The sequence below is a fragment of the Caulobacter sp. 05L422 genome (genome assembly GCF_056397765.1).
The window spans coordinates 1-115,343 of sequence record NZ_JBFTOB010000018.1 but is presented as its reverse complement, the minus strand read 5'-3'; the positions used below and the strand labels follow the sequence as shown (position 1 = coordinate 115,343).

The 115,343-nt window shown below is 68.4% G+C and carries 85 protein-coding genes (1 of these 85 running past the window's edge); 29 read left to right on the top strand and 56 right to left on the bottom strand.

Annotated features, from left to right (window positions below; genetic code table 11):
* A protein-coding gene (locus tag AC1DMQ_RS17600; protein ID WP_477034849.1) for a M48 family metallopeptidase crosses the window boundary here: on the bottom strand, positions 1-853 show its 5' portion. 620 nt of this gene lie to the left of the window's left edge; the window shows 853 of its 1,473 coding nt (coding positions 1-853); its start codon is at positions 851-853; its stop codon lies off the left edge, out of view.
* A gap of 168 nt (positions 854-1,021) precedes the next feature.
* Between AC1DMQ_RS17600 and tcyJ the strand changes: the two genes are divergently transcribed.
* From tcyJ to AC1DMQ_RS17565, 7 genes are all read left to right on the top strand, one after another.
* Positions 1,022-1,819, top strand: a complete 798-nt coding sequence (gene tcyJ, locus AC1DMQ_RS17595; RefSeq protein WP_477034848.1) for a cystine ABC transporter substrate-binding protein — start codon at positions 1,022-1,024, stop codon at positions 1,817-1,819.
* 58 nt (positions 1,820-1,877) lie between these two features.
* The gene (tcyL, locus tag AC1DMQ_RS17590; protein ID WP_477034847.1) at positions 1,878-2,534 is read left to right on the top strand and encodes a cystine ABC transporter permease; all 657 of its coding nucleotides are present in this window, start codon (positions 1,878-1,880) and stop codon (positions 2,532-2,534) included.
* On the top strand, positions 2,531-3,271 hold the full coding sequence (locus tag AC1DMQ_RS17585; protein WP_477034846.1) for an amino acid ABC transporter ATP-binding protein: 741 nt from the start codon (positions 2,531-2,533) through the stop codon (positions 3,269-3,271). Before tcyL ends, AC1DMQ_RS17585 begins: the two co-directional genes overlap by 4 nt.
* A 63-nt stretch (positions 3,272-3,334) precedes the next feature.
* Positions 3,335-3,637, top strand: a complete 303-nt coding sequence (locus AC1DMQ_RS17580) for a hypothetical protein (RefSeq protein ID WP_477034845.1) — start codon at positions 3,335-3,337, stop codon at positions 3,635-3,637.
* Between the two features lie 146 nt (positions 3,638-3,783).
* Positions 3,784-5,859, top strand: a complete 2,076-nt coding sequence (recG, locus tag AC1DMQ_RS17575; protein WP_477034844.1) for an ATP-dependent DNA helicase RecG — start codon at positions 3,784-3,786, stop codon at positions 5,857-5,859.
* Positions 5,860-5,878: 19 nt separating this feature from the next.
* Positions 5,879-6,856: a phosphotransferase family protein gene (locus tag AC1DMQ_RS17570; RefSeq protein WP_477034843.1), complete on the top strand. Its 978-nt coding sequence runs from the start codon at positions 5,879-5,881 to the stop codon at positions 6,854-6,856.
* A complete protein-coding gene (locus AC1DMQ_RS17565) occupies positions 6,853-7,212 on the top strand; it encodes a DUF6285 domain-containing protein (RefSeq protein ID WP_477034842.1) in 360 nt (119 codons plus the stop codon). The genes AC1DMQ_RS17570 and AC1DMQ_RS17565 overlap by 4 nt, the downstream gene beginning before the upstream one ends.
* Here AC1DMQ_RS17565 and AC1DMQ_RS17560 read toward each other — a convergent pair.
* From AC1DMQ_RS17560 to rfaD, 4 genes are all read right to left on the bottom strand, one after another.
* A complete protein-coding gene (locus AC1DMQ_RS17560; RefSeq protein WP_477034841.1) occupies positions 7,182-8,327 on the bottom strand; it encodes a DUF3089 domain-containing protein in 1,146 nt (381 codons plus the stop codon). The genes AC1DMQ_RS17565 and AC1DMQ_RS17560 overlap by 31 nt on opposite strands.
* A gap of 51 nt (positions 8,328-8,378) precedes the next feature.
* Positions 8,379-9,581: an acetyl-CoA acetyltransferase gene (locus AC1DMQ_RS17555; protein ID WP_477034840.1), complete on the bottom strand. Its 1,203-nt coding sequence runs from the start codon at positions 9,579-9,581 to the stop codon at positions 8,379-8,381.
* Positions 9,582-9,592: 11 nt separating this feature from the next.
* Positions 9,593-11,080, bottom strand: a complete 1,488-nt coding sequence (locus AC1DMQ_RS17550) for a hydroxymethylglutaryl-CoA synthase family protein (protein ID WP_477034839.1) — start codon at positions 11,078-11,080, stop codon at positions 9,593-9,595.
* 86 nt (positions 11,081-11,166) lie between these two features.
* Complete coding sequence (gene rfaD, locus AC1DMQ_RS17545; RefSeq protein ID WP_477034838.1) at positions 11,167-12,168, bottom strand: ADP-glyceromanno-heptose 6-epimerase; 1,002 nt, start codon at positions 12,166-12,168, stop codon at positions 11,167-11,169.
* A 50-nt stretch (positions 12,169-12,218) separates the two neighbouring features.
* Between rfaD and AC1DMQ_RS17540 the strand changes: the two genes are divergently transcribed.
* The 8 genes from AC1DMQ_RS17540 (at position 12,219) to AC1DMQ_RS17505 (ending at position 20,102) form a co-directional block, all read left to right on the top strand.
* Positions 12,219-13,655, top strand: coding sequence for a cryptochrome/photolyase family protein (locus AC1DMQ_RS17540; protein WP_477034837.1), 1,437 nt, complete (start codon positions 12,219-12,221; stop codon positions 13,653-13,655).
* Positions 13,656-13,745: 90 nt separating this feature from the next.
* Positions 13,746-14,981 carry a class I SAM-dependent methyltransferase gene (locus AC1DMQ_RS17535; RefSeq protein ID WP_477034836.1) on the top strand — a complete coding sequence of 412 codons (1,236 nt, stop codon included), beginning with the start codon at positions 13,746-13,748 and terminating at the stop codon, positions 14,979-14,981.
* Between the two features lie 46 nt (positions 14,982-15,027).
* Positions 15,028-15,348, top strand: coding sequence for a hypothetical protein (locus tag AC1DMQ_RS17530; protein ID WP_477034835.1), 321 nt, complete (start codon positions 15,028-15,030; stop codon positions 15,346-15,348).
* 116 nt (positions 15,349-15,464) lie between these two features.
* The gene (locus tag AC1DMQ_RS17525) at positions 15,465-16,463 is read left to right on the top strand and encodes a cysteine synthase A (RefSeq protein WP_477034834.1); all 999 of its coding nucleotides are present in this window, start codon (positions 15,465-15,467) and stop codon (positions 16,461-16,463) included.
* Between the two features lie 102 nt (positions 16,464-16,565).
* Complete coding sequence (locus tag AC1DMQ_RS17520) at positions 16,566-17,138, top strand: N-acetylmuramoyl-L-alanine amidase (protein WP_477034833.1); 573 nt, start codon at positions 16,566-16,568, stop codon at positions 17,136-17,138.
* A gap of 78 nt (positions 17,139-17,216) precedes the next feature.
* Positions 17,217-18,068, top strand: a complete 852-nt coding sequence (gene sseA / locus AC1DMQ_RS17515) for a 3-mercaptopyruvate sulfurtransferase (protein WP_477034832.1) — start codon at positions 17,217-17,219, stop codon at positions 18,066-18,068.
* Positions 18,069-18,324: 256 nt separating this feature from the next.
* Entirely contained in the window at positions 18,325-19,497 is a 1,173-nt protein-coding gene (gene metC, locus AC1DMQ_RS17510; protein WP_477034875.1) for a cystathionine beta-lyase, read from the top strand.
* Positions 19,498-19,559: 62 nt separating this feature from the next.
* Positions 19,560-20,102: a DUF1697 domain-containing protein gene (locus AC1DMQ_RS17505; protein ID WP_477034831.1), complete on the top strand. Its 543-nt coding sequence runs from the start codon at positions 19,560-19,562 to the stop codon at positions 20,100-20,102.
* 11 nt (positions 20,103-20,113) lie between these two features.
* Here AC1DMQ_RS17505 and AC1DMQ_RS17500 read toward each other — a convergent pair whose 3' ends face one another.
* On the bottom strand, positions 20,114-20,803 hold the full coding sequence (locus tag AC1DMQ_RS17500) for a hypothetical protein (RefSeq protein WP_477034830.1): 690 nt from the start codon (positions 20,801-20,803) through the stop codon (positions 20,114-20,116).
* Between the two features lie 243 nt (positions 20,804-21,046).
* On the opposite strand from AC1DMQ_RS17500, the gene AC1DMQ_RS17495 reads away from it, so the two are divergent.
* The 5 genes from AC1DMQ_RS17495 to AC1DMQ_RS17475 all read left to right on the top strand — a co-directional run bounded on the left by AC1DMQ_RS17495 (position 21,047) and on the right by AC1DMQ_RS17475 (position 25,388).
* Complete coding sequence (locus AC1DMQ_RS17495; protein WP_477034829.1) at positions 21,047-21,202, top strand: hypothetical protein; 156 nt, start codon at positions 21,047-21,049, stop codon at positions 21,200-21,202.
* 106 nt (positions 21,203-21,308) lie between these two features.
* Positions 21,309-21,677, top strand: a complete 369-nt coding sequence (locus AC1DMQ_RS17490; RefSeq protein WP_477034828.1) for a BlaI/MecI/CopY family transcriptional regulator — start codon at positions 21,309-21,311, stop codon at positions 21,675-21,677.
* A complete protein-coding gene (locus tag AC1DMQ_RS17485) occupies positions 21,667-23,442 on the top strand; it encodes a M56 family metallopeptidase (RefSeq protein WP_477034827.1) in 1,776 nt (591 codons plus the stop codon). The genes AC1DMQ_RS17490 and AC1DMQ_RS17485 overlap by 11 nt, the downstream gene beginning before the upstream one ends.
* A 42-nt stretch (positions 23,443-23,484) precedes the next feature.
* Entirely contained in the window at positions 23,485-25,041 is a 1,557-nt protein-coding gene (locus AC1DMQ_RS17480) for a GMC oxidoreductase (protein WP_477034826.1), read from the top strand.
* Positions 25,038-25,388, top strand: a complete 351-nt coding sequence (locus tag AC1DMQ_RS17475; protein WP_477034825.1) for a hypothetical protein — start codon at positions 25,038-25,040, stop codon at positions 25,386-25,388. Before AC1DMQ_RS17480 ends, AC1DMQ_RS17475 begins: the two co-directional genes overlap by 4 nt.
* On the opposite strand, the gene AC1DMQ_RS17470 is transcribed toward AC1DMQ_RS17475, so the two are convergent.
* The 16 genes from AC1DMQ_RS17470 to AC1DMQ_RS17395 all read right to left on the bottom strand — a co-directional run bounded on the left by AC1DMQ_RS17470 (position 25,385) and on the right by AC1DMQ_RS17395 (position 51,804).
* Positions 25,385-26,680: a DUF5690 family protein gene (locus tag AC1DMQ_RS17470; RefSeq protein WP_477034824.1), complete on the bottom strand. Its 1,296-nt coding sequence runs from the start codon at positions 26,678-26,680 to the stop codon at positions 25,385-25,387. The genes AC1DMQ_RS17475 and AC1DMQ_RS17470 overlap by 4 nt on opposite strands.
* A gap of 134 nt (positions 26,681-26,814) precedes the next feature.
* Positions 26,815-27,570: a uroporphyrinogen-III C-methyltransferase gene (cobA, locus tag AC1DMQ_RS17465; protein ID WP_477034823.1), complete on the bottom strand. Its 756-nt coding sequence runs from the start codon at positions 27,568-27,570 to the stop codon at positions 26,815-26,817.
* Entirely contained in the window at positions 27,563-30,265 is a 2,703-nt protein-coding gene (locus tag AC1DMQ_RS17460) for a nitrate reductase (RefSeq protein WP_477034822.1), read from the bottom strand. Before AC1DMQ_RS17460 ends, cobA begins: the two co-directional genes overlap by 8 nt.
* Positions 30,258-30,602 carry a nitrite reductase small subunit NirD gene (gene nirD, locus AC1DMQ_RS17455; protein WP_477034821.1) on the bottom strand — a complete coding sequence of 115 codons (345 nt, stop codon included), beginning with the start codon at positions 30,600-30,602 and terminating at the stop codon, positions 30,258-30,260. Before nirD ends, AC1DMQ_RS17460 begins: the two co-directional genes overlap by 8 nt.
* On the bottom strand, positions 30,599-33,055 hold the full coding sequence (gene nirB, locus AC1DMQ_RS17450; protein WP_477034820.1) for a nitrite reductase large subunit NirB: 2,457 nt from the start codon (positions 33,053-33,055) through the stop codon (positions 30,599-30,601). The genes nirD and nirB overlap by 4 nt, the downstream gene beginning before the upstream one ends.
* Before the next feature lie 26 nt (positions 33,056-33,081).
* The gene (locus tag AC1DMQ_RS17445) at positions 33,082-34,305 is read right to left on the bottom strand and encodes a nitrate/nitrite transporter (protein ID WP_477034819.1); all 1,224 of its coding nucleotides are present in this window, start codon (positions 34,303-34,305) and stop codon (positions 33,082-33,084) included.
* Between the two features lie 266 nt (positions 34,306-34,571).
* Positions 34,572-35,699 (bottom strand): CmpA/NrtA family ABC transporter substrate-binding protein, encoded by a 1,128-nt coding sequence (locus AC1DMQ_RS17440; protein ID WP_477034818.1) that lies wholly within the window; start codon positions 35,697-35,699, stop codon positions 34,572-34,574.
* Positions 35,696-36,274, bottom strand: coding sequence for an ANTAR domain-containing response regulator (locus AC1DMQ_RS17435; RefSeq protein ID WP_477034817.1), 579 nt, complete (start codon positions 36,272-36,274; stop codon positions 35,696-35,698). Before AC1DMQ_RS17435 ends, AC1DMQ_RS17440 begins: the two co-directional genes overlap by 4 nt.
* A 170-nt stretch (positions 36,275-36,444) precedes the next feature.
* Positions 36,445-37,527 (bottom strand): alginate lyase family protein, encoded by a 1,083-nt coding sequence (locus AC1DMQ_RS17430; RefSeq protein WP_477034816.1) that lies wholly within the window; start codon positions 37,525-37,527, stop codon positions 36,445-36,447.
* 74 nt (positions 37,528-37,601) lie between these two features.
* Positions 37,602-40,712, bottom strand: a complete 3,111-nt coding sequence (locus AC1DMQ_RS17425) for a TonB-dependent receptor (RefSeq protein ID WP_477034815.1) — start codon at positions 40,710-40,712, stop codon at positions 37,602-37,604.
* Between the two features lie 335 nt (positions 40,713-41,047).
* Positions 41,048-42,469 carry an efflux transporter outer membrane subunit gene (locus tag AC1DMQ_RS17420; protein ID WP_477034814.1) on the bottom strand — a complete coding sequence of 474 codons (1,422 nt, stop codon included), beginning with the start codon at positions 42,467-42,469 and terminating at the stop codon, positions 41,048-41,050.
* Positions 42,469-45,675 carry an efflux RND transporter permease subunit gene (locus AC1DMQ_RS17415; protein WP_477034813.1) on the bottom strand — a complete coding sequence of 1,069 codons (3,207 nt, stop codon included), beginning with the start codon at positions 45,673-45,675 and terminating at the stop codon, positions 42,469-42,471. Before AC1DMQ_RS17415 ends, AC1DMQ_RS17420 begins: the two co-directional genes overlap by 1 nt.
* A complete protein-coding gene (locus AC1DMQ_RS17410; protein WP_477034812.1) occupies positions 45,672-48,809 on the bottom strand; it encodes a multidrug efflux RND transporter permease subunit in 3,138 nt (1,045 codons plus the stop codon). The genes AC1DMQ_RS17415 and AC1DMQ_RS17410 overlap by 4 nt, the downstream gene beginning before the upstream one ends.
* A 9-nt stretch (positions 48,810-48,818) precedes the next feature.
* Positions 48,819-50,144 carry an efflux RND transporter periplasmic adaptor subunit gene (locus AC1DMQ_RS17405; RefSeq protein WP_477034811.1) on the bottom strand — a complete coding sequence of 442 codons (1,326 nt, stop codon included), beginning with the start codon at positions 50,142-50,144 and terminating at the stop codon, positions 48,819-48,821.
* Positions 50,145-50,340: 196 nt separating this feature from the next.
* Positions 50,341-50,697: a PilZ domain-containing protein gene (locus AC1DMQ_RS17400; RefSeq protein ID WP_477034810.1), complete on the bottom strand. Its 357-nt coding sequence runs from the start codon at positions 50,695-50,697 to the stop codon at positions 50,341-50,343.
* A gap of 60 nt (positions 50,698-50,757) precedes the next feature.
* Complete coding sequence (locus AC1DMQ_RS17395) at positions 50,758-51,804, bottom strand: alpha/beta hydrolase (protein WP_477034809.1); 1,047 nt, start codon at positions 51,802-51,804, stop codon at positions 50,758-50,760.
* A gap of 31 nt (positions 51,805-51,835) precedes the next feature.
* Between AC1DMQ_RS17395 and AC1DMQ_RS17390 the strand changes: the two genes are divergently transcribed.
* Positions 51,836-52,225, top strand: coding sequence for a helix-turn-helix transcriptional regulator (locus AC1DMQ_RS17390; RefSeq protein WP_477034808.1), 390 nt, complete (start codon positions 51,836-51,838; stop codon positions 52,223-52,225).
* Between the two features lie 65 nt (positions 52,226-52,290).
* Here AC1DMQ_RS17390 and AC1DMQ_RS17385 read toward each other — a convergent pair whose 3' ends face one another.
* From AC1DMQ_RS17385 to AC1DMQ_RS17355, 7 genes are all read right to left on the bottom strand, one after another.
* Positions 52,291-57,999: an autotransporter domain-containing protein gene (locus AC1DMQ_RS17385; protein WP_477034807.1), complete on the bottom strand. Its 5,709-nt coding sequence runs from the start codon at positions 57,997-57,999 to the stop codon at positions 52,291-52,293.
* A 224-nt stretch (positions 58,000-58,223) separates the two neighbouring features.
* On the bottom strand, positions 58,224-58,793 hold the full coding sequence (gene kdpC, locus AC1DMQ_RS17380; RefSeq protein WP_477034806.1) for a potassium-transporting ATPase subunit KdpC: 570 nt from the start codon (positions 58,791-58,793) through the stop codon (positions 58,224-58,226).
* 25 nt (positions 58,794-58,818) lie between these two features.
* The gene (gene kdpB, locus AC1DMQ_RS17375) at positions 58,819-60,888 is read right to left on the bottom strand and encodes a potassium-transporting ATPase subunit KdpB (RefSeq protein WP_477034805.1); all 2,070 of its coding nucleotides are present in this window, start codon (positions 60,886-60,888) and stop codon (positions 58,819-58,821) included.
* Positions 60,889-60,907: 19 nt separating this feature from the next.
* Positions 60,908-62,617: a potassium-transporting ATPase subunit KdpA gene (gene kdpA, locus AC1DMQ_RS17370; RefSeq protein WP_477034804.1), complete on the bottom strand. Its 1,710-nt coding sequence runs from the start codon at positions 62,615-62,617 to the stop codon at positions 60,908-60,910.
* Positions 62,618-62,645: 28 nt separating this feature from the next.
* Positions 62,646-62,738, bottom strand: coding sequence for a potassium-transporting ATPase subunit F (locus tag AC1DMQ_RS17365; RefSeq protein ID WP_477034803.1), 93 nt, complete (start codon positions 62,736-62,738; stop codon positions 62,646-62,648).
* 246 nt (positions 62,739-62,984) lie between these two features.
* Entirely contained in the window at positions 62,985-63,740 is a 756-nt protein-coding gene (locus AC1DMQ_RS17360) for a DeoR/GlpR family DNA-binding transcription regulator (protein ID WP_477034802.1), read from the bottom strand.
* A 139-nt stretch (positions 63,741-63,879) separates the two neighbouring features.
* Entirely contained in the window at positions 63,880-66,855 is a 2,976-nt protein-coding gene (locus tag AC1DMQ_RS17355) for a TonB-dependent receptor (protein ID WP_477034801.1), read from the bottom strand.
* Between the two features lie 341 nt (positions 66,856-67,196).
* On the opposite strand from AC1DMQ_RS17355, the gene AC1DMQ_RS17350 reads away from it, so the two are divergent.
* Positions 67,197-69,206: a calcineurin-like phosphoesterase C-terminal domain-containing protein gene (locus AC1DMQ_RS17350; protein WP_477034800.1), complete on the top strand. Its 2,010-nt coding sequence runs from the start codon at positions 67,197-67,199 to the stop codon at positions 69,204-69,206.
* An 81-nt stretch (positions 69,207-69,287) separates the two neighbouring features.
* Here the strand turns inward: AC1DMQ_RS17350 and AC1DMQ_RS17345 are convergent, their stop codons facing one another.
* The 6 genes from AC1DMQ_RS17345 to AC1DMQ_RS17320 form a co-directional block, all read right to left on the bottom strand.
* Positions 69,288-69,992 (bottom strand): FABP family protein, encoded by a 705-nt coding sequence (locus tag AC1DMQ_RS17345; protein ID WP_477034799.1) that lies wholly within the window; start codon positions 69,990-69,992, stop codon positions 69,288-69,290.
* Positions 69,993-70,239: 247 nt separating this feature from the next.
* Positions 70,240-73,161 carry a TonB-dependent receptor gene (locus tag AC1DMQ_RS17340; RefSeq protein WP_477034798.1) on the bottom strand — a complete coding sequence of 974 codons (2,922 nt, stop codon included), beginning with the start codon at positions 73,159-73,161 and terminating at the stop codon, positions 70,240-70,242.
* 322 nt (positions 73,162-73,483) lie between these two features.
* A complete protein-coding gene (locus AC1DMQ_RS17335; protein WP_477034797.1) occupies positions 73,484-75,202 on the bottom strand; it encodes a glycoside hydrolase family 43 protein in 1,719 nt (572 codons plus the stop codon).
* A gap of 12 nt (positions 75,203-75,214) precedes the next feature.
* The gene (locus AC1DMQ_RS17330; protein WP_477034796.1) at positions 75,215-77,185 is read right to left on the bottom strand and encodes a glycoside hydrolase family 97 protein; all 1,971 of its coding nucleotides are present in this window, start codon (positions 77,183-77,185) and stop codon (positions 75,215-75,217) included.
* A gap of 202 nt (positions 77,186-77,387) precedes the next feature.
* On the bottom strand, positions 77,388-78,248 hold the full coding sequence (locus tag AC1DMQ_RS17325) for an alpha/beta hydrolase (protein ID WP_477034795.1): 861 nt from the start codon (positions 78,246-78,248) through the stop codon (positions 77,388-77,390).
* A 72-nt stretch (positions 78,249-78,320) separates the two neighbouring features.
* On the bottom strand, positions 78,321-79,400 hold the full coding sequence (locus tag AC1DMQ_RS17320) for a LacI family DNA-binding transcriptional regulator (RefSeq protein ID WP_477034874.1): 1,080 nt from the start codon (positions 79,398-79,400) through the stop codon (positions 78,321-78,323).
* A gap of 175 nt (positions 79,401-79,575) precedes the next feature.
* On the opposite strand from AC1DMQ_RS17320, the gene AC1DMQ_RS17315 reads away from it, so the two are divergent.
* Entirely contained in the window at positions 79,576-80,274 is a 699-nt protein-coding gene (locus AC1DMQ_RS17315) for a FadR/GntR family transcriptional regulator (RefSeq protein WP_477034794.1), read from the top strand.
* A 7-nt stretch (positions 80,275-80,281) separates the two neighbouring features.
* Here AC1DMQ_RS17315 and AC1DMQ_RS17310 read toward each other — a convergent pair whose 3' ends face one another.
* Together AC1DMQ_RS17310 and AC1DMQ_RS17305 are read right to left on the bottom strand one after the other, a co-directional pair.
* The gene (locus AC1DMQ_RS17310) at positions 80,282-80,515 is read right to left on the bottom strand and encodes a GntR family transcriptional regulator (protein WP_477034793.1); all 234 of its coding nucleotides are present in this window, start codon (positions 80,513-80,515) and stop codon (positions 80,282-80,284) included.
* Positions 80,516-80,655: 140 nt separating this feature from the next.
* The gene (locus tag AC1DMQ_RS17305; protein WP_477034792.1) at positions 80,656-82,113 is read right to left on the bottom strand and encodes a glycosyl hydrolase family 28 protein; all 1,458 of its coding nucleotides are present in this window, start codon (positions 82,111-82,113) and stop codon (positions 80,656-80,658) included.
* A gap of 358 nt (positions 82,114-82,471) precedes the next feature.
* On the opposite strand from AC1DMQ_RS17305, the gene AC1DMQ_RS17300 reads away from it, so the two are divergent.
* The 3 genes from AC1DMQ_RS17300 to AC1DMQ_RS17290 are packed head-to-tail and all read left to right on the top strand — an operon-like array spanning position 82,472 to position 85,872.
* The gene (locus AC1DMQ_RS17300; protein ID WP_477034791.1) at positions 82,472-83,728 is read left to right on the top strand and encodes an oligosaccharide MFS transporter; all 1,257 of its coding nucleotides are present in this window, start codon (positions 82,472-82,474) and stop codon (positions 83,726-83,728) included.
* A gap of 3 nt (positions 83,729-83,731) precedes the next feature.
* Positions 83,732-84,943 (top strand): glycoside hydrolase family 88 protein, encoded by a 1,212-nt coding sequence (locus AC1DMQ_RS17295; RefSeq protein ID WP_477034790.1) that lies wholly within the window; start codon positions 83,732-83,734, stop codon positions 84,941-84,943.
* A complete protein-coding gene (locus tag AC1DMQ_RS17290; RefSeq protein ID WP_477034789.1) occupies positions 84,940-85,872 on the top strand; it encodes an ROK family protein in 933 nt (310 codons plus the stop codon). Before AC1DMQ_RS17295 ends, AC1DMQ_RS17290 begins: the two co-directional genes overlap by 4 nt.
* Here AC1DMQ_RS17290 and AC1DMQ_RS17285 read toward each other — a convergent pair.
* From AC1DMQ_RS17285 to AC1DMQ_RS17250, 8 genes are all read right to left on the bottom strand, one after another.
* On the bottom strand, positions 85,869-86,978 hold the full coding sequence (locus AC1DMQ_RS17285) for a LacI family DNA-binding transcriptional regulator (protein ID WP_477034788.1): 1,110 nt from the start codon (positions 86,976-86,978) through the stop codon (positions 85,869-85,871). The two genes, AC1DMQ_RS17290 and AC1DMQ_RS17285, sit on opposite strands and share 4 nt — an antisense overlap.
* Positions 86,979-87,180: 202 nt before the next feature.
* Positions 87,181-89,487, bottom strand: a complete 2,307-nt coding sequence (locus tag AC1DMQ_RS17280; RefSeq protein WP_477034873.1) for a heparinase II/III domain-containing protein — start codon at positions 89,485-89,487, stop codon at positions 87,181-87,183.
* 113 nt (positions 89,488-89,600) lie between these two features.
* A complete protein-coding gene (locus AC1DMQ_RS17275; protein WP_477034787.1) occupies positions 89,601-90,263 on the bottom strand; it encodes a putative 2OG-Fe(II) oxygenase in 663 nt (220 codons plus the stop codon).
* Between the two features lie 20 nt (positions 90,264-90,283).
* Positions 90,284-92,632 carry a hypothetical protein gene (locus AC1DMQ_RS17270; RefSeq protein ID WP_477034786.1) on the bottom strand — a complete coding sequence of 783 codons (2,349 nt, stop codon included), beginning with the start codon at positions 92,630-92,632 and terminating at the stop codon, positions 90,284-90,286.
* 102 nt (positions 92,633-92,734) lie between these two features.
* Positions 92,735-95,581, bottom strand: a complete 2,847-nt coding sequence (locus tag AC1DMQ_RS17265) for a TonB-dependent receptor plug domain-containing protein (RefSeq protein ID WP_477034785.1) — start codon at positions 95,579-95,581, stop codon at positions 92,735-92,737.
* A gap of 510 nt (positions 95,582-96,091) precedes the next feature.
* Positions 96,092-96,511 (bottom strand): Dabb family protein, encoded by a 420-nt coding sequence (locus AC1DMQ_RS17260; protein ID WP_477034784.1) that lies wholly within the window; start codon positions 96,509-96,511, stop codon positions 96,092-96,094.
* An 18-nt stretch (positions 96,512-96,529) separates the two neighbouring features.
* On the bottom strand, positions 96,530-97,093 hold the full coding sequence (locus AC1DMQ_RS17255) for a gluconate 2-dehydrogenase subunit 3 family protein (RefSeq protein WP_477034783.1): 564 nt from the start codon (positions 97,091-97,093) through the stop codon (positions 96,530-96,532).
* The gene (locus AC1DMQ_RS17250; protein WP_477034782.1) at positions 97,093-98,847 is read right to left on the bottom strand and encodes a GMC oxidoreductase; all 1,755 of its coding nucleotides are present in this window, start codon (positions 98,845-98,847) and stop codon (positions 97,093-97,095) included. The genes AC1DMQ_RS17255 and AC1DMQ_RS17250 overlap by 1 nt, the downstream gene beginning before the upstream one ends.
* A 177-nt stretch (positions 98,848-99,024) precedes the next feature.
* On the opposite strand from AC1DMQ_RS17250, the gene AC1DMQ_RS17245 reads away from it, so the two are divergent.
* Positions 99,025-99,876, top strand: a complete 852-nt coding sequence (locus tag AC1DMQ_RS17245; RefSeq protein ID WP_477034781.1) for a 3-keto-disaccharide hydrolase — start codon at positions 99,025-99,027, stop codon at positions 99,874-99,876.
* A gap of 61 nt (positions 99,877-99,937) precedes the next feature.
* Here AC1DMQ_RS17245 and AC1DMQ_RS17240 read toward each other — a convergent pair whose 3' ends face one another.
* From AC1DMQ_RS17240 to AC1DMQ_RS17220, 5 genes are read right to left on the bottom strand one after another with little or no spacing between them, the layout of a single operon-like run.
* On the bottom strand, positions 99,938-100,315 hold the full coding sequence (locus AC1DMQ_RS17240; protein WP_477034780.1) for a c-type cytochrome: 378 nt from the start codon (positions 100,313-100,315) through the stop codon (positions 99,938-99,940).
* Between the two features lie 33 nt (positions 100,316-100,348).
* A complete protein-coding gene (locus AC1DMQ_RS17235; RefSeq protein ID WP_477034779.1) occupies positions 100,349-101,404 on the bottom strand; it encodes a sugar phosphate isomerase/epimerase family protein in 1,056 nt (351 codons plus the stop codon).
* Positions 101,401-102,534, bottom strand: a complete 1,134-nt coding sequence (locus tag AC1DMQ_RS17230; protein WP_477034778.1) for a Gfo/Idh/MocA family protein — start codon at positions 102,532-102,534, stop codon at positions 101,401-101,403. Before AC1DMQ_RS17230 ends, AC1DMQ_RS17235 begins: the two co-directional genes overlap by 4 nt.
* Positions 102,534-103,502, bottom strand: coding sequence for a sugar phosphate isomerase/epimerase family protein (locus AC1DMQ_RS17225; protein WP_477034777.1), 969 nt, complete (start codon positions 103,500-103,502; stop codon positions 102,534-102,536). Before AC1DMQ_RS17225 ends, AC1DMQ_RS17230 begins: the two co-directional genes overlap by 1 nt.
* Before the next feature lie 22 nt (positions 103,503-103,524).
* Positions 103,525-104,772 carry an MFS transporter gene (locus AC1DMQ_RS17220; RefSeq protein WP_477034776.1) on the bottom strand — a complete coding sequence of 416 codons (1,248 nt, stop codon included), beginning with the start codon at positions 104,770-104,772 and terminating at the stop codon, positions 103,525-103,527.
* A 178-nt stretch (positions 104,773-104,950) separates the two neighbouring features.
* Here AC1DMQ_RS17220 and AC1DMQ_RS17215 point away from each other — a divergent pair, with 178 nt between their 5' ends.
* Positions 104,951-105,958 carry a LacI family DNA-binding transcriptional regulator gene (locus AC1DMQ_RS17215; RefSeq protein ID WP_477034775.1) on the top strand — a complete coding sequence of 336 codons (1,008 nt, stop codon included), beginning with the start codon at positions 104,951-104,953 and terminating at the stop codon, positions 105,956-105,958.
* 13 nt (positions 105,959-105,971) lie between these two features.
* On the opposite strand, the gene AC1DMQ_RS17210 is transcribed toward AC1DMQ_RS17215, so the two are convergent.
* The 4 genes from AC1DMQ_RS17210 to AC1DMQ_RS17195 all read right to left on the bottom strand — a co-directional run bounded on the left by AC1DMQ_RS17210 (position 105,972) and on the right by AC1DMQ_RS17195 (position 111,158).
* Entirely contained in the window at positions 105,972-106,691 is a 720-nt protein-coding gene (locus tag AC1DMQ_RS17210; RefSeq protein ID WP_477034872.1) for a 3-keto-disaccharide hydrolase, read from the bottom strand.
* A gap of 386 nt (positions 106,692-107,077) precedes the next feature.
* The gene (locus AC1DMQ_RS17205) at positions 107,078-109,516 is read right to left on the bottom strand and encodes a TonB-dependent receptor (protein WP_477034774.1); all 2,439 of its coding nucleotides are present in this window, start codon (positions 109,514-109,516) and stop codon (positions 107,078-107,080) included.
* Positions 109,517-109,531: 15 nt separating this feature from the next.
* The gene (locus AC1DMQ_RS17200) at positions 109,532-110,530 is read right to left on the bottom strand and encodes a FecR family protein (protein WP_477034773.1); all 999 of its coding nucleotides are present in this window, start codon (positions 110,528-110,530) and stop codon (positions 109,532-109,534) included.
* Between the two features lie 112 nt (positions 110,531-110,642).
* The gene (locus tag AC1DMQ_RS17195) at positions 110,643-111,158 is read right to left on the bottom strand and encodes an RNA polymerase sigma factor (RefSeq protein ID WP_477034772.1); all 516 of its coding nucleotides are present in this window, start codon (positions 111,156-111,158) and stop codon (positions 110,643-110,645) included.
* A gap of 381 nt (positions 111,159-111,539) precedes the next feature.
* Between AC1DMQ_RS17195 and AC1DMQ_RS17190 the strand changes: the two genes are divergently transcribed.
* Positions 111,540-111,965, top strand: a complete 426-nt coding sequence (locus AC1DMQ_RS17190) for a hypothetical protein (RefSeq protein WP_477034771.1) — start codon at positions 111,540-111,542, stop codon at positions 111,963-111,965.
* 113 nt (positions 111,966-112,078) lie between these two features.
* On the opposite strand, the gene mlaD is transcribed toward AC1DMQ_RS17190, so the two are convergent.
* Both mlaD and AC1DMQ_RS17180 read right to left on the bottom strand, forming a co-directional pair.
* A complete protein-coding gene (mlaD, locus tag AC1DMQ_RS17185) occupies positions 112,079-112,534 on the bottom strand; it encodes an outer membrane lipid asymmetry maintenance protein MlaD (RefSeq protein WP_477034770.1) in 456 nt (151 codons plus the stop codon).
* A gap of 1,274 nt (positions 112,535-113,808) precedes the next feature.
* On the bottom strand, positions 113,809-115,343 hold a 1,535-nt coding region (locus tag AC1DMQ_RS17180; RefSeq protein WP_477034769.1), incomplete at its 5' end, for an alpha/beta fold hydrolase.

Below are 115,343 nucleotides of genomic sequence, written 5' to 3'. Positions count from 1 at the left end.
CCGGCGCGAACAGGCGGTCGACCAAGAAGAAGGCCAGGATCGCCAGCAGGCTCATCACGCCCGCGATCCACAGCGAATGGTGGTGGGCGTAGTGGCCCATCTCGTGACCGACGACGCCGCGCACCTCGGCCAGGTCCGCGCCCTGCTTGAACATGGTGTCGCTCATCGCCACGCGCGCCGAGCCGAACAGGCCCGAGACGTTGGCGGTGTAGGCGTTGGACTGCTTGGAGCCGTCGTAGACGAAAATCTTGTCGGCCGGGATGCCGTTGGCCCTGGCCATGGCCGCGACCTGGTCGCGTACCGGACCGGCCGGCGCGGGCGTGTACTTGTTGAAGATCGGCTCGATATAGATCGGCGACAGCACCATCGCGACGATGATGAACACCGCCGTCAGCCCCCCGCTCCACAGCCACCAGGTGCGCGGCGCCTTGCGGATCAGGGCGTAGAGCGCCGTCAGGAACAGGCCGAACAGCACAGCGCCGATCGCCATGCCGATCGCCGCCTCGCCCAGCCAGCCGGTGAAGGCCTGGCTGGTCAGGCCGTAATGCTTCTGCCGCCACCAGCCGGAATAGATCGACCAGGGCAGGCCCAGGAGACTGTCGATCAGCAGGTAGACGACACCGACCACCAGGCTGACGAGCACCGGCCGCGACCTGCGCCGCTCAAGCCGGCGACGCAGCCCCACCAGCACGCCGCTGCGCACGATCAGGAACGAGACCAGCACCGCGACCAGGAAACCCCACAGCAGCAGCCAGTGGCCGCCCTGGGTGTAGGCCGTGGCCTTGGCGTGGGCCTCGGGCGGCAGTTGCGCCAGATAGGCGGCGGTGGCCGCGGCCGGATCGAACTGAGCCAATGGAATTCCCCATAAGGTCGCGACGCCGCAGCAAGCCAGAGCGCGCGCCGGTCGTCAGGTTAAATCGCGGTCAGATTGGACTCGTCGGTACGGCGGCGACGCTTGCCTCTGGCGGCGGCGCGCGGGGCGTATAGAAATGCGCCCATGATTTCGTCTTTCGAGGCTCGCATGCGATTCCCCGCTCGTCGTGAACTCCTGATCGCCCTGGCCCTGGGAACGACCGCCGCCCTGGCCGGCTGCGGCGGCAAGACCGGGAACGTCGCCGAGAGCGGGCTCAAGCGCGTCGAGGCGACCAAGGTCCTGCGCGTCGGGCTGGAAGGCACCTATCCGCCGTTCAACTTCCAGGACAAGGACGGCCAGCTGGCCGGCTTCGAGGTCGATTTCGCCAACGCCCTGGCCGCCCAGATGAAGGTCAAGGCCGAGTTCCACCCCTCGCCGTTCGCGGGCCTGCTGGGCGCGTTGGAGTCCAAGCGGATCGACGTGGTGATCAACCAGATCACCATCACGCCGGAACGGGCGGCCAAGTACGACTTCTCTCGGCCCTACACCGTCTCGGGCATCCAGATCATCGTCCGCAAGGGCCAGACGGGCGTCGCCACGCCCGCCGACCTGGCGGGCAAGAAGGTCGGCGTGGGCCTGGGCACCAACTACGAGAGCTGGCTGCGGGCCAATGTCCCGACCGCCGTCGTGCGCACCTATGACGACGATCCCACCAAGTACCAGGACCTGAAGGCCGGCCGCATCGACGCGGTGCTGAACGATCGTCTGGTGGCCGCCGACTTCGTCAAGACCACGCCCGACTTCGTCGCTTCGGGCCCGCCGTTCGCCAGCCAGGGCATGGGCGTGGCCATGCTGCGCGACCCGGCGATGAAGGTGACGGTCGACCAGGCCATCGACGCCCTGCGCGCCAACGGCCAGCTTGCGGCGATCTCGACCAAGTGGTTCGGGCAGGACGTGACGAAGTGAAGCCAACTCGTTCCATGATTGGGGACAGGCGCAAGCGCCTGTCCCCGGCCGTTCTCCGATGAACCCCGCCCTCGATCTCATCGCCCAGTCCGCCCCGCTGCTGCTGAAGGGCGCGGGCTACACGGTGCTGCTCAGCCTGATCGGCATGGGCGTGGGCCTGGTGATCGGCTTTGGCCTGGCGCTGATGCGGCTGTCGCGCAGCCCGCTGCTGCGCTGGCCGGCGGCGGTCTATGTCTCGGCGATCCGGGGCACGCCGCTCTTGGTGCAGCTGTTCCTGATCTACTACGGCCTGCCGCAATTGGGCATCCAGCTGCCGCCGCTGCTGGCGGCCGGGATCGGCTTTTCGATCAATATCGGCGCCTATGCGGGCGAGATCCTGCGCAGCGCCATCGCCGCGGTCGACAAGGGCCAGTGGGAAGCCGCCAGCGTGCTGGGCATGAGCCGCGGCCAGGCCTTGCGCCGGGTGATCCTGCCCCAGGCCGCCCGCACCGCCGTCGCGCCGCTGTCCAACAGCTTCATCAGCCTGGTCAAGGACACCTCCTTGGCCGCGACGATCCAGGTGCCCGAGCTGTTCCGCCAGGCCCAGTTGATCACCGCCCGCACCTACGAGATCTTCGCCATGTATCTGGCGGCCGCCGCCCTCTACTGGATCCTCTCCAGCCTGCTGGCCCTGGGCCAGACCCGGCTGGAACGCCAGGCGGAGGGCCGTCGATGAGCGCCATCGAGGCCAAGGGCCTGATCAAGCGCTTCGGCGACACCACCGTCGTGAACGGTGTGGACCTGACCGTCGCGCCCGGCGAGGTGGTCGCGGTCATCGGCCCCAGCGGCTCGGGCAAGAGCACCCTGCTGCGCTGCCTGGCGGGACTGGAGCTGATCGACGGTGGGACCCTGACCGTGGCCGGCGTCACGGCCGGGTCCAAGCCGCCCCTGGCCCGAGCGCTGAAAGGCCGGGTCGGCTTCGTGTTCCAGAGCTTCAACCTCTTCCCGCACCGCACGGCCCTGCAGAACGTGGCCGAGGGGCTGATCGTGGTGCGCGGCGTCAAACCGGCGCAAGCCCACGAGAAAGCCCGGGCCCTGCTGACCAAGGTCGGCCTGGCCCATCGGGTCGACGCCTATCCCCGCGAGCTGTCCGGCGGCCAGCAGCAGCGCTGCGCCATCGCCCGGGCCCTGGCCATGGATCCCGAGGTCATCCTGTTCGACGAACCGACCTCGGCGCTCGACCCGGAACTGGTCGGCGAGGTGCTGACGGTGATCCGCGACCTAGCCGCCGAGAAGCGCACCATGGTCATCGTGACCCACCAAATGGACTTTGCGCGGGATGTGGCGGATCGGACGCTGTTCATGGATGACGGCGTTATAATTGAACAAGGCCCTTCCGCCGCCGTGCTGGGATCGCCTAAGGAAGATCGCACGCGGCGATTCCTCAGCAAGGTTAGCGGCCTAAGGTCATAATTTGGCCTCCGGCGCCCCTCACCTCCTCGCCGCCGACGCCGTGTGCATTGAGGCGAGGTCCCAGTGAAACAATATATCGATCTGCAAGGCGCATCGGGCGCCGTCTACCGTTACAAGCTGGCCGAGGATCGCGATCCTCGGACGACGATCGCTGGCAATTTCGTGTTCGTCGACGCGCACGGGACGATCATCTATGCGGGTGAAGCCAACAACCTGCATGGGGCCGGCAACCGCTTCCCCGAGGCCGCGCTGAAGCACAAGGCCGAACACCTCTACACGCGCCTGAACGTCTCGGGCGCCTCGCGCTCGGACGAGCTGCAGGACATCGTGGCGGCCGTGAAGCCGGTCATGAACCGGGGCGAGTAGTCCCCTCTCGGAGCTCCCGGCCGACAGAAACGTCGTCCCGGGATCCGTCCGACCTCTTACGGTCGAGCTTCCCTCGAAAATACAGCACGAAAAGAGAACGCGGCGGCGTCCACATCCGGCGCAGGCTTCGCTATGGTGGCGCCAGCATGCGCCCCGAGATTCTCTTTCCGCTGTTCACGCCGGTCTCCACGCTGAAAGGCGTGGGGCCGCGCGTCGCGCCGCTGGTCGAACGGCTGGCGGGGCCGATCGTGCGGGACGTGCTGTTCACGCCGCCGACCAGCCTGATCCGCCGCACGGCCACCACCTCGGATCACGCGGTCGATGGCCAGGTCCAGACGTTCCTGGTGACCATCGACGCCCACCTGCCGCCGCAGCGCTCTGGCCAGCCCTGGCGGATCCGCGCCTGGGACGAGCACGGCTTCGTCACCCTGACCTGGTTCAAGGGCCACGGGCCGCATCTGGAGCGCCAGCACCCGGTCGGCGCCAAGCGGGCCGTCAGCGGCAAGGTCGAGCGCTACGGCAGCGAAATCCAGGTCGCACACCCCGACTACCTGATCGACGCCGACAAGGCGGCCGACATCCCGCCGGTCGAGCCGGTCTATCCGGCCACGGCCGGCCTGCCCTCGCGCACCTTCCGCAAGTTCGCCCAAGAGGCCCTGGAGCGGGCCGCCAGCCTGCCGGAGTGGCAGGACCCGGCCTGGCTGACCCGCGAGGGCTTTCCGGCCTGGCGCGAGGCCCTGGCGCTGCTGCACAACCCGCAGACCGAAATCGACCTGTCGCCGATGTCGGTGGCCCGCCGCCGCTTGGCCTATGACGAGCTTCTGGCCCACCAGTTGGCCCTGGCCCAGCGCAAGGCCGGCAAGCGCTCGCACCCCGCGCCGCGCATCCACGCCGGCCCGCTCTCGGACGCCGTCGAGAAGGCCCTGCCCTTCAAGCTGACCGGCGCCCAGATCCGCGCCCTGTCCGAGGTGCGCGGCGACATGGCCAGCGGCGAGCGCATGGGCCGGCTGCTGCAGGGCGACGTCGGCTCGGGCAAGACGGTCGTCGCGATGCTGGCCATGGCCGACGCGGCCGCCAGCGGGCTGCAGTCGGCCCTGATGGCCCCGACCGAGATCCTGGCCCGCCAGCACTACGAGACCCTGGCCCCGCCGCTGGAGGCCCAGGGCCTGGCGGTGATCCTGCTGACCGGCCGCGACAAGGGCTCGGCCCGGACCTCAAAGTTGGCCAAGCTGGCCGACGGCTCGGCCGCCGTGGCCGTGGGCACCCACGCCCTGTTCCAGGACGACGTGGCGTTCAAGGCCCTGGGCCTGACGATCATCGACGAACAGCACCGCTTCGGGGTCAACGAACGCAAGCGCCTGCAGGACAAGGGGGAAGGCGCGCACCTGGTCGCCATGTCGGCCACGCCGATCCCGCGCACCCTGGAGCTGACCGTGTTCGGCGACCTGGACGTCTCGCGGATCGACGAGAAGCCGCCGGGCCGCACGCCGGTCGCCACCCGCGCCGCGCCGACGCCGCGCATCCCGGAGATCATCGAACGGCTTAAGGCCGCCGCCCAGGCCGGGGCCCAGGCCTTCTGGATCTGTCCGCTGGTCTCGGAGTCCGAGAAGATCGACCTGCGGGACGCCGAGCAACGCGCCGCCTCCCTGCGCCAGGCCATCGGCCCCAGCGTCGGCCTGGTCCACGGCCAGATGCCCGCCGCCGAGAAGGACGCGGTCATGCAGGCCTTCGTCGACGGCGAGGTCAGCGTGCTGGTCGCCACCACCGTGGTCGAGGTGGGGGTCAACGTGCCGAACGCCAGCATCATGGTCATCGAGCACGCCGACCACTTCGGCCTGGCCCAGCTTCACCAACTTCGGGGCCGCGTGGGTCGCGGGGCGCGCGAGAGCTCCTGCGTCCTGCTCTACGACCCGCCGCTGTCGGAGACCGCCCAGCAACGCCTGGACATCCTGCGCCGCAGCGACGACGGCTTCGAGATCGCCGAGAAGGACCTGGAGCTGCGCGGCGGCGGCGATCCGTTGGGCCTCAAGCAGAGCGGCTTCCCGGCCTACAAGCTGGCCGACCCCGTCGCGCACCGCGACCTGATCGCCGTGGCCGCCGACGACGCCCGACTGATCCTGGCCCGCGACCCGGACCTGACCAGCCCGCGCGGCCAGGCGGTGCGGATGCTGCAGGAGCTGTTCGACTGGAAGGCCGCTTCTCCCTTGAATGACGCTGGGTGAGGCGAAGGAGGCTGGCGACATGGATGTGCCCGCCGCCCTTTCCGCCCTGGCCCCGCGCCTGTCGCCCGGCGCGACGACGGCGGTGAACGCCCGCCGGCTGTCGGGCGGGGCCAGCCAGGAGACCTGGGCCTTCGACCTGGACGACGGGACGCCGCTGATCCTGCGCCGGCGACCGCCGGGCGGGTCGATGAGCGCCGCGGCCCTGCCGCTCTCGACCGAAGCCGCCCTGCAGGCCGCCGTCGCCCCGAGGGGCGCGCCCGTGCCGGAGGTGATCCGGGTGTGCGAGCCCGCCGACGGCCTGGGCGAGGCCTATGTCATGCGCCGGCTGGAGGGCGAGACCCTGGGCAAGCGCATCGTCCGCGACGAGGCCTTCGCCGGCGTCCGCCCGGGCCTGGCGCGGCGGTGCGGCGAGGTGCTGGCGACGATCCACGCCACGCCGCTGAATGGTTTGCCGCCTTTGGCCGCCTCCGACGCCGCCCGCGAACTGGCGCGCTACGAAGAGGTCTATCGGCAGTCGGGCGCCCAGCGGCCGGTGTTCGAGGCGGCCTTCCGCTGGCTGGCCGACCGCGCCCCGCCGCTGGAGCGGCCGGTGCTGGTCCACGGCGACTTTCGCAATGGGAACCTGATGATCTCCCCCGAGGCGGGTCTCGTCGGGGTGCTGGACTGGGAGTTGGCCCATCTGGGCGACCCGGCCGAGGACCTGGGCTGGATCTGCGTCAATTCCTGGCGGTTCGGGCAATGGCGCAAGCCCGTCGGCGGGTTCGGCGACTACCAGGACCTGCTGGACGGCCACGCCGCGGCCGGCGGCGCGCCGGTGTCGCTGGACCGGCTGCTGTTCTGGCAGGCCCTGGGCTCGCTGAAATGGGGCGTCATGTGCCTGATGATGTACGCCAGCTTCGCCTCGGGCGCGGACCGTTCGATCGAGCGCGCGATGATCGGCCGGCGGGCCAGCGAGACCGAGATCGACCTGGTGCTGCTGATGGAACGGGCCGCATGATCACCCACCCCACCGCCGCCGAACTGACCAAGGCCCTGACCGCCGTCGAAGCCGGGCCGCCCGGCGACGCCCGGGCCGCCTTCATCGCCCGCGTCGCCGACAACGCCCGCGCGACGCTGGAACGCGAAACGGCGCAGGGACCGGCGGCGGAAGCGGCGGCGCTCGAACGACTACGCGCCCTGCTCGACCTGGACGGCGACTTCGAGATGCTGAACGCCGAGCTTTGCGTCCGACTGGCGGACGGTCGCCTGCCACCGTTGGATCCGGCGGTTCTGGCCCACTTGAAGGCCGCCGCGATGGATCAGATCGCGATCGACCAGCCGACCTATTGGGGCTTGGCGGCGCTGTTGAGCTGAACGGCCCCACGCGCCTTCAGCGCCGCCACCCGCGCCAGGGCGTCGGCCTCGATGTCGGCCCAGAACAGGTTGAAGCCGTCGACCTTGCGGCGGTCGGTCCACGAGCCGCTGTCGCGCAGCGAGGTCGATTTCGGGCGGCCGGTGTGCAGCAGGCCGTTCTCGCACTGGGCCCAGACCTGGCGCTTGAGCAGGGCCGGCCGCGAGCCCCATTCCAGCCCCGTGGCGTTGACCGCGCCGAGGTTCAGCTTGGCCAGGGCGCGGGTCTCGTCGCGAGCCCCCAGCAGCGGGTTGACGCAAAGCGGCGGACGGCCGTCCATCGTCACCAGCTCGCCGCCCGCGTTCCAGACCAGCGACCGGCTGGTCAGCTCCTGCGCCCGCTGGAAATCGCCGTCCGTCAGCGACGCCCAGGCGACGACGCAGCCGGCCTCGTTGCGGCTGGCGCAGGCCGGCACGGGCGCGCCGGGGCCGAACTCGTCGGCGGGCACGACCGTCTCGATCAGATAGACGCCGGCCAGGCGGCCGCGCAGCGCCGCGTTCGGCGCGATCTCTTCGTCCAGCAGACGGTCGGCGAGAATGCCGCCCTGCTCCACCCCGACCAGAATGATCGGCCGGCCGCCGTTGTCGTGCTTGAGGTAGTGGCGGAAGGCGTCGCGGACGTCGTCATAGGCGAAGCGCCGCGCGTCGCGGGCGTCGTCGCGCAGGGTCAGGAAGGTGTAGAGGCTGGCCTGGCGGTAGTGCGGGGCGAAGATCCGCCCGGCCCGCGCGAACGGCGCGGCGTAGTTGGGCAGCATCACCCGGGCGATGTCCCGCGCGGCCTTGGGCTGGTCGTAGGGCGCGTTCCAGTCGCGGCCGCCGTCATAGCTGGTGGGATGCACGAAGAAGACGTCGGCCGATCCCCGGCCCGCCGCGCCGTGCTGCGGCAGCAACGCCCAGGCGTTGGGATTGGCGTAGTTCGGAGCCGGCGGCGGCTCATAGGTCTGGAACGGCACCTTGGGATCGAGCGTGGTGCGCAGGATGTCGTAGCGCCAGTAGAACGCCGCCGTCAGGACCAGCGCCAGGAACAGCACCGCCCCCGCGAAGATCCAGCGCTTGAAACCCTTGAACCGGTCGGCCATGGGCCTTGGTTACACGAAGCCGACGCGCGGCGCGAGACGCCCCGCAAAGCCTTATGCGCCTTCCTGTCCGATGATCGCCACCGAGCAGACGTTGCTGGCCGGCGCGCCGCCCAGATTGTGGGTCATGCCGAACACCGGGTCCTTCAGCTGCCGCTCGCCCGCCCGCCCCTGGAGCTGCAGGTACATCTCGTAGAGCATGCGCAGGCCCGACGCCCCGATCGGGTGGCCGAAGCACTTCAGCCCGCCGTCGATCTGGCACGGCAGGCCGCCGTCGGCGTCGTAGAAGCCGTCCAGCACGTCGCGCCAGCCCTGCCCCTCGGGCGAGATGAACAGGTCCTCCATGGTCACCAGCTCGGTGATCGAGAAGCAGTCGTGCACCTCCATCATCGAGATCTGCTCGCGCGGCCGCTCGATGCCGGCCTCGCGATAGGCTTTGCCGGCGGCGATGCGGGCGGTGTGGAAGTAGCTGCCGTCCCAGCCGTTGTACTGGCTCTCGTAGCCGTTCGAGACCGACAGCTGCAGCGCCTTGACCATGGTCAGGTTCTTCTTGCCCATCGCCCGAGCGATCTCGGGCGTGGTGACGATGGCGGCGGCCGCGCCGTCCGACACGCCGCAGCAATCGAACAGGCCCAGGGGCTCGGCGATCATCGGGGCGTTCAGCACCTGCTCCTCGGTGACGGCCTTGCGCAGGTGGGCCTTCGGGTTTTTTACGCCGTTGGCGTGGCTCTTGACCGAGACGTGGGCGATGGCCCGCTTCAGGTCCTCGCGCGAGACGCCGTGCTTGGCGCGGTAGGCGCTGGCCAGTTGGGCGAAGTTGCCGGGCGCCGAGCCGTTGGGGATGATCTGCGGCATCAGGGTGCCGGGATTGCCGACCGGCAGGCCGCCATAGCCGGTGTCCTTCAGCTTCTCCACGCCCACCGCGATGGCGATGTCGGCCGCCCCCGCCGCCACGGCGTAGACCGCGCCCCGGAAAGCCTCCGAGCCCGACGCGCAGAAGTTCTCCACCCGGGTGACGGCGATGTTGGGAAGGCGCAGGGCGATCGACAGCGGCGTGCCGCCCTTGCCCGTACCCAGTTCGTCGACATGGGTCGAGAACCAGGCCGCGTCCAGCTGGCTGGGCTCGATGCCGGCGTCGGCCATGGCCTCGACATAGGCCTCGACCATCAGGTCGTCGGGACCGGCGTCCCAGCGCTCGCCGAACTTGCTGCAGCCCATCCCCAGGATGGCGACCTTGTCGCGGATGCCCTTGGCCATGGTCGCTCTCCCTATTCCGCCGCCAGGGCGGTGTTCTTGGCCATGGCCGCGCGGTCCGGCGCGGCCTTCCAGAAGTAGCGGGTGAAGCCGCGCTTCTCGTCGACGTCCTTGATGCGGAACACCATCTTGACCGGCAGGCCGCTGTCGACCTCGCCCTGCTCGACGTCGGTGATGTCCATCATGATCCGCCCGCCGCCCTCGAAGACGATCATGCCGTAGTGGTTGGGCGGGCTCATCGAGAAGGTCAGGTAGTCGGCCGAGTAGCTCAGCACCGAGGCCTTGCGTTCGGCGAAGCGGTACGGCTCCTGGGTGTCGACGCCGGGATTGTTAGGGGCCACCGAGATGCGGGTGCGGGGGAACTGGACCACGCCGGTCTCGCGGCAGCGACCGCCGACCAGGCCCAGGATCATGTCCTGGTTGCGGTAGAGGGTGGTCAGGGCGGTCTTGTTGTCCTTCTCGGCCCGCATGCCCTTGTCCCATTCGACCAGGCCGTTGAAGGTGAGGAACTTCAGATAGTTGTCCTCGACTTTTCGATCGACCAGAGACCCGGTGACGCCACGCGCCGGGCGGGCGTTTTCGACGTCGTCGCCCACGCGGAACACCAACGCCTCGGCGCCCTGGCCGAACTGGGCGACCAGGATGACGTCGCCGGGCCTGGCCTGCTCCAGGGCGTGGGCCAGCATCAGCGGGCCGTGGGCGCAGCCGGCCTCGCCCAGGGTCAGGGCCAGGTTGTCGCGCACCGCCTCGGGGGCGATCCCGACCGTCTTGGCCAGGCTGGCGGCCATGCCGGCGAAGGTCGACGGAAAGCTGAAATGCGTGACGTCTGAACCGCTTAGGCCGGAATTCTCCAACGCCTGGCGGATGGCCGGCGGGACCAGCTTGACAATGCCCTCGTCACGGATCCAGCGCTCCTCCCAGCCGTAGTCGAAGTCGCTGTCGGCCCCGCGGAAATGGTCGACGAAGTCGTCGGTGATGCTGCCTCGGCCCAGGAACTGCGCCGCCCCGCCATCGGCCGTGACCACGAAGGCCGCCGCGCCGTCGCCGTTGTCCAGTTCCTGGCTGGACGCCGCGCGAGCCCGCCGGTGCTCGCCGGCCGCCACCAGGGCGCGCCCGGCCGCACCGCCCTGCACCGCCGCCAGGGCTTGGCCCAGGGCGGTCAGGCCGCAACGCCGCGAGCCGGTGATGTCCGCCGAGGCGACGGCCTTCTCCAGGGTCAGCGCGGCGGCGACGATGCCCGCGTTCTGACGATCGACGAACGGCGCCGTGGTCGAGGCGAAATAGAGGGCGTCGACGGCGGAACGGTCGTCGTCCGGCCCCAGGGCGTCGCGGGCCGCCTCGACAGCCATGGTCAGGGCGTCTTCGTCCCAGTTGGCCATCGACCGCTCGCCCTTGGCCTTGGCCCGCAGGTTCGGCGCGACCCAGGCGTTGGCCTCGGTGACCGCCTTGCGGCTGAGGCGAAGGCGCGGCGCATAGGCGCCCCAGGCGGCGATGCCGACCATGTTCCACTCCCGATCTGCGCCTGTCCCGGCGAGTTATCGGCGATCAGCTTACGCTCGCGGAAAGGGTCGGCAAGTGTGACCTGACGTCAGCGGTACGGGTCGTCGGTGTTCAGGAAGCCCGCCACGTAGTCCTCGACGCCGTCCTCCAGCGAGGTCATCGGCGCGTTGTAGCCGGCGGCGCGCAGGCGGCTCATGTCGGCCTGGGTGAAGTACTGGTACTTGCCGCGCAGCACTTCGGGCATGTCGGAATAGTCGATGTCGGGCTCGCGGCCGACGGCGCGGAACGTCGCCTCGGCCAGGGCCTTGAACGAGCGGGCCTTGCCCGAACCCAGGTTGTAGACGCCGTTGACGTGCGGGCTCTTGGCCAGCCAGGCGACCACGTCGGCCACGTCGCGCACATAGACGAAGTCGCGCAGCTGGCCGCCGTCCTCGTAGTCGGGGTGGTGCGACTTGAACAGCCGCACGCCCTCGCCCGCCGCGACGTTGGGCCAGATCTGGCAGACCACCGACTTCATGCCGCCCTTGTGGTCCTCGTTCGGGCCGTAGACGTTGAAGAACTTCAGCCCCACCCACTGGGTCGGGGCGTGGCCGCGGGCGGCTTCGCGCACGGCGTAGATGTCGAACAGCGCCTTGGACCAGCCGTAGGCGTTCAGCGGCCGCAGGGCCTTGAGGCTTTCCAGGTCGTCCTTGCCGTCGAAACCCTGCTGGCCGTCGCCATAGGTGGCCGCCGACGAGGCGTAGATCAGCCGACGCTTGTGCAGGGCGCACCACCGCCACAGGTCGCGCGACAGCACGAAGTTGGATTCCACGATCAGATCGGCGTCCGGCTCGGTGGTCGACGAGATCGCCCCCATGTGGATGACCAGCTCGACCTCGTCGCCACGCTCGGCCAGCCACTCGAACAGGTCCTCGGGCGGCACGAAGTCGGCGATCGGCGACTTGGCGAGGTTCTTCCACTTGTTCTCGGCGGCCTCGCCCAGCCAGTCGCAGACCACGACGTCGAGGCTGTCGTCCTCGCACAGCTTGGCCACGATGTTGGAGCCGATGAAGCCGGCGCCGCCGGTGACGAGGATGACGCGTCTGGACATGTCAGGCGTTATGGCACAGGGGGCGGCGGGAGCAAGGCGTCGGAGTGAACGTGCGGATCGATCGGGACGGCCCTGTCATCGTCTGGCTGCGCAACGACCTGCGCCTGGCCGACAACCCCGCCCTCGCCGCCGCGGCGGCCACCGGGCGGCCGGTGATCCCGCTGTACATCCTGGACCAGACGTCCGGTGTCCGCCCGATGGGTGCGGCGTCGCTGTGGTGGCTCGACAAGTCGCTGACCGCCCTCGCCGCTTCGTTGAAAGCGATCGGCTCGCGGCTGATCCTGCGGCGCGGCGCGGCGCGCGAGGTTCTGGAGGACGTCGTCGCCCACGCCGGGCCCGCCGCCGTGGTCTGGAACCGGCTCTACGACGCCGCCGCCATCGACCGTGACAGCGCCATCAAGGCCTGGCTGAAGGACGAAGGGATCGCCTGCGAGAGCTTCAACGCTGGCCTGCTGAACGAGCCCTGGACGGTCAAGAACGGCTCGGGCCAACCCTACAAGGTCTTCACGCCCTACTGGCGCGCGGCCCGTGACGAGCTGCATCACGTCCACGCCGAGCCAGCGCCCAAAAGCCTGACCGCACCGGAGCACTGGCCGCGCACTGAGGCGCTGGAAAGCTGGAACCTGCATCCGAGCAAGCCCGACTGGTCCGGAGGCTTCGATCTCTGGACACCAGGAGAGACCGGCGCCCGCGAGCGGCTGGACGACTTCCTATCCGGACCGGTCGAGGACTATGACCGCCGGCGCGACCTGCCGGGCGTCGAAGCCACCTCGCGCCTGTCGCCGCACCTGCACTTCGGCGAGATCGGCCCCCGCCAGGTCTGGGTCGCCGCCCGCAACGCCGCCGAGGCCGGCGACGCGCCCGCCGGCCAGGTCGAAAAGTTCCTGTCCGAAATCGGCTGGCGGGAGTTCAATCACTCGATCCTGTTCCACAATCCCGACCTGCCCAGAGCGAACTTCCGGCCCGAATTCGACGGTTTTCCGTGGATGCGCGACGACGCGGCCTTCGAGGCCTGGAGCCGGGGCCAGACCGGCTATCCGATCGTCGACGCGGGGATGCGCGAGCTGTGGGCGACCGGCTTCATGCACAACCGCGTGCGGATGATCGTCGCCTCGTTCCTGGTCAAGCACCTGCTGGTCGACTGGCGAGCGGGCGAGGCCTGGTTCTGGGACACGCTAGTCGACGCCGATCTGGCCAACAATGTCGGCAACTGGCAGTGGGTGGCGGGCAGCGGAGCCGACGCGGCGCCCTATTTCCGGATCTTCAACCCGATCGCCCAGGGCCAGAAGTTCGATCCGGCCGGCGTCTATGTCCGCCGCTGGGTTCCCGAGCTGGCGAACCTGCCCGACGCCCTGATCCACGAGCCGTGGAAAGCTTCAGCGCAACTAACCACCGCCGCCAAGCGTATCTACGGAGAACCGATCGTGGGGCATGCGGCGGCGCGCGAACGCGCGCTCGAGGCCTATCGCGGCCTCAGGGGAGAATAGACCTTCCACGCGCCTAGGTAGCAGCCCCATTTACAGTTCGGTTCCGAGAGTTCTTACTTTGGTTCTCAAGTTAGGGATGGGACCGCGTCGATGACCGATATCCTGCCTTCGACCTGGCCGGCCACGGCCCGCGATCCGGAACTGCGTCGCGCTCCGGCCGCCTTCCGCACCGCCCTCCGCGTCGCCGTGGAGAACTGGGCGGTGGGAAACCTGACCTTCGTCCTGCCGTCGGGAAAGCCGCTGCGCATCGTCGGCAAGACGGCGGGTCCGGACGCGGTGATCCGAATCCACGACTACCGGTTCATCCGACGGGCCCTGGCCTCGGGCGACATCGGCTTCGCCGAGGGCTACATGGCCGGCGAATGGGACACCCCCGACCTGTCGGTGGTGCTGGAGGCCTTTTCACGCAACTTCGACCGGCTGACGGCCCTGGTGCGCGGCAATCCGCTGATGCAGGCGGTCAATAGCCTCTACCACATGCTTCACCGCAACGACCGGCAGGGCTCCAAGAAGAACATCCACGCCCACTACGACCTGGGCAACGCCTTCTATTCACGCTGGCTCGACCCCAGCATGACCTATTCCTCGGCCCTGTACGAAGCCCCCAGCCAACCGCTGGACCAGGCCCAACACGCCAAGTACGCGGCCCTGGCCAGGTCGATCGACCTCAAGCCCGGCCAGCATGTGCTGGAGATCGGCTGCGGCTGGGGCGGCTTCGCCGAGTTCGCGGCCAAGGAGGTCGGCGCCAAGGTGACCGGCGTCACCATCTCCCAGGCCCAGCACGACTTCGCCCGGCAGCGCCTGTTCGACCAGGGCCTGGCCGAGAAGGCCGAGATTCGGCTGATCGACTACCGCGACGTCCAGGGCAAGTTCGACAGCGTCGCCTCGATCGAGATGTTCGAGGCCGTGGGCGAGGAGTACTGGCCGACCTATTTCGGCAAGATCCGCGAGGTGCTGTCGCCCGGCGGCCGGGCCGGCCTGCAGATCATCACCATCCGCGACGAGCTGTTCGCCCGCTATCGCAGCCACACCGACTTCATCCAGCGATACGTCTTCCCGGGCGGCATGCTGCCCAGCGAGGCTCGCCTGAAGCAGGAAACCGACGCCGCCGGCCTGGCCTGGACCGACGTCAACCGCTTCGGCCAGAACTACGCCGACACCTTGGCCGAATGGGCCGCGCGGTTCGAGGCGGCCTGGGACGACATCAAGGGCCTGGGCTTCGACGAGCGGTTCCGCCGGCTGTGGCGGTTCTATCTCAGCTACTGCGAAGCCGGCTTCCGCACCGAACGCACCAACGTGATCCAGCTGGGGCTTTCCCGGGTTTAACCGCGCGCTGCCCTGGAAAACGGAAGCGGGCGTCCCGACCTTCGATGTGCGTAAGCTGCACGACTGCGTAACCGAGGTCGGCCCGATGAACCTCTACACCCTGGTCCTGGATTTCCACGGCGGCACCTACATCACCCAGTTCGAGGCCGACGCGCCGACCGACGCGGTCGCCGCCTGGTGCAAGGAGCTGGAGGACGAACAGCTGCTGGGCGAAGCGTCGTTCCCCGTGGCAGAGGGCATCATGGTCGACGCCATCGAGAACCATCTGGTCGAGGTGGAAGGCCTGCACGGCGCCTGGTGCGCGGCGGCCACCGTGAACGGCAACCTGGCGCTGCTGAACGTGATCATCACCCAGCGGATCGACTAGAGCCCGCCTTCGCAAACCCTGAAACCGCGGGCGACGCCTTCAGGAAAACTGGCCTTGCTTACGGGCCGCGCATCACGATCTACCATGCCGACCTCCCGACCGGCCGGACTGAAGAGATGACCGTGAAGACCAGCGTTCTGGACGCTATCGGCGACACGCCGCTGATCCGCCTCAACCGCGCCAGCGACGCCACCGGCTGCGAGATTCTCGGCAAGGCCGAGTTCATGAACCCCGGCCAGTCGGTCAAGGACCGCGCGGCCCTGGCCATCATCCGCGACGCCGAAGCGCGAGGCCTGCTGCGTCCTGGCGGCCGGATCGTCGAAGGTACGGCCGGCAACACCGGCATCGGCCTGGCCATGGTCGCCTCGGCCCTGGGCTACAAGACCACCATCGTCATCCCGCGCACCCAGAGCCAGGAAAAGAAGGACGCCATCCGCCTGCTCGGCGCCGAGCTGGTCGAGGTGGACGCCGTCCCCTACTCCAACCCCGACAACTATGTGCGCTATTCCGGCCGGCTGGCCGAGGAACTGGCTAAGACGGAACCCAACGGCGCGATCTGGGCCAACCAGTTCGACAACGTCGCCAACCGCCAGGCCCACTTCGACACCACCGGGCCGGAGATCTTCGAGCAGACCAACGGCAAGGTGGACGGCTTCATCTGCGCGGTGGGCTCCGGCGGCACCCTGGCCGGCGTCGCGGCAGCCCTGCGCGCCCGTAAGCCCGACGTGAAGATCGGCCTGGCCGACCCCGGCGGCGCGTCGCTCTACAGCTGGTACGCCGAGGGCGAGCTGAAATCGGAAGGGACCTCGATCAGCGAGGGCATCGGCCAGGGTCGCGTGACCGCCAATCTCGAGGGCCTGACCGTCGACTACCCCTTCCGGGTCAGCGACGAGGAGATGCTGGAGCAGGTCTTCGCCCTGGTGCAGCACGAGGGCCTCTGCCTGGGCGGCTCGACCGGGATCAACGTGGCCGGGGCGGTGCGCATGGCCAAGGCCATGGGTCCTGGCCACACCATCGTGACCATCCTGTGCGACCACGGCTCGCGCTATCAGAGCAAGCTGTTCAACCCCGCCTTCCTGGCCGAGAAGGGCCTGCCGACCCCGCCCTGGATGTAAGGCCAAGCTCGGAATACGGGCGTCGCCCGATTTACCGACCTAGAAGTTGCAGAATTCAACCGCCCGGTGCAGGATCGACGGAAGTCGAACCGGGAGGGCCTGATGGCTTGGAAGGGTATTGTCGGCAAGAGCTTCACGCCCGAGGCTTTCGAAACCTATTGCGAAGCTCTGGCGTGGTCGGCGTGGCGGCCGAAGTTCATCGCGCTTCACAACACCGGCGTGCCCAATCTGGCCCAGAGGCCGGACGGCTTCACCCCGAAACACATCGCCAATCTCGAGGCCTATTATCGCGATCAGCAGAAATGGAGCGCGGGGCCGCATCTGTTCGTCGACGACAAGCAGATCTGGGTCTTCACGCCGCTGACGGTGTCCGGTGTCCATTCGCCGAGCTGGAACACCATCGCCCTGGGCCTTGAGATGCTGGGCGACTACGAGAAGGATCCATTCGACAGCGGTCGCGGCGCGCTGGTCCGCGACAACGCCGTGGCGGCCATGGCCACCCTGTCGGCCGTGCTGGGCCTGGATCCGACCACGATGCGCCTGCACCGCGAGGACCCGGCCACCACCCACGCCTGCCCGGGCAAGAACGTCAAGAAGCTCGACGTCATCCAGCGCGTGCAGGAGAAGATGGTCGAGGAGGCCCGCGAGCATTCCCTTAGCGAGGCGCATCCCTGACCGCTTGCCCCTCGCCGCCGATCGCGTGATCTTGCCCGCCTTCTCGAAGGGGCGAGTCAGACCCCGAAAGGCTTTCGCATGACCCCTGCCGATCCGCTCGTCTCCACCGCCTGGCTGGCCGACCACCTCCACGCGCCCGACGTCCGCATCGTCGACGGGTCGTGGCACATGCCGGCCGCCAAGCGCGATCCGAAGGCCGAATACGACCTGGCCCACATCCCCGGCGCGGTGTTCTTCGACATCGACGAGATCTCGGACGAGAACTCGGACCTGCCGCACATGCTGCCCTCGCCGATCAAATTCGCCTCGCGGGTCAAGAAGCTGGGCCTGGGCGACGGCTCGCGGATCGTGGTCTACGACACCAGCGGCATCCTGCCCGCCGCCCGCGTCTGGTGGGAGTTCCGCGCCATGGGCCACGAGGACGTGGTGGTGCTGGACGGCGGCCTGCCCAAGTGGATCGCCGAGGGCCGCCCGGTCGAGGACCTGGCCGTCACCCCACAGGAGCGCCACTTCACCCCGCGCTTCCAGGCCGACATCGTCCGCTCGATCGACCAGATGAAGCGCAACCTGGAGACCGGTCGCGAGCAGGTGATCGACGCCCGCGCCGCCGGCCGGTTCGAGGGCCGAGACCCCGAACCCCGCGCCGGCCTGCGCGGCGGCCATATCCCCGGCTCGCGCAACATCCCGCTGTCGGCCCTGCTGGCCCCTGACGGGACCATGCTGCCGGCCGACAAGCTGCCCGCCGTGTTCGAAGCCGCCGGAGTCGACATCGCCAAGCCGATCGCCACCACCTGCGGCTCGGGCATCACCGCCGCCGTGGTCTCCCTGGCCTTGGCCCGGCTCGGCAAGCCCCGGGCCGCGGTCTACGACGGCTCGTGGACGGAATGGGGCGGCCGCGAGGATGTGCCGGTGGCGACGGGCGAGGCCTGATCACACCCACTTGCCCCCACCTAGCGACTTCGTCGCCTGTCCGCCCCCATAGGGGGCGGAGGACGCCCTACGCGACGCGCCTCTTCCCCCTCTGGGGGAAGACGACCGCGAAGCGGTCCGTAGGGGGCAAGTATTCGCCGCATTGAACCTCCCAACCAGCATCTCTCCCCGCCGCTTGGGATTTCCTGCCTTGAACCGGCTCGCCCCCGCGCCCTAAACCACAAGGGTCAGCAGCCCACCGAGTCCGCCCATGCCCCTGGATGAAGAAACCCGCCTGGTCCGCAGCGGCGCCCCGCCCAAGGGCGGCACGGTGCTGGCCCGAACGGTCAATCCGCCGGTCCAGCGCGGCTCGACGGTGCTGATGCCCAACGCCGCCTCGTTGTATGATGAAAGTCAGCTGACCTACGGCATCACGGGCCTGTCCTCGCCGGCCAACCTGCAGCTGGCCCTGGCCGAACTGGAGGGCTCGCCGGACGTCACGCTGTATCCCTCGGGTCTGGCGGCGATCACCGGCGTCATGCTGGCCCTGCTGAAGGCCGGCGACGAGATCCTGGTCGTCGACAGCGCCTACAAGCCCACCCGCCGGTTCTGCGACCGCGTGCTGACCCGGTTCGGCGTCAAGACCACCTATTACGACCCCGCCTTGTCGCCCGACGCCCTGATGGCCCTGTGCACGCCGGCCACCCGGATGATCCTGCTGGAGGCCCCCGGCTCCCTGACCTTCGAGATGCAGGACATCCCGGCCATCGCCGCCGCCGCCAACGCGCGCGGCGTGTTGACCCTGATCGACAACACCTGGGCGGCCAGCTTCTACTTCAAGCCCCTGGCCCACGGGGTGACCATCAGCGTCCAGGCCCTGACCAAATATGTCGGCGGACACTCGGACGTGTTCATGGGCAGCGCCGCCACCGCCGACAACGTGATCGGCAACCAGCTGGGCGACGCGATGTGGGACATCGGCTGGTCGGTGTCGCCCGACGACGCCTACACCGTGCTGCGCGGCCTGCGCACCCTGGCCACCCGCCTGCCCGCCCACGAAGCCGCCGGCCTGAAGATCGCCCGCTGGCTGCAGGATCGGCCCGAGGTGGCCCGCGTGCTGCATCCGGCCCTGGAAGGCGATCCGGGCCACGCCCTGTGGAAGCGCGACTTCACCGGCGCCTGCGGCCTGTTCGGCGTGGTGCTGAAGCCCGCCTCGCAGAAGGCCGTCCACGCCTTCCTCGACGCGCTCGACCTGTTCGGCCTGGGCTTCTCGTGGGGCGGCTACGAAAGCCTGGCCATCCACTGCGATCCGCAGCTGAAGAACCGCTCGATCCCGGTGAGCCTGGAAGGCCCGCTGCTGCGCCTGCACGTCGGGCTGGAGAGCACCGCCGACCTGATCGCCGACCTGGAGCGCGGCTTCGCGGCGTTGGCCCAGGAACGCGGCGGCTAAATCGAACCGCGACGGCGCGGTCGCGAGGGTCTAGACAACCGCCTCGTTCGAAAGGCCTCTCAATGACCGTCCACATCGCCCTGCTGCGCGGCGTCAACGCCGCCGGAAACCGCCAGGTGACGGCGGACGAACTGACCACCCTGCTGACCGAACTGGGCCACGCGGACGTCCAGGCGGGCCCCAAGCCCGGCGACCTGCTGTTCACCAGCGGCGAGCAGACCGGCGCCGAGCTGCAGACCCAGATCGAGACCGCGCTGATGGACCGCTTCTCGCTGCGCACCGACGTCTATGTGCGCACGGCCGACGCCTGGCGCGCCATGGTCGCCGCCAATCCGTTCTCCGAGTTCGCTGCCCAAGACCCCGGCTGGCTGATGGTCCTGTTCTGCAAGGACACCCCCGACAAGAAGGCCATGGGCGCCCTGCGCGCCGCGATCCGGGGGACCGAGCAGGCGCGGGCCGAGAGCCGTCAGATCTATGCGACCTATCCCGACGGGATCGGCGGCTCGAAACTGACCAACAGCCTCGTGGAAAAGACGCTTGGGACGCGGATCACCGGCCGGAACTGGACCACGGTGCTCGCGCTGGAGGCCATGCTCGGCGACTGAGGCGTCTACCGTCAGGCCGGGCGCCGGAGCATCGGCGTCTGGTGCGCCAGCAGCGGCGCGAGCGGCGTTCCGGCCTTGACCGTCTGGGCCCAGGGCGCGCCGCCGGCGCTCCACCCCGTATTGATGTCGTACGACACCGTCACGGCGGTCTGCTGGCCCATGTCGACCAGCAGGCTTTGCGACATGGCGTGCTCGATCGCCGTCCCCGGGGCCATGCCCTGGGTGTTGAAGGTCAGCAGGAACTGGTCCAGCGGCGCCATGATGGACTCGCCCAGACCATACAGCGGCGCGGCGAAGACCGGCGTGGGTTGCGGAACACCATCGCGGTCGGCCAAGCCGGTGGTGAAGGGCTGGGTCGTACCGTTGACCAGGGTCACGGCGCCGGCCTTTCCAGCCGAGGTGACGACGATCACGAAGTTCTCGCCCAGCGTGGCCGTCTGACCCAACTGCACCGGCGCCGAGGTCGACTGGACCACGGTCACGCCGCCGGCGATCTGGGTGTCCGACATGTAGGCCGCGTACTGGATGCCGAGGTCGATCGTCATGTTGTTGGCGAACGCGGTCGAGGCCTGCCAGATCAGCGGCCTGCTGCCGGCGCTGGTCGTGCTGACCCCCCTCATCGCATAGAAGGCGTAGCCCAGGCCCTGCAGCGCCCGGATCGTATCGTTCGATAGGGCGATGGTGATCTGTTGAACCGGCATGGCGTCCCCCCAAGGCGACGCGTCGGCCCGCTGCGCCAGCCGTTCCGGATCGCTCCCGCCAGGATGAATGGCTTTCCTGGCGTCCGCAACCAAAAGAGGAGTTCAAGCAAAATACGCCATATATGAGCCAGGCCTGATAATCGGGGTCACGCCACCCCATATCTCGTGACTGGCCGTCGAGAGCGAGCCGCCCCGAGGCGGTCGATCGACCTGGACGTGGCCAACTTCGAGACATCGAAACCCATGAATTGGCTCTTCGAGCTGTCGGCGGCCTGCGTGCTTGTGGCCCTGGCCCTTCCATTCGCCTGGAAACTGCTCCCGCCCAAGCTGATGCTCCGGCCTATCCGCGTCCGCGCCCGGGCGCCGCTCCCGCCGATCGATCACGACTCCTTGGCCTGACCGCCGTCTCGAACGCCCGCCGCATTACATATCGTTTACATTCATAATCGCTGATTGACGCCAACGTTTACGTCGGTAATCGTTGCAGGGAACAAGAGAGGTTCCCATGCGGATCAGCACCGCCGAGAGCGAGATCATGAAGGCGTTGTGGGCCAGGAGTCCCATGACCGCCGAGGACATCGCCATCGCCCTGGCCGACGACCAGAACTGGGCCGAGGGCACCGTCAAGGCGCTGCTCAATCGCCTGCTAAAGAAGAACGCCATCGCCGCCGACAAGGACGGTCGGCGTTTCCTCTACCGGCCGCTGGTGGCCCAGGGCGACTATGTCCATTCCGAGAGCAAGGGTCTGTTGGACCGCCTGTTCGACGGCCGTCTGGCCCCGCTGGTCAGCCACTTCTCGCAGCGCGAGCGCCTGAGCGACGAGGACGTCGCCGAGCTGCGCCGCATCCTGAAGGCGCATGACGATGGCCAGTGACCTGCTGGCCCTGCTGATCCGCGCCAACCTGGCGATCGGCGCCGCCGTGATCCTGGCGCTGCTGCTGCGCCGTCCGGTACGGCGCCTGTTCGGGGCTCGCGCCGCCTACGCCCTGTGGCTGATCGCCCCGCTGGCGACGCTGGCGGTGCTGCTGCCCGCGCGGACGGTGACCGTTCCAGCCCCTGCCCCTTTCGTGCCCGTCGCCTCGACAGCCCCGCCGGCGACCATCGCTCTGCCCGCGCCGCCGGCGGCCGCCTCGCCTGGCCCGGCTTCGCGACCATCGACGCCGACGCTGGATCTCGATGGTCCGCTGCTCGCCATCTGGGGGCTGGTCGCCCTTCTGGCGCTGATCGTCCAGGCCGAGCGCCAGCGGCGCTTCGTCAAGTCGCTGGGCCGCCTGCGCGATGACGACGGCGTGTTCCATTCGGAGCGCGGCGGCGTCGGCCCGGCGGTGATCGGCGCCCTGGCGCCCAGGGTCGTGCTGCCCGCCGACTTCGCCGTGCGCTTCACCCGCGAGGAGCAGGCCCTGATCCTGGCCCACGAGCGCAACCACCTGTCGACCGGCGACGCCCAGATCAACGCCCTGACCACGGCGCTGCAGTGTCTGTGCTGGTTCAACCCCCTGGTCCACCTGGGCGCCAACCGGTTGCGCGTCGACCAGGAGATTGCCTGCGACGCCGCCGTCCTGACCCGCTTCCCGGTCGCGCGCCAGGCCTATGGCGAGGCGATGCTGAAGACGCAACTGGCGCCCCACGCGCCGCCGCTCGGCTGCCACTGGCCGGCCTCGGCCAACAAGCAACTCAAGGAGAGGTTCGTCATGCTCAAGCAGCACCGCCAGGGCCGCGCCCGTCGTCTGATCGGCGGCGGCGCCGTCGCCGCCCTGTCGCTGGGCGTCGCCTTCGCCGTCTGGGCCGCCCAGCCCGTGCGCGAAGTCCGCGCCTCGCCCAAGGTCTCCCGCCACGACGCCGCCACCTATCGGGCAAGCCCGCTGTACAAGGCCGTGCTAGACGGCGACGCGGCCAAGGCCCGCGAACTGATCGCGGCCGGCGCCGAGGTCGACTTCGAGGCCAACGGCGACGGCACGCCGCTGATCGAAGCCACTCGGCAGGGCCGGGCCGACCTGGTCGACCTGCTGCTGGCCAACGGCGCCGATCCGAACCTGGCCATGCGCGGCGACGGTGCGCCCCTGATCGCCGCCGCCGACGCCGGTCGCGCCGACCTCGCCAAGGCCCTGGTCGAACAGGGCGCCTCGGTCGACGTCTTCGTGCCGGGCGACGGCACGCCGCTGATCAGCGCCATCCGCTCGGGCGACCTGGCCACGGTCCGCTACCTGGTGGACAAGGGCGCCAACGTGAACCAACCCGCGCCGGGCGACGGCTCGCCGCTGATCGAGGCCGTCCATTCGGGCCGGGCCGAGGTGGTCGACCTGTTGTTGGCCAAGGGCGCCGACGCCGGCCTGGCCGTACGCGGCGACGGCGACCCGCTGATCGCCGCGGCGGGCGCGGGACGGCTGGACCTGGTCAAGACCCTGGTCGAGCACGGAGCCTCGGTGGAGTCCTTCGTGCCCGGCGACGAGACCCCGCTGATCAACGCCGCCCAGTCCGGCGACCTGGAGACGGTCCGTTACCTGGTCGAGAAGGGCGCCGACGTGAACCGCGCCGTGCCCGCCCGGCCCGGCGGCACGCGCTCGCCCCTCGGCGAAGCGCTCAAGCATCGCCACGACGCGGTCGTCGACTACCTCAAGGCCAAGGGCGCGCGCGCCTAAACGGCGCGCCCAAATCCCCTTTAAAATCAGATCGGAAACACGATGGCTTTCATCGACGCCCGAACCTTGCCCGACGCCAGCCGGATCGAAGCCGACCTGGTGATCATCGGCGGCGGCCTGGCCGGCATCACGCTCGCCAAGGAACTGGCCGGCGGTCCGGTGAAGGTCGCCATCCTGGAGAGCGGCGGCCGCGAGATCGACATGGAGATCCAGGGCCTCTACGCCGGCACGGCCGTGGTCAGGGCGCCCGACAATCCCGACAAGCCGTTCGACGACTATCCGGTCCAGTCGCGGGCGCGGGTGCTGGGCGGTTCGGGCATGGTCTGGGGCGGCAAATGCGTGCCGCTGGATTCCGCCGACTTCGCCGCTCGGCCCTGGGTTCCCCACAGCGGTTGGCCGCTCACCCGCCGGCAGATGCAACCGTTCTACGACCGCGCCTGCGACCTGTTGGAAATCCCGCGCTTCGACGCCGACAACAGGTTCCTGAAAGACCCGGCTCGTCCGCCGCTGGCCCTGGATCCTCGGGACGGGTTCTTCTCGGCCCCGCGCGTGCTCACACGCTATTCCGGAGGAGCGGACAAGGACGCCTTCGATCGCTTCCGCACCGACTTCGCCGACGCCCCCAACATCACCGTTTATCTGCACGCCAATGTCACCCAGATCCGGCCAACGGCGAAAGGCGACAAGGTCGAGAGCCTGGACGTGGCCTGCCTCAACGGCAAGCGCCACACCGCGATCGGCAAGACCTATGTGCTGGCGGTCGGCGGCATMGAGAACGCGCGGCTGCTGCTGGCCTCCAACAGCGTGCGGCCCGAAGGGATCGGCAACCGCCACGACCTGGTCGGACGGTTCTTCCAAGGCCACGTGACCTATTCGCTGGACGGCGACTCCGAGACCGAGGGCACGGCGGTCCACATCTCCGGCCAGGCGTCGATGAGCCTCTATTCGACCCTGCGTCGCACCGCCCCCCAATGCGTGGTGGCCGCGGGCCTGCCCGCCCAGGCGCGGATGGGAACCGGCAACTTCACCGCCACCTTCAACACGATCACCCAGACGGAAACCGACACGCCGCCCGAGGCCGAGACCAAGGCGATGCGCCGGGTCGCGACCCGGGTCGACGGAAACAGCCAGGGCGAGAGCCAGCTCTTCGGCTTCTTCGGCATGTCCGAGCACTTGCCCAATCCCGACAGCCGGGTGACCTTGAATTCGTCGGCCAAGGACTCGCTGGGCCTGCCGCGCATCCACCTGGAATGGCGCTACGGCAAGGCCGACTGGGACAACCTGGAGCGCTCGGCGGCCGGGTTCGGCGACGCCCTGGGCGCATCCGGCCAGGGTCGCGTCTGCTGGCCGGTCAAGCGCGGTCAGTTGCTGGAGATCTCCAGGGCCTCGCGCCACCATATGGGCGCGACGCGGATGAGCGCGGACCCGACCCAGGGCGTGGTCGATCCGGACCTGAGAGTGCACGAGATCGCCAACCTCTATGTCGCCGGCAGCTCGGTGTTCCCGACCTCTGGCATCGCCAATCCGACCCTGACGATCCTGGCCCTGGTCATGCGCCTGGCCGACCACCTGAAGCTGGACATGGGAGTTCGCCGATGACCGCCGCCGTGCTGGCACGCCGCGACCTCCTGGCCGCCCTGCTCGCCGCCACCGCCCTGCCCGGCCTGGCCTACGCCGCGCCCGACGCCCCGCTGTTCGGCGACCTCGACCGCGCCGCCGCCGCGCGGATCGGCAAGGCCTGGCTGGCCGGGCGTCCGGAGAGCGAACGGGCCGCCCTGGCCAAGCGCCTGTTCCCAAACGGCCGAGGTCCGGACGCCCTGCCCGCCCTGCGCCGCCAGGTTTCCAATGACTTCCGACGTGGCGCGGTGTTCGTGCATCGGGGTTGGCGGCTGTCGGAGACGGAGGGCGCGCTGTTCGGGCTGCTGGCCTCCGAGGGAAGCGCCTAGGCGGCTGCCGCCTTCGGCAACCTCAACAGCATCCAAGCCAGCCCGACGCCGACCACGCCGATCACCGACGTTCCGTAGGCCGCGCCGGCCAGGAACCCGCTCCAGTCCAGCTCCAGCTTGGCGAAATAGCGGGCCAGCAGCAGCGAGACGCTGCCGATATAGCCGCAGGAATCGGCGACATAGATCAGGAACCCCGCCGTGCCGACCTGCCCTGTCGCGGCGATCAGGCGATCGAACAGCATGCCGTTGAACGGGGTGTAGGCCATGTAGATCCCCGCCCCGATCGCGATCATCCAGGCCACGGAGCCCAGCAGTCCCACCTGCCGCCCCAGGGTCGCCAGGCCCACGACGGCGAAGCCCAGGGCCACGAAGGCGAAGTTGAAGCCGACCGCCCGGCGGTTGTCGCGCACAAGGCTCAGCACGCCCAAGCCGACCAGCACGATCGCCGCCACCGGGATCTCCGACAGCGAGAAGATCCCCGCGGCGTTCTTGAAGCCCAGCTCGGCCCAAATCTCGGCGGCGAAGTTGTCGCGGAAGTCGCGCAGGGCGGTCAGCAGCACGTAGACGAGCACCAGCAGCACCAAGGCCGGCGCGTGGGCGGCGAACATGGCGGCGCGGGCCTTGGCGTCCATCGGCGCGCGGCGCACCCGGGCGGCCTCGTCGGCCGGCGACGGCGGCGGCAGCTGGGTCAGGGCCGCCACGGCCAGCAACAGCAGCGGGGTGAACATCAGCCCGGTCAGGGCCGGCATCCAGCGCTCGTCGACGCCCTGCAGCAGCAGGCTCTTGCCCACCGACTTCACCACGCCCGAAGCGACGATGAAGCTGGCGCACAGCATCGCGCCCAGCACTTCCGACAGCCGCCGTCCCTCGACGAAGCCGAACACCAGACCCCAGATCATGCCCAGGCACAGGCCGTTGACGAACAGGGCCAGCGGGCCGACGACCGCAGGACCCAGGCTCAGGCCCAGCAGCGACAGCTCGGCCCCGCCGATCAGGGCCAGGATCGCCAGCCAGCGCCGCTCGGGCCGCATCTCGGAGATCACCTTGATCCCGACGATCTTCGACACCGCGTAGCCGGCGACCTGGGCGATCACCAGGGCCACCTTGAAGTCGATGGCGAACGGCCAGCCGGCCATGACCTCGTAGGTCGCCGCCGTGAACGGCTTGCGATAGGCGAACATCGAGAAATAGGCCGCGAAAGCCGCCAGCCCGCCGTACAGGGCGAAGGCCCAGGGCGGCGCGTTGGTCAGGGCGCGGGCGATGGGCCCCTGAGTCGGTGTCGGGTTCGGCATGCCCCATGGGCGGACCGAAAGGGGAGATCCGTCAAGACCGTCCGTCGCACGGCAGGGGACATGCCCTTGCGCGTGTCCCCTTCTGGCTCATGAATGCTGATGGGGACACGCCCAAGGGCATGTCCCCGGCGCCGCTAGGCCGTCAGCGCGACGGGCGCTTCCTCCGCCGCCGCGCCCTGCGCCTGGGCCGCCACCTCGCCGACCACGATGACCACCGGGCCGCCGTTGCTGTCCAGTCGGTCGCCCAGGGTCTCCAGCGTGCCGTGATAGATCCTGGCGTTCGCCCCGCCGGCCTGCTCGACCGCCACGGCCGGGGTGCTCGGCGCGCGGCCGGCGGCGATCATCCGCTCGCACAGGGCCTGGGCCACCTCGCCGCCCATATAGACCGCCAGGGTCGCCTCGGGATCGCCGGCTGCGCTCCAGTCGCCGCTCAACGCGCCGGCTTCCAGCCGCGCCGTGGTGAACACCACCCGCCGGGCCTCGCCGCGATGGGTCAGGGGGAAGCCGAACTGGGCGGCGGCCGCGCAGGCGGCGGTGACGCCGGGCACCACCTCGACCGACACGCCGTGCTCGCGCAGGAAGGCCGACTCCTCGCCCACCCGACCGAACACCGACGGATCGCCGCCCTTCAGCCGCACCACCCGCAGCCCCTTGCGCGCCAGGCGCAGCATCAGGCGGTTGATCTCGTCCTGATGCATGCTGGGCTTGCCGGCCCGCTTGCCGGTCTGGATGCGCACGCAGCCGGGCGGAGCCAGGGCGATCGCCTCCTCGCTGATCAGGGCATCGTAGAGCAGCGCCTGGGCGCTCTCGACGGCTCGAACGGCCCGCAGGGTCATCAGGTCGACCGGACCGGGGCCGGCGCCGACGAGCAGGACTTGGGCATCAGACATGGGCGGGCTCCTTGGCGGGAACAGCGGCGGAAGCGGCGATCATCCGGGCGATCTCGGGACGGCAGGACCCGCAGTTGGTCCCCGCCCCCGTTGCGGCGCCCACCGCGTCGGGGCTGGCGGCTCCAGCGGCGATGGCGGCCTGCACGATCTTGGCGCCGACCTTCAGGCAGGCGCAGACCAGCGGCCCCTTGTCGACCGGCGCGCCGGGCGGGCGACCGAACAGCAGGGCCGAGCGGGCCTCCTGGCTCAGCGCCGGCTCGGCGAACAGCTCGGCCAGCCAGTCACGCGACGGCAGGCGGCCGGTCAGGGTGACGTACAGCACCGCGACCAGCCGGCCGTCCTGCAGCCAGGCGTCGCGGCGGGCGCCGGTGGCGGCGTCCTCATAGGTCACGAGTTCACCGGTCAGGCCCTTTGACAGAGCCTTGCGCAAGGCGGCGCGCTCGACGTCGTCGCCCCGGCCGGCGAACTCGTGTTGCTGGCAGGCGTCTTGGGGAATACGCCGCCAGACGAGGTCCAGCCCCGTGGGGGGGGCGAGGCTGTCCCGCGTGAGGAAGAAACCCTTCCAGGTCTCGCGATAGACGCGGATCCGGGCGGGGGTGTGCTTGAACTCCGGCTGGCCCGACGTGGGATCCAGATTGGGCGCGATCAGCGGGTTAGACTTTCCCGACGGCGCGAAGGCGTCGGTCCAGTGCATGGGCATGAACACGCTGCCAAGCCGCTGGCGGTCGGTGACCTTGGCCAGGGCGACCGCCTCGCCGCGCGCGGTGATCACCCGGGTCAGGGCGCCGTCCTTGACGCCCAGGGCCTCGGCGTCGGCGGGGTGGACCTCGACGAACGGCTCGGGCGCGTGGCGGCACAGGTCGGGGGCCAGGCCCGTGCGGGTCATGGTGTGCCACTGGTCGCGGATGCGGCCGGTGTTCAGCGACATCGGATAGGCCGCGTCGACCGCGTCGGCGGGTCCCTTGGGCCGGGTCGGGACCATGCGGGCGCGGCCGTCGGGGGTCTGGAAGCAGCCGTTCTCGAACAGGCGCGCCGTCCCCTGCCCGTCCGATTTCACCGGCCACTGGATCGGTGAAAGTCCGGCGTAAGCCTCTGGCGTCAAAGCGGAAAGGCCCGACAGGTTCAGGAGACGCCCGGTTTCATTGGCGGTGTTCTCATAGGCCGTCAGGCGGGCCCATTCGCGGAACACGCTGGCCTGCGAAGCCCAGCCGAAGCCGTCGAAGCCCATGGCCTTGGCGACATCGGCGATGATCCGCCAGTCGGCGCGGGTCTGGCCGGGCGCGGGGAACAGGGCCCGCTGGCGCGAGATCCGGCGCTCGGAATTGGTGACTGTGCCGTCCTTCTCGCCCCAGGCCAGGGCCGGCAGCTTGACGTCGGCGAAGGCGGTGGTGTCGGTCTCCACGCAGTCGGACACCACCACGAACGGGCAGCGGTCCAGGGCTTCGCGCACGCGGCCGGCGTCGGGCAGGCTGACGGCCGGATTTGTGGCCATCACCCAGACCGCCTTGATCTTGCCGGCGTGGATGGCCTCGAACATGTCGATGGCCTTCAGGCCCGGCGCGCGGGCGGTGTCGGGCGCACCCCAGAAGCGGGCCACGCGGTCGCGGTCGGCCGGGGCGAAGTCCATGTGCCCGGCCAGGGTGTTGGCCATGCCGCCGGTCTCGCGCCCGCCCATGGCGTTGGGCTGGCCGGTGATCGAGAACGGACAGGCGCCCGGCTTGCCGATCCGCCCGGTGGCCAGATGGGCGTTCAGGATCGACAGCCCCTTGGCGGTGCCCTGGGCCGACTGGTTGGCGCCCATCGAGAACAGGCTGACCGTGCGCTCGTGGGCGGCGAACAGGTCGTAGAAGGTCAGCAAATCCGCCACCGGCACGCCGCAGTCGGCGGCAACGGCGGCGGGCGATTGGTCCAGTTCCGCCAGGGCGGCCTCGACGTCGGCGAAGCCGTTTACGTGGGCGGCGATGTAGTCGCGGTCGACGGCCTCGATGCGGATCAGGTGGGCCAGCAGACCGTTCCACAGCCGCACGTCGCTCTGCGGGGCGATGGCCAGGTGCAGGTCGGCGCCCTCGGCGGTGTCGGTGCGACGCGGGTCGATGACCACGTGCTTCTGACCGCGCGCCTTGGCCGCCTCCATCCGCCGGAACAGCACCGGATGGGTCCAGGCGGCGTTGTGGCCGCTGAACACCACCAGGTCGGCCAGGTCCAGGTCCTCGTAGCAGCCCGGCACTAGGTCGGCGCCGAACGCCTGCTTGTGGGCCGCCACGGCCGACGCCATGCAGAGCCGGCTGTTGGTGTCGATGTTGCCCGAGCCGATGAAGCCCTTCATCAGCTTGTTGGCGACGTAATAGTCCTCGGTCAGCAGTTGGCCCGAGACGTAGAAGGCCACGCTGTCGGGACCATGCTTGGCGATGGTGTCCTTGAAGCGCTTGGCCACCAGGGCCGTGGCGTCGGACCAGTTGGCGGACTTGCCGTTGATCGTCGGCTCCAGCAGCCGGCCCTGCAGCCCCACCGTAGCCCCCAGCGCCGTGCCTTTCGAGCACAAGCGGCCGAGGTTCGCCGGGTGAGCCGTGTCACCGGCCACCGACAGGGTCCGGTCCTGCGACGGCGCTTGGCCGACCGCGCCCGACACGCCGCAGCCCACCCCGCAATAAGGGCAGGTCGTCTTGACGAGCGGGGCGGTCGAGCCGTCAGCCATGGGCGTCAAGGCTCAGCAGCAGGCGGCCGTCGCGAACCTCCAGCGGCACCACCGGCGTACAACCCTTGCCCTTGTCGGCGCCCATGGGCTCGCCGGAGGCCAGGTCGATAGACCAGTTGTGCAGCGGACAGGCCACGGCGCGGCCGTGGACGATGCCTTGGCTCAGCGGCCCGCCCTTGTGCGGACAGGCGTCCATCAGGGCGAACACCTCGCCGTCGCCGGTGCGGAAGATGGCGATGTCGCCGCGCGGGCTGGTCACCCGACGCGCGCCGCGGCGAGGAATGTCGGTCACCGCCCCGACATCCACCCAGACAGGAACTTTCACGTGCGCGTTCATGCGGGGACGAACTCCATCCGGCGGCTCATGGGGGTGAATTCCTCGGTGTGGCGCCCGGCCACGCGCTCGGCCCACGGGTCGATGCGGGCGAAGCGCTGCGAGAACACGAAGCGGTCGTAGAGGGCCTTGCGCTGGTCGGGATCGGTGACCTGGGCCTGGATGCTCTCCAGACCCACGCGCGCCATCCACTTGTAGACCCGCTCCAGGTACCAGCCTTCTTCGCGGTACAGCTGCATGGCCGCGGCGATCACCCACACGGCCTCGTCCTCGGAGGCGACGTGGGTCAGCACCTTGGTGCCCTGGATGTGCAGGCCCGCGGCGCCGCCGATGTGGATCTCGTAGCCGCTGTCGACGCAGACCACGCCGAAGTCCTTGCAGGTGGCCTCGGCGCAGTTGCGCGGGCAGCCCGACACCGCCAGCTTGACCTTGGCCGGCGCCCACGAGCCCCACAGGAACTTCTCCAGGCGGATGCCCAGGCCCGTGGAGTCCTGGGTGCCGAACCGGCACCAGTCGCTGCCGACGCAGGTTTTCACCGTGCGCAAACCCTTGGCGTAGGCGTGGCCGCTGACCATGCCGGCGGCGTTGAGGTCGGCCCAGACGGCCGGCAGGTCGTCCTTCTTGACGCCCAGCAGGTCGATGCGTTGGCCGCCCGTGACCTTCACGGCCGGGATGGCGAACTTGTCGGCGACGTCGGCGATGGCCCGCAGCTCGTCCGGCGTGGTCATGCCGCCCCACATGCGCGGGACGACCGAATAGGTGCCGTCCTTCTGGATGTTGGCGTGGACCCGCTCGTTGATGTAGCGCGACTGCTTGTCGTCGCGATATTCCGACGGCCAAGCGCACAGCAGGTAGTAGTTCAGGGCCGGACGGCACGACGAGCAGCCGTCGGGCGTGGTCCATTCCATGGCCTGCATGACGGCGGGCATCGACTTCAGCTCGTATTCGACGATGGCCTTGCGGACGTCGGAGTGCGGCTTGTGCGTGCATTTGCACATCGGCTTGGGGCCGGTCTGCTCCTTGAAGCCGTCGCCCAGGGTCAGCTTCAGCACCTGCTCGACCAGCGGCGTGCACGAGCCGCACGAGGCCGAGGCCTTGGTGACCGACTTCACGTCGTCCAGTGTCGTCAGGCCCTGGGTGGTGATGGCCGAGACGATCGAACCCTTGCAGACGCCGTTGCAGCCGCAGATTTCCTGCGTATCGGGCATGGCCGCAACGGCCGCGTTAGGGTCCAGGCCGGACAGACCTTCCGTGATGGCCTGGCCGAAGATCAGGGTCTCGCGGATGTCGGTGACCGAAGTCCCGGCCCGCATCAGGTCGAAGTACCAGTTGCCGTCGGCCGCGTCGCCGAACAGCACCGCCCCGGCCACCTTGCCGTCCTCGATGACCACGCGCTTGTAGACGCCGCGCCCGGCGTCGCGGAACACGATGTCCTCGCAGCCTTCACCGCCCGAGAACTTGCCGGCCGAGAACACGTCGACGCCCGAGACCTTCAGACGGGTCGACAGGACCGAGCCCTCGTAGGCGCCCTCCCCGTCGGTCATCGACTCGGCCAGCGAGCGGCACATGTCCCAGATGGGCGCGACCAGGCCGTAGCAGTTGCCCCGGTGTTCGGCGCATTCGCCCACGGCGAACACCGCCGGGTCGGAGGTGCGCATGGCGTCGTCGACGACCACGCCGCGATTGACCGCCAGGCCGGCGTTCCGGGCCAGGGCCGCGTTGGGCTTGATGCCCACGGCCATGACCAGCAGGTCGCACGGCAGGGTGCGGCCGTCCTTCAGCTTCAGACCGGTGACCTGGCCGTGCTCGCCGACGATCTCCTCGGAATGGGCGCCCATCACCGTTTCGACGCCACGTTCGGCCAGGGCCTCGCGCAGGAGGAAGCCGGCGCTCTCGTCCAGCTGGCGCTCCATCAGCACGTCCATCAGGTGGACGACCGTGGCGGCCATGCCCCGACGAGCCAGGCCGTAGGCGGCTTCCAGGCCCAGCAGGCCGCCGCCGATCACCACGGCGCGGGCGCCGGGCTTGCCGGAAGCGGCGACCATGGCCTCGACGTCGTCCAGGTCGCGGAAGGTGACCACGCCCTTCAGGTCGATGCCCTGCAGCGGCAGGCGGAACGGGTCGGAGCCCGTGGCCAAGATCAGCTTGTCGTAGGAAACCTCAAGCCCGCCCTCGGCGACCACCTTGCGGCCTTCCAGGTCGACCGCGGTGACGGCCCGACCCGCATGCAGGGTGATGGCGTTGTCGGCGTACCAGGCCTCGTCGTTGATCACGATGTCGGCGAAGGACTTCTCCCCCGCCAGCACCGGCGACAGCATGATGCGGTTGTAGTTCACCCGCGGCTCGGTCCCGAAGATGGCGATCTCGTAGCGGTCGGGATCGCGCTTGAGGACTTCCTCGACCGCCCGGCAACCGGCCATGCCGTTGCCGATGACGACCAGCTTTTCCTTGGTCATGGTTTTGCTCACTGGAGGAAACAGGATCAGACGCGGATCGGGCGGGAGTCGCCGCCGTGCAAGGTCGGCCACACCGCCCGCCAGCGGGCTTTCAAGCCGTGCAGGGCCACCAGGGCGAACACCGCCAGGGCCGCGAAGCCGAGGAAGCCGATCTGGTAGGAACCGGTCATCTTCTTGGCCATGCCCAGGCTGGAGGCCAGGTAGAAGCCGCCGATGCCGCCGGTCATGCCGATCAGGCCGGTCATGACGCCGATCTCCTTGCGGAACCGCTGGGGGGCCAGCTGGAAGACCGCGCCGTTGCCGGCGCCCAGGGCCAGCATCGCGAACATCAGCACCGCCAGGGCGACCCAGGCCGAGGGCATCTGGAAGCTGGCGGTGGCCAGGCCCACGGCGGCAAGGGCGAAGACGACGGTCAAGGTCCGCACCCCGCCGAACCGGTCGGCCAGGGCCCCGCCCACCGGCCGGATGAACGATCCGGCGAACACGCAGGCGGCGGTGAAGAAGCCGGCGATCACCGGGGTCAGGCCGTATTCCGAGTTGAAGTAGATGGTCAGGGACGAGGCCAGTCCGACGAAGCCGCCGAAGGTGACCGCGTACAGCAGCATCAACCACCAGGCGTCCGGGACCTTCAGCACGTCCATGTATTCGACCAGCGTCTTGGGCGCGGGTTGTTCGGGGGCGTCCTTGGCCAGCAGCATGTAGACCACGAAGGCCACGGCCAGCGGGATGGCGGCCAGGCCGATGACGTTCTGCCAGCCGAAGGCCTTGGCCAGCAGCGGGGCGAACAGGGCGGCCAGGGCGGTGCCGGAGTTGCCGGCGCCGGCGATGCCCAGAGCCAGGCCCTGGTGCTCCTGCGGATACCAGCGGGAGGCCAGCGGGAGGGCGACGGCGAACGAGGCGCCGGCTACGCCGAGCACCAGGCCCAGGGCCAGCACCTGGTGATAGTTGTGGATCCCGACGGCCCAGGCCAGGGTCAGGCCGGCCAGGACGATCAACTGGCTGATCATGCCGGTCTTCTTGGGACCAATGCGGTCGACCAGCACGCCGTTGACCAGGCGCAGCACCGCGCCGGCCAGCACCGGGATGGCGACCATCAGGCCCTTCTGGGCGGGGTCGAGGTGGAAGTCCTTGGCGATGGCCACGCCCAGCGGGCCCAGGATCACCCAGACCATGAAGCTGAGGTCGAAATACAGGAACGCGGCGAACAGGGTCGGCGTGTGGCCGGCCTTCAGGAAATCACGGGAGAGCATGATTGGCCTCGGATGTTGCGTGTCTGCGAGAGCGGGGCGGCGACGCCCCGGGGCGGGTGACCGCATCCGAGCGGTCGTCTCTGGCAGCCACGAACGCCGTTGTCCGGAGGCCTGACGCTAGTGAAGGATCAGAACGCGGAGCGAGTCACGCGGCATGCTGCGATGCGGCGTAATCCGAGGCCGCTTCGTGCAGTTGCTCAGCAAACAGGCGTCGCCGCTGCTCGAAGCATGAGCAGATCGGATAGGTGCTGATGAGTTTGAAGGGCTTAGGTCGACGCTCGGCCGACGGAGAAAGACGCCGCATAGCCCCGCGCATCCGCCGGATCGAACGGTGCGCCGTCGAACAAGGCCGAGGCCGGGGGCGCGGCGTCGGCGAACACCTGGGCCGGGTCCAGCACCGGTCCGAGCGACAGGGCCGCTTCCCGGAACAGGTCCGGGCGATAGACGCGGTCGGCGACGGCGGCCAGGTCCAGGTCGGCCCCGACCTGTCCCCAGCGCACCATCTGCGACAGGAACCACAGGGCGTGCTCGCGGCGCGGCAGGCCGGCGGCGTCACGGTGGAAGACGATCTCGGACTTCAGGGCGCGGGCCATGACCTCGGCCTCGACGCCCACATGGTCGGGCCGTGACAGCAGGGCGACTAGCTCGGCGTGGTTGCCCGGCTCGTCGGCCCAGGCCGAGGCGCGGATCAGGGCGCGCAAGGCAGCCCGCAGTTCGTCGCCGTGGCGCTCGGCCCAGGCGGCGGTGACGCCGAACACCTTGTCCGGCCCGCCCGGCCAGAACTGCGAAGCCTTGATCAGCACCTCGCCCAGCCCTTCGTCGACGGCGACGGCGTTCCAGGGCGCGCCGACGCAGAAGCCGTCGATCTCGCCCGAGCGCAGGTGCTCGACCATGCGCGGCGGCGGGGTGACCACCAGGCGCACGTCGCGGTCGGGATCGATGCCCGCCTGGCCCAGCCAGTAGCGCAGGAAGTAGTTGTGCATCGAGTGCGGGAACACGACGGCGAAGGTCAGCAGCGGCGCGCCCTGCCCTCGCCGGCGCTCGACGACCTCGGCCAGGGCCTTGGCGGTGACCAGCGGCGCGGCCAGGGCCTCGGGATCGGCATCGCGCATCGTCGCCGCCAGCTTGGCCCCGACGGTGATCGCGCTGCCGTTCTGGTTCAGCGCCAGCGGCGCCAGCATGGAGTCTGCGGCCAGCGCCATCGGGGCCAGCATGTGGGCGCCGTCCAGCGCGCCCACCGAGACCTTGTCGCGGATCGTCGCCCAGGAGGCCTCGCGGCTCAGGGCGACCTCCAGCCCCTCCTCGGCGAAGAAGCCCCGCGCCTTGGCCACCACCAGCGGCGCGCAATCGGTCAGGGGGATGAAGCCCAGCGTCAGGTCGGCCAGTCCGCTCACGAGGCGTCGCCTTTCAGCACGCCGGCGAAGGCCAGGAGGTCGGCGGCCACCGTTCCGATCGGCTTGCCGCGGTCCATGGCCAGCTTACGCAGCAGGCGATAGGCGCCGTCCTCGTCCAGGCCGCGCTCCTTCATCAGCAGCCCCTTGGCCCGCTCGACGGTCTTGCGCGATTCCAGGTCGGCCTTGGCCTTGGCCAGGTCGCCGCGCAGCTGCTGGGTCAGGGCGAAGCGGCTCATGGCCACGTCGAGGATCGAGCGCACCCGGGCCGGCGCCAGGCCGTCGACGACATAGGCCGCGACCCCGGCCCGCACGGCCTGCTCGGCCAGGCCCGGTTCGGAGCGGTCGACGAACATCACCACGGCGCGCGGATTGTGCTGCCCGGCCTCGCGCAAGCTTTCCAGCGTATCGCGGTCGGGGCTATCGGCGGCGATCACCACCACGTCCGGCGCGAACTCGGCGGCCTCTCGCTCATCAAACGTGGCCGCGCGACGCACCTCCAACGGCTGCACGCCGGCGAGCCCCTCGGCGACGAGGGCGGCGCGCGCGGGATCCGGATCGATGACGAGGACGCGCATGCCCTCCGCCCTAAGTCCGTCCGGCGGCAGGTGGGAGCGGTGAAGGTCCATTGCGGTCGGAGTAACTCAATCAGCCTGGTATTTGCGCACCATAGCTTGAAATAGCGGCGCCAGACGCCCTGGCAAGTCGCCACAGGCGCCCCGACCGCGGCGCCTGTGGATGAGACCGCTCAGCGCCGGTCGGCGAACTGGCCGTGCAGTTGGATCCAGGCCGCCGGCCGTTTGCCGGTACGGACGACCAGGTCGTCGCGCAGGGCGCGATAGCGCGGGTCCATCAGGCTGGCCAGGGCGAAGGTGCCCACGCCGTTGGACACGTCCCACGGGTGGGGCGCGTATTCCCTCTGGCCGGCGGCGGCGCGGTCGCGGTCGAACTGGATTTTGGAGTTGGCGAACTCGACGTGGACCTTCTCGCCCTTGGCGTAGGGCGCCAGCCAGTCCAGGGCACCGGGCAGATTGGCGCCGACCGGGCTCTTCCAGGTGAACCAGTCCTCGCCGTGGGCCTTGGCCGACAGCGCCGCCATCATCAGCGGATCCAGGTCGTAGGTGACGTAGTGGATGGCGTCGCGCTCGTGGAAGTCGAACACCGTGCCGTCGGCCCGCAGGTTGGCGGTGACCTGGGCGCGGAACGCCGCCCTCGCCCGTTCGATCAGCTTGGCGTCGCCGGTCTGGAAGGCGGCCATGGTCGCCAGCTTGACGCGGTGGCTCTGCCAGTTGGTCTCGAAGTTCTTCGGCTTGGCGTCCATCGCGTCGAGGTAGCCGGCGGCCATGCCGCGCCACAGCTTGTCGACCTTGGCGCGCGTCGCGGTCGGCAGGTCGGCCTCGGTCAGGTCGTAGGCCATCAGCAGGGTGTCGAAGCCGGTCTCGTCGATCGGGTTGAACGACGGCTCGTAGATGTCGGCCCAGGCCTCCAGATAGCGGCCGGCCTGGTCCAGATAGGCGCGATCGCCGGTCAGCCGCCAGGCCAGGGCCAGGTTCAGCACGATCGGCTGGTCCTGCTTGGCCTTCAGGCTGATCTCGCGGATGCCCTTGCCCGGCAAGGTGCCTTCGGTGTGGAGCTTGGGGATCGCGCCGGGCGGACGAGCCAGGGCGGCCTTGGCCTTGGAGATCACGTCCTGGGCGGCCGGAGCCTGGGTCGCGCCCCCCTTTCCTAGGCCTTGGGCGTAGTCGGGCCCCAGCAGGGCGTAGTCGGCCGCCAGGGCCGGCGAGGCCAGAAGGGCCAGGGCGCAGGCCGCGCCCATCAGCAAGGTCTTCATGTCACGCGTCTCTTCGATACTGGAAAGAAAAAAGGGCCGGGCGATGAGCCCGGCCCCGCAGGAGGGATGGAGATCTAGAAGGTGGTCCGCAGGGTCACCTGGTAGGTGCGGCCGTCGTAGTCGATCCGGCGCGGCAGCATCGGGTCGTTTTCGTACTCCGACCGTGTGGCGTCGGTCAGGTTGAAGGCGTCGACCGAGACGGTCAGGGCGTCGGTGAACTTGTACGAGGCCGAGGCGTCCAGCTGGCTGCGCGCCTTGACGGTGCGGGCGTCGCCGACGAACGAGTTGCCGGCGGCCAGGTCGTACTTGTCGCGCCAGTTGTAGACCAGGCGAGCCCCGAACTTCGGACCTTCGTAGTAACCGATCAGGTTCAGGTTGTTCTCCGACACGCTGGGCAGGGTGATGGACTTGCCGGCCTGATCCTTGCCGTCGATCGACGTGTAGGAGTAGTTGAACGCGCCGCCGAAGTCCTTCCAGAAGCCGGGCAGGAAGTCGAAGTTCTGCTGGATGTTGAACTCGACGCCGGTGACCGTCATGGCGTTCTGGTTGGTCTGGCCGCTGATGTTGACCTGGGCTTGTTTGACCGTCCCGCCGGCCCCCGTGAAGGTGTTGGAGCTCCTGCAGACCGGCGTGCCGCCCGAGTTGTCGATCGTCAGCGTGCCCAGATTGACGTCCAGTCCCGGGATCTGGCCGCTGGCCGGGCACAGCCGCGCCGGATCGGTGATGGGGCCGATATAGCCGTCGATCTTCTTGCGATAGGCCGCCAGCGAGATCAGGCCGCCGGGTCGGTTGTACCACTCCAGCGACAGGTCCAGGGAGTCGGAGGTGTAGGGCTTCAGGCCCGTGGCGCCGATGGTCACGGTGTAGACCGGATCGACCGGCGGCGTCAGGTCGACCGGCGTCTGGACGTAGGTGGTCGGCACGATGTCGCGCGGCTGCGGGCGCACATAGGTCGAATAGGCCGCGAAACGCAGGATGAGATCGTCGCGCAGGTCGGCCGCCAGGACCAGCGAGGGCAGCCAGTAGTCGTAGTTGCGCGTCGTGGTCTTGGTGGTCAGCCCGTGATTGACCGGGCCGGTCACGACCGACAGGGCGCTGGAGCAGTTGGTGCAGTTCAGCGCGACGATCTTGTTGTCGGTGTACTCATAGCGCACGCCCAGGGCGCCGCGGATCGGAATGCTCAGCGCGTCGGACTCGAACTTCGCCAGCGCGTAGGCGGAGTAGACGTCGTTCTCGTTGCTGAAGTTGTTGTTCCAGTAGTTGCCGTCCCAGTAGTTGTTCACGAAGCCGTAGGGCGTCAGGAACACACCGGGGGCGCCGAAGGCGAACTGGTCGGGCAGGCCGTTCGGATTGCCGGCCGAGCGCGGGTTGGTGTTGACCGGCGTCAGCACGCTCAGCAGTTGGTTGACGTCCACGCCCATCCAGTTGGAGGTCGCGCCGCCCGCCTTGCCGCCGAAGAAATCCTTGGCGTAGGACAGCTGGGCCGCCATGGCCGGCGTGATGTTCTGGGTCTGGGCGCCCAGCGAGGTGTTGCGCGAGCCCGACGAGCTGAACTTCAGGCTCTCGGCGCGGCCGCCGAACTGGAAGCTGGTCAGGAACTTGCTGTCGTCGAAGGTGCGCTCGAGGTCCAGCTGGAACGAGTCCAGGTCGTTCTTGGCCAGGCCGTTGGTGCCGGTTATGCCGAAGCGGTCGGCCGGCGTGCCCGCCGCCTGGCCCGGCATCTGGGCGCCGGCCTGGGTGGCGGCGCTGGCGGCGGCCGGGATGTTGTAGGGCGTCGTGGCCAGGTGGGTGGCGTGCGGGGTGTTCAGGACGGCCATGTAGTTGGCCAGGTCCGAGCCGCCCAGGTTGACCGAGGTGGTGATGCCGTTCAGGCCGCCCGCGCCGAGGTTGCGGTACGGGTTCTGGACGATGTCGAACTCGATCTGGTTGGCCTGGGCCTTGGCGCGCGAGACGGTCAGGTTGGCGGTGGCGCGCCACTCGTCGTTCCGGAACTCCAGGGTCGGGTTGATGGCCCAGGTCTGGTTCAGGGCCGGCTCGGACCGGATCGAGTCGAAGGTGTTGATGTTCTCGGCCGAGAACTTGTTGATGTAGGCGCGCGGACCGTTCGGCGTCTGCACGATGTAGGGCGTGCCGATGTCGGTGATGTGGGCGACGGCCGAGGTCGCCGTCAGGGCGCTGTTGGTGCCCTGTCCGCCGCCGGCGTCGATATAGAGCAGGTTGTTGGTCGCCTCATCCAGCTTGCGCCGGGTCAGGAAAGCGTTGGCGCCGAATTTCCAGGCGTCGTTGATCCGCCACTCGAAACCGGTCGCGCCCGAGAGGGTGGTGCCCCGGTTGAACTTGACCAGTTGGCGGGTCTGGCTGGGATAGTAGACCCCGCCGGGATTGGCCGCGATCAGGGCGTCGTAGACCGGGTTCTGGCCGGGGACGCGCTGGTTGCCCACCTGGATCGAGCCCAGCTTGTTGGCCCACGAATTGACCGTGATCGAGTCGCGGCGGAACTTCTCGTCCTTCCAGCCGACGACGCCGAACACGGCGAAGTCGTCGCTGAGATGGGCGTTGTAGCCCAGCGAGGCCAGCGGGCTGCCCAGATTGCCCAGGTCGTTGTATTCGTACGACAGCTTGGCGAAGCCGCCTTCCTTGCGGCCCAGGGCGGGAGCGATGCGCAGGTCGATGTTGCCCGACAGGCCGCCGGCCAGGTCCGAGGCCATCGGCGACTTGATGACGTTGATCGCCGTGAAGATGTCGGAGTTGAACGCGCCCAGCGGGGTCGATCCGTTCAGGATCGGGTCGGCGAAGGCGCCGCCGTTCAGCGTGGTGCGCGCGAAGGTGCCAGGCAGGCCGCGCAGGCTGATCGTGGCGTTGCGGCTGTCGGCCTCGCGGTTGATCTGGATGCCGGGAACGCGCTGGATCGCCTCGCCGACGTTGAGGTCCGGGAAGCGCCCAAGGCCGTCCGACGAAATGCCGTCCGAGATCTGCAGGGTGTCGCGCTTGGTGGCGATGGCGTTGGCGTAGGCGGCCCGGAAACCGGTTACCACCACGGTGTCGACGACGCTTTCGTCGGCCTTGGCCTGTTCAGCCGGAGCGGGCGCGGCCTGCTGGGCCTGAGCGGCGGAACCGATCGCGACCGCGGCGCACGAGGCCAGCAGCGCGGAACGCAGGACGAGAGTGTTGCGAACGAGATTCATAAATCCTCCCCCGGACGCGTCTGATTGGGCGCCCTTATGACCGGAGTTATCCGACCAATCGCGAAATGTGTCAATGATTGGTAATGCCACTTTTCAAAGTGACTGATCTTTCTGGTCAGGCCAAAACCCAAGGAGGCAAGACCAAAGCAGTCACGGGCTTGTTGTAATTGAGCTTCCTGGCCTGCGCCGAGAGCTGGACGCGGCCAGCCGCCGACGCCGACGGACGGCATCCTAGCCCCGATCGCGGGCTCGAATCGTGTGGCAGATCGCCACAATTGAGATGTGGCGAGCCAAGGATTCCGGGGAATTGCGGCGCCTTGGTAAGGCCGCCTTGACTAGGCCTGGGGCTTCCAGCCGCCGCCCAGTGCCTGGATCAAGGCCACGGCCGTGGTCTGCCGCGCCACGGCGGCGGTCAGCAAGGCCCGCCGCGCCGACAAGGCCGAGGCCTGGGCCGCGACCACATCCGTGTAGGCCACTTGCCCGGCCTTATACTGGTTGAGGATCATCTGCTCGGTCTGGTCGGCTGCGTCGGAACTGGTCTTCAGCAGGGCGTGGCGCCGCTCCAGCACCTGGGCGGCGGTCAATTGGTTTTCCACGTCCTCGAAAGCGGACAAGGCGGTTTGGCGATAGTCGGCGACCGAAGCGTCGTAGGACGCCCTCGCCTGCTCCACCCGCGCTTTGCGCGCTCCAGCGTCGAACAGGGTCTGGGCGGCGGTCAGGCCCAGCGACCAGGTGTTGGCCGAGGCCGTGAACAGATCTCCCAGGCCCGAACCACTGGTGTTGCCGGCGGCGCTGAGCCCGATCGTCGGGAAGAAGGCGGCGCGGGCCACGCCGATGTCGGCGTTGGCGGCGGCGACCCGGCGCTCGGCGGCGGCGATGTCCGGACGACGCTCCAGCAGGGTCGAGGGCACGCCGGCGGGAATCTCGAGCACGCGGGCGCTCCAAGCCGGATCGGCCGCCAGGCGGAAACCGCTGGCCGGCTCGCCGACCAGGGTGGCGATGGCGTTCTCGTAGGTCGCGCGGGTCTGGCGCAGGCTTTCCAGCTCGGCCTGGGCCCCGGCCAGCTGGGTGGTGGCCTGCAGCACGTCCGACTTGGGCGCGATGGCGGCGGCATAGCGGTTCTGGGTGATCTGCAGGCTGCGCTGGTAGCCTTCGACCGTCCTGGTCACCAAGGCCAGTTCGACGTCCGTCTGGCGCAGGCCCAGAAAGTTCACGGCCAGCTCGCCCTGCATCGACAACCTGGCGCCGGCCAGATCGGCCGCGCTGGCCTGGGCCGAGGCGTCGGCCCCGTTTATCCCCTGACGGATGCGCCCCCAGAGATCGGGCTCCCAGCTGGCGCCGATGCTGGCCTGGTAGCGGTTGGCGTTGCCGGACCCGCCGGTCGAGTTGACCGAGGCCGAGCCGCCCGCCCGGGTCGCCGAGCCCGAGAGGTCGATGGTCGGGAACAGGCCCGCCCGCTGCTCGCGCACCAGGGCCCGGGCCTGGCGATAGCTGGCCTCGGCGGCGGCGATGGTCTGGTTGGAGACGTTGACCCGAGCGACCAGGGCGTCCAGCTGCGGATCGCCCAGCAGGGTCCACCAATCGCCGCGATCAAGCAGGTCGCCGGGCGTGGCGACCTTCCAGCCGTCCAGGGCCTTGTAGCTGGTCGGCAGAGCCGTGGCGGTGACCTGCGGGCGTTCGTAGGCGGGGCCGACGGTGCAGGCCGACAGCAGGGTCAGGGCGGAGCCGGCGACGGCAAGGTGCTTGAAGGCGGACATCAGGCGGGCTCCGGGGCGGAGGGCATGTGGGCCAGGAAGCGCTCGTCGCGCGCCTTGCCCCGCAGGCGGTCGAGATAGACGTAGACGACCGGGGTGGTGATCAGGGTGAGCAGCTGGCTGGCGATCAGCCCGCCGATGATGGCGACGCCCAGCGGACGGCGCAGTTCCGCCCCCTCCCCGAACCCGATGGCCAGGGGCAAGGCGCCCAGGGCGGCGGCCATGGTGGTCATCAGGATCGGCCGGAAGCGCAGCAGGCTGGCCTCGCGCACCGCGTCGACCGCCGAGAGCCCGCGCGAACGCTGGGCGTCCAGGGCGAAGTCGATGATCAGGATGGCGTTCTTCTTGACGATGCCCAGCAGGAGGAACACCCCGATCAGGGCGATCACAGAGAACTCCATCTTGAACAACAGCAGCGCCAACATGGCCCCGACGCCGGCCGCCGGCAGGGTCGACAGCACGGTCAGCGGGTGGACGTAGCTCTCGTAGAGAATGCCCAGCACGATGTAGATGGCCACGATGGCGGCGGCGACCAGGAACGGCTGCTGCTTGTTCTGGTCCTGGGCGCTGCGGGCGCTGCCCTGGAAGCTGCCGCGGACATTGGTCGGCAGGGCGATATCGGCCTCGGCCTGCTTGATGGCGGCCTGGGCGTCGCTGAGCGAGACCCCGTCGGCCAGGTTGAACGACACGGTCGTGGCCAGCTCGCCGTTCTGATGGTTGATCGAGGTGGGCGTGGCGGCCTGGGCGACGCTGGAGATCGCGCTCAGCGGCGTCATCGGGGTCAGGGCCGTGTTCAGGGCCGAGCCGGTGGAGGGATCGCGCAGGCCAGGATTGACCGCCGCCCCGCTGGACGTCGTCCCGCCGCTGGTCCCGCCCGTCGTCGGCACGTAGACGTCTTTCAGCGCCTCGGGGCCTGTCGAGAACCGGCGGTCCCACTCCATGATCACCGCGTACTGGTTGATGTCCTCGTAGATCGTGGCCACCTGGCGCTGGCCGAAGGCGTTGTAGAGCGCGTTGTCCACGGCGCGCGGCGTGACGCCCATGCGCGAGGCGCTGTCGCGGTCGATGGTCACGAAGGTCTCGACGCCGTTCTCGGACTGGTCGCTGTCGACGTCGGTCATCACGTCCGACCGGGCCTTCATCGCCTCGGCCAGCTTGGGAGCCCAGGCCTTCAGCGCGTCGCTGGAGTCGCTGGTCAGGGTGTACTGGTAGGTCGAATTGCTCTGGCGCCCGCCCATCCGCACGTCCTGGACGGGGTTGAGGAAGACGCTGATGCCGGTGACCTTCTGCAGTTGCGGGCGCAGGCGGTTGATCACCGCAGAGCCCTTCTCCTTGCGATCCTCAGGCCCGTTGCCCAGGGGCTTGAGATTGACGAACAGGAAACCGCCGCCCGCCCGGTTGCCGCCGGTGAAGCCGACCACCGTGTCGACGCCCGGGTCCTTGCGGATGATGTTGACCACCTGCTTCAGCTTGGCCTGCATGACGTGGAACGACACGCTCTGGTCGGCGCGCAGCCCGGCCTGGATCTGGCCGCTGTCCTGCTGCGGGAAGAAGCCCTTGGGCATGGCGACGTAGAGCCAGGCGGTCAGGCCGATCGCCACCACCAGGATCAGCATCACAAGCGGCTTGGCGGCCAGGGCCCAGTCGAGGCTGTATTCGTAGGTCTTGTGGACACGATTGAAGCCGGCTTCGAACCAGCGGGCGATGCGGCCCTCCTGCTGGCCTTCCTTGGGCGGACGCAGCAGGTAGGCGCACATCATCGGCGTGGTGGTCAGCGAGATGACCAGCGAGATCATCACCGCCGCCGACAGCGTGACGGCGAACTCGCGGAAGAGGCGCCCCACCTGGCCGCCCATGAACAGCAGCGGGATGAACACCGCGACCAGCGAGATGCTGATCGACAGCACCGTGAACCCCACCTCGCGCGCGCCCAGCAGGGCGGCCTTGAAGCGGTCCATGCCCTTCTCGATGTGGCGCTGGGTGTTCTCCAGCACGACGATGGCGTCGTCGACCACGAAGCCTGTCGCCACGGTGATGGCCATCAGCGACAGGTTGTTGAGCGAGAAGCCCAGCAGGTACATCACCCCGAACGTGCCCAGCAGCGAGACGATGGTCGCCGCCGCCGGGATGAAGGTGGCCCGGGCGCTGCGCAGGAAGGCGCTGACCACCAGCACCACCAGCGCGATCGAGATCAGCAGGGTCACCTCGATCTCGTGCAACGAGGCGCGGATCGAGTTGGTGCTGTCGCTGGCCACCTGCACCTGGATGTCGCCCGGCAGTTGGGCGCGCAGCTCGGGCAAGGTGGCGCGGACGCTGTCGACGGTCTGGATGATGTTGGCCCCCGGCTGGCGGGTGACCAGGATGATGATCGCCGGCTTGCCGTTGAACAGGCCAAGGGTGCGGGTGTCGGCGACGCTGTCGGTGACCTCGGCCACGTCCATCAGCCGCACCGGGGCGTCGCCGCGCCAGGCCACGACCAGGCCCGCATAGTCGGCCGCCTTGCGCCCTCCGGGGCTGGTGTAGACCTGGAACCGCCGCCCTGCCCCCTCCACCTGGCCCTTGGGCCGGTTGGCGTTGGCCGACTGCACCGCCGCGCGCACGTCCTCCAGGGCGATGCCGTACTTGTTGAGCAGGAACGGATTGACCGACACCCGCACGGCCGGCAGCGAGCCGCCGCCGATCTCGACGTCGCCCACCCCGGTCACCTGGGCCAGGCGTTGGGAGACGATGTTGGACACCGCGTCGTAGATCTGGCCCGGGGTCTTGGTGTCGCTGGTCAGGGCCAGGATGATCACCGGGGCGTCGGATGGGTTCTGCTTGCGGTAGCTGGGGTTGCTGCGCAGCGTGGCCGGCAGGTCCGAGCGGGCGGCGTTGATGGCGGCCTGCACCTCGCGGGCCGCGCCGTCGATGTTGCGGTTGAGGTCGAACTGCAGCGTGACCCGGGCCGAGCCGGTGTTGCTCTGCGAGGTCATCTCGGTGACGCCGGGGATGGTCCCCAGCCGCCGCTCCAGCGGCGTGGCGACGCTGGAGGCCATGGTCTCGGGACTGGCCCCCGACAGGTTGGCCGAGACCGAGATGGTCGGATAGTCCACCTGCGGCAGGGGCGAAACCGGCAACACGAAGAAGGCGGCGATCCCGGCCATGGCGATGCCGATGGTCAGCAGGACTGTCGCCACCGGCCGCCGGATGAAGGGCGCCGAAAGGTTCACGACGGCGCCCCCGGGATCGGGTCCGGATCAGCGCGATCCGGCGCGACATGGTCGTCACGCTCGCGGTGGATTCCCCTGTCGGCCGGAGCGAACCGGTCGAAGGCCAGGTAGATCACCGGGGTGGTGAACATGGTCAGCAACTGGCTGACCAGCAGGCCGCCGAAGATGGCGATGCCCAGCGGCCGGCGCAGCTCGCCGCCCTCGCCGAAGCTCAGCATCAGCGGGATGGCCGCGAACAGAGCCGCCAGGGTGGTCATCAGGATCGGGCGGAAGCGCAGGATGGCGGCCTGGAAGATGGCGTCGCGCGGGCTCTTGCCCTCGTTGCGTTGCGCGTCGATCGCGAAGTCGATCATCATGATCGCGTTCTTCTTGACGATGCCGATCAGCAGGATGATGCCGATGATGCCGATCACGCCCAGGTCGTTGCCGGTGATCCACAGGGCCAGCAGCGCCCCCACCCCCGCCGACGGCAGGGTCGACAGGATGGTCAGCGGGTGGATGTAGCTCTCGTAGAGCACGCCCAGCACGATGTAGACGCAGACGATGGCCGCCAGGATCAGCCACAGCTGGTTGCTGAGCGAGTTCTCATAGGCCCCCGCCGCGCCCAGGAAGGTGTGGGTGACCGACACGGGCATGTCGATGTCCTTCATCGCCGCGCGGATGTCGTCGACCGCCTTGCCCAGCGAGACGCCGGGCGCGGTGTCGAAGCCGATCGTGGTGGCCGGGAACTGCGAGACGTGGGTCACCTGCAGCGGCGCGGTCTGTTCCTTGATCGTCGAGATCGCCGACAGCGGCGTGGGGCTGCCGCCGCCGGTCTTCAGGTTCAGCAGGCCCAGGGACTCCGGCGCGGTCAGCAGGCCGGGCTTGGCCTCCAGGATCACCCGGTACTGGTTGGTCTCGGTGAAGATGGTCGAGACGATCCGCTGGCCAAAGGCGCTGTAGAGGGCGTCGTCGATGTCCGAGGCGGTGATCGAGAGGCGCGCGGCGGTGTCGCGATCGATGTCAACATAGGCCGCCGCCCCGGTGGCGCTGGCGTCGCTGTAGACGTTACGCACCGACTTCACGCTGGCCAGGCGCTCGGCCAGCTTGCCGGCCCATTCCTTGACCGTGGCGGTGTCGGCGCCTTCCAGCGACAAGCGGTAGAGGGTCGGGCCGGTCTCGGCGTCGATGGTCAGGTCCTGGGTCGGCTGCAGATAGACGTGCACGCCCGGCACGGCGGCGACGCGGTCGCGCAGCCGCTGCATGATCTTCTCCTGCGAGCCTTTGCGGTCGGCCTTCAGGTTGATCAGCATCTGTCCGGTATGCAGCATGGCGTTGTTGGCGCCGTCGACGCCGATGAACGAGCTGAGGCTCTCGACGGCCGGGTCGTCGAGGATCGCCCGGGCGGCCTCCTGCTGCAGGCCGGCCATGCGGTCGTACGACACCGACTGCTCGACCTCGGTGCGGGCCTGGAGCTGGCCGGTGTCCTGGGTCGGGAACAGGCCCTTGGGGATGACCACATACAGCAAGGCGGTCAGGGCGAAGGTGGCCACGGCGACGACCAGGGTCGCCTTCTGGCGCTCCAGCACCCAGTTCAAGCCGCGCTCGTAATGGCGCTCGACCCGCTCGAACACCGCCTGGGACTTGCGGGCGATGCGGCCCTGGTGCTCCTCGCCGGCCGGCTTCAGCCAGCGGGCCGACAGCATCGGCGTCAGGGTCAGGGAGACCACCGCCGAGATCAGGATGGTGATGGCCAGGGTGATGGCGAACTCGCGGAACAGCCTCCCCACCACGTCGCCCATGAACAGCAGCGGGATCAGCACCGCGATCAGCGACACGGTCAGCGAGATGATCGTGAAGCCGATCTCACGCGCGCCCTGCAGGGCGGCCGCCATCGGCTTGACGCCCTTCTCCAGGTGCCTGGAGATGTTCTCGATCATGACGATGGCGTCGTCGACCACGAAGCCCGTCGCGATGGTCAGGGCCATCAGGGACAGGTTGTTCAGCGAGAAGCCCATCAGGTACATCACCCCGCACGAGCCGATCAGCGAGATCGGCACGGCCAGGCCGGCGATCAGGGTGGCGCGCAGGCTGTGCAGGAAGAAGAAGATCACCACCACGACCATGACCACGGCCAGCAGCAGCTCCATCTCCACGTGGTGGACCGAGCCGCGGATGCCGGTGGTGCGGTCGGCCAGCACCTTGACCTCGAGGCTGGCGGGCAGCCCCTCCTCCAGTTCCGGCAGTTTGGCCTTGATGGCGTCGACGGTCTTGATGACGTTGGCGCCGGGCTGGCGCTGGACGTTGACGATGATCGCCGGGGTCTCGTTGGCCCAGGCGCCCAGACGCGTGTTCTCGGCGCTCTGAACGACCTGGGCGATGTCGCGCAGGCGGATCGGGGCCTCGTTCTTGTAGCTGACGATCAGGTTGGAATAGTCGTCGACGCTCAGCAGCTGGTCGTTGGCGTTGATGGTGTAGGCGCGGGTCGGGCCGTCGAAGCTGCCCTTGGCGCTGTTGGCGTTGGCGTTGCTGATCGCGCTCTGCACATTGGCCAGGGTGAGGCCGTAGCTGGCCATGGCCTGGGTGTCGGCCTGGATGCGGATCGCCGGGCGCTGGCCGCCGCTGAGGGTGACCAGACCCACGCCCGAAACCTGGCTGATCTTCTGGGCCAGGCGGGTGTTGACCAGGTTCTGCACCTCGGTCAGCGGCAGGGTGTCGGAGGTCACGGCCAGGGTCAGGACCGGGGCGTCGGCCGGATTGACCTTGGCATAGACCGGCGGGGCCGGAAGGTCGGCCGGCAGCAGGCTGTTGGCCCCGTTGATCGCCGCCTGCACCTCCTGTTCGGAGACATCCAGGCTTTCACCCAGATTGAACTGCAGGGTGATGATCGAGGCCCCGGCCGTGCTGACCGAGCTCATCCGCGCGAGGCCCGCCATCTCGCCCAGTTGACGCTCCAGCGGCGCGGTCACCGTCTGGCTCATCACCTCCGGGCTCGCGCCGGGATAGAGGGTCTGGATCTGGATGGTGGGGTAGTCGACCTGCGGCAGGGCCGACAGCGGCAGCAGCCGGAAGCCGACCAGGCCGGCCAGGACGATGGCCGCCATGAACAGCGCCGTGGCGACCGGTCGCTGGATGAAGGGACGCGAGGGATTCATGGCGCCGGCCTATTCGGCCTGTTGCCGGCGGCGACGCTCGCCGCCCTGCCCTTGCCCCTGACCCTGGCCTTCACGGCCGGCGCGTTCACCCTTGCCTTGGCCCTTGCCCTTGCCTTGACCCATGCGGCCGGCGGCTTGGCCGGGAAGCTGGACCTTGCCGCCCTCGCGCAGGCGGTCGCCGCCCTCGGTGATGACCTTCTCGCCGACCTTCAGGCCGCTGGCGATCGACACCTGGGCCGTGGTCGAGGGACCGGCCGTGACCTTGCGCTTGTGCACCGTCTGGCCCTCGCCCAGCACCCAGACGAAGGCGCCGTCGCTGCTCTGGCGCAGGGCCGTGGCCGGCACGACCACCGCGCCCCGGATGGTGTCCAGCTCCAGGCGGACATTGACGAACTGGCTGGGGAACAGGGCGCCGCCGGCGTTGGCGAAGCGGGCCTTGGCCTTGACCGTGCCGGTGCCGACGTCGACCACGTTGTCCAGGGTGGAGAAGGTCCCGCGATCCAGCGTGGTGGTCCGCGTTCTATCCAGCGCGATGACCGGCAGGGCCGCGCCGCTGTTGGCTCGGGCGCCGATGCGCGGCACGTCGTCCTGGGGCACGGTGAACTCGACATCGATCGGCGAGACGGTGGTGATCACCGCCACGCCGCTGGCGTCGCCCGCGCCGATATAGTTGCCGACATCGACGACCCGCAGGCCCACCCGGCCGCTGACCGGAGCGACGATGCGGGCATAGCCGACGTTCAGCCGCGCGGTGCCGACGGCGGCCCGGTCGGACATGACCGTGCCCTGCAGTTGCTTGACGGTGGCGGCCTGGGTGTCGACCTCCTGGCGGGCGATGGAGTCCTGGGTCAGCAGGGTCTGGTAGCGCGCCAGGGTGACCTGGGCGCTGGCCAGCTGGGCCTCGTCGCGGGTCAGGTTCCCCTGGGCCTGCATCAGGTCCATCTGGAACTGGCGGGGATCGATCTGCACCAGCGGCTGACCGGCGCGGACCATCTGGCCTTCCTTGAACATCACCTGGGTGATCACGCCCGCCACCTGGGGTCGGACGGTAACCGTCGCGGCGGGCGTCACCGTGCCGAGCGCCTCGATCATCACCGGCAGGTCGGTCTGGGCGGCCGTGGCGACCGCCACGGTGCTGGCCGGGCCGCGTCGTCCGCCGCCGCCGAAGCCGCCTGGGCCGCCGCCGGGACCGCCCGCGCCGCCCTCGCCCTTCGGCGCGTGCATCAGGCTCCAGGCCAGCCACACCACGCCGGCCAGAACCGCCAAGGCGATCGCGCCGCCGATGATTTGCGCCTTGCGGCTGACGGTACGGATCGGCGGATAAGGTTCGGTCATCGAGCTCTCAGGCGCGCAGGGCAAGGGGAGCGGGCAAACGCCGCCATATCCGCAGCATCAAACGCCACAGTGGCGAATCGGATGCCCGGTACGGTCACGTTAGCTGTCGCTCGCAGCCTTAGTTGCCCGGCCACGTTGCCTTAGCATTTCAGGGTCGAAATCTGTCGCGCCGCCATTTCGCCGCGAGCGCGGGCCGCTAGGCCGCGTTCAGCCGCCAGGCGAAGCGCGTGGCGATCGTCACGGCGCCGTCCTTGCCGCCCGCCGGCCCGTCGAGGTCGTCGCTCTCGATGAACTGCAGGCCGGCCTCCTTCTGGGAGCGCCAGACCACGCGGGTCAGGTGGATCTTCTTGGCGATGGAATCCACCAGGAAGGAGCCTTCCGCCTGCAGATCGAAGTCGCCGACCGCGATCCGGGCCCCGCCCTCGGCGATGTCGATGAGCGAGACCTTCCAGGCCTTCCGGCCATCGACCAGATAGGCCTTGCGCTTGGTCGGCGTACGGGGATGGGCCCGCAGGTCGACACTACCTGATCTGTTCTCGTCGTCCGATCGCATGAGAACGACCCTAGCCAAGCAGGGTTAACGGATGGCGCCGCCCACCGTCACGGGAACGATCTATTGGGGCGACGCGATCGCCGCATCCAATCGCCGCCGGATGAAGCCCGCCGCCAGCTCGATCGACTGCCGGGCCTTGGGCGTGTTCATCCGCTCCCAGAAATGGGTCTCGTCGGCCCAGTGGCGCAGGGTCAGGTCGCCGCCCACGTCGCGCACCTTGTCGGCCAGGCGCATGGAGTCGTCGTAGAGGATGTCGGTCCGGCTGGCGTGGACCAGCAGCGGCGGGAAGCCATGGAAGCTTCCGAACAGCGGCGAGGCGATCGGCTCGATCGCCGAGCGGCCCTGCAGATAGAAGTGCGCGAACATCGCCAGCGACTCCATCGTGTGCGGCGAGGTCTTGGCGATCGAGGCGGCCATGACCGACCAGCTCTGCAGCGACAGGTCCAGCCACGGCGACAGCAGCACGATGCCGGCGGGCATCGGCTCGCCCCGATCGCGCACCACCTGGAAGGCGGCCATCATGATCGCCGCGCCGGCCGACTCGGCCAGGGCCACGACCGGCTCGTCGGGCCGGTGCAGCCTCTGCCAGCGCCAGGCCTCGACGATGTCGTCCACGGCCGCCGGACAGGGATGCTCGGGCGCCAGGCGATAGGACGGCGCATAGACGCTGGCCTCGGCCGCGGCGGCGAAACGTCCCACCAACTGGCCGATCCGCGGGCTGCGCTCGGCGACGAACGAGCCGCCATGGACGTAGAAGACCGTTCCCCGCGGCGATTTGTCCCGGGGCGCGAACCAGTCGGCGCGGGTGGGCGGCGCGGGTGCGACGAAGTCGGGCGTCTCGCTCCAGGTGGCGTCCACCTCCAGCGACGGCAGCACGCCGTCGTAACGGTCGTGCCAGGCCCGCGCGCGGCGCAGGAACTCGGCGAACGCCTCTTCTCCCCTGGCGTGACAGGCCAAGCCCTTGCGCAGCTGGCTCATGATCACCCGCTGGGCGATGGCGTAGCTGGCCTTCTGGCGAAAATCGGAAAACGGCCTGCGCGGCGTTTCCGGCGCGGCCTTCAGTTCGACCAGCCCTTGACGCGGGACAGCCGTCGTAATCGATACCATTGTACGCGAACGCTCCCCAGGCCACGCTTTTATGACGAACAAGAAACAACAAGACGCCCTGTTCGACAACCTGAAGCCGTTGACGCGGGTCTATCCCAGCCTCGAGGCCCGCCTGACCAAGGCGGCGGAGGCCGGCCATCCCTATGTCCTCCGCGCCCTGGAGATCTTCGGCCGCGCGAAGGGCCGGTCGCAGGAGCAGGCCCTGGCGGCCTATCGCGAAGACCATGGCTTGACCGAGGCCGAGGCCAAGCTGGCCTATTTCCTGGTCGAAGGCGGCACCCTGGCCGGCTACGCCCTGACGACGAACCTGTCACGCAACACGGTGCGTTCGTACCTGAAATCGATCTTCAGCAAGACGGGAGCGACCCGTCAGGCCGAATTGATCCTGATCCTGGGCGAAGACCGGTCGAGGACGCGCTAGGCGCCCTCGACCGTCCCCTCCCCCCAGGCGCGCTCCCCCAGAAGCGCGCCCTCGGAAACAGGTTCCTAGAACCGCCAGGCGCCGCCCGCGCGGATGGCCTGGGCCTCGTAGCGGTCGCCGTAGGTCCCTTCATAGGTGACCCCGAACCGGGCGCGGTCGCCCGACACCAGGTCGACGCCGAGTTGAACGGCCAGGGCGCCGGCGTCGTACTTGGCGCCGCTGACCACGAAGCGGGTCGTCCCGCCCGCGAAGGTGTTGGAGGTTTCACCCGCCAGGTCGCCCGTGGTCATGCGCCAGGCGACGGCGCCGCGCGGCCTCAGGACCACCGCCGAGCCGAGGCCCATTTCGCCCTTCACCTTGACCCCGATGTCGATGACGCCGAGCTCACGCGTGACGCCGTCCACCTTCAGGGCCGTGAAGCCGCCGGTTTCGCTGAAGTCATCGCTCTTCACGCGCAGGTAGCTGGCCGACACGAAGGGCTCGACCGAGGTCGCGCCCAGCGCCACCGGAGCCGACACCTGACCGAACAGCTGGCCGACGGTGGCGTCGTACTTGCCCTTCAGCCGGTCCACGACGCCCGGGAACTGCGCCACCCGCTCGGCGTCGACCGACGACCAGGCGTAGGCGCCGCCCAGATTGGCGCGCAGGGGTCCGAAGGTGGTGGCGGCGTAGGCCGCGACCTGACCGCCGGTGCTCTCGACGCGGCTGCCGCGCGCCGACACCCTGGCTTGACCTTCGCCATAGGCGGCCGCCAGGCCCAGGCGGGTGTCGCCCAGCATCTTGTCGCCGCCGACCACCAGGCCCGAGCCGCTGACCTTCAGGCCCGCCGCGCCCGCGCCGTCGTCGACATGGCTCCAGCCCGCCAGGACGTCGCCCCAGCCGCCGGCGACGTCCGCCGAGGTCGAGCTGCGCGCCTGGATCGCCTCGCGCAGGCGTCCCGCCTCGCCCGCCAGGACGGTGGAGACGTCGGCATGGATCTGGCCGTCCATAGCGTTGTAGGCCTGGACCGAGCCCGCCGCGTTCTGGGTGACGAGGGCGTCGTAGACCGGCGCTCCCAGGCCCAGGGCTTCGGCGGCCGCGGCCACGTGGGCCTGGTTCGGGGTCGTGGCGAAGCCGGCGAAACGGATGTCATTGCGCAGCAGGTTCAGGCGCACGGCGTTGGCCGTGTAGGTCAGGCTGGGCGTCAGGAACGCCATGTCGCTGGTGACGCCGGAGAACCGGCCCGTGATGCCGCCCGCCGAGTTCAGGATGCCGTACTGGCTCAGCCGGGCGTACTGCGAGGCCGGACCGCCGGCCAGCACGGCGACGTTGGCGCCGGTCTGGATGGTGGTGGCGCCGCCCACGACGATCAGGTCGTGCTCGCCGGTCGGCAGCACCTCGACCTGGTAGGTCGAGCCGGTGGTGAAGGTGAAGTCGCCGGCCACGGTCAGGGTGCCGGGCGAATTGCCGGGCGTGACCTGGCCGCCGCTCTGCACGATCACGTCGCCGCCGATCGTCCCGGAGCCGCCCAGGGCGCCCGACGCGCCGACCGTGACGTCGGACGTCACCGAGCCGTTGACCTTCAGCTTGCCGACGCCGACCGTGGTCGGGCCGGTGTAGGTGTTGGCGCCGGTCAGCTCGATCACGCCTCCGCCGGTGATCGTGAACGAGCCCGAGCCCGTGATCGCGCCGGCGAAGGTGGTGCTGCCCAACTGGTTGACGGTCAGGGCCCCGCCGTCGATGTCGACCTCGCCCGTCGCGCCGCCGCTGAGGTTGGTGATGGTCTGGGTCAGGCCGCTGAGGTCCAACACGCCGTTGTCGACCTGGACCTCGGCGGTCTGCGGCAGGTGCAGGATCCGCACCGAACCGCCCTGGACCGTGGTCGTGCCGGTGAAGCCGTACTGGCCCGAGAGGGTCAGGCGCGACACCCCCAGCTTGACCAGTTCGCCCGCGCCGGTGATGTCGCCGCCGAAGTCGTATTCGTCCGAGCGGTTGAAGACCGCCGTGCCGGCGATCGCCAGGTCGCCGATCAGCGCGCCGGTCGTGCCGCCGTCGCCGATCTGCAGGGTCGCGCCCGACGCCACCGTGACATCGCTGCTCATCGAACCGGTCAGCAGCAGCTTGCCGCCCGAGACCGTGGTCGGGCCGGCATAGGTCGCCGCGCCGCTCAGGGTCAGGGTGGCGGCGCCGGACTTGGTCAGGCCGCCGGCGCCGGTCAGGTCGCCCGAATAGCTGGAGGCGTTGGCCTGTGCGATCGTCAGGGTTCCGGCGCCGATGTCGAGGTCGGCGTCGCCCGACAGCCCGCCGGTCCTCTTGGCGCCCGAACCCAGGGCGAAGGCGTCGCCCTTCAGGGCCAGGCGCGAGTCCGCCGACAGGTCGGCGATGGTCACCAGGCCGCCGTCGTTGGTCAGCTGACCGGTGCGCGAGTAGACGCCCGACAGGGTCAGGTCGCCGCCACCGGCCCAGATCACCTCGCCGCCGGCGCCCGACAGGGCGTTGGTCAGCGTGTAGTCGCCGGCCCGGCCGAGGAAGAACAGCCCGCCGTCCACCTTGATGTCGCCGGCGAAGCCGCCGCTCGCGCCCGGTCCGGCGACCTTCACCGTGCCCAGACCCGCATCGTCGGTCACATAGCTGGCGCCGACCACCACGACGCCGCCGGTCTGCTCTAGGCCGCCGCCGATGTCGGTCGCCACATGCAGTTCGCCGCCGTTCACCCGGGTCACGCCCGTATAGGTCCAGGCGCCGGACGCCAGCATCGCGCCCGAGTTCAGCTCGACATCGCCGGTCCCGCTGATCGAAAGCGTGCCGCTGTCGGCATAGAGGTTGTCGTCATAGCTCTGGTAAATCAGCGTGCCGTCGTTGCGCACCGACAGGCCGGTTCCCGGCGTCGTGGTCTCGATCCAGGCGTTGCGGTCCTGCTTGTCGTCGATGCGCAGGGTCGCGCCCGAGGCGATGGCGATGCTGTCGGTCTGCAGCAGACCCGACAAGGTCCAGTCACCGGTCTCGACCTTGGTGGTCTCGAAGCCGACGATGTCGCCGAACGTCTGGTCGGCGGTCTGCTGGCTGGAGGTTCCCTTCAGCACCAGGCTGTCCAGGCCGGCCCCGCCGTCCACGGCGCCGGCGAAGCTGGCGCCCGTCAGCTGGGTCAGGGTGTCGTCCCCGCCGGCGAACTTCACGGCGATCGCGCCGCTGCCGCCGATGTGGCCGGCCGTGGTCAGACTGGCGCCGTAACCGGCCGCCGGAGAGCCCGATCCGCCCGGCACGGGGACGGCGCGGAACTCGATCCCGGCGCCGCCGAGCGCGATGATCGAGGCGTCCGCCCCGACCGTGACCTCGGCCCGGTTGAGGGCCGAAACCCGGACCCCGCTCAGGCCGCCCACGGTTTCACCCGTGACGGTGAGATTGGCGTCGTGGCTGGCGTACAGGTCGATGGCGACGCTGTTGGCGTCCTTGGCCACCGCGCGGGCCGAGGTCACCGTCACGTCGCCGTTGTCTGCCAGGGCCTGGATGGCGCGCGAGCTGGCGCCGACGATCTCGACGTCCTCGCTGACGATCGTCACCTGATCGCCGCGACCGAACAGGGCCAGGGTGCCGGCGCTGCTGGCCCGCGCCTTGCCGCTGTTGATCTCGACCGCCCCGCCGGTGGACTGGCCCCACACGGCGGTGGCGTACTGACCGACCACGGCGGAGTCGACGCTGTTGACGACCACGTGGCCGCCGCCGGTCGACAGCGCGCCCACGCCGTCGGCCGTGAAGGCGCCGTTCATGCCGAGGTTGGCGGTGCGGGTGACGCCGGCGCTGACGACGATGTCGCCCGTCGTGCTCTGGGCGAACACGCCCACGTCGCCGGTGGTCCCGGCCGAGACCGAGCCCGTGGTCACATGCACCGCGCCCTCGCGGCCATAGACCACCACGCCCGTGCCACCGGCCGTGACCTTGTCGGCCGAGACGTCCACCGCGCCCTGACCGTAGACGTACAGACCCACGCCGTTGCCGACCGTGATCTCGCCGCTGTCGATGCTGATCGGACCGGCGTGATCCACCCAGATGCCGGTCGAGCCGGCGCCGGTGGCGCTGACCTTGTCGCTGACGATGCTCAGCGCGCCCGTGCCGCCGCCAGGCGCGTGCGGCGTCCCGTAGACCAGCAGTCCGTCGGCATCGACCATGATCCCGTGGGCGTTGGCGCCGGTGGTGGTCACCTGGCCGCTGCCGATGACGACATCGCCGGTATTGGTCCAGGCGTAGATGCCTCGGGCGTTGGTTCCCGTCGTGCTGGCCGCGCCGCTGGTGATGTCGATGTTGGCGGTCTTGTTGAACGTCAGCGCCATGATGGCGTCCGCGGCGTTGCTGGCGCTGGGCCCGCCCGTGGTCGAGGCCACGTCGCTCTTGATCGTCACTCCGCCGCCGCCGTTGGCGTAGATCGCCCGGCCGCCGGCCCCGGCCGTCGTGGCGGTCCCGCTGTCGATGCTGATCGCGCCGTTGGCCGCCGAGGCGTAGATCGCCCACGACTGAGCGCCTCCGGCGCTGGCCTTGTCGCTGGTGATGTCGATGCCGCCCAGGAAGCTCTGAGCGCTGATGGCGTTGGAGAACACCTGGACGCCGCCGGCGGTGATCCCGCCGCCGGTCGCCGAGGCCTCGCCGCTGACGATCTTGATCGCCCCGTCGCCCCTGGCCACGATCGCCGAGCCGCCGTCGCCAGTCGCGCTGGCGTGCTGCGAGGTGATGTCCATCAGGCCGGCCGCCTCGACGCGGATGGCGTCGGTGTAGTGGACCGCGGTGTCGTAGGTGACCGCGCCATGGGTGGTGGTGGTGTCGGCCGTGACCTTGGCCGCGCCGCCCGCCTTGACGTAGATCCCGTAGGCGCCGTCGCTGGCCGTGGTGACCGTTCCGCTCTCGACGGTCGCGTCGCCGGCCTGGGCGTTGGCGGACACGCCGAGGAAACCGACGCCGCTGGTCGACAGGTCGTCAACCTTGACGCTGACGTCGCCGTTGTAGCTGCGCGCGCCGATCCCCTGACCGTACGACGTGTGGCCGGCGGGACCGACGGCCGGAGCCCCGGTCGCGACGATCTTGCCCGCGGTCACGGAGACATCGCCGAACCCAATCGCGCCGATGACGCCGTTGGGCTGGGTGGTCGAGGCCTCGCCCACCACCACCGTCACCTTGCCGCCGCCCGTTGGCGCGCCGCTGGGGCCGTCCAGCGAACGGGCCAGAACGATGCTGCCGCCCAGGCCCGAGGAGGTGACCTTGTCGATCTCGACCGTGACGTCGCCCGTCTTCGATTGCGCCGCGACGCCGGACGTATAGACCCCGGCCGTCGACACTTCGCCGGCCTTGACCTTGACCGCGCCGCTGTCCGACAGCGCCACGATCGCGTCATTGGTCATGTCGTTGACCATGTCGGTCCCCGAGGTGGCCGCCTTGGTCACCTCGATGTCGATCGCGCCGCTCGTGGTGGTTACGAACAAGCCCGGCGCCTGGTTTCCGCTGGTGGCGATGTCGGCCGCCACAACCCCGATGTCGCCGGCCCCGCCGATGACGTCCACCGCGATCGCGCCGGTGTTGGAGGCCGAGGCGGGCAGATTCAGGATCAGGTCGTCGATCGTCGTGTAGCTGACGCCGGTGGTCGTGGGGGCTGGACAGGTCACGACGCCGCTCACGGGAGACCCGCACTCGTTGGCGGCCAGAGCGACGGCCGGCTGGACCAGCAAAGAGCATCCCAAGGCCGTTCCGGTCAGCCAAAGAGCCCGCGCGCCGCCGCGCGACTTGCCGCGTTTGATTTCGATTCCCGACATGTGACACCCCACTCAGCCACTGAAAAACACCGCCGTTCCCCGAACGGCGACCCTCGACCTAGCTAGGCCACAGTGAGCGGACAACCCTCGTTTGAGGGGGGTAGTCTGAGCAAAAGAATCCCGGCGGGAGCGCGGGCGGGGTAGGAAATGGCGCGAGAAGACCTGTTGCGCCACCGCGATTGCGCGACCTCCAAGGTGCGACGCGCGGCGGCGCGGGTCGGTTCCTACCCTCTTCGGCTGTCCAGGTCGCGATTGACCAGCAGGACGTTGACGCGCGGCTGGCCGATGAAGCCCAGCAGGCGCCCCTCCTCGTGCCGCGCGATGACCGCCTCGACGGCGTCGGTGGTGATGCCTCGGGCCTTGGCGATTCGCGGAGCCTGGAAGCGGGCGTAGGCCGGCGAGATTTCCGGATCCAGGCCCGAGCCCGAGGTGGTCACCGCGTCGGCCGGGATCGGCGCGCCGGGGTTCTCGGCCCGCAGGGTCGCTGCGTCGGTCTTCTCCCGCTCGATCAGCTTGTCGTTCAGCGGGCCCATGTTGGAGCCGCTGGACGCCGAGGCGTCATAGCCGCTACCGGCCGCCGACGGACGCGGATGCAGATATTCCGGCTTGGCGAAGGCTTGGCCGATCAGGGTCGAGCCGACGACCGTCCCCTTGGCGTCCTTGATCAGGCTGCCGTTGGCCTGGGCCGGGAACGCCGCCTGGGCGACGCCGGTGACGGCCAGCGGATAGGCCAGTCCCAGCAGGACCGTGAACAGGCCCGCCGAGACGAGGGCCGGACGAAGATGCGAAAGCATGGTTTCAAACTCCGAAGGACGCGGCCTAGGCCAGGCCGAGGGCGGATACGATCATGTCGATCAGCTTGATGCCGATGAACGGGGCGACTAGGCCGCCCAGGCCGTAGACGGTGAGGTTGCGCGACAGCAGCTTGCCGGCCCCGATGGCGCGGTACTTCACGCCCTTCAGGGCCAGCGGGATCAGGGCCACGATGATCAGGGCGTTGAAGATCACCGCCGAGAGGATCGCGCTCTGCGGGCTGTGCAAGCGCATGATGTTCAGCGCCCCCAGGGCCGGCAGGGCGACCACGAACATCGCCGGGATGATGGCGAAGTACTTGGCCACGTCGTTGGCGATCGAGAAGGTCGTCAGGGCGCCGCGGGTGATCAGCATCTGTTTGCCGACCTCGACGATCTCGATGACCTTGGTCGGGTCGCTGTCGAGGTCGACCATGTTGCCGGCCTCGCGGGCGGCCTGGGCGCCGGTCTGCATGGCCACGCCGACATCGGCTTGCGCCAGGGCCGGGGCGTCGTTGGCGCCGTCGCCGCACATGGCGACCAGGCGGCCCCTGCCCTGCTCCTCGCGGATCAGCCGTAGCTTGTCCTCGGGGGTGGCCTCGGCCAGGAAGTCGTCGACGCCGGCTTCCGAGGCGATGGCGGCGGCGGTCACCGGGTTGTCGCCGGTGATCATCACCGTCCGCAGGCCCATGCGGCGCAGGTCGGCGAAGCGCGCCTTGACGCCCGGCTTGACCACGTCCTTGAGGTGGATGACGCCGACCAGGGCGCCGTTCTCGCTGACCGCCAGCGGCGTGCCGCCCGAGCGGGCGATGCGGTCGACCGCGGCGGTGATCTCGGCCGGGATCAGCTTGGGGTCCAGGGCCAGCGAACGGTAGACCGCGTCCACCGCGCCCTTGCGCCAGGACATGCCGCCCGCGTCCAGGCCCGACTGGCGGGTGCTGGCGCTGAAGGCGATCGAGGTCGCGCCCTCGGGGGCGTCGATGACGATCCCCGCGTTGCGGCCCAGCTCGACGATCGAGCGGCCTTCCGGGGTCTCGTCGGCCAGGGAGGCGCTGACGGCGGCGCGCAGGGCGGCCTCCGGACGCACGCCCGGCGCGGCGATCACCTCGGTCGCCATGCGGTTGCCGAAGGTGATGGTGCCGGTCTTGTCGAGCAGCAGGGTGTCGACGTCGCCGGCCGCCTCGACGGCCCGGCCCGAGGTGGCCAGGACGTTGTGCTTCATCAGCCGGTCCATGCCGGCGATGCCGACGGCCGAAAGCAGGCCGCCGATCGTCGTCGGAATGAGCGTGATGAACAGCGCGCCCAGCACCAGCGGATCCAGGACCACGCCCGAGAACTTGCCCAGGCCCAGAAGGGTGACGACCGCGATCAGGAAGATCAGGGTCAGACCCGCCAGCAGCACGGCCAGGGCGATCTCGTTGGGCGTCTTGCGACGGTCCGCGCCCTCGACCATGGCGATCATGCGGTCGAGGAAGGTCGAGCCTGCCGAGGCGGTGACCCGCACCTTGATCCAGTCGGAGACCACGGTGGTGCCGCCGGTGACGGCCGAGCGGTCGCCGCCGCTTTCGCGGATCACCGGGGCGCTTTCGCCGGTGATCGCCGCCTCGTTGACGCTGGCCATGCCTTCGATGATCTCGCCGTCGGTCGGGACAACGTCGCCGGCCTCGACCAAGATCACCTCGCCGGGGACCAGCTTGTGGGCGGCGGTCGGGATGATCGTGCCGGTCGTCTCGTCGATGATCAGCTTGGCGTTGGTGGTGACGCGGGTGGCGCGCAGGCTGTCGGCGGCGGCCTTGCCCCGCCCTTCGGCGACGCTCTCGGCCAGGTTGGCGAACAGCACCGTGGCCCACAGCCACAGCGACACCTGCACGGCGAAGCCGGCGGACTGGTGGTTGGCCACCGCCGCCACCGCCGAGACGGTCGACAGCAGGGCCACCACCCAGGTGGCGAAGATCACTGGATTGCCGGTCAGCTGGCGCGGGTCCAGCTTGACGAAGGCGTCCTTGGTCGCCCGCGCCAGGATCGGCCCGGACAGGCCGGCCGCCAGGAGGCTGGCCTTGCGCCGGCCCTCCCCGGCGTGAGTTTCGATGGTCGTCATGATGTAATCGCCTCTGCGATCAGTGCGCGGCGGTCGCGGCGAGCACCTGGAAGTGCTCGACGATCGGACCCAGCGCCAATGCGGGGAAGAACTGCAGGCCGCCCAGGATCAGGATCACCCCGATCAGCAGCCCCACGAACAGGCCGCCATGGGTCGGCAGCGTGCCGGCCGACGGCGCCAGCTTGGGCTTGGCCGCCAGCGAGCCGGCGATGGCCAGCACTGCGACGATCGGCAGGAACCGGCCCATCGCCATGGACACGGCCAGGGTGGTGTCCCACCAGGGCGCGTTGGCGGTCAGGCCCGCGAAGGCCGAGCCGTTGTTGGCCGTGCCGGAGGTGTAGGCGTAGAGGATCTCGGACAAGCCGTGCGGCCCCGCATGCATCAGTCCCTTCAGAGCCTCGGGCAACACGGCGGCGATCGCCGAGAAGCCCAGCACGCAGACCGGGATGGCCAGCACCGCGAGGATCGAGAGCTTGACCTCCTTGGCCTCGATCTTCTTGCCCAAGTACTCCGGCGTGCGGCCCACCATGAGGCCGGCGACGAACACCGCCAGCACGGCCATCACGACCATCACCGCGATGCCGGAACCGATGCCGCCGGGCAGGATCTCGCCCAGGTGCATCAGGAACATGGCGATCCCGCCGCCCAGGGGCATCAGGCTGGAATGCATGCCGTTGACCGAGCCGTTGGAGGCCCCCGTGGTCATGGCGGCCCAGGCGGCCGTGGCCGGCGCGCCGAAGCGGATTTCCTTGCCTTCCATGTTGACGCTGGTGTCGACGCCGGCGGCCACCTGGGCCGGAGCCGGTTGGACCTCGGCGGCGTAGATGCCGGCGGCGGCGGCGAACAGCAGGACGCTGGCGGCGATGACCAGGGCGCGGACGTCCTTCCTGGCCAAGACCGAGCGGCCGAAGGCGAAGAAGGCCGCCCAGCCCAGCACGTTGATCGACACGGCCGTGATCAGGTTGGTCAACGGCGTGGGGTTCTCGAACGGGTGGGCCGAGTTGGCGTTGAAGATGCCGCCGCCGTTGATGCCCAGCATCTTGACGGCCTCCTGCGAGGCCACGGCGTAGAGCGAGATCTTCTGATCGACGCCTTCCAGGGTGTGGGCGGTGACGCTCGCGGCCAGGGTCTGGGGCAGGCCCAGGGCGACCAGGGCGATCGCCAATACGAACGACAACGGCAGCAGCACATAGAGCGTGGTGCGGATCAGGTCGGCCCAGAAGTTGCCGACACCCTCGCCGCGATTGGCGATGAAGGCCCGCGCCAGGGCGGCGGCCACGGTCGCGCCGGTGGCGGCCGAAACGAAGTTCTGCACGGTCAGAACGATCATCTGACTGAACGTCGACATGGTCGTCTCGCCGGCATAGCTCTGCCAGTTGGTGTTGGTCACGAAGCTGATGGCGGTGTTGAACGACAGGTGCTCGGAGAGCGCCGGGAAGCCCTGCGGGTTCAGCGGCAACACGCCCTGCAGGCGCAGGACGCCGTAGGTGATCAGGAAGCCGACCAGGTTGAAGGCCAGCAGCGCCCCGGCGTAGCCGTACCAGCTCTGGCTCTTCTTCGGATCGACCCCGCAGGCGGTGTAGAAAAACGCCTCGAACGGCCGAAGCACCGGGTCGAGCCAGGTGCGTTCGCCGTTCCAGACGCGCGACATGTAGACGCCGATGGGCCAGCCGATAGCGACCGCCAGCCCCAGCGTCAGGGCGATTTCCGCCCAGCCTTGCCAATTCATGGCCATTCCTTTTGAGATGGGGGTTCCGTCAGAACTTGTCGGGCCGCAGCATCGCCGCGACCATGTAGACCGCGACGACGATCGCCCCGGCGCCCCAAAGCACGCTCACCAGCATGGTCAAACGCGCCTCAAACCCATGGCGAAGGCGGCGAAGGCCACGAACAGCCCCACCCCCAGCGCCAGAAACATCAGATCAGCCATGAAAGGCCTCCCGCTAAGCTGAGCGGAAAAGGCCACGAGCCGGCGTAAGGGCTCTATTCGGGAGTCGGGGGCGGCGCGTAAGGGCGCCATAAAGACGAGCTTGCCGGCCCATGGAAACCGACAGCGTGAAAGCGGCGTCGGTCGAAACGGCTCCCGCGCGGTCCCTTCAGGCGACCACCACCTCGGCGTGGGAGAAGGCTTCCCGGAACGCCGGGGCCAACGGCGCGTCGGTGACAAGAATGTCCACGTCCTTGGTCGAGGCGGTGTGCACCAGCCCGATCCTCCCGAACTTGCCCTGATCGACAGCCAGCAGGACACGGCTGGCCGTGGCGTAGGCGATGCGGCTCATGATCGCCTCGCTGGGCGAGTGGTCCATCAGGCCATGCTCGGGGTGCACGGCGCCGACGGTCAGGATCGACAGGCTGGGTCGGAAGCCGCTGACGAACTCCTGGGCGTGGCGGTCGGAAAAGGACTGATAGGCGGCGTTCAGCTCGCCGCCCGCCAGGAACAGGGTGTGCCCCTTGTCCTTGCGGATCGCCTGGGCCACGGCCAGCGAGTTGGTGATGATCTTCAGCTGGCGATGCTCGCTCAGCGCCTTGGCGACGAAGCAGGAGGTCGAGCCGCTGTCGAGGAACAGGGTGTCGCCGTCCGAGATGAACTTGACCACCGCCTCGGCGATGCGGGTCTTGGCCGCGATGTTCGTCTGCATGCGCAGATCGAAGGGCCCCTCGATCTCCTGCGGCGGCAACCGGACGGCGCCGTGCAGGCGCACGATCGTGCCGGCCTCTTCCATCACGCGCAGCTCGCGCCGGATCGTCTCCTCCGACACCGACAGCGCCTTGGCTATGTCGGCGATGGCCCGGGTCTGGTTGGGCTCGAGCAGGTTCAGTATGTCGCGCTGACGATCGTACCGCTTCAGCATCATCGATCCGTTGTTGTCGGTCGCCGACCGGGGAGTCGTCGACCGGAGTCGCGGGACACTATGGCCTGAGTCCCTAAGCAAGAAGGGTCCCCCGGCCGCGGGGGGAAGGGAACGCGGCCGGGGAACGGCGCGTCGCCGGCTAGAAAGCGACGCGCAACTGGAGCCGCGCGTAGCGCGGGGTTTGATAGTCGACGGGCTTGCGGAAGTTGACGTCCGCGACGCCGCTGCCGCCCACGTCGCCGAACTCGTGGTAGGCCGTCACGGCCTGGGCGTTGAACAGGTTGAACACGTCCAGCCGCAGCGAGGCGTCGAAGCGGTCGCCCGGGGTAGGCAGGGTCACCACCGCGCTGGCGTTGAACTGCGTGACCCAGTCGCCCTCGAAGGCCGAGCCGCGATCAACCACCTTGCCCTGGCAGTAGAAGCCGTAGCCCTGATAGCCGAAGGCGACCGGGTCCACCGCGTTGGGCACGATGCCGATGCAGCTGTACTTGCGCGGCGACTGGATCGAGCCGTTGCCGCCCAGGGTCAGCCACTTGTTGACCTCGTAGCTGCCGTAGCCCTTGAGGGTGTGGCGGCGATGGTTGGGCAAGTAGCCGTCGGCGCCGTTCAGGAAGCCCGGCGAGTCGAAGTCGGCCGTGGTGTTGATGGCCAGCTGGCCGTTCTCCGAGCGCACGCCGCCCTCGTAGTTCCCCTTCAGGTCGGCCCAGGTGTAGGAGCCCGACAGCGACCACTTGCCGTCGAAGGCCCGATCGAAGGTGGCCGTCAGGGCGTTGTAGTCGCGCTTGGGGTGCGGATAGGTCAGGTCCGCGGCCGACAGCGTGACGATCGGCTTGGAGCCGTCCGGCAGGCTGTTCAGGCGGATCTTCACGTCCTCGCCCGGATTGACGATCACCCACTGGCGACCGCCGCCGAAGCTGGATTGGCACTGGGCCGCGGTGAAGCCGGCCTTTACGCAGTAGGCGCGCGCGCCGGTGTCGATGGCCACGTCCTCGACGATGTTGTTCAGCTCGCGATGGGTGAAATACGCCCCCACCTTGATCAGGTCGCCGAAGCGCCGCTCGTAGCCCAGCACGAACTCGTCGGCCGACTGCGGCTTGAGGTTATGGGCGATGGACTCGGCGGTGTCGGCCACCAGGCCCGAGGCCGAGACCAGGCAGTTGGGCGTCCCGGTGTCGGGGCACGGCGCCATGCCCGCCACCGTGGTGACCGGCGCGCCCAGGCCCGGCGTGCCGTCGGCCGCCACGCTGGTGAGCAGGTTGTAGCGGGTATAGGTCACCAGCGAGCCGGCGAACTTCAGCGACAGGTCGCTGGGCAGCGGCAGGTAATAGCGGCCGAAGAAGCCGTAGAGCTTGGACTTGCCGTCGCCGAAGGGGTCGCCCGACACCGCGATGCGCGGCGCCCACTGGTTGCCCGGATCGTAGAAGGTCGAGCCGTCGGCGTTGCGGTTGTCGAACCGGTCGTTGCGAACGCCCAGTTCCAGCTGCAGGCGATCGTCGAACAGGGTCCACTGGTCTTCCGCGTAGAAGGCCTGGTTGACCGTGCCGAACGAGCCGCTGTTGCGGTAGACGCGCGTGGTCACATAGTCCGTGCCGTTCGGCAGGCCGGTCTGGTCCGTGCCGGTGGCGCGGAAGATCTTCAGGAAGCCCGAGCCGATCGTCTCGAAGTTCTGGGTGGCCGTATTCTCCTCGTGATCGTAGCCGATCCGCAGATGGTGAGCGCCCAGGAGGTTGAAGTTGAAGTCGGCGTCGGCGCGATAGAAGGTCCGCTCGTCGTCGTTGAACGACATCGCGTCGGTCACCTTGTTGACGCCGATGTCGACGCCGGCGGAATTGGTCCGGTAGTCGATGACCCGCTCGTGGGTCGTGTCCAGCGGCAGCTGGCCGTCGCGGAACTTGTTGACGCCATAGGCCGCCGACAGGGTGAACCAGGGCGTGAAGGTGCCGGTGTAGCGGGCGATGTAGTTCTCGCCGCCCGAGCGCTGGTTGGTGCCGCCCGTCTCCGCCCCGACTTCCTTGGTGGCGCGGTTGTAGTTCAGGCTGCGGTTCTGGACGTCCTTGGTGGTGTCGAAATAGGTGAACTCCAGGTGTTGCTTGTCGGTCAGCCAGCCGTCCAGCTTGCCGCCCCAGAACGGCGCGTCGTCGGTGCTGCGGGTGGCGTTGTCCTGGCTGGCCGACGGGCTGAAGGTCTTGAGCTTGCGCTGGTTGTAGAGGCCGTAGAAGAACAGGCGGTCCTTGATGATCGGCCCGCCAAGTTCGGCCACCCACTCCTCGCGGCTGGCCGTGTAGTCCTCGAAATTGTTGCGGAAGGTGTTGGGGGCGCTGTCGCGCAGGTCGCCCGGCTCCCAGGTCGCGGTCACGCCGCCGTGGAATTCGTTGGTGCCCGACTTGGTGATGGCGTTGACGAAGCCGCCGGTCGAGCGGCCGAACTCGGCCGGATAGCCGCCGGTCTTCACCTCGACCGACTTGTAGAAGTCGAACGGCACCTCGACGGGCAGCAGGCCCATGCGGAAGTTGGTGATGTTCAGGCCGTTCACGAAGAAGGCGTTCTCGATGAAGCTGGCGCCCGAGATCGAGATCTGGTTGGCGAAGGTTCCGTTGGCCGACGACGAGCCCTGGACGACGCCCGGCGACATCAGGGCGATGTCGCGCAGCGAACGGCCCACCGGCACGCGCTCGGCCAGCTCGCCGATCTCGATGGCCGCGCCCGTGGTGGTGATCTCGAAGTCCGGCGTGCGCTGGCGGCCGGCCTTGACCTCGATGGCCTCGACCGAACCGACGGGCGCCAGGGTGAACAGGTTCGACGCGCCCGAACGGCTGATCAGCACGCCGTTCTCGGCATAGGCGTCGAAGCCTTCAGCCGACACCGACACCGCATAGGCGCCCGGAGCCAGTTGCGGGATCACATAGGCGCCGGTGGCGCTGGTCACCGCCGAGCGCTTCACGCCCAGGGTTTCCGACGTGATCCGGACCACCGCGCCGGCGATCGGCTTGCCGTCGGCCGCCAGCACGCGGCCCGAGGCCTGCACGTTGGTGTAGTCGTCGGCCACCGCCGGCGTCGTCATAAGCGCGACCGCGGGAATGCTCGCGCCGACCAAGGCCAGCGCCCGTAGCGCCATGACGCCGCGCCAGCGGCCCCTGGCTGCAGATTGATGCCTCACACCGACTCTCCCAGAGAAATTGTGCCCAACGAGCGTCCGCGCGCCGCCATCGCGGCCGCCACCCCCTCGCCGACATCTCCCTTAAGCGTGGTTTGTGGATATTGCGTGACATTTGTTGATTTTGCGTGGTTGTCACGAGAAGTTCGCTTGTGTTGTGTGGGGAATTTGAACGAAAACGCCGCCAAATCCACACAGGAGCCCATCAACGGCGGGATGAACGTCTTTCCGTGTGGGTTTCATCAGGGTGTTTTGGAATTCGGCCAGACAGACCTGCAAACGTCGTCAAGAAGGACGCCACCGTGACCAAGACCCCTCTGCCGATAAAGATGCTATGGGCGGCGATCGCCTGCGGTTGCGCCGGCGCCGCGACGGCCGCGACGGCCCCGGCGCTAGAGGGCGTGAACACGCCCTACTTCGCGCAGGTCGACGTCCGGAGGGAGGCGCGCTCCGACAGCGCGACGATCACGGGCGCCGTGTTCGACGACGCCAACCATGACGGCCGGCTGGACGCGAGCGAACACGGCGTGCCCGGCGTGAAGGTCTCGAACGGACGCGAGGTCGTCCTGACCGACGCCCAGGGCCGCTACGCCCTGCCGGCTCGAAGCGACATGGCGGTGTTCGTGATCCAGCCCAGCGGCTGGCGCGTGCCGACGGACCATCGCTGGGTTCCGCAGTTCGCCTACCAGCACAAGCCGGCGGGCTCGCCCAAGGCCCTGCGCTACGGCGGCCTGCCGCCGACGGGTCCCCTGCCCTCGGCGATCAATTTCCCGATCATCCCCACCGGCATCCGCGCCCACGCCGGCGCGCGCTTCGAGTGCGCGGTCCTGGGCGACGTCCAGCCCGCTTCCAACATCGAGGTCGGCTATGTGCGCGACTCCCTGGTCAGGGAGCTGCTCAACGCCAAGACCAAGCCCGCCTGCCTGTTGGCGCTGGGCGACATCGTCAGCGACGACCTGCACCTGATCCCCCGCACCGCCGAGGTGATGGGCGCGGTCGGCGTTCCGCAGTGGTGGGTACAGGGCAACCACGACTACGACCACGACGCCGACCACGACATCGACAGCTCCGACACCTGGCGTCGCCTGTATGGCCCCAACAACTACGCGTTCGAGATGGGCCAGACGGTGTTCATCGTGCTGGACAACGTCTCGTTCCCTTGCGGCGAGGATCCGCGCGAGGCCCGCGAGCGGCCGTTCTGCAAGCAGTACTGGAAGACCTACAACGGCCGCCTGCTGCCCGATCAGATGACCTTCATCGCCAACGTGCTGAAGACCACCGATCCGGCCAAACTGGTGGTGTTCGCCGCCCACATTCCGTTCGTCGGCTTCGACAACAGCGAGTCCCAGCCCCACCAGACCGACAACATGGGCGAGCTCTACGCCCTGGTGAAGGGCCGCCCGGCGTTGTCGCTGACCGGCCACAGCCACACCCTGGAGAACATGGCCGCGGGCGACTCGATGGCCGGCTGGAAGGCCACGGTCGGGGTCTCGACCATCCCGTTCCGCCACCTGGTGGCAGGCGCGGTGGCGGGCGACTGGTGGGGCGGCGACTACGACATCGACGGCACGCCCATGAGCCTGCAGGGCGACGGCTCGCCGCGCGGCTATGTCGACTTCGCCGTCGACGGGACTGCCTACACGCTGGACTACCGCGCCAGCGGCCTGCCCCGGGACCGCGCCATGTGGCTGTCGGTCAGCACGCCCCGCTTCCGCGACTGGGCCGACAAGATCTTCGCCTGGCGCGACGCGCCGGAGGAGACCCGCGATCCCGTGCCGCCGCTCAGCGTCCAGGACCTGCCGGACGTGAAGCTGCTGAACCAGGCCGACCTGCAGGGCCAGAGCTGGATCACCGCCGACGTCTGGATGGGCGACAGCACCACCAAGGTCATGGTCTCGGTCGACGGCGCCGTCCCGGCCCCCATGACCCGCACCCAGGAGATGCGCGGCGAGGGAATCCGCAGCGGCTCGGCCTATTCAGATCCCTTCACCCTGCAGCGCCAGCTGACCATGGCCCGGACCGCGATCCAGAGCCGCTCGGGCGATCCGGAAACCCAGGGCTATGTCCAGGGCCGCCAGAAACGCCTGCCGCCGATGCCGCCGCAGCCGCGCGGTTCGCGCGCCGACCACTCGCCGCACATCTGGCGCTATGACCTGCCCGCCGACCTGCCGGAAGGCCTGCACACGGCGGTCGTGACGACCACCCGCGACCAAGGCGAGCCGGCCCGCGACACCCTGGTCTTCGAGGTCCGCCACGCCGCCCTGAAGCCGACCTTCGATTTCGAACACTGGGACAAGTTCAAGAACCAGTAGCCGGAGGCCCTGGCGGCCTAGCTGTACGGGTGTCGCGCAAACGCCGACATTTGGTCGGGCGAGGTCTAGCCGAAAGGCTAGCTAGCCAAGGCGTTCGGCGTCGCCGCCGATCGAGGTGAAGCCGTGCGCCTCCACGAGAGTCGCGGCGCCCGTCGTGATCCGCGCCAGGGGATTGGGTCGAGGCTCGGCAACCTTGTGCAGGGTGTTGCGGTCGATATGGCGGAAGGGCGCGATCCGCCCCCGGACCTGGAGCATGGTCGTGGACACGTACGACCATCCGCCGCCGGCGGCGAACCGCACGTCGAGCTCGTAGGAGTCCGTCCGGAAGGCCCACTCCAGGAAGTCGGTCGAGCAGATCCCGTAGCCTGGCCCGCCCCGCTCGGCCCGAACGACGAGGCCCGAGCCGTCCGGCGAGGCCTGCCCGCTGGCCAGCGCGACCTGCCCGCGCGGCAGGGCCAGCGTCTGCATGATCAACCCGGTGGCCGGCTCCCAAAGCCAGTAGCCGACCTGGTCGTGGAAGGTCGTGTCCTCGTCCGAGGCGACGATGTGGACGTGGTAGCGGAGGCCGTAGAACAGCTGCGGCCCGTTCGCCTGGGGATCGATCGGCTGCATCTCGATGCGCTCGAGATAGTCGCGTCGCTCCGGCCCCTCGGCCTTGGGGTTCAGGTCGACGCCCTTGCGACCCTCCCACACGCCGGCCAGCGCCCGCAGGGGGCCGAGGTTGGCCAGAGTGTCCGGATCCACGTCCTCGGGTTCGGAAAAGATGTCGTCGGGGAAGTTGATCATCGTCTTTTGGCCCGTGGCTTGATCGGCGGTGGGACATGCCGTCGCCAAGACGTCGCGTCAACGCCCGCCGAGTCAGGCCGCCACGTTCAAGGCATAGCGGCGGGGCTGACTGACGCTTTTGTCGGCGGCGGACGGGCCAAGGCGAGCGAGCTTTCCAGGCCCGCCCGGCCGTTCCGCCTCTGATGGAGCACGCGAAAAAAACGCCGCCCCGAAGGGCGGCGCTGCAGGGGGGAAGATGGGCGGCCGTCTAGCCGCCGAACTTGTAGCGAAGCGAGATTCCGTAGATCCGGCCGTTCATGAAGTATTGGCGCAGGATGTCGGTGTCGTAGTCGCCGCCGGGCTCGCCGACATAGCGCTGCGGCGCCTTGTTGGTCAGGTTCGACGCCGTCAGCGACAGCGACAGATCCTTGCGCAGGTTGAAGTTCACCGAGGCGTCGAGGATGCCGTAGCCCTTCAGGTAGCGGCCGTCGATCGGGTTGGCCGAAACGCCGAACAGCACGTAGTCGGAGCGGTAGGTGTAGACCAGGCGTGCCGACATGAAGTCGCTCTCGTAGAGACCGGCGACGCTGTAGTTGTTGTCCGACTGGAAGGGCTGGCGGACATTGACCTTCTTGCCGTTCAGCACGACCGGCAGCTCTGTCTTGACGTAAGTATAGGACGCCTGGACCCCGAAGTTCTTGGCGAAGTCGGGCAGGAATCCGTAGTCGAAGAAGGTCTGGGCGGCCAGCTCGACGCCCTTGGCGTAGCCCGGATCGGCGTTGACCGACTTGGTGATCCGGTACTGGCCGGTGGGGCAGCTGTTGGACGTGGTGCCCGAATAGGGCGGCGAGGTCGCCACCATCTGGCACTCGTCCACGCCCAGCACGAAGCCCTTCACGTCCTTGTAGAACACCGCGGCCGACACGTAGCTGGTGTTGTTGAAGTATTTCTCCAGCGACAGGTCGTAGCTGTCGGCGCGCAGGGGCTCGAGGTTGGGGTTGCCTTGCGAGCCCAGCCCCGTGGTCGGGTTCGTGCTGATCACCGGGTTGATGTCTGCGACGCTGGGACGGGTCAGGCCCTTGCCGTAGCCGAAGCGAAGCAAGGTGTCGGGCGTGATGTAGCCGGTGACGTTGAAGGTCGGCAGGACGTCGGTGTAGCTGTTGCTCGACCGGTTGGGCACGATGACCGAAACGCCGCCGACGGTGCTGGCGATCTGCGCCTCGGCGTCGAGGTTGGTGCGCACGACCCGCACGCCGACATTGCCCCGGATACGGTCGTCCATGAAGGCGAAGTCAGCCACGCCGTAGCCGGCGAAGGTCTCCTCGACGGCCAGACGCCGCGAGGTGACGACCTCGGGCAGGGAGTCCTCGGAGGGGATGCCGGCCAGCGGGAAGCGGTTGCGGATGTTGTCGCCCAGCAGCGAGTCCGGATTGGCCGTCAGATAGCCGCCGCTGTAGCCGCCCTCGCCGTCGAACCAGTTTGTGTGCGAGCCGGCCACCAGGTCGGGCATGCTGGTCACGAAAATCGCGTTGGACTGGTTGGCCGCCAGGGCCAGGCCGTCGGTCGTCAGGTTCTTGCCGCTGAAGCTGTAGTTATAGAAGCGCGATTTCTTGCGGTAGTAGCGGGCGCCGAACTTGACGTCCTCCACCACGCTGCCCGGGAACTTGTACTTGCCGTCGAACTGCGCGGCGACGCCCTTGTCGTCATAGACGTTGTTGGTGCCGTTGGCGTAGTTGTTGAACGCCCAGGTCCCGGGGCTGGAAAGATCCGGCCCGGCGATCGACACTTTCTGCGGCGCGCCGATCGAGCGGGTGACGTCCCAGGCCAGGCCGTTGCGCGTGGCCAAACCGATCGAGCGGTTGTCCTGGTGCTGATAGGCGTCGACGTAGGAGACGTCGAGCTTGAGGTCCAGGGCGTCGGTGGGGCTCCACTTGGCGCCGCCGGCCAGGATCCAGGTTCTGTAGATGCGATGCTCGTCGCCGCCAGTGCTGTTGAGGCTGGAGCCCAGCAGCGTGCCGCTGGCGAACCGCTGGCCGGCCAGCACGAGGTCGTCGCCGCCGTTGCTGTTGCGGTTGGTCAGGCCCTCGGTGGTGCTGAACGGGATGGTGACCAGGCTCTGGGCGTAGCGGCTGTCCACCATGTTCAGGAAGCGATAGCCCTGGTGGTACAGGTAGGAATTGTAGTTGCCGTCGACGTAGAACTCGAGGTTCGAGCTCGGCTTGTATTGGAAGGCGCCGCTGAAGCCCTTGCGGGTACGCTGGATGTCTTCCTCGTTCACGTTCAGCTGGACGCCGGTCATGTTGATCAGGTTGGCGCGCTGATCGGCGGTCAGGGTCAGCGGATCCACGTCGGCCAGGTAGGTCACGTCGCTGCGGCCGACATAGGCGCGGTTAAGGCTGGTGTTGGCCAGATATTCGGGGCTGTCGGCGCGGATCGCGCGGCGCAGTTGCGAGCCGCCCACGCCCGGCGCGTTGTCCGAGCGGTTCCAGCTCTTCTGATAGTTGGCCGCCAGCAGCAGGCCGATCTCGCCTTCGCCCACGTCCCAGCGATCGGAAACCAGGCCGAAATATTCCGGCTGCCAGCTTTTGACCATGTCGTTGTACTTGCCCGACACGGCCGCGCTGGCCGTGAAGCCCTTCAGGTCCAGTGGCTTGCGGGTGCGGATGTCGACCAGGCCGCCGATGCCGCCTTCGATGTGCTCGGCCGAGGGGTTCTTGAAGACGTCCAGGCCCGAAATCATTCCGGGAATGGCGGCCTCGATGTTGAACTCACTGCCGCCGGCCGTGAAATAGCTGCGGCCGTCCACCTGCGAGGCCGTCTGGCCCGACAGACCGCGAATGGTCAGGCCGCTGCCCGAGCCGACGGGCGAAGCGCCCTCCCCGCCATAGCGATAGCCCTGCACGCCGGGGATCCGGGTCAGGGTCTCGGCGACGTTGGGGTCGGGCAGCTTGCCGATGTCCTCGGCGCGGATGGAGTCCACCACTTCCATGGTGTTCTTCTTCATCGAGACCGACGACTGCAGGCTCTGGCGAATGCCGGTGACGACCACCTCCTCGACAACGCCGTCCCCGGCGGGCGCGGTTTGGGCGCTGGCCGTGGACCATCCCGCCGCCAGCAGCGCGGCCATCGAGGCGGTCGCCAGGAGGCGGCCTTGGGCGCGGTGACGCGCGTTGTGGGTTGGCTTTGACATCTGTTTCCCCTCCGGTCTGTTTCTGATTGCGCCGCCTGATCGGCGGCGCACGACCCGCCCGGCTCTTGCCGTGACGGTCCCGACGCGCTTTGCGGTAAGCCTCTTCGTTTCACTCCGAACGACATTCGGCCACGCCGACGCCGCCTCACTTGTCTTGGCGGCATGCTACGCCGCCCCATCACTGTTATCGATATCAATCAGGATTGCAACACTTCATTTGTCGTACCAATTGGTGCGCAGGCGCTCGCCGAGCCAAGATCGAACCGCTCGTGCACACGCGGAAGTAGATATCGATATCAGCCACGATCGCGCCCGGTCCGCGCTAGGGCGCGACCTCGAACGCCTCGACGTCGGTCCAGCCGATCCGCGTGGCGGTGTAGGCCGGCCGGCCCGCGGCGGCCTGACTGAACACGCCCATCTGCGCGCCGACCCATCGCCCGGGCTTGCTGACGAACGGCTCTCCCAGCGGCGTATAGGTCACCCCGTCGAGGCTGTAGCTGAACACCACCCTGGCGTGGGTCGAGCGCAGCATCGAGGGCGCGTAGTGGGGGAAGTTCGGCGGCGGGTCGGCGACGGTGACCGGCGAAGTGCTGAGCTTCAGATAGACGCTGGCGGGCGCTTGCTTCAGCCCCACGGTGACCTGTTCGGGCTTGAAGGCGTCAGCCCCGACGCGGTCCACCCGGATCAGCCGCACGCCGTCCGCCGTCTTCTCAAGGCCGATCCAGGCGTAGTCGGCGCCGAACATCACCAGACCCGCCCGTTCGCCGACGGCCTTGGGCGCGAACGCGATCCGGGTCGTCGCGCTGAACGACGGACCGGGCAGCTTCTGGGTCAGCAGCGCGCCCGCCTCCCAGAGGTTCTCGGGCGACGAGATGGACTTCAGACGCAGGGCGCCGGGCCGGGCGGTCAGGCTGCTCCAGTCGTCCCCCGGATTGGCGTTCCATTGCCAGGCCGGTGATAACGCCCCGTCGAACGTATCATCGGCCTGGACCGCCGCCGGGACCTCCGGCTTGTCGACCTTCGGCTTGCGCCACCGCAAGACGGGCTCGCCCCGGCCGTCGCCATCGCGGTCGTCGCCGATCACCGGCCAGCCGTTCTTCCAGACCATGGGCTCCAGCCAGACTCGCCGTCCGTACGAGTCGGTGTCCTGGAAATGCAGGAACCAGTCCTCGCCCCTGAGCGTGACGACCCAGGCGCCCTGGTGCGGCCCGTTGATCTGGGTCTTGCCTTGGTCGAGGACGTTGCGCCCCTCATAGGGACCCAGCAGCGCGCGGGATCGAAAGACCCCCTGCCAGCCGCCCTTCACGCTGCCGGCCGGGGCGAAGACGTAGTACCAACCGTCGCGCTTGTAGAGCTTGGGCCCCTCGGTTGTGAACCAGGGCGACCGCCCGAAACTGGTGGCCGTGTCGGGAAGCTTGGCGCCGTCGATCAGGGTCGCCGGCTCGCCGACGGTCTTGTCACCGGCCGCGTTCAGGCGCCGCGCGGTGATGACGTTGCTGAACCCCGCCCGGCTGCCGGCCCATCCGTGCACCAGCCAGCCCTGGCCGTCGTTGTCCCAGAACGGCGCCGGATCGATCGCGCCCTTGCTGTCGTCGACCAGCACCGGCGCGCTCCAGGGCCCGGCCGGATCGCTGGCCGTGACCAGAAAGATCCCGAAGTCCGGGTCGGGATAGTAGATCAGGAACTTGCCGTCGCGGTGGCGAATGGCCGGGGCCCAGACGCCGCCGCCGCGCCGGGGCGTGGCGTGATGGGCAGCCGGCGTGATCCTCGGCAAGGCGTGGCCGATCAGCGTCCAGTTGACCAGGTCGGTGGACTTCAGGATCGGCAGCCCGGGCACGTTGGTGAACGACGAAGCGGTCAGATAGTAAGTGTCGTCGACCCGCACGACGTCCGGATCGGAGTAGTCGCCGGCCAGCACGGGATTGCGATAAGTCCCGTCCCCCTGGTCGGCCGCGAAGGGGACGGGACCCGACTGAGCCAAGGCCGCCGAGCTTAGGGCCGAGGCCGCAAGCACGCCCAGGATGGATTTGGCCAAGAGCACCGGACGCCTCGCCTACAGCGGTTCGAAGAGAACAGCCTGACCGCCGCTGGGCGCCAGCGCCAGCGAAAGCACGCTGGCGGCTGTGACCTCGACCTTTCGGATCACCACCGGCGTTTCGAAAGCGGCGCGGGCGGGCGGCCCGTCGGCGAACACCGTCGCGGTCCATCGGCCCTTGCCGAGGAACGCCAGGGGGACCTTCAGGGCGCGGGCCGTTTCATTGGTCATGGCCCCCAGGAACCAGCGCTTGCCGTGGCGACGGGCGACCATCACATGCTCGCCTATGGCTCCCGACAGCGCCCGGGTCTCGTCCCAGGTGGTCGGGCACTCGTCGAACCACTGCAGGTCCGGCCAGGGACGGCCCGCGTACTTATCGGGCGCGTCGTACCAGTAGAGGAAGGTCAGCGGGTTATAATAGACCACCGCCATCGCCAGCTGGTGGGCGTTGGTCGTCTGGTTCTTCGGATTGGCGTAGCAGATCGTGTAGTCGATCGGTCCGGCCACCGCGCGCGTGAACGGCAGGGTGACGTTGTGGCGGGCGGTCGGGAACTGCTCGTTGCCGCGCACGCCCTCCAGGGCCACGTAGTTGGGCAAGGTGCGCTCCAGGCCGGCCGGGCGCAGGTTGTCGTGCAGATTGACCAGCAGCTTGTGCCGGCCGCAGGCCTTGACCAGGTCGAAGATGAAGTCGTTGTCGGCCTGACGGCCTTCCCAGACGAACCCGAACTTGATCCCCGCCACGCCCCAGCGCTGATAGGTCTCCAGGATCGCGTCGCGCTGGCGCATGGCCGGCACGCGGTCGACATAGAGGATCATGCCGATCCCCTTGGCGCGGGCCGCGTCGATGATGCGCTGCATGTCCAGGCCCGCGATCGGAACTGTCGCGTCGCTGGGATCGGTGCCGTCGCCGTACCAGTGGGCGTCGAACTCCACATAGTCGAGCTTCCGCGCGACCGCGAACTCCACGACCTTCAGGGCGGTTTCGGTGTTGTAGGGCTTGCGGATCCGCACCGCCCTACCCGGCTTCACCCAGCTGACGTCGCCCAGCATATTGGGCGTCGCCAAGGTCGGGATCAGGTCGGCGCGTTCGATCAGGCCGGCGACGTTGTCGGCCAGGATCAGGGCGCGCCAGGGCGTGAACTGCCCGACGTCCAGCACGAAGGTCGGCGCGGGCGGCGTGTCGCCCGGGCCCGAATAGCCTGTGGCCCGGCCCGGATAGCGCATCAGATAGACGGCCAACCCATCGGCCGGATCCCGCGCCGGACGCAGCATGGCGCGCGGATAGTGCAGGCGGTCGGACTCGGCGATCAGCACTGCGCCGCCATCGGCCAGCACCGCGGTGACCGGCAGGTCGGCCAGCGGACCGACGTCGGAACTCGCCGTGAGGTCGGGGTGGACGACCGGCGCCAGGCCCGCCGGCGTCGAGCGCTGGTACTCGCCCTCGTCCCGGCTGGAATAGACCTGGGTGTCGGCGGCGAGATTGAAGTGCGTGGCCTCGCCGCCCAGGGTGAGGCCGCCCCGGCCGGGCGTCTGGCGAAGGACGTAGCGGACCGCGCAGCCGGCGTCATAGGCCCGGGCCACCACCGCGAAGGCGATCCCGGTCTTCGGGTCGCGCAGTTCGACGGTGATCTCCTCGCAGGCCTGGCTGTAAGCGGCCCGCACGCCGAAGGTCGGCGTCCAGGTTCCCGTCAGGCTTCGGCGCGACACCGAAACAACCGTAGCGCCCGCGCCGAGTTGGCCGCCCTCAGCCAAGACAAGTCCAAGCCGGCTCGGTCGAAGAACCGGGCGGCCGTCCCGCACGACGCTCCAGGACAGGCCGCCCTCGCGCACGTCCAGCTCCAGCCGCAGCCGCCCGTCCGGCGAGACCGCTCGCAGCGGCGCGGCGGAGGCCTTTGGCTTGGCGAGAACCGCGCTCGCCGCCCCGAGGGGCGCGGCCGCGGCGGCGGCCAGCAGCACGAAACGACGGCGGTCGAAGGATGAACGGATCATCGGCGCGCTCCTGGTCCACGCGTGACACGGGCGCAAACGCGCTTGAAGAGCGAGCTGATCATCGACGCCTCCCAGACCTTGCTGGCCTTCGGCGCTCGGCCGTGACCCTTGTCGCCAGGCGTCAAGCGCCGGGCTATTGATATCGATATCATCTCAAATTCCGAACCGTCAATTGGAACCCGGCGCGTCCCAGCGCGACGCTCTAGATGGCCGGGGCGATTTTGGTCTCCAGCCAGCCCGCCGCCAAATGCGGCCAGGCCGAATGGGTCCCCTCGCGATCGCGCAACGCGAATCCGTGCGGCGCCGTGCCGAAGACATGGGCGTCCAGATCCAGGCCCAGGTCGCGGGCGGTGCGGACGAAGTTCAGCGCATGCTCGATCGGCACGGGGCTGTCGTGCAGCGCATAGGCCAGGAAGACAGGACACGCGGGCACGCCGTGCGGCCGCTCGGCCAGGCCGATCGGCCAGTCATCGTAGAAGGCCTGTTTCTGAGGCGGCGCGTAGTCCGGCTTGCCCGGCGGCGCCTTGTAGGCGGTGTGGTTGGCGTTGAGGGGCGCGAATGCAGCGATCAGCCCGGCGGCCTGGACCTGAGGCTGACAGGCCACCGCCCCGGCCAGATGGCCGCCGGACGACAGCCCCACCAGGACCAGCGCCTTGTCCCGGCCGATGACCTCGACGGCCGCCAGCGCGTCGATCAGCGCCACGTCCTTGGGCAAGGGCCCCGCCGCATCGGGCGCGCCCGGCAGACGATGAACCAGCACATGGGCGTCATAGCCCAGGTCATTGAGCCAGAGGGCGACCTCTACGCCTTCGCGGTCGTGCATCAGCTTGACGTACCCGCCCCCGGCGCAGACCAGGACCTGGCCGCGCGGACGCTCGATCGCGTAGCTGTGCAGCTCGGCGCGGTTCACCTGGGTCAGGACCCGATCGGGCCAGACGCCCTCGAAGACATTCTCCGAGCCTTCGCTCAGTTCATGGATCGTCGACGGTGTCCGGCAGCGCATCGTTTCCCAGTCCCTTGTCAGGTCGCTACTGGCGACTCGATCGTCGTTGGACAGAGCCATGCACGATTGTTATCGTTAACACAACATGACGACCTATAGCGACGACGCCAATCTCGTCCGAGACGACGGGCGTCAGCCGGCCGGCGCCGCGGTCGATTGCCGGACGACCAGGGTCAGCTCGGCCAGGACGTGCTTGAGGGCCTGATCGTCATCGGCGTCGCGCCGCGCCAGGCCGGCGGCCAGCTCCACGGCGGTGGCGGCCATGTCGGCGATCGGCTGATGGATGGTCGTCAGCTGCGGCCAGATCGTGGACGCGACTGGCGTGTCGTCGAAGCCGGCGATGCTCAGCTCGGTCGGGACGGCGATGCCCATGCCGTGAGCGACGGCGCTGACGGCGGCGGCCATGTCGTCGTTGCTGGCGAAGATCGCCGACGGCCGCCGCCGCAGGCCCAGCACCTGGCTGGCGGCCGCCAGGCCCGAGCGATAGGTGAACTCGCCGTCGACGACATAGGCGTCCGGCACAGCCAGGCCCGCCTGCGCCATCGTCGCCCGAAAGCCCTCCTCGCGCCGCAGGGAGGTCGAGTGCAGCGGATCGCCCCGCACGAAGGCGATGTCGACATGGCCCAGTTCGATCAGATGGCGGGTCATCATCGCCGCCCCCTCGAAATCGTCGATCGCGACAGAGGCGACGCCCGGCAGCGGCTTGGCGGAGGCGAAGCTGACGGGCTCGACGCCGGCCGCGGCCAATAGCTTGAGAATCTTGGCGTCGTCGCAGAGCGGCGGGGGCAGCACGACGGCGCCGACGCCCGCGTCGATCAGCTTGGCCACCGCCCTGGCCGAGGACGGATGCGCGGCCGTGGGCTCGATAAGCAGCTGGCAGCCGATCTCGCCGGCCTTGCGAAAGGCCCCCATCAGATAGGCGCTGAGGTTCGACGAATTGGGATTGGAATACAGCACCCCGACCTGGACCACGCCCGTCCGCGTGGCGCGCGCCACCGCATTGGGTCGATAGCCCAGTTCGGCGATCGATTTGCGCACCTTGGCGCGCGCGGTCTCGCTGATGAACGCATAGTCGTTGATCACGCGCGAGACCGTCATCGAGGACACGCCAGCGTGCTTGGCAACGTCGTGAAGGGTCACGCTGGGTCGTCGTTGTCCGCTCAAGAGGATCTCCCATGAACCGCGTTCGCACGCGCGGTTGTCGGGGACCATTCTAGCCAAGATTTGCCCGTCGCCGACTAGGCTAAATCGCCGGGCCGGCCGCCCCGACGCCGGCTCCCCGTCGACGGCCCAGGGTCAACGTTGTTGATATCGATAACATAACAGCCCTAGAATGACGTCGAAACCGCCCACGCCTCGATGGGCGAGACAGGACGCGAGGACAGCCATGGATATCCAGCACGCCGTCACCCCGGCGAGTCCGCGCGTTGGCCCCGCCCGCGCCTGGGCGCGTCGCGGATCGGTCACCCAGGACGACATCGCCCGGGCCCTGGGCGGCGAAATCCTTTCCGGAGTCCATGCGCCCGGCCAGGCCCTGCCCTCGGAAGCCACGCTTCTCGAACGCTTCGGGGTGTCCCGGACCGTCTTGCGTGAGGTGCTCAAGACCCTGGCGGCCAAGGGATTGGTCTCGTCCCGCGCGCGGGTCGGGACGTGGGTTCAGGACCCCAGTTGCTGGAACCTCCTGGATCCGTCCGTCCTGGCCTGGAAAACCGATGACGGTCCCGAACCGCACTTCCAGCGCCAGCTGATCGAACTCCTGCAGCTCGTGGCGCCGACCGCGGCGGGACTGGCGGCGTCGCGCGCGGACGCGGCCCAGATCGCCGAAATGCGCCGTTGTCTGGAGCTGGCGCAAAGCGTCGGCGGATCGCGCCGGCTGCAACGCAAAGCCGCCGCGGACTTTCAGCGGCTTCTGGTCCGAGCGTCGGGCAACGATCTGATGGCGTCGCTGTCGGGCGTGCTCCAGGACGCCGCCGGCCTGGACGCGAGGGGCGAGGATCACGCCCGCAGAGAACGCCTGGTCGACGCCATCGAGGCTCGCGACCGCGATCTGGCGGCGCGGCTGGCCCTGGAGCTCGTCACCGGCTGAACGCGCGCTATGCCTCGGCGGCTTGGCCGCCCGGCGAGCGTGAGGGACGGGCAATGGCCTGGGGCGCCAAGCGCACCATCGACCAAGGTGCGACGGCCACGGCCGAAGGCTCGACAAAGACGCCCGCGCCGACGCGCCTGCGCAGCGGCAACCGAAGCGCCAGGGCGTCCAGGGCCGCCCGGACGGTGATGCGGGACACGCCGAACATCGCGGCGAGCTGCCGCTCGGGCGGGAGGCGCAATCGACGAACGCCGCGCTCCGGCGCGTCGAGGACGGCCGCCTCCAGCAGGTCGGCCAGCTGCAGGTAGAGCGGCGCGGCCTTCGGCGACGAACCGGGATTCGCGGGCGCCGCTCGCGCCGCCCTGGCTTCATCCGGCCGGTCTATTTGAACGACAACCCGCTCACATGGGGCCCGATCTCAAGGACTTCGGGCTTCGGCCCCGTCAGCTTGCGGCCCGCGATCGTGACGTTGTCGAAGGTCACGTTGCGCACGGGCCGATCCGGGGCGTAGCCGGCGATGATCGAGGGCGCGGCCCAGCCCGATCCCGAATAACTGACGTTCTTGAAGTGGACGCCGTCGATCAGCAGACCCGGGCTCGTGCCGTACTTGGCGTTATACACCACGCGCAGATTGATCAGCTTGCCCTCTTCGACGTGATCGACCCGGATGTTGCTGAAGGTGACATTGCGCACGGTGTTGGTGTCGCCGGCGCTGATGGCCATCGCGCCCTGATATTCGGGATCGTCCTCGTCGAGGGACAGGACGTCGATGTCGTCGAAGACGATGTCCTCGAGGGTGTTGGGCTTGGCGCTGTCGCCGTGCAGGCCCACGAACATGGCGTGCGCGACGTCGGGCCAGAAGATCGAATGGCTGACCCGGATGCGGCGCGTATCGCCGACGCCGTTCTTGCGCGTGGCATAGACAGCGACGCTGTCGTCCGAGGTGCGGATGAATGCGCGATCGATGTCGACGTCCTGGCAGGCGAAGATGTTGATCCCGTCCGACCACGCCCCCTTGCTGAACGTCTTGATGTCGCTGAACCGCACATGGCTGGAGGAGCTGCACGCGATCGTGCCGTGCGCGGAATTGAGGAAAAGCAGGCCCTGAACCGTGACGTTCGTGGAGTCGTGCACGACCAGCTGATCGGCCTGCTCGTTGATGATCCCGTGGCCGATGATCTTGAGATTCTCGACCTTGGTGGGCGCGAACGTGCCCTGCATCACCGCCCCGCCGGCGATGTAGATCGTCTGGTTCGAGGCGGTCGGGAAGAACTTCGCGCCCTCGGGCGGAACGTGCAGGCCGGGGCCATAGACCACGACGTCGGGGCCGGGAGCCGGCGGCGCGATGGGCTCTCCGGCCAGGATATGCAGGTTGCTCAGGGTGTCGCCGTCGAACTCCACCGAAAGGTTCTGAGGCTTGTCGAGAGTGAAGTAGACGACGCCGCCCTTCACCGTGGTCTTGATCGCGTTCTGCTTGGGGCGGACCTCGACCCGGCTGAAGTCGCCGTTGTTCTTCTGGACGGCCACCTCGACGGCGCCGCGGAAATCGAACTGGACGACCGCGGCGTCGCGCGGGCGGTCCTGATCGAGCTTGACATTGTACTCATAGAGATCGCGCCAGGGGCCGCCCGGACGTCTCACCCGCACGGTGAAGTCGTCATTGTGCAGGGCGTAGACCAGCTTGGCCGGCGGCGTGGCGAAGATCTGCAGGTCGGGATCAGCCTGGACGGCCACGCTCTTGTCGGTGTCGCTCTGCGCGGCGGCGACGCTCGACAGGCCCAGGACCAGGGACGCGGCGAGCACCTTGGCCGTCGACCGGGAAACACTGTGTTCGCGCATGCTTCGCTCCCTGGGACGGCTGAAGCGCCGTCATCTTGATATCGTTGTGTCGGCCTCCTCCAAGCGCGTTCAACGGGGCCTGATCCGCCGGTTCGGAAAAGATCGGGGCGCCGGCCGTGCCTGGCGCCCCGCCTCGGAATAGGGAGGAATTGATCCGAGAATTCGCAGGAAGGAGCCATGCAGGCCCGCCAAAAGTGATATCGATATCATTCCTGGCGTGCAAGCCTTTTCCCGCGTGAGCGTGGATCGCGGATTTCGGTTGGTATCGATATCTGTTTCGATTATCACAGATTCACCCGAGCGGCTGCAGAGCCGCGCCGCCGGCTGGCGTCAATCGGGGGGAGGAGTCGCTTAAGCCATGAAAAAGAAGAACTACGCGCTGCTGAGCGCCTTCCTCTTTCTCTACTTTTTCGCCCAGGCGATGAGCATCTCCCTGCTGGCCCTGTGGCTCAAGCGCACTCTGGGCCTGAGCGGCGTCCAGACCGGCGTGGTGTTCTCGGCCAATTTCATCTTCGCCATGGCCTCCCAGCCGATCTACGGCTTCCTGTCGGACAAGGTCGGCTTCAAGAAGACCATCCTGTGGGTCATCGCCGGCATGGTGACGCTATCGGGCGTCTTTTTCGCCTTCGTCTACGGTCCGTTGCTCAAGATCAACCTTCTGGCGGGCGCGGCCCTGGGCGGGCTCTATCTGGGCGTCACCTTCATCGCCGGCAGCTACGCCCTGGAATCCTACGTCGACCGCGTCGGCCGCAAGGACGGGTTCGAGTACAGCCGCGCGCGGCTCTGGGGCTCGCTGGGCTTCGCCTTCGCCGCGTTCTTCTCGGGCCGGCTCTACAACATCGATCCGCTGATCAACTTCTCGCTGGCCTCGCTGGCGGGCCTGCTGCTGCTGCCGATCCTGGCCATGACCCGGGTCGAGGCCAGCGTCGAGGAGCAGACCCGCTCGGAAAGCCTCAAGCCGCTGGACGCCCTGGCGATTCTGAAGCTCCCCAAGTTCTGGGGCTTCATGGTCCTCATCCTGGGCGTGACGAACCTCTACCTGGTCTTCGACCAGCAGTTCCCGGCCTACTACGCTTCGCAGTTCGCCGACCCCAAGCACGGCGCGGCGATGTTCGGCTATCTGAACTCGGCACAGATCTTCGTCGAGGCCGGGATGCTGTTCGTGGCCCCGTTCATCGTCAACCGCACGGGCGCCAAGAACGGCCTTCTGCTGGCGGCCGCGATCATGATCTTCCGCATCGCCGGTTCGGGCCTGGTCGAAGGGCCGGTGGCGATCTCGGCGATGAAGATGCTGCACTCGCTGGAGCTGCCCATCCTCGCCGTTTCGATCTTCCGCTACATCGCCGCCCACTTCGAGACCCGGCTGGCCTCGACGCTCTACCTGGTCGGCGTCAGCTTCGGACACTCCCTGGGCCTGGCCGTGCTGTCGCCGATCGTGGGCAAGTCCTACGACCTGATCGGCTTCCCCCACACCTACCTGCTGATTGCCGTGGGCGCCGCGCTGTTCTGGGCCGCCTCGCTGTTCACCCTGTCGCCGACGCCCGGCCAGCCCCGCAACGCCGACAGGGTGCTCAAGACCGCCCTCCCCGACGCCGATCTAGCCAAGGTCGACTAGTTCATGTCCCAAGCTTCCTCCATTTCGACCGCCGGCGATCCGGCCCGCGAGCCGCTAGCCCGGCGCAACGCCCTGCAAGGCCGCAACGCCGACCGCGCGACCCTGGACGCCATACTGGCGGCCGTCCTCGCGCGCATCGACGCCAACCTGGCGGTGTTCACCGACGCCTTCCCCGCCCCGTCGAGCGTCGCCGGGGTCTATCCCGCCATCGACAACGTCGAATGGACCAACGGCTTCTGGACCGGCATGCTGTGGCTGGCCTACGAGGTCAGCGGCGAGGCGCGCTATCGGCAGGCCGCCGAGCGGCAGGTGCGAAGCTTCAAGGACCGCGTCGATCACCGGATCAACGTCGACCATCACGACCTAGGCTTTCTCTATTCGCTGTCCTGCGTGGCGGCCTACAAGCTGACCGGCGATCTGGACGCACGCGACGCCGCCCTCGAGGCCGCCCGCCTGCTGCTGGCGCGCTACCTGCCGCAAGCCGGCATCATCCAGGCCTGGGGCGATCTGAGCGATCCCGACCAGGCGGGGCGGATGATCATCGACTGCAACCTCAACCTGCCCCTGCTCTACTGGGCCAGCCAGGTGACCGGCGATAGTAGTTTCGCCGACGCGGCCGACAGCCATATCAGCCAGGCCGCCCGCTACATCGTGCGACCCGACAGCTCGACCTTCCACACCTTCTTCATGGACCCGGTGACCGGCGCGCCGAGGATGGGCAAGACCCACCAGGGCTTCAGCGACAGCTCGTGCTGGGCGCGCGGCCAGGCCTGGGGGATCAGCGGATTTCCGCTGGTCCATCGCTACAAGGCCGATCCGTCGTTGCTCGACCTCAGCGCCCGCCTGGCCAACTACTATCTGAACCGCCTGCCGCCCGATTGGATCTGCTGCTGGGACCTGGTGTTCACCGGACCGCCGCATGAGCGCGACAGCTCTGCCGCCGCCATCGCCGCCTGCGGCCTGCTGGAGCTGGCCCGGGGGCTGCCCCTGACCGATCCCGATCGCGCCGCCTATGAGGGCGCCGCCCTGGCCACCGTCGAGACTCTTGGCGCACGCTACATGCTGCCGCCGGGCGCGGCGGGCACGGGCGTGCTGGCCCATGCGGTCTACCACATGCCCAATCGCGTCGGCGTCGATGAGGCCTGCATCTGGGGCGACTACTTCTTCCTCGAAGCTTTGGTGCGGCTGACCCGCCCGTGGGAGCCCTACTGGTGATTCAGGTCGGTATTGATTTTGGCGGCACCAAGGTCGAGGCCGCCGCCCTGGACGCACAAGGCAACTATCTGGCCCGCGTGCGCGCGCCCAATCCCGGCGCCTATGACGCGGCGATCGAGACGGTCCGCGATCTGGTCGCCCAGGTCGAACAGCAGGCCGGCGGGCGCGGCACGATCGGCGTCGGCTCGCCCGGCTCGATCTCGCCGAGCACGGGCGTGATGCGCAATTCCAATTCGGTCTATCTGAACGGCCGCACCTTCCGCGAGGACCTGACCGCCGCCCTGGGCCGCCAGGTGCGCCTGGCCAACGACGCCAACTGCCTGGCGCTGTCCGAGGCCGTCGACGGGGCGGCCGCCGGCGCGCGCGTCGCCTTCGCCATCATCCTGGGCACCGGGTGCGGCGGCGGCCTGGCCGTCGACGGCCGCCTGGTCGAAGGCCCAAACGGCATCGCCGGCGAGTGGGGCCACATCCCCCTGCCCTGGCCGGTGCCGGAGGAGAACCCCGGCCCGCAATGCTGGTGCGGTCAGCGCGGCTGCCTGGAGATGTGGGTCTCGGGGACCGGCCTGCAGCAGGACTTCGCCGCCGCCACCGGCGTTCAGGCCACGGGCGAGGCGATCATCGCCCGCTTCCGCCAGGGCGAGCCGGCCGCCGTCCAGGCCTTCGACCGCTATCTCGACCGGCTGGGCCGCGCCATCGCCGTCCTGGCCAATATCGTCGATCCCGACGTGCTGGTGCTGGGCGGCGGCCTGTCCAATGTCGGCGAGATCTATGAACGCCTGCCGGGCCTGATCGCCCCCCGGGTTTTCTCGGACCGCTGGTCGGCCAGGATCGCGCCGGCCCGTTGGGGCGACGCTTCGGGCGTACGCGGCGCCGCCCGTCTCTGGAACGATGTTTCCGACGCCTCCGCCGCCTTGCGGGCGAGCGCCTAAGGCGTCCGCGCGGGTCGGCGGCGCGGGGCGGCCTTGGTCGGCGCCGGGCCCGACGAGCCTCGCTTGACCAGGGTGAACTTCATCAGATGGTGGGTCGGCGGCGGCGCCCCCCCAGCCCGCTCGGCCTTGATCTCGTCGACGATCAGGGACACCGCGGCCCGGCCCATGGCGCTGATCGGCTGGTGGATGGTCGTCAGCTCGGGCCAGACGGTGCTGGCGATCGGCGTGTCGTCGAAGCCGACCACGGTCAGCGCCTCGGGCACGGCGATCTGCAGCCCGTGGGCCACCGCCAGGGCGGCGGCGGCCATGTCGTCGTTGCTGGCGAAGATGGCGGTCGGCCGCTCTTGCGGGCTCAGCAGCAGTTCGGCCGCGGCCAGGCCCGAGCGATAGGTGAACTGGCCCTGCACCACCCAGTCCGGATCGATGGGCAGCGACGCGGCCGTCATGGCGTCGACGAAGCCCTCGTAGCGAAGCTGGGTCGGGGTGTGCTGCGGATCGCCCTTGATGAAGCCGATCTTGGAATGCCCCAACTCGATCAGGTGGCGGGTCATGGCCAGGGCGCCCTGGTAGTCGTCGATGCGCACCGACGAGACGTCATGCATGGGGCGGGCCGTGGCCAGGGCCAGGACCTTCACCCCGGCGGCGTGCAGCATGTTGATGGTCGGGCGGGAGTCGCACAGCGGGGGCGGCAGGATGACGCCGTCCACCCCCTGGTCCAGCAGCCGCCGAACGGCCGCCTTCTGGCTGGCCAGGCCGGTCGAGCGTTCCAGCACCAGCTGGGTGCCGAGCTTGGAGCTCTGCTCGATGCCGCCCAGCATCACCTCGCTGAGATACGAGGCGCTGGGGTTGCTGTAGAGCACGCCGATGCGCGGCCCGGCGCTGCCGGCGCGGGTGTTGCGGGCCGAAAGGTTGGGCGAATAGTTCAGGGCCTTGATCGCCGCCTGCACGCGCTCGCGCATGGCGTCGCTGACATAGCTGTTGCCGTTGACGACGCGGGAAACGGTCATCGATGCGACGCCGGCGTAGCGCGCCACGTCGTGAATGGTCACCGCCCGTCCCGTATCCGGCGGCTGGGGCGGTTCGATGGTGTCTTTGCCCTTCGCCAAGCCCGGCTCCCTGAGCGTTGTGGACGACAGTTCGCGGCAAGGTTCGGCCGCATCGCGCTGTCGTGTCGATTTGGCTGTCCCGCGCGTCGAAGGATCGGCGGCGCGAGACCGCCAACCGATTCGAAACCCCCTCGTCGGTTATCGATAACTTCTCAGCCTGGGAAGGGATTGGCAAGGTCGTTGCGCCACCCCCTGGGGCGACTCAACGCGGCGCGGTCGATCGGCGCGCCAGCGCGACGTCGCGCTCGCAGGCCTTGGCCGCCCCGTCCACCGTGATCGATCGAGCGCCGTCGCAGGCCAGGCGGATCGCATAGGTCGGCTGGCCCTCGATGCTGGCCTGGACGCCCCCCACGCCCGTCGTCTTGACGATGAAGGCCTTGGACAGCGAATCCAGCTCGACCCGGCCGTCGCGCCGCAGATAGCTGCCGTCGGCGACGAACCATCGCTTGGGTTTTCCCGCGTCGCCGCCCTCGGCATAGGTCAGGGCCAGGATGTAGGCGTCGGTCTCCCAGCCGCCGAGACTGGCGTTGGCGTTGCGGTGCCGGATGCGACCGTCGGCCAGGAGGTTGAAATAGACCTCGGTCACCTCGCCCTTCTGGCGGATCCTGACCAGCAAGTAGTCCTTGGTCTCGACCCGCTCGATCCGGGGCGCGGCGCCGCCGTTCGGCGTCAGGGCGACCACGAACTTGGTGCGGTCCGTCACGCCCGGCGCCTGCAGACGCAGGTAGGGCTGGGCCTCGTCAGGGGCGTGATCCTTCAAGCCCTTGCCCTCGGCCAGGCGCAGCAGCTCGGGATAGTCGGTGGGCAGGCCCGCGTCGGGCAGGGTCTCGGGGAACAGCGGACGCACCGCGACCTCGGCCTCGCCGTTCTTGACGGTGATGACCTGGCCCTGGCGCTTGGCCTCGCCCTCGTAGTGCAGCAGCCATTCGAACTGGCCCGGCTGCCAGCCCTTGAGGTCGTCGATCACCAGGATCGTGTCGCCGACCCAAAGGAAGCTGCGGTACTTGCGCTCGAACGTGCTGGCGTTGGGGCCCGTGGCGTCGGCCCAGACGAAGCGCAGGTCCCCGGCGTCGACCAGGTGATCGACCCGCCCCGGGAAGTGCGAGCCGTCATAGGTGTTGCTGGCGGGCTCGGCCTTGCCGTCCAGCGTCACGACGTTGTGGGCGACGCTCTGACGGTAGTAGCCGTCGTATTCGGGCCGGGCGTAGCTGGCGTTGCCAGAGTCGATCAGCAGCTGCTTGCCCTTGTGCCACAGGATGAAGCTGCCGGCGTCGGCGTGATTGTGGTTCCAAGTGAAGCCCGAGCGCACCGCCAGGAACGTCGCGTCCGGCGCCCAGGACGAGCGCATCGTCGCCGAGCCCAGGTCGCGGTCGATCCAGCTGGTCGCCAGCCCCGGCCCGCGCCCCGCGCCGACCCGCGCCTTGACGGCGGGCCACTGCACCATGTTTTCGGGCTCGTCCCAGACGTCCTGGCCCGGATTGGCTTTGACCGTGTCGAGGTACCAGAGATAGCGCGGCTGCTGGTCGCCGCTGGCCCACAGGTTGACGATGGCATGGGCCCCGCTGGCCGTGGGATTGCCGTCACCGAAGTTGGTCGACAGCGCCCCCGCGCCGGTCGGGTACAGGTTCTGGATGAACAGGTCCGCGACGCCCGCCAGGCGCGGCGTCGGCGCGGGCTTTTCGGTGAAGGCGTCCAGCCAGGCGCGGCGGAACTTCAGATAACCTTCGACGGCGAAGTCGGCGTAGTTGATGCTTTCGACGAACGCGCCGTTCGATCCGAAGTGCTGGGGCTTGGTCTCGATCGCGCTGCCGTCGTAGTTGGCCCATTCCTCGGAGGCCTCGTCGATGCGCCGGATCCAGGCGTCGGCCTGGGGCTCCTCGGTCTTGACGGCGATGGCCGCGACGCCCGCGCCGAACACGATGTGGCTGAACCAGTTGTGGCCCATGGTGTCGAGGCTGTGGATCCGCTCGGCGCCGTCGATCCAGTCGTTCAAGGTTGGCTTGATGGCGCCCTTGACCAGGGCCTGGGCCAGCCGCTGGCGCTCGGCCGGGCTGAGCGTGTCGTGGATCGCATCGAAGGTCTGGCCGTAGACGAAGGCGCTGGTCCCCATGCCCAGGTCGGAATTCCAGACGGGCGAGCGGGCCAGAAGCGGCTTGTCGGTCACCCAGTTGGGCCGCGCCGCATAGACGTCGAGCAGGCCCTTGGCGCGGTCGGCGTAGCGACGCTCGCCCGTCATGCGATAGGCCAGGGACAGGTCCATCAGTGCGGCGTTGAGCTCGCGATCGTTGGCGGGCTTGCGCGTCAGGGCTTCGTCGGCCTGGGCGTGGGCGCGGGTCCAGGCAGCCTTGGCGTCGGCGTCTTCGGCCACGCGCGACTTGAACTGCGCCACGTTCTTGTCGCTGAACGAGAGGTACGGATGCCCCGAACGCAGCGTCTGGGCCTGGGCCGCTCCGCCGATCAAGCATGCCGCCAGGGCCAGGCAGGAAACCCGCCGCATCAATCCACGCACCAAGCGCCTTCTCCCCGTCGTTCTCGTTGTACGCGCCGCGCTGGTCCGACGATCCGGCGCTGGCGACATGATATCGATATCATCGGTGATCGCAAGGCGCCGGCGGCGTCGCCTCAAACCAGCGACAGATTGACCGCGAAGCTCCGGCGCACCCCGGGACTCTTGAACGGATAGACGCAGTGCAACATCCAGGAGGGCCACAGGTAGAAGTCCCCCACCACCGGCTTGACGGTGAACAGGTTCCGCACGCCCACGGCGCTGCGGCTGTCGATGAACTGCAGGCACCCGGCGGTGTTCTGCCGCGCCTTGTCGGCCAGGAATTCGGCTTCGTAGTCCGGCGGAACGCGCAGGAAGCCGACGCTGCTGAACAGACATCCCTGATGGAAGTGCGCCGGGTTGTAGTCGCCGGCCACCATGTCGTTGACCCAGCCTTCCTTGATCTGGATCTCCAGCTTCTTGTCCGCCAGCTCCTCGGTCCGCTCGTAGTCGCCATAGTGCAGGAGCGCGTTTTCGCAGCGGTAGCTGTAGGTGCGAGCCACGTCGTAGAGGAAGTCGGACAGGTCGCTCATCTCGCCGATCACGTCGGTGAGCCGGATCTCCGTGGTGACCACCCCGGCCAGGTGCTTGGACCAGTCGCGGGCGGCCACCTCGTCCCGCCGCGCGACGATGTCGTCCACGCGCGCGTTCAGACGATGGACCACGCTCGGCGGCATGGTGGCCTTGATGATCGTCGGGCTGAACGGCGCGACCAGCCGCAGATCGTAGGGGTTGCTCATCGCCGCTCCCGTCGTCGAGCCTATCGCCCGGGCGAGTAGATCACGGCCGTCTGGCCGGGCGCCAGGGTCAGGACCTTTGCATCCGGCGCGACCTTGCGCTTGGACGTCAGATCGATCCGCTCCCCGTCCGTCTTGGGCAAGTCCACCGTCACCGACTTTTCGGCGCTGGCGTTGATGGCGATCAGATAGGGGCCGTAGCGGGCCTCGTAATAGTCGCCGCGCCCGGCATAGGGATTGTCCTGATCGCGATAGCGCGCCTCAGGCGGCGTCTTTGCCACCGGCAGGACCTCGCCCGCCAGGGCGGCCGGGGCTTCGTCCGGATAGACGACGAGCGGAATCGCGCCGGCCGAGAAGTGCGGCGAGGCCGGACGCACGCACTGCTTGCCGCTGGGCGTGAAGTCCACGCGCGACGCGATCGTGGCGATCCGGTCCGTGGTCGGGGTCTGGTAATGGAAACGGGCCAGGCGGTTGACCCCGCAATTGGCGCGCCAATAGAGCTCGGCGTAGAGGATCTCGTCGCCGTTCTTGACCGCCACGACCCCGTCCTCGGGATCGGCGAACACCACGTCGGGCTGGCCAGGCGCCATCGGCAGCCGAACCTCGGACCTGGGCCAGTCCTTCACGGCCAGCCACTCGTCATAGGCTTCGAGCAGGCCGATCGTCGTGCGTTGGCCCTTGTCCTTGAGCCGATCGCGCAGCACCGCGAAGTACTGGCCGTCGTCCAGCATCTGCCGCGCGACCGCCATCAATTGCGGGTCCTTGGTGGCCACGGCCGTGTAGAACGGCGTGTTGTCCCAGCCCGACTTTTGCACGTAGGTCGTGACGCCCGGATAGACCGGGTCGCGCCAGCCGATCGGCGCCTCCAGCAGCATGGTGCGCGCACCTTCGGCGTCGATGCCCGGATAGCGGAAATAGGTCCGCGCCCGAGCCATCTTCAGAAGCCGCGCGCGCAGCACGGGATCGCCCTCGGCGCCGGGCCCCGGCGCGGTCGCCAGATAGATGCCCGTCGCCCAGTCGAGGATCTCGCCATAGCTGCCGACGAAGCCCAGCTCCTTGGACAGCCCGGCCTTGGTGAAGAGCTTGTAGTCGTCAGCCGACCGGAAGCTTCCCGTGTCGGTCGCCGAGCTGGAATAGGTCGGCGCGCCCTTGTCGTCGAGGCTGCCGGTCCAGGGCTGCAGGCCCATCGACTCGTACAGCAGGCCGCGCATCCGAGACTCGGGGCGAGCCTTGTCGCTGCCCAGCGCCCGCAGGCCCTCGTTGCTCCAATAGACGCCCTGCAGATCGACGATCATCGACTGGTTGGTGTAGAGCCGCCGATGGGTCAGGCCGTAGGTCAGCCCGAAATCCAGCATCCTGGCGTAGGCCTCGCGACGGCTGATCGACGCGCCCTCCCCCGCCGGGATCGGAGCGTCGAGATAGGGCGCGATATCGGCCGCGGTCAGCTTCAGCGCCTTGCCGAACGGGCCCAGCACCTCCCAAGCCGGATTGGTGCGCGAGGCGTCGACATAGACCGTCTTGGGATCGGCCAGGAACTTGGCGAAATAGGCGTCGCCGCTCTGGACGAGCTTCCGCACGACTTGCGGGTTCTTGTAGGCCCGGGTCCAGGTCAGGCCGTAGGCGCGGGCGATGAACTGCGACTCCAGCACGTCCAGCGGCCCCGGCTGGGAGAGCTTGCGCTCGATCTCCAGGTTCACCCGCGTCTTCAGGTTCTCCAGGATCTCGGACCCCGCCGAAGGGCCCGCCGCCGCGATCGGCGGAGCCTGGCCCGTGGCCTCGTCCGTCTCCAGGAAGGGCTCCGCGTGGACATACAACGCGTAGATCGGCCGCGACGGCTGGACCATCGGCTTTTGGAAGGCTTCGAACCGGTTGGTGTAGACCGCGTAGGGACCGCTGGCGCGGATGGCGCAATCCAGCTGCGCGCGCCCCTTGGTCAGGGTCAGGGGCAGCGGAAACGTGCGGTAGGTGAAGCGTCCCGCGAAGGGCGGAGCCTGGGTTCCGATGTCGAGGATCTCGACGTCGCCCAGATGGCGGTAGCCGACCTGCTTGCCGTCGCAGAACAGGGTCAGCTTGTTGTCGTTGGCGTCGCCGCCCCAGAGGCGGACGGAAGCATAGTTCTGGATGCCCGGATCGACCGCGAGCTTGAACGTGAGATCCCCGCTGAAGCGGGCGCCTGGAGACGCGGGCGGCAGACGTCGCGCCGGCGCGCCCAGACCGCCCATGACACGCTCGGAAGCCTTGGCGTCGACGGCATGCCGGGTCTCGGACGCGACGTCGCCAAACACGATCTTGTCGATCAGCGGCGTGGCCGCATGGGCGGACGACGCGAAGAACAACACGGCGGTCGAGACGATCAATCCCTGCCTGGTCATGCGGGCGGCCTTTTTGGGCGAAGGTCTGAATTCAGTTGGAAGCGAGGGGGCGATCGCCCGCCCCCTCGCTCGTCATGCGGCTGGACGTCGGAGGCCGGAGGCCTAGAACTCCCGCCGGACCGTCAGCCAGACCGACCGCGGCGCGTTGCGCTTGAGCAGGTAGCCCGACTCCGGCAGCTGATCGACCACGTCATAGACCTGGACGTTAGCCGGGAGGTTGCTGCTGATCATCGGATCGTAGGCCGAGATGTACTGCGTATCGAACACGTTGCGGACATCGAGGGTCATCTTGGTCTTGGCCAGACCCTCGTACTGCACCGAGACGTCCACATTGTCCTGCTTGGGCAGGAAACGGTGGTCCAGCGAGTTAGTGTTGAGCTTGCGCACATCCATCCAGCGGTGGCGGACGTTGAAGCGGAAGTCCTTGTACGTATAGGAAAGCGTGTTGCTGACCGTCCATTTGGGCGACCGCGCCAGAAGGCCCGAGTCGACGCGGAGGACGTCGTCATCCGCGCCCTGGCCGTTGGCGCCGGTGTTGAGCCAGTTGTAGGCCTCGGTCGTCTTGCCGTTCAGATAGGTCACCGACGGCGACCACTCCAGGCTCCGCGTGATCCGCCACTTGGCCCACCCCTCGACCCCACGGGTGAAGTACTTGTTGAAGTTCTCGGGCAGCAGGTAGGTCGAGACATTGTCCTTGTCGACCGCGGTCGGGTAATCGTTGACGGCGAAGTTCTGGTAGAAGTAGGTGATCTGGCCGTTGAACTTGCGGTCGCCGAACGTATAGGCGACCTCGTGGCCCTTGATGAAGGCCGTGGGGCCCAGCGGACGCACCAGCGTCGCCGCCGTCGAGTAGCGGTTGACGACCCCCGACGAGGGCTGCTTGGCGTCGGTCCACCGGTAATAGATCTTGTGCTTGTCGTTGAAATTGTAGCCGATCGCGACGCTGTAATCGACCAGGCCGAGATCCTTGTCGGCGCGGATGATCTTCGCAGCCGTCTGGGCCATGTAGACGTTGTCGTAGACGGTCAGCGGATCGCCATCGAGGCCGCCGCTGGCCAGCGACGCGGCGCCGGCGTTGCGTGTGTCCCAGGTCTCAGAATAGGTCTTGGCGTCGAAGTGCTGGTACTTGATGCTGCCGTTGAAGTCGAACTTGCCCGGTGACCAGCTGAAGCCGGCATAGGGCGAGACCTCCAGGATCTTGGCCCGCTGCGACACCGTGGTGAACAGGCCGCTGCCGTACGAACCCCAGCCGCCGGCGTCGGTCAGCTGGTAGGTCGTCCCCGTATTGGTGACGTACCGGGCGTTCAGGTTCTGCACCTGTCCGTCAGCCCAGGCCGAGATCCCCAGGCCGTTGGCCCAGTTGTCATTGGCCTGCTCCGACCGCGAGACGTACAGGCCAAGGTTCAGGCTGTAGTTGTCGCCGTGATAGGTCGTGGTGAAGTTGCCCATGAAGTCCTTGGACCCACGGTCGTTGTCCTCGGCGCGCGTCAGCAGCACCAGGTCCTGCGAGCCGCTGGCGACCGGCACGACGCCGGAGTTGAAGCTGCCGTTGGCGTTGGGGATCGTGGCGGTGACCAGGCCGCCGCGCATGTCGATGTCGCGGTTGGGCAGGCTGTTGGCCACGATGCACAGGCTGTTGGCCTGGAAGGTGGTCGCCGTGACCCGCGGGCAGGCCGCGCCGGTGCGGTAGTTGGTCCCCAGTTGCGAGCCGGCCACGTTGTTGGCCACGCGCGCGACGATCTGGCCCGCCGCGTTGGTGAACTCGTAATAGCCCGGGGTGCGGTCCAGGTTGTTGATGTTGAGACCATAGCGCTCGCGCGAAGCGGCCGCCGAGGCCAGCGACGCCAGGCCCTGCGGCTTGTAGGACTGCCCGCGATAGTCGGACTTTTGCACGCGAACCGCGCCCGTGAAGCCCCACGGGCCGTCCGTGTCGTGGCGCCAGTTCAGCGAAATCGCATCCTGCTGGTAGCGATAGCCGTCGGACGGATCAAGCCTGTGGCTGCCGGACTTGAAGTAGTTCGGGACGGTCTGCTGGCCGCCTTTCATGAACAGGTTCACGTCGCGGCCGAAGCCCGGGATCTCTTCAGGATCCTGGTAGCCGTAGGCCGGCTGCTGGAAGGTCGTCAGTTCGGCGTTCGTGTCGTCCAGGTGCTTCAGGATCACGTTGAACGAGCCAGATCCGCCGCCGCCCTGGTATTCCTTGTAGAGGTTCACCTTGAACTGGCCGCCATGGTTCAGGTCGTAGCCCGGGTTCACCTGGCCGTTGGAGCGGCGATAGAAGCCGCTGATCCCGATGCCGGCGTCGCCCGCCTTGTTGACCCAGCCGTACGAACCGTCGACCTGCTTCCATGACAGGTGAAGGTCTTCGCCCTCGAAGCCGACACGGGCCTGAATGACCCCGCCCGGCTTAACCGCGCCGGTGATGTAATTGAAGGTGGCGCCCACCGACGTCGTCACGCCTGTCGCCGACGAACCGCCGCGAACCGACTCCACGCGGCTGGTCGAGATATCGGCGCGATAGAAGTAGCCGTCCTGGAAGCCGCTGAACTTGAACGGCACCACCGGCAGGCCGTCTTCCAGAATGGTGGTCCAGAAGTAGCCCGACGTGTTGGCCCCCGTGCCGATGGTCATGCCGCGGGTGAAGACCTCGTTGCGGGCCACCCCGTCGTTGGACTCGACGACGACGCCGGGCATGTCGCGCAGCATGTCGTCGGCGCTGATCGGCGTGAACTTGGACATGTCGTCTTCAGACAGGATGGAGAACGAGACGTTCGCCTTCTTGGCTTGCGTCCCGGCCATGACGCCGGTGACGATGATGGTGTCGACGGCGTTGACGTCCGTCTCGGACGGCTTCGGCGTCTGCGCGGCCTGAGCGGCGGCGGGCGCTGACTGTGCGTGCGCCGCGCCTGCGGAGAGCGCGCCGGCGCCGGCCGCGATAGCCAGCACCATGTGAGAAACTTGCAGAGCGCGGCGACCGTCGCGCGCGGGGCTGTGACGACCCATTTTATCCTCCCCTCAGGACGCTTGACCGTCCTACTTGTTGGCTGCCGAGCCGAAGCCACTATCGTGGACTTGCTCGATTGTTATCGATAACAGTGTCGTTCTTTGACTGTCAACGGTGTTTTGGCGCGAAGGGACAAGCGTCAAGCATGCGTGCGGATCGGGCGACAGAGTCGCTCCGAACGGGAAGCGGGAACCACGCCTCGCTATTTGGTATCGATCTCAGCGAATCCCGCGATTCCCGACCTGGCGCCCAACGGTCCGCCCGGAGCGGGGCGCCTCCATGGACGGAATTGGACTTGGCAGGTGGGCGCCAAGAGCTGACTCTGGTTCGCGTCCGGGAAGCCGACATTCGGCGGCGTGAAAAGCCTCACCAGCACTGGCTCGAGATACGGCGCAGCGCTTCCGAGCTGGCCATGGCCGTCACGCGGCGCCAGCTCTCAGATGTTCAGCCGGCGGTCAGACCGAGCTGGAGTCGTAAACCAGGACTCTTTTCCAGAGATGCGCGTACCCCTCGACAAACCTGAGGTGGACTGGATGATCTTGATAAAGTTTTTGATCTTCCACGCTTTTGAAGAACATCAGCTCGGAAACGTCATAGCTGACATCCACAACGTCACGCTTTTCGGTTGAAGCGGGAACGCCAACGTAAAACTGCTGTATGATTTCAATGGTGCGAAGACTGTTCAAACCGATAATCAATTGATCTCGATCTGATTTCGATCCCGGGTTCTTAAGCCAGAAGAAGACCTGGTGAATTATGGCGGGCGCTCCTGGCGACGCGGTGTCCAGGGTGATTGGGCCAGCATTCGAGACGCCGGCGCCAAAGCTGGCGCCCAAACCGCCAGATACCAGGACACGACGATTGAAGGGCTGCATGGGTCTGGCCACCTGTCGCTACCTCGTCGCCCAGCCACGACCAAGCTGCGAAAGCGGCACGCACCCGTCATAGGCGCCTGGCACCGGGTCATAACGCAACGCCAGCGTCGCGCCGGGCTCGGAGGTGAAATAGCCGACGGTCACCAGGTCCTCCAGGACCACGAAGAAATGGGCGTCATCGGGCGTTTGGCTCCGAACGGCGGAGGCTTCACGATCATAGACGGTCAAGAGCTCGACCTGCTGCTGCGGCGTCAGCGCGACGAAGGCCGCGCCATGGGCGGCGCGGGCGTCGGCGTCCATGCGCGCCAATCCGCCCCGCAGGCGTTCGGCCTGGGCCTTGCCGCAATAGTTGGCCAGGGCGCGGTCGATGAACTGCGGCACGCCAGCTTCTCGGGCGCCCGGCGTGTCCGTGGCGGGGATGATCAGTTCCGCCACCACGTCCACCAGGCGCGCCTGGTCCGCCGTCAGCGCCTGGGGCGTCCAGGTCAGCGTTTGAGCCGCCGCCGCGTGTCCGGCCCAGCCGGTCGCCGCGACCCCGATCGTCAGGGTCAGGCCGCGTATCGCGTCGCGTCGGTTCAGCATCAGAGCTCTCCCCGCTTGCGTGCCTGAACGGCGTGGTCGCAGGCCCGGGCGGTCAGCGCCATGTAGGTCAGGGACGGGTTCACGCAGGAGGCCGAGGTCATCGCCGCGCCGTCGGTGACATAGACGTTCTTGCACTCGTGGACCTGGTTGTGGGCGTTGAGCACCGAGGTCTTCGGATCCCGGCCCATGCGCGCGGTGCCCATCTCGTGGATGCCCAGACCCGGCGCATAGCCGCTGTCGCGGCCCTGGACGTTCTTGAAGCCCGCCGCCTCCAGCATCTCGGCCGCCGCTGTCTGCATGTCGCGGCGCATCGCGATCTCGTTCTCGCGGATCGTGACGTTCATCGACAAGGTCGGCAGTCCGAACTGGTCTTTGACCTCATGGTTCAGGGTGATGCGATTGTCGGCATAGGGCAGGATCTCGCCGAACCCGCCCAGACCCATGACCCATGGCCCCGGCTGACTGAGCGCGGCCTTGCGCTCGGCGCCGAAACCTCGGGGTGCGGGCGTGGCGCCCGGCTTGACCAGGTCGCGATCCCAGCCGGGCCGGAAAGCGCCGCCCTGGTAGCCAAAGCCGCGAAGATAGTCGCTGCGTTGGGTCGCGGCGTCGCCGAGATTACGGAAGCGCGGCACGTAGATGCCGTTCGGGCGGCGGCCCGAATAGTACGTGTCGGCGAACTCGGGCGCCTCCCCGCTGGCCCCGACGCCCAGGTGGTGGTCCATAACGTTGCGGCCCAGTTGATCGCTGGCGTTGCCAAACCCGTTGGGGAAGCGAGAACTAGTCGAGTTCAGCATGATCCAGGCCGAGTTGAAGGCCGAGGCGCACAGGAACACGACGTCGGCGTAGAACTCTTCTTCCTGACGCGTCGTGGCGTCGAGAATCCTCACGCCGCTCGCCTTGCCCGCCTTCTCGTCATAGATCAGCGAGGTGACGATCGAGCCCGGGCGGATCACGAGGTTGCCGGTGCGCTCGGCCGCCACCAGTCCGCCGGAGTTGGAGCTGTAGTAACCGCCAAACGGGCAACCGCGGATGCACAGGTTGCGATACTGGCACTTGGTCCGACCCAGGCTGAGTTGCTCCTCGGTCGGTTCGGTCAGGTGCGCGGTCCGGCCGATGGTGACCCGTCGCTCGGGAAAGCGCGCCTCGGACTTGGCCTTGAAGGCCTTCTCGACGCAGTTCATCGCCATCGGCGGCTGGTACTGGCCATCGGGAAGCTGGGCCAAGCCTTCAGACTGACCCGAGACGCCGATGAAGCGCTCGACATAGTCGTACCAAGGCGCCAGTTCCTCGTAGCGGACGGGCCAGTCGACGCCGATCCCCTCGCGGGCGTTGGCTTCGAAGTCGATCGGACTGTGTCGATAGCTCTGGCGGCCCCAGGTCAGCGAGCGCCCGCCCACATGATAGCCGCGGATCCAATCGTAGCGGCTTTCCTCGGTATAGGGGTTCTGGTCGTCGCGGACGAAGAAGTGCTTGGTGTGTTCCGTCAGGGTGTAGCCGGTGCGCTTCTGGACGGCGTAGTGCGCGTTCAGCTCCTCCGGCGGCAATTGGCCTTGCGGATATTTCGCCTGCCAAGGATCGGTGGTCGCGGTGGGATAATCCTCCAGATGGCGCACCATCGGGCCACGCTCGAGCACCAGGGTCTTGAGGCCCTTCTGGGTCAGCTCCTTGGCCGCCCAACCGCCGGTTATGCCGCTGCCGACGACGATCGCGTCGTAGGTGTTTTCAAGGCGCGCGCGACCGTTGAGGTTGGCCATGTTTACTCCCCGCTCGACACGCCTGAGAGCGCCGCGCCCACCGCCTGACGGCATGACGCGCTGACCTCGGCGAACCTTTCATTGTTGCCTGGAGGCTTCCATGAAATGGGTTACATTGCAAGAAAGCTCGGTATTTCGACCCTAATCGCCGACGCAGAGGGAGGACGACGAAAGCCCATGACCAAGCCTGATCAGTCCGTTGTAGTTGGCGCTAAGCGGGCCAGCCGCCTTGCTGGCCTAGCCGTCGTGTTCAGTTGTCTGGCCGCCGGCCTCTGCACGCCGGCGAACGCCGAGGAGCCCAAGGCAGGACCGTGGCGACCGCTCTTCGACGGAAGGACCCTGGACGGCTGGATCCCCAAGATCGCCAAGCATCCGGCCGGCGAGAACTATCGCCAGACCTTCGTGGCCGACCACGGCGCGATCCGGGTGTCTTACGCCGGCTACGACAAGCTGGACGGTCAGTTCGGCCACCTGTTCTACAAGACGCCGTTCAAGGCCTACCGCCTGCGCCTTTCCTACCGTTTCCTGGACGCTGGCCTTCCGGACACGCCCGCCTGGGCGCGCAGCAACAGCGGGATCATGTTCCACAGCCAGAGCCCGGAGAGCATGACCGTGGACCAGCCCTTCCCGGTCTCCGTCGAATTCCAGCTGCTGGGCAAGGACGGCGATGCGCCCCGCCCCACCGGCTCGGTGTGCACCCCCGGGATCACCATCACCTTCGACGGGGTCAAGGCCAAGGAGCACTGCACGCCGCCGGCCCATGCGCCGACGATCCCCAACGGGACCTGGACCAAGGTCGAGCTGGATGTCCTGCCCAGCGGCGAGGTGCTTCAGAAGATCAACGGCGCGGTCGTGCACCGTTACGCCGGGCTGACGCTCGATCCCGACGACACCGTCGCAGGCGGGGCCAAGCCCTACATCCTCGCGCGCGGCGCTCAGCCCGTTACCGAGGGCTATATCGCCTTGCAGAGCGAAGGCTATTCGATCGAGTTCAAGGACATCGAGATCCAAGAACTGACGGCGCGCTAGACGTCCGGCCGTGTCACCCCGGAAGCCTGGCGTAGGCTCCCAGGATGACACGGGGTCGGCGCTACTTCTTCAGCGAGCCCAAGTATTCGATCACGGCGGCCCGCTGCGCCGCATCGGGCGCGCCCAGCAGCATCTTGGTCCCGGGGACCGCCTTCGCCGGCGCCTTCAGGAAGGCGTCCAGCGTGTCGGGCGTCCAGGTGATGTTCGAGGCCTTCAGCCCCGCGCTGTAGGCGTAGCCGGCGCCCGTGCCCGCCTTGCGGCCGGCCACACCGGCCAGGGGCGGTCCCATCTTGCCGGGCGCGGGCTGAACCGAGTGGCAGACCGAGCAACGCTGCTCGAACACCTGCTGGCCCGTCGGCGGCGCGGCGACGGCGCTGGCCGCCGTCCCGGCCACGAGGGCCCCGGCCAGAATGGGAGCGAGCTTAAACGGGAACTTCATCGACAGAACTCCGTCAGAGGTTTGGCGGCGGCTCTAGAGCCCCAGCAGGCGCCGATTGCGGCCGGCGTCGGGCGCGCTGCCGGCGAAGTCGTCGAAGGCCTTGTCGGTGACCTGGATGATGTGGTCGCGGATGAACGGCGCGCCTTCGCGGGCGCCCTGTTCAGGATGCTTCAGGGCGCATTCCCATTCCAGCACCGCCCAGCCGGGATAGTCGTACTGTGCCAGCTTGGAAAAGATCGCCTTGAAGTCCACCTGGCCGTCGCCCAGCGACCGGAAGCGGCCCGGGCGTTCAGCCCATCCCTGATAGCCGCCATAGACGCCCGACTGGGCCGACGGCCGGAACTCTGCATCCTTGACGTGGAAGGCGCGGATCCGCTCGTGATAGCGGTCGATGTAGCCCAGGTAGTCCAGTTGCTGCAGCACGAAGTGGCTGGGGTCGTAGAGGATGTTGGCCCGCGCGTGGCCGCCGACCTCGTCCAGGAAGCGTTCGAAACTGGCGCCGTCGTGCAGGTCCTCGCCCGGATGGATCTCGTAGCAGACGTCGACCCCCTCGTTGTCGAAGGCGTCGAGGATCGGGCGCCAGCGACGGCCGAGCTCGGCGAAGGCCTCCTCGACCAAGCCCGCGGGCCGCTGCGGCCAGGGGTAGAAATACGGCCAGGCCAGGGCGCCGGAGAAGGTGGCGTGGGCGTTCAGGCCCAGGCGCCGGCTGGCGACGGCGGCGGCTTTCACCTGCTCCACGGCCCAAGCCTGGCGCTCCTTGGGTTTGCCGCGCAGCTCCGGCGGCGCGAAGCCGTCGAACAACTCGTCATAGGCCGGATGGACGGCGACCAGTTGGCCCTGCAGGTGGGTCGACAGCTCGGTGATCTGCAGGCCGTGGCCGGCCAGCATCCCGGCGATATCGTCGCAATAGGTCTGGCTTTCGGCGGCCAGGGCCAGATCGAAGAACGAGTCCGCCCCGCCGGTGGGCATCTGCACGCCGACATAGCCCAGATCGGCGACCCAGGCGGCCATGGTCTCCAGTTTGTCGAACGGCGGCTCTGCGCCGATGAACTGAGCCAGGAAGATGGCCGGTCCCTTGAGCGTCTTCATCGCCCCTCTCCTTGCAGCGCCACCCAGCCGGCGTCGGCCCGGCTGGCGGCCACGGCGTGTTCGACGAAGGCCATGCCGCGCACGCCCTCGGCGATATCGGGCACGAGCCCGCCGTCCTGCCCGTCGATGGCGTCGGCGAAGTCGCGATAGATGTTGGCGAAGGCCTCGATGAAGCCCTCCGGGTGGCCCGTCGGCAGACGCGTGACCGCGCGGGCGCCCGCGCCCAGATAGGCCGAGCCGGCGTGCAGCACCTGGCTTGGTCCGTCCAGCCAGTCCAGGGTCAGCTCGTTGGGCCGTTCGTGCGACCAGGTCAGGCCGCCGGTCTCGCCATAGACGCTGAGTCTCAGCCCGTTGCGCGCGCCCGCCGAGATCTGCGAAGCGATCAGCACGCCTCTCGCGCCGCCCGCGAACCGCAACAGCACATTGCAGTCGTCGTCCAGGCCACGCCCCGACACGACGGCGGCGACGTCGGCGCACAGGCGCTCGACGCGGCGGCCCGTCACGAACTCGGCGATGTTGAAGGCGTGCACGCCGATGTCGCCGATGCAGCCGCCCACGCCCGACTGCGCGGGATCGGCGCGCCAGCTGGCCTGCTTGTTGTCGCCGTCGCGTTCCAGCGGCTTGGACAGCCAGCCTTGGGAATACTCGACCACGACCTTGCGCACGGCGCCCAGGTCGCCGCGCGCCACGATCTGGCGCGCCTCGCGGACCATCGGATAGCCTGTATAGGTATAGGTCAGGCCGTAGAGCTTGCCGGACGCAGCGACGACGCTGGCCAACTCCTGAGCTTGGGCGAGATTCAGGGTCGCGGGCTTGTCGCTGATCACGTGCAGCCCCCCGCGCAGGGCGGCGGCCGAGATATCGAAGTGCAGGTGGTTGGGCGTCACCACGGACACCAGCTCGGCGCCGTCGGGACGCGCCCGTTCGGCGGCTATCATCGCGTGATGGTCCCGATAGACCCGGTCGGGCGCCACGCCCCAATCGGCGGCCGCCTGGGCGTTCTTGGCCGGGTCGCGACTGAACACCCCGGCGACCAACCGGATGCGGCCGTCCAGCTCGGCGGCCATGCGATGCACCGGCCCGATGAACGAACCGGGACCGCCGCCGACCATGGCCATCCGCAGAGGCATCAGGCGACGACCTTGGCGAGGTAGTCGAAGCTGATCTTGGCCGATTCCAGCCGTGCATGGGCGAACGGCGGCTCCTGCTCGTAGTAGAAGCCCCTAATCCCGGCGTCATAGGCGGCGGGCAGAAGCTTCTTCCAGTCGATCATGCCGCTGCCGACCTCGGTCGGGTCCTGCCGCAACTCGAAATTGGCCTTGGTGGTCGGTTTGATGTCCTTGACGTGCATCTGGGTGAAGCGGCCAGGATGCGCCTTCAGCAGCGCGAACGGATCCTGGCCGGCGGCCGTGACCCAACCGACGTCCATCTCGAAGGTGACCAGGCTCGGATCCGTGCCCTTCAGCAGGATCTCCATGCCCGTGGCGTCTCCCCCCTTGCCGTCGCTTAGGGGCGCGAACTCGAAATTGTGGTTGTGGTAGCCGGTGACGATGCCGGACTTCTTCAGCACGGCGGCCTTTTCGTTGAGGAAATCGACGTTCCACTTCCAGTCGTCGGCCGTCATCTGGCCGCCGGCCTGGCGCAGGTCGGCGCCGCCTAGACGGTCGGGGATGTAGAGGATCGGCATGATCGCCGACTTCACGCCGATCACGTGCAGCTCGTCGGCCAGCTTGGCCAGGTCGCCGCTGAAGCCGTTGGCGCCCTTGGGCGAGATGTGGGCGCTGGAGCAAACCAGGCCCGCGCGGTCGAAAGCGGCGCGCAGCTCGGCCGGCGTGCGGCCCAGATAGCCGGCCAGCTCCACCGACTTGAAGCCGATCTTGGCGACCGTGGCCAGTTGAGCGTCCAGCGCCTTGGCCAGGTCCGGCCCCAGGCTGTAGAGCTGGATGCCGACGTGTTGCTTGTGGCGCTGGAAGAACGGCGTCTCGGCGGCGGCCGCACCCCCGGCCCAAGCCGCGCCGAACACCGCCGCGCCGGCGGCCAGAAGTCCGCGCCGGGAAAGGCCGGCAACGGCTCGGGTTTCGTAAGCGATTGAGCGCACGAGGCTTTCCTTTGGCTGAAGTCTAGGGTTGGGCCGGGCTGGCCGCGGCGACGGCCTCCGACTCGTCGGTTTCGGCGACCGGTCCGCGCGACGGCGGCCGGAAAAACAAGGCCAGCAGCAGCACCGCCGCCAGCGCCATGCCTGTGGGGACCAGGAACAGACTGGTGTAGTCGACAGCGCCGTCGGCGCTGAGGCGGCCGATCAGGGTCGGGAATAGGAAACTGGCCACGACGTTGCCTACGCCCAGGATCAGCAGATTGAACAGGCCCTGAGCGCTGGAGCGGACATCCTTGGGGAAGACCGCGTCAACGAAGATGTACACGGTAGCGAAGAAGAAGGCGTAGCAGATCCCGTGCAGCAGCTGCACGGCGACGATCACCGGGATGCTGTCGGCGAAAAAGGCGAAGACCGCGAAGCGCGCCGCGTGGCCCAGCACGCCGACGATCATCGTCACTTTCCAGCCCAGCCGCGCCAGGACGCGGCCCAGGAAGAACATGGTCAGGACCTCGGCCACCTGGCCCAGGCTCAGCACCACCATGCTCAGATTGCCGGCGATCCCGACGCGGTTGGTCAGGAAGGCGTCGGCCATCACGAAGTAACCGTTGTGGATCACCGAATCGATGAAGGTGACGACGAACAGCACCAGGACGAACGGCGTGGCCAGCAGCTTGAAGGCGCGTCGCCAGGCCAGCTTGTCGATCCCCGCCGCGTCCTTGCGCGCCGGCGTATGCGGCAGGGTCAGGGCGTAGCCGGCGAAGGCGAACGAAACGATCGCCGCGACCAGGAAGATCCACCGCACCTGCTCGGCGCCGGCGTGGGCGCCCAGCAGGAAGACGAAGGGCCAGCTGACCAGCACCCAGCCCACCGTGCCGCCCATGCGCACCGCGCCGAAATCGGCCGCCGGGTCGCGCAGGTTGGCGAAGGCGATCGAGTTGGTCACCGACAGGGTCGGCACATAGACCAGGCTGAAGATCAGATAGCAGGCGAAGAACGGCCAGAAGCTGGTCGCGAACGCCGTCCCGACCAGGGCCAGGCCGCCGATCAGATGGCTGACCGCCAAGAAGCGCTCGGCCGCGAAATTGCGGTCGGCGAACTGGTTGGAGAAGAAGATGCCGACGACGGCGGCCACGCCCCAGGAACTGCCAACCAACGACTGCTGCCAGGGCGCGAAGCCCAGCATGCCCATGTAGGGGAAGATCTTCGGCGCCCAGGCGCCCCAGATCGCCAACTGGAGCACCATCATCAGGAAGAGCCGCAAGCTCGTCGTCATGGTTCTGGCCTCCCCGACCAGCATCGGCGCCAGGTTTCAGCCCGTTTGGGCCGCTCCCGCGCTCATGTAATCGAAATCATCGATAACAGGGGTCTGTCAAAGCGGCAACCGCCCAGCGCCGCCGACTTCAAGGCGCCGCGCCTTGCAAAGGGTCCGGCTTGCCGCCAGTGTCGCGCCGATGGCCACTATTCACGAAGTTGCGCTAGACGCGGGGGTCTCGGCCGCGACGGTCTCGCGGGTGTTCAGCGCGCCCGAACTGGTGCTCGAAACGACCCGCAACAAGGTGCTGGAAGCGGTCGTCCGCCTCGGCTACGAGCCGAACTTCGCGGCCAAGAGCCTGCGAACCCTGCGGACCGAAAAGATCTTGGTCACCGTGCCGGACATCTCCAACCCCTTCTTCTCGCAGGTCATCCGCGGGGTGGAGGAAGCCGCCATGGCGGCCGGCTACTCGGTTCTGCTGGGCGACACGCGCCACGAGGAAGCGCGCGAGGAACAGTATGCGGCGATGTTTCGGCGCAAGGAGGCCGACGGTCTGATCTTCCTGGGCCATCGCCTGCCGAACGTCCTGGCCGAAATGGTCGCCGCCAAGGGGCCGCGGACGCCAATCGTCAACGGCTGCGAATTCCGCCCGGGCCTTGCGGTGTCCAGCGCCCATATCGACAACGAAGGCGCCGCGGCCGAGGTCATGGAGTATCTCTACGACCTGGGTCACACCCGTGTCGGGATCGTGACGGGTCCGCTCGTCAGCCCGATCAGCAGCGACCGCTTGGCCGGCGTCCTGGCGGCCGCTGAGCGCCGAGGGCGCGCCAGCGCGCTGCGCATGGCCATCGGCGACTTCTCCATCGAGTCCGGCCTGCGCCAGGCCGGCGACCTGCTCGACCAGCCCGCCCCGCCCACGGCGATCTTCTGCTTCAGCGACGAGATGGCGATGGGCGCGATCGAGGCCATCCGTCGGCGCGGCCTCCACTGCCCGCGGGACGTGTCGCTCGTCGGGTTCGACGACATTCGCTTCGCCCAGTATCTCAGTCCGCAACTGACCACGGTCAGCCAGCCCATGGAGCAGATCGGCCACGAGGTGGTCCGGCTGCTTCTCGACATTCTGGCGGACCGCGCCAGCGCCCTGCAGAACGTCACCCTGCCCCACCGGCTGATCGTCCGATCGAGCACGGCCCCGCCGCCCGGTTGACCAGATACGCCGACTAGGGCCGCGGCGGCAGCTCGCGGACCCAGATGTTGCGGAAGCTGATCGGCGCGCTGGGATCTCCATGGGCCTGCAACTTGATCGGCGCCGGACCGTGGGGCTTGTAGGCCGGCTTGCCGATATAGACCGTCTCGCCGGCCAGGACGGCGTTGTCCTGCACCAGCACGCCGTTATGGAGCGCCGTCACGGTCGCGGGCGACACCAGCGCGCCATCCGCGCCAAAGACCGGCGCTCGCCAGATCACGTCGTACGCCTGCCACTCGCCCGGCGCCCGACTGGCGTTCGCCAGCGGCGGATGCTGCTTGTAGAGGCTGGCGGCCTGGCCGTTCACATAGGTCGGGTTGTCGTAGGAATCGACGATCTGCAGCTCGTAGCCTTGATCGCCCGCCCCCGTTGAAGCCAGGAAAACACCGCTGTTGCCCCGCGCTTGACCCGTTCCGGCGATAGCTTCCGGGATGCGCCATTCCAGGTGGAGCTGATAGTCGCGAAAGGCCCGCCGTGTCTCGATATTGCCCCGCGCCTTGTCGACGGTGATGACGCCGTTGGCGACGGTCCAGCCGGCCGGCGACTTGTCCTTTGTCGAGACCCACTGGTCCAGGTCGTCGCCGTCGAACAGGACGACGGCGTCCGACGGAGGACCTCCAGCCTCCTTCGCCGGCGAGACCACCACCGGCGAGGGCTTCCATATCTCGGTGTCCTCGGGCTTGGCCTGAGCCATGGCCAGAGACCCCGCGAGCAGCCCGCCGACCAAGACCGTCGCCAGCGCCAGGATGACCCGTTCACGCTTCATGACCGTCGCTCTCTATAGAAATCGCACGCAACAAGAGAGTGAGGCCTAGCCTCACCCGCCGGACTCCAATTCGATAAAGAACGTTCTCGCCAGCGCCAATAGCCGCCCTTGGGCCGGCTCTGGGAACACGACCTTCGCCGACCGGACGCATCTGGTGTTCGCCGGCCACTGCCGCACGATCTGGGCGACCGCAACCTACATCCAGGCTGATCAACCGGCATGTCATCAGCTCATTGCCGTACCTGTTCAGTACGAGATCAGCGAGCTCGGGAAAAACCTGGAGGCGCCGACAGCAACGTCGCGAGGCGACAGGTCTAGAACCGCGACACAAGCCGAAAGCCGGTGGTTCGGGGCCGCAGGGGTGTGATGGCCTGGTCGCTGCGCGGGGCGAACGGGTTGCCGAAAGCAAAGGTGTTGGCGTGGCTGTCGAAGGGGTTGTCGACATAGGCGGCAAGGGTCCAGCGCTCGGTTTCAAGCGCCGCGCTGGCCGCCGTCGTCCAGTAGCTGTCCAGGTGTCGTCCGGTGGCCTCATCCAACCCGAGTCGCGCGCGCCCCGTGTGGGCGGCTTGAAGGCGAAGTCGCAAGGTGGGGCCCCAGGCCAGAGGTCGGTGATAGTCGATATTGAGATTGGCCGATCCGCTGGAAACCCCCGCCAAGCCCGCGCTGGCGACGGACGTCGGATCCACGCTGAGTCGCGACAGACTGGGATTGTTGACCAGGAGCGCCAAACTTAGATCGAAGTGATCGCTGGCGCGCCAGGCGCCTTCGACTTCAAGGCCAGTATTGTCGCCGTCGCCGACATTGACTGTGTAGCCCAGGCCGTCCGCGAGGTACTGATCGCTCTGGATCGAATCCCACTCGGCATAGAAGGCCGCGGCGCGCATCTGCAGGCGATCATCGAAAGCCTTCAGCTTGACGCCGACCTCGTGGTTCCAGAGTTGGTCGGGACGGTACTGGCGTTGCGGCGCGCCAGGACTCCCAAACACCTGCCCGACCCTGCCGCCGGTGTTGAATCCGCCGGGGCGATAGCCTTCAGAAAGCTGTAGATAGACCAACAGCGACGACTTCGACGCATAGCTGACCAGGATCTTGGGTGAGACCCCGCGCTCGCCGTCTTCGCCTGCGAAGGCGCGGGCCTCCCCTGCCTGAATGACGCTGGATCGGACACCATAGTGGTAGTCGAACCAACGCAGGCCGGCCGTGGCCGACAGGCTCCACGGCAGGTCCAAGGTGGCTTCGCCATAGACGGCGGCTTCGCGGATGTCGTCGATGCGCGCTTCCTGATAGCCAGGGGCCCCGCCCGTCGTGGCCGTCGCCATGGCGCTGTCAAAGCGGGCCTCCGTGGTGGAGAAGAAGGCGCCGACAAGGCCATGCAGCAGCCGCCCGGACGGCGTGGCATAGGTGACCTCGCCGACCACCAGATCGGTGCTCCGCGCATCATCGAAGGCGGCCGGGCCCGTCGGCAGGCCAAACAGGGCCGTCTGGCTCGTGGCGTCGTAGCGACTGGAGAAGTCGTGACCCAAGTGCGAAACTGAACCGGTCAACCGGCCCCAGTCTCCGTCACCCGTCAGGGTCACCGAGTACTGGTCGAAGCTGTTGGCATGAGGTTCGCGCACGGCGTTGTCGCGCATCAACGGTCCCAACCGCGCCACACCGTACTGGGTGTCGTGGTTGTGGATCACTTGGTAGTTGGTCACCGCCATGACCTGCCAGGCGGGCGACAGGACGGCCCGAAGCGACAGGCGGGCGCCGTTCCGCTCGGAGGCGTTGACGTCGTTGCGCGCCGGCCCGGCATTGTCGATATAGCCGGGCGATCTCTCAACGTAGCCCACGGCCCGCATCGCCACCCTTCCCGCCAGCAGCGGAAGATTGATCGTCCCCTCCAGCTCGCCGCCCACGCCGCCGTGGCGGGTGGCGGAGGCGCCCGCCAGGACCTGACCGGAGATCTCGTCAAGATTGGGCTTGCGCGTGGCCAGGCGAACGACCCCGCCGATCGTGCCGCCGCCGTAAAGCGTGCCCTGGGGGCCACGCATGACTTCCACCCGCTCAATGTCGGCCAGCCGCAGATCCGGGTCTGGCGCGTTGTAGGTGATGGGCGCCTCGTCAAGATAAAGGGCGACAATCGACTGCGTCTGCCCCGTGAAGGCTCCGTCCGAAAGGCCGCGCAGCAGGATCTTGTCTCGGCCAGGGCCCAGGTTGGTGGTGGTCAGTCCAGCCACCTGAAAGCCGATGTCAGCCAAGCTGGAGGCGCGCTCGCGGGTGATCGCCTCGCCGGAGACCGCCGAGATGGCGTAGGGGGTCCGGCCTGGGAGGTTGGGAAAGCGCTGGGCGGTGATCACGACCTCTCCGAGCGCGACCTCGCCCTCCGCCTCCGCCACGACCGGCGGGGCCGGCCGCGGCGGGTAGGCGCCCACCGACGGGAGCTTCGGGAGGGCCCTGCGCACCACGACGGTGCGCTGATCCAGGATCGCGAAGGTGCAGCCCGACCCGGCCAGCATGCGAGAAAGGGCGGTCTCCAGCGACATAAGCCCGGCGATCGTCGGGCTCTCTCCGCGACAGACGTCGAGATTGCCGCCCAGCGACACCTCGGCCTGAAGCGCCAGGTCAATCAGGGCCGCGCGCACTGGCTTGCGCGCCACCCGCAGCCGAACCTCGGGCGACGCGGCCTCAGCGGCGGGTCCAAGGCTGAGCGACGCAGCGACAAGCGCGGACAGACCTGCCCATCGCAGCGCGGGCCGATTCACGAAATCCATGACCGACACTGGCGATCATTGTCCCTTCAGAACGATTTCGTTCGGGCGCGTGACGACAGCCACCCCGCTGAACTGCGCCAATCGCTCGACCATGGCCTGCTGTCCGTCGACGAGGAACACACCGCTGACCTTCACGTTCGCCGCGCTAGGATCGATGCGGATCGGCACGCCTCCATACCGGTTGAAGTCGGCGACCACCTCGGCCAGGGGCGTGTTGTCGTAGATCAGCCGTCCAGCGCGCCAGGCGAACACCGCGTCGGGGTCGGCGCCGCGCACCTCCTGGACAGTGGTGCCCTCGGTGTGGAGAACCTGCTGGCCTCTGGTCAACCGCACCTCGCCGCCGCTCGCCTGCGCCACGGCGACGACGCCGCGACGCACGGTGACGGCGGTGCGTCCCTCATGGCGCGAGATGTTGAATTCGGTGCCGATGACTCGAACCCGCTGATCGCCCAGGGCGACCACGAACGGGCTGCCAGGCTTGTGGACGACGTCGAACGCGGCTTGGCCGTCCGCGAGGATGACGTCCCGACGCCCGGCGCGCATCGTGACGCTGACCCGCGTGTCGGCGCCCAGGGTCAGGCGCGAGCCGTCCGCCAAGGTCACCGCCCGCACCTCGCCCTTGGTGGTGACATAGTCCGTCGGGGCCGAGGGCAGCCATCTCGGCGCCAACAGCAGGACCGCGATACTGGCGGCGATGGCGCCGCCGGCGATCAGCCAGGGCGCCGGGCGGCGTAAGCGCGGCTTGAAGGCCGTGACCGTGGATCTGGGCTCGAGCGCCTTGGTGTCGGTGGGGGTGGAAGGCGTCGCGGTGGCGGTCGCCAACAGGGCTTCGGCCGCCGGGTCTTCCAGGTCGAGCCATAGCGCCTCCACGTCTTCATAGGCCAGGCGGTGGGCCGGATCGGCTTCGAGCCAAGTCTGGAAATCAGTCCAGGCGTCGAGGTCGGCGTCGTCGCGCAGGCGGGCGAACCAGTCTGTTGCGGCCTGCCGGATCGGATCGATCGGAGAAGCGGTCATGAGCGGTCACCTGAGGCTTCGCGGCCGAATGCGGGCCAGCCTCTTCGCAACGACGTCGCCGTCCAACCAGCGCCTCCCCGGTTTGTGGGGCGGTGATGCAGATTGGCCGCACTCATCGGATCACCCTGGAATGAAGATGGCTCAGGGCCAGGCTGATCTGCTTCTCAACCAAGCTTTTGGAGATGCCCAAGGCGGCGGCGATTTGGGCGTACGACAGGCCGTCGATCTTGTGGAGTTTGAAAATCTGTTGAGTGCGCGGGGACAGCGTCGTCAGGGCGGCCATCACCTTGTCCAGCCGCTGCCGCGCGATGACGGCCGATTCCGCGTCGGGCGCGTCAGCGATATCCACGGGTCCCACCGAGGTCTGGTGCGTGCTGCGCCAGTCGGCGTCACGCGCGCCGGCGCGGCGACGCTGGCGCAGACGGTCCAGCATCAGGTTGGAGGCCAGCCGGTAGAGAAAGGCCGGCGGATTGTTCACCGGTTCATCCTGCAGGGCGATGACCTTCAGATAGAGGTCCTGCACGAGATCCTCGACATCGGCGTCGGGACCCAGCTTGGCCAGGAAGAACCGCCGCATGTCGTCGCGGCGTTCAAGATAGGACGCCAGAAGAGGCGATTGGCTCTGCACCTGCGGCTCTTCAGGCGGACGTCAAATGAGGTGCGGGCGGAAGCAGGACCACGGCGAATCCAAACAGGCTGGCGCGGTCCGAGAGGCCGCCTCTTGTGAAGCTTATCGTGAAAGGTTCATGGCGAAATGTCACAACTATGGCCGTCTGTTTAGAGAAACCGGCGCATGCGGCTGACCGGCAACCCGAAGAACGCGAACGCTTCGCGATCACCTTCCACGATCATGTTGCGAGCGCCCACCAGGGCCGACCGGAGGGCTATGGGGCCAGACCATTGAGGTCCACGCAACCGGAAAGCCGCCGCCCCAAAGCAAAGGATTAATTCGGTGAGTGGGCGATGGCTGCGTGGCGTCATTGGGGCATAGCCTCACGGAGTATCGCTCATGAACGACGCCCTCTTCGCTCACGGCTTCCTGACCGATGGCGATGTCGCCTATCTGATCTCCAGCAAGGCGGGCCTGGCCCAGTCCAAGCTGCACCGTTCGACCAGAATCTGTGACTTGCGACTTCCGTTGGAGGCCTACTACGCGGTGCTGGTCGCGATCGAGGATCATTTCGGCATCGAGATCGACGACCTGGTCGGCGCCGACTGCGACACCCTCGGCGCGCTGATGGACCGCCTCAAGGATCGCGCTGCCGGTTCCCGGCGTCCTGTCGCCCTGGCTGGAGGACGAGCGGTTGATCAACGCAGGACTGGAGGTCAAATCTCCACAGCCAGCGAGCCTAAGGTTGACCCAAACCAGGCCATGATCACCCGCGAAAGTGTCATCACCCCGCGCCAGCCGCATGCGATCGCGCTGCGGTTCTAAGCTCGATTCTGAGAAGCAAAGCCGACCGCCAGCAGCGCGCCCAGGGTCGAGCGCCCGATGGTGCGCAACGGTTTGAAGATCGCGGCGATCGTAGCGTGGGCGGCGGCCGCGCCTCATCCGCCGCCTTGTGGTCGCATAACCGAACCGATCTGGCCGAACAGGTCGACCGCGCCCTGGATGTTCTCGATCTCGCCGCCCGGCTTGATGTCGTCTGTTGCGCCGCCAGGCGTGATCGCCACGTGGAGGCTGCCCAGCAGGCTGTCGCGGGTGATCTTGGCGGTGGAGTCCGAGGGCAGCTTGACGTCCGGATCCAGGCTGAGCGTGGTCACCGCCAGATAGGTCCTGGGGTCCAGTCTGATTTCCGAAACGGTGCCGACCTCGACGCCCGCCACGGTGACGGCCGCGCCCGGCGCCAGCGATCCGACTTGGCCGAACTTCGCCGTGACCTCATAGCCGCCCGGCCTGCTGCCCACGCCGCCCACGGTCAGCGAGAAGACCAGAACCCCCACCGCGAGGACGAGGACGAGAAGACCCATCAGGGTCTCGGCCCATTGTTCGTGCAACCCCATACCCTTTCGAAATCCAGCAAGGCCGCCCGCCCGACGGCCGGCCCGTCGTTGTCTACCGCCCGGCGGGACGCTGGGCGTCGCGCTGCGGTTGGGAGATCAGCACGTCGATATTGCCGCCGGGCCTGGCCGCCGTGGGCGCAGCCGTCGCAAGGGGAAAGCGGCGTCTGTCCATGGTGAACTCTTCCATTTATGTGACGCGGCGCCGCGCCGTTCCGCCCAATGACGCCGCCGCCCCCCAGCCCCCTCACACAATTGTCGCCGCGCGTCGGGCTGGCTCACGCAGGACCGCCCGGAGCGCGTTATCCGCGCCTGGCCGGAGCGTTTCCGCGTCACAGGGCGGCGTCTCCTCACCGAGGGGCAGCTGGTCCAACATCGCGCGCGGCATCCACTGCGCCGGAGCGGAAATCCACGAGGTTGGCGATGGCCGGGATGGGTTCGCACCGGCGCTGACGACGAATCCGCCCCTGGGGCGCGCGTCGAAACAACCGGGCGGGCCAGCCTTCAGCGGCCCTTTTTTTCGGCCTTTGCCGACCAGGGCGTCCGGCGACCGATCGCCGATCGGGCCGGCGCCCCTTCACGGGCGCGCAACGCGGATTCCGCCAAGCAACAGGGCTACCGGGCTCAGGTCAGAAAGGGAAACTCCCGGAAACTTTGGAAAACCCCGCGAACGCTCCGGCGGTTGGCGCCCCCTGTTGGACACGCGTTAGAACTATTTCTACGATATTCCCGCCGTTCGTACGCCACGGCGCGATAAGGGCAAGAAGCGTCCCAAGCTTTAGGATTGGGCGCGAAGATGGCCTTCACCGACGGACGCTTCCGGCTTTTTGAGGTTCGGAACGCGCCATTACCGGACGTTGGCGCACCTCCAGGAACTCGACGTTCGTTAGCTGAGCTAGCGCGCAGAGGCGGTAGGAACTGAGAACTACACGTACGCCATGGCTCTCTAGATGCTCGCGCCAGAAGAGGAAGCCGTGAAGGTCCGCGATGGGGGGTTTGCGGACCTACCGGTAACGCCGTCTGGGCTGGCCTGAATAGGCAGCGTCACCCATGCTCACCGAGGCGAGCATGGGGCTGACTTCGCGGAGAGCGCCAGGCCGCCCCCAGGGCGCCTCTGGAAGGAGATACGTCGCGGCCGGCCGAAAGGTTAAACGCCCATCGATCTTCCGCTCTGGCCGGATCAGGATCAAGACAATCGGACGAGCATTGAGCCAGGGCCTCGCGGGACCATCCGCCGGACGCGAAGCACCCAGCGGAGTTGACGCAGGCGGACGTGGCTAGACAGCCTCCATCTCAGCGACCTGCACGGTGATCAGCGAGTCGATGGCCGCCGCCAGGGCTTCGATCCGATCGGGCTCCAGGATCGAGAAGTGATCGCCCGCGATTTCCACGACGTCGCGCCCCTCGCCGCCCGGCAAGGGGCTTACGACCACGCCGGGCTGGGTGAGGCGGCGCGCGCTCCGTTCAGCACGGATCTCGGCGATCGGTCCCTGGAACGGCTCGGCGTCGTAGGCCAACAGGGCGGTCCGCGACGCCGCATAGCTGGCGTGGAAGGCGTCGATGTCTATCGCCCGCATCATGTCCGCCCCCAGTTCACGACGCATGGCCCTGCGAAACTCGTCGATGGTCTGTTCCAGGACCGGTGCGTCGGGCGTTGGCAGGTAGCTGTCGATGAGAATGATCCGCCGCAGATCCACGCCCGCCGCCAGCAGCAGCCGGCCCAGTTCGTAGGCGATCACGCCGCCGAACGACCACCCGATCAGCGTGTAGCGGCGCGTCTTGTCCTCGACCATGGTGTCGCGGCAATAGGCGGCGATCTCCTCGATGCTGGTCAGCGGGGCCTCGTCCGCGTCCGGGCTGGGCAGCCGGCAGGTGCTGATCCGACCAGATGTGCGCATAACCTGCGCCAGAGGGCCGTAGAACGACCCGAACCCCAGCATGGCGGGCATGAAGAGGATGGTCTCGCGGCTGTCAGCGTCCGCGCGCAACTCGATGCTGGTGGCGACACTGGCGTTGTTGGTCAGCCACTCGGCGAGACCGGCGACCGTCGGATGGGTGAACAAGGCCGCCAGAGGGATGTTCCTGGCGAACGCCGTGCTCGCGGCGGTGACAATCCGCAACGCCAGAAGGGAATGCCCCCCCAGTTCGAAGAAGTTGTCGGTGACGCCGACCTGCTCCAGGCCCAACGCTTCGGCGAAGAGGTCCGACAGGATGGTCTCGTTCTCGTTGCGGGGCGCCACATAGCTTTGAGCGTCGAGCGTCCGCATGGGCATCGGCAGGGCCTTGCGATCGACCTTGCCGTTCGGGGTCATCGGCAAGGCGTCGAGCAGAATGATGCTCGACGGCACCATATAGTCGGGCAACCGCGATTGCAGGCGAAGCTTCAGGCGATCCGCCGTGGGCGGCCGCTCCGCGTCGAGCTTGAGACTGGCGTAGCCGATCAGTCGCTTGAAGCCCGAAGCATCCTCGCGCATGACGACCACGGCCTCGGCGACGGCGGGGTGGGCGCGCAGGGCGGCCTCGACCTCGCCCAGTTCGATGCGGAAGCCGCGCACCTTGACCTGGTGGTCCAGCCGYCCCAGGAAGTCCAGCTGRCCGTCGGCGCGCCAGCGGACCAGGTCGCCGGTGCGGTACATCCGACCGGTCTCGAACGGACAGGGCACGAACCGCTCGGCCGTCAGCCCCGGACGGTCCAGATAGCCGCGGCCCAGGCCAGAACCCGACAGGTACAGCTCCCCCGCAACCCCCACCGCGCACGGCTGCAGGAACCGGTCCAGCACATAGGCCCGGGTGTTGGCGATCGGTCGGCCGA

Bases quoted from the DNA above. Each gene is read 5' to 3' on its own strand.
- tcyJ (WP_477034848.1), top strand. From the start codon at position 1,022: ATGCGATTCCCCGCTCGTCGTGAACTCCTGATCGCCCTGGCCCTGGGA.
- tcyL (WP_477034847.1), top strand. From the start codon at position 1,878: ATGAACCCCGCCCTCGATCTCATCGCCCAGTCCGCCCCGCTGCTGCTG.
- AC1DMQ_RS17585 (WP_477034846.1), top strand. From the start codon at position 2,531: ATGAGCGCCATCGAGGCCAAGGGCCTGATCAAGCGCTTCGGCGACACC.
- recG (WP_477034844.1), top strand. From the start codon at position 3,784: ATGCGCCCCGAGATTCTCTTTCCGCTGTTCACGCCGGTCTCCACGCTG.
- AC1DMQ_RS17570 (WP_477034843.1), top strand. From the start codon at position 5,879: ATGGATGTGCCCGCCGCCCTTTCCGCCCTGGCCCCGCGCCTGTCGCCC.
- AC1DMQ_RS17565 (WP_477034842.1), top strand. From the start codon at position 6,853: ATGATCACCCACCCCACCGCCGCCGAACTGACCAAGGCCCTGACCGCC.
- AC1DMQ_RS17560 (WP_477034841.1), bottom strand. From the start codon at position 8,327: ATGGCCGACCGGTTCAAGGGTTTCAAGCGCTGGATCTTCGCGGGGGCG.
- AC1DMQ_RS17555 (WP_477034840.1), bottom strand. From the start codon at position 9,581: ATGGCCAAGGGCATCCGCGACAAGGTCGCCATCCTGGGGATGGGCTGC.
- AC1DMQ_RS17550 (WP_477034839.1), bottom strand. From the start codon at position 11,080: ATGGTCGGCATCGCCGCCTGGGGCGCCTATGCGCCGCGCCTTCGCCTC.
- rfaD (WP_477034838.1), bottom strand. From the start codon at position 12,168: ATGTCCAGACGCGTCATCCTCGTCACCGGCGGCGCCGGCTTCATCGGC.
- AC1DMQ_RS17535 (WP_477034836.1), top strand. From the start codon at position 13,746: ATGACCGATATCCTGCCTTCGACCTGGCCGGCCACGGCCCGCGATCCG.
- AC1DMQ_RS17525 (WP_477034834.1), top strand. From the start codon at position 15,465: ATGACCGTGAAGACCAGCGTTCTGGACGCTATCGGCGACACGCCGCTG.
- AC1DMQ_RS17520 (WP_477034833.1), top strand. From the start codon at position 16,566: ATGGCTTGGAAGGGTATTGTCGGCAAGAGCTTCACGCCCGAGGCTTTC.
- sseA (WP_477034832.1), top strand. From the start codon at position 17,217: ATGACCCCTGCCGATCCGCTCGTCTCCACCGCCTGGCTGGCCGACCAC.
- AC1DMQ_RS17505 (WP_477034831.1), top strand. From the start codon at position 19,560: ATGACCGTCCACATCGCCCTGCTGCGCGGCGTCAACGCCGCCGGAAAC.
- AC1DMQ_RS17500 (WP_477034830.1), bottom strand. From the start codon at position 20,803: ATGCCGGTTCAACAGATCACCATCGCCCTATCGAACGATACGATCCGG.
- AC1DMQ_RS17495 (WP_477034829.1), top strand. From the start codon at position 21,047: ATGAATTGGCTCTTCGAGCTGTCGGCGGCCTGCGTGCTTGTGGCCCTG.
- AC1DMQ_RS17490 (WP_477034828.1), top strand. From the start codon at position 21,309: ATGCGGATCAGCACCGCCGAGAGCGAGATCATGAAGGCGTTGTGGGCC.
- AC1DMQ_RS17485 (WP_477034827.1), top strand. From the start codon at position 21,667: ATGGCCAGTGACCTGCTGGCCCTGCTGATCCGCGCCAACCTGGCGATC.
- AC1DMQ_RS17475 (WP_477034825.1), top strand. From the start codon at position 25,038: ATGACCGCCGCCGTGCTGGCACGCCGCGACCTCCTGGCCGCCCTGCTC.
- AC1DMQ_RS17470 (WP_477034824.1), bottom strand. From the start codon at position 26,680: ATGCCGAACCCGACACCGACTCAGGGGCCCATCGCCCGCGCCCTGACC.
- cobA (WP_477034823.1), bottom strand. From the start codon at position 27,570: ATGTCTGATGCCCAAGTCCTGCTCGTCGGCGCCGGCCCCGGTCCGGTC.
- AC1DMQ_RS17460 (WP_477034822.1), bottom strand. From the start codon at position 30,265: ATGGCTGACGGCTCGACCGCCCCGCTCGTCAAGACGACCTGCCCTTAT.
- nirD (WP_477034821.1), bottom strand. From the start codon at position 30,602: ATGAACGCGCACGTGAAAGTTCCTGTCTGGGTGGATGTCGGGGCGGTG.
- nirB (WP_477034820.1), bottom strand. From the start codon at position 33,055: ATGACCAAGGAAAAGCTGGTCGTCATCGGCAACGGCATGGCCGGTTGC.
- AC1DMQ_RS17445 (WP_477034819.1), bottom strand. From the start codon at position 34,305: ATGCTCTCCCGTGATTTCCTGAAGGCCGGCCACACGCCGACCCTGTTC.
- AC1DMQ_RS17435 (WP_477034817.1), bottom strand. From the start codon at position 36,274: ATGCGCGTCCTCGTCATCGATCCGGATCCCGCGCGCGCCGCCCTCGTC.
- AC1DMQ_RS17430 (WP_477034816.1), bottom strand. From the start codon at position 37,527: ATGAAGACCTTGCTGATGGGCGCGGCCTGCGCCCTGGCCCTTCTGGCC.
- AC1DMQ_RS17425 (WP_477034815.1), bottom strand. From the start codon at position 40,712: ATGAATCTCGTTCGCAACACTCTCGTCCTGCGTTCCGCGCTGCTGGCC.
- AC1DMQ_RS17420 (WP_477034814.1), bottom strand. From the start codon at position 42,469: ATGTCCGCCTTCAAGCACCTTGCCGTCGCCGGCTCCGCCCTGACCCTG.
- AC1DMQ_RS17410 (WP_477034812.1), bottom strand. From the start codon at position 48,809: ATGAATCCCTCGCGTCCCTTCATCCAGCGACCGGTCGCCACGGCGCTG.
- AC1DMQ_RS17405 (WP_477034811.1), bottom strand. From the start codon at position 50,144: ATGACCGAACCTTATCCGCCGATCCGTACCGTCAGCCGCAAGGCGCAA.
- AC1DMQ_RS17400 (WP_477034810.1), bottom strand. From the start codon at position 50,697: ATGCGATCGGACGACGAGAACAGATCAGGTAGTGTCGACCTGCGGGCC.
- AC1DMQ_RS17395 (WP_477034809.1), bottom strand. From the start codon at position 51,804: ATGGTATCGATTACGACGGCTGTCCCGCGTCAAGGGCTGGTCGAACTG.
- AC1DMQ_RS17390 (WP_477034808.1), top strand. From the start codon at position 51,836: ATGACGAACAAGAAACAACAAGACGCCCTGTTCGACAACCTGAAGCCG.
- AC1DMQ_RS17385 (WP_477034807.1), bottom strand. From the start codon at position 57,999: ATGTCGGGAATCGAAATCAAACGCGGCAAGTCGCGCGGCGGCGCGCGG.
- kdpC (WP_477034806.1), bottom strand. From the start codon at position 58,793: ATGCTTTCGCATCTTCGTCCGGCCCTCGTCTCGGCGGGCCTGTTCACG.
- kdpB (WP_477034805.1), bottom strand. From the start codon at position 60,888: ATGACGACCATCGAAACTCACGCCGGGGAGGGCCGGCGCAAGGCCAGC.
- kdpA (WP_477034804.1), bottom strand. From the start codon at position 62,617: ATGAATTGGCAAGGCTGGGCGGAAATCGCCCTGACGCTGGGGCTGGCG.
- AC1DMQ_RS17360 (WP_477034802.1), bottom strand. From the start codon at position 63,740: ATGCTGAAGCGGTACGATCGTCAGCGCGACATACTGAACCTGCTCGAG.
- AC1DMQ_RS17355 (WP_477034801.1), bottom strand. From the start codon at position 66,855: ATGGCGCTACGGGCGCTGGCCTTGGTCGGCGCGAGCATTCCCGCGGTC.
- AC1DMQ_RS17345 (WP_477034799.1), bottom strand. From the start codon at position 69,992: ATGATCAACTTCCCCGACGACATCTTTTCCGAACCCGAGGACGTGGAT.
- AC1DMQ_RS17340 (WP_477034798.1), bottom strand. From the start codon at position 73,161: ATGTCAAAGCCAACCCACAACGCGCGTCACCGCGCCCAAGGCCGCCTC.
- AC1DMQ_RS17330 (WP_477034796.1), bottom strand. From the start codon at position 77,185: ATGATCCGTTCATCCTTCGACCGCCGTCGTTTCGTGCTGCTGGCCGCC.
- AC1DMQ_RS17325 (WP_477034795.1), bottom strand. From the start codon at position 78,248: ATGGCTCTGTCCAACGACGATCGAGTCGCCAGTAGCGACCTGACAAGG.
- AC1DMQ_RS17320 (WP_477034874.1), bottom strand. From the start codon at position 79,400: ATGGTCCCCGACAACCGCGCGTGCGAACGCGGTTCATGGGAGATCCTC.
- AC1DMQ_RS17315 (WP_477034794.1), top strand. From the start codon at position 79,576: ATGGATATCCAGCACGCCGTCACCCCGGCGAGTCCGCGCGTTGGCCCC.
- AC1DMQ_RS17305 (WP_477034792.1), bottom strand. From the start codon at position 82,113: ATGCGCGAACACAGTGTTTCCCGGTCGACGGCCAAGGTGCTCGCCGCG.
- AC1DMQ_RS17300 (WP_477034791.1), top strand. From the start codon at position 82,472: ATGAAAAAGAAGAACTACGCGCTGCTGAGCGCCTTCCTCTTTCTCTAC.
- AC1DMQ_RS17295 (WP_477034790.1), top strand. From the start codon at position 83,732: ATGTCCCAAGCTTCCTCCATTTCGACCGCCGGCGATCCGGCCCGCGAG.
- AC1DMQ_RS17275 (WP_477034787.1), bottom strand. From the start codon at position 90,263: ATGAGCAACCCCTACGATCTGCGGCTGGTCGCGCCGTTCAGCCCGACG.
- AC1DMQ_RS17270 (WP_477034786.1), bottom strand. From the start codon at position 92,632: ATGACCAGGCAGGGATTGATCGTCTCGACCGCCGTGTTGTTCTTCGCG.
- AC1DMQ_RS17265 (WP_477034785.1), bottom strand. From the start codon at position 95,581: ATGGTGCTGGCTATCGCGGCCGGCGCCGGCGCGCTCTCCGCAGGCGCG.
- AC1DMQ_RS17260 (WP_477034784.1), bottom strand. From the start codon at position 96,511: ATGCAGCCCTTCAATCGTCGTGTCCTGGTATCTGGCGGTTTGGGCGCC.
- AC1DMQ_RS17255 (WP_477034783.1), bottom strand. From the start codon at position 97,093: ATGCTGAACCGACGCGACGCGATACGCGGCCTGACCCTGACGATCGGG.
- AC1DMQ_RS17250 (WP_477034782.1), bottom strand. From the start codon at position 98,847: ATGGCCAACCTCAACGGTCGCGCGCGCCTTGAAAACACCTACGACGCG.
- AC1DMQ_RS17245 (WP_477034781.1), top strand. From the start codon at position 99,025: ATGACCAAGCCTGATCAGTCCGTTGTAGTTGGCGCTAAGCGGGCCAGC.
- AC1DMQ_RS17240 (WP_477034780.1), bottom strand. From the start codon at position 100,315: ATGAAGTTCCCGTTTAAGCTCGCTCCCATTCTGGCCGGGGCCCTCGTG.
- AC1DMQ_RS17235 (WP_477034779.1), bottom strand. From the start codon at position 101,404: ATGAAGACGCTCAAGGGACCGGCCATCTTCCTGGCTCAGTTCATCGGC.
- AC1DMQ_RS17230 (WP_477034778.1), bottom strand. From the start codon at position 102,534: ATGCCTCTGCGGATGGCCATGGTCGGCGGCGGTCCCGGTTCGTTCATC.
- AC1DMQ_RS17220 (WP_477034776.1), bottom strand. From the start codon at position 104,772: ATGACGACGAGCTTGCGGCTCTTCCTGATGATGGTGCTCCAGTTGGCG.
- AC1DMQ_RS17215 (WP_477034775.1), top strand. From the start codon at position 104,951: ATGGCCACTATTCACGAAGTTGCGCTAGACGCGGGGGTCTCGGCCGCG.
- AC1DMQ_RS17210 (WP_477034872.1), bottom strand. From the start codon at position 106,691: ATGGCTCAGGCCAAGCCCGAGGACACCGAGATATGGAAGCCCTCGCCG.
- AC1DMQ_RS17205 (WP_477034774.1), bottom strand. From the start codon at position 109,516: ATGGATTTCGTGAATCGGCCCGCGCTGCGATGGGCAGGTCTGTCCGCG.
- AC1DMQ_RS17200 (WP_477034773.1), bottom strand. From the start codon at position 110,530: ATGACCGCTTCTCCGATCGATCCGATCCGGCAGGCCGCAACAGACTGG.
- AC1DMQ_RS17190 (WP_477034771.1), top strand. From the start codon at position 111,540: ATGAACGACGCCCTCTTCGCTCACGGCTTCCTGACCGATGGCGATGTC.
- mlaD (WP_477034770.1), bottom strand. From the start codon at position 112,534: ATGGGGTTGCACGAACAATGGGCCGAGACCCTGATGGGTCTTCTCGTC.